At 41.1% G+C, this 115,343-nt stretch carries 103 protein-coding genes and 2 tRNA genes (1 of these 105 running past the window's edge); 45 read left to right on the top strand and 60 right to left on the bottom strand.

All coding sequences use genetic code 11. The features are described from left to right. Window positions 1–462, bottom strand: the start of a protein-coding gene (gene ftsY / locus MTF68_RS14880; RefSeq protein ID WP_248462931.1) for a signal recognition particle-docking protein FtsY. 1,467 nt of this gene lie to the left of the window's left edge; only the first 462 of its 1,929 coding nucleotides appear in the window; the start codon lies at window positions 460–462; its stop codon lies beyond the left edge, outside the window. A 207-nt stretch (window positions 463–669) separates the two neighbouring features. Here ftsY and rsmD point away from each other — a divergent pair, with 207 nt between their 5' ends. From rsmD to MTF68_RS14810, 14 genes are all read left to right on the top strand, one after another. Continuing rightward, a complete protein-coding gene (gene rsmD / locus MTF68_RS14875; protein ID WP_004588625.1) occupies window positions 670–1,275 on the top strand; it encodes a 16S rRNA (guanine(966)-N(2))-methyltransferase RsmD in 606 nt (201 codons plus the stop codon). Between the two features lie 145 nt (window positions 1,276–1,420). Continuing rightward, entirely contained in the window at window positions 1,421–1,636 is a 216-nt protein-coding gene (gene rpsU / locus MTF68_RS14870) for a 30S ribosomal protein S21 (RefSeq protein ID WP_002957797.1), read from the top strand. A gap of 20 nt (window positions 1,637–1,656) precedes the next feature. Beyond that, entirely contained in the window at window positions 1,657–2,103 is a 447-nt protein-coding gene (locus MTF68_RS14865; protein WP_004588626.1) for a GatB/YqeY domain-containing protein, read from the top strand. A gap of 372 nt (window positions 2,104–2,475) precedes the next feature. Beyond that, complete coding sequence (dnaG, locus tag MTF68_RS14860) at window positions 2,476–4,227, top strand: DNA primase (RefSeq protein ID WP_004588627.1); 1,752 nt, start codon at window positions 2,476–2,478, stop codon at window positions 4,225–4,227. Window positions 4,228–4,351: 124 nt separating this feature from the next. Continuing rightward, window positions 4,352–6,199 carry an RNA polymerase sigma factor RpoD gene (gene rpoD, locus MTF68_RS14855; protein WP_054983281.1) on the top strand — a complete coding sequence of 616 codons (1,848 nt, stop codon included), beginning with the start codon at window positions 4,352–4,354 and terminating at the stop codon, window positions 6,197–6,199. Between the two features lie 66 nt (window positions 6,200–6,265). Continuing rightward, window positions 6,266–7,147, top strand: a complete 882-nt coding sequence (prmA, locus tag MTF68_RS14850; RefSeq protein ID WP_121638027.1) for a 50S ribosomal protein L11 methyltransferase — start codon at window positions 6,266–6,268, stop codon at window positions 7,145–7,147. Between the two features lie 282 nt (window positions 7,148–7,429). After that, complete coding sequence (dusB, locus tag MTF68_RS14845) at window positions 7,430–8,401, top strand: tRNA dihydrouridine synthase DusB (RefSeq protein WP_004588630.1); 972 nt, start codon at window positions 7,430–7,432, stop codon at window positions 8,399–8,401. 19 nt (window positions 8,402–8,420) lie between these two features. After that, the gene (gene fis, locus MTF68_RS14840; RefSeq protein ID WP_002957804.1) at window positions 8,421–8,711 is read left to right on the top strand and encodes a DNA-binding transcriptional regulator Fis; all 291 of its coding nucleotides are present in this window, start codon (window positions 8,421–8,423) and stop codon (window positions 8,709–8,711) included. Window positions 8,712–9,036: 325 nt separating this feature from the next. Then, window positions 9,037–10,623: a bifunctional phosphoribosylaminoimidazolecarboxamide formyltransferase/IMP cyclohydrolase gene (purH, locus tag MTF68_RS14835; RefSeq protein WP_248462930.1), complete on the top strand. Its 1,587-nt coding sequence runs from the start codon at window positions 9,037–9,039 to the stop codon at window positions 10,621–10,623. A gap of 97 nt (window positions 10,624–10,720) precedes the next feature. Continuing rightward, window positions 10,721–11,542, top strand: a complete 822-nt coding sequence (locus MTF68_RS14830) for a class I SAM-dependent methyltransferase (RefSeq protein ID WP_024031417.1) — start codon at window positions 10,721–10,723, stop codon at window positions 11,540–11,542. A gap of 16 nt (window positions 11,543–11,558) precedes the next feature. After that, entirely contained in the window at window positions 11,559–12,842 is a 1,284-nt protein-coding gene (purD, locus tag MTF68_RS14825; protein ID WP_248462929.1) for a phosphoribosylamine--glycine ligase, read from the top strand. 374 nt (window positions 12,843–13,216) lie between these two features. After that, the gene (locus MTF68_RS14820; RefSeq protein ID WP_248462928.1) at window positions 13,217–15,757 is read left to right on the top strand and encodes an EAL domain-containing protein; all 2,541 of its coding nucleotides are present in this window, start codon (window positions 13,217–13,219) and stop codon (window positions 15,755–15,757) included. 28 nt (window positions 15,758–15,785) lie between these two features. Further along, a complete protein-coding gene (locus MTF68_RS14815; RefSeq protein ID WP_055252638.1) occupies window positions 15,786–16,595 on the top strand; it encodes a DUF2797 domain-containing protein in 810 nt (269 codons plus the stop codon). Window positions 16,596–16,597: 2 nt separating this feature from the next. Next, window positions 16,598–16,891: a hypothetical protein gene (locus MTF68_RS14810; protein ID WP_029772753.1), complete on the top strand. Its 294-nt coding sequence runs from the start codon at window positions 16,598–16,600 to the stop codon at window positions 16,889–16,891. Window positions 16,892–16,939: 48 nt separating this feature from the next. Here the strand turns inward: MTF68_RS14810 and MTF68_RS14805 are convergent, their stop codons facing one another. From MTF68_RS14805 to MTF68_RS14780, 6 genes are all read right to left on the bottom strand, one after another. Continuing rightward, a complete protein-coding gene (locus MTF68_RS14805; protein ID WP_096740212.1) occupies window positions 16,940–17,857 on the bottom strand; it encodes a histone deacetylase family protein in 918 nt (305 codons plus the stop codon). A gap of 77 nt (window positions 17,858–17,934) precedes the next feature. Continuing rightward, on the bottom strand, window positions 17,935–19,476 hold the full coding sequence (locus MTF68_RS14800) for a serine hydrolase (protein ID WP_248462926.1): 1,542 nt from the start codon (window positions 19,474–19,476) through the stop codon (window positions 17,935–17,937). Window positions 19,477–19,487: 11 nt separating this feature from the next. Further along, window positions 19,488–19,982 carry a gamma-glutamylcyclotransferase family protein gene (locus MTF68_RS14795; protein WP_004588639.1) on the bottom strand — a complete coding sequence of 165 codons (495 nt, stop codon included), beginning with the start codon at window positions 19,980–19,982 and terminating at the stop codon, window positions 19,488–19,490. A 15-nt stretch (window positions 19,983–19,997) separates the two neighbouring features. Beyond that, window positions 19,998–20,624 (bottom strand): LysE family transporter, encoded by a 627-nt coding sequence (locus MTF68_RS14790; RefSeq protein ID WP_248462924.1) that lies wholly within the window; start codon window positions 20,622–20,624, stop codon window positions 19,998–20,000. 11 nt (window positions 20,625–20,635) lie between these two features. Further along, window positions 20,636–21,409: a hypothetical protein gene (locus tag MTF68_RS14785; RefSeq protein WP_096740215.1), complete on the bottom strand. Its 774-nt coding sequence runs from the start codon at window positions 21,407–21,409 to the stop codon at window positions 20,636–20,638. 9 nt (window positions 21,410–21,418) lie between these two features. Then, entirely contained in the window at window positions 21,419–21,901 is a 483-nt protein-coding gene (locus MTF68_RS14780; RefSeq protein WP_004588642.1) for a CreA family protein, read from the bottom strand. Window positions 21,902–22,069: 168 nt separating this feature from the next. Here MTF68_RS14780 and MTF68_RS14775 point away from each other — a divergent pair, with 168 nt between their 5' ends. After that, window positions 22,070–22,399 carry a 5-carboxymethyl-2-hydroxymuconate Delta-isomerase gene (locus tag MTF68_RS14775; RefSeq protein ID WP_004588643.1) on the top strand — a complete coding sequence of 110 codons (330 nt, stop codon included), beginning with the start codon at window positions 22,070–22,072 and terminating at the stop codon, window positions 22,397–22,399. Between the two features lie 111 nt (window positions 22,400–22,510). Here MTF68_RS14775 and MTF68_RS14770 read toward each other — a convergent pair whose 3' ends face one another. Next, on the bottom strand, window positions 22,511–24,391 hold the full coding sequence (locus tag MTF68_RS14770; RefSeq protein WP_055252630.1) for a methyl-accepting chemotaxis protein: 1,881 nt from the start codon (window positions 24,389–24,391) through the stop codon (window positions 22,511–22,513). A gap of 196 nt (window positions 24,392–24,587) precedes the next feature. Beyond that, window positions 24,588–25,541 carry a LysR family transcriptional regulator gene (locus MTF68_RS14765; RefSeq protein ID WP_248462922.1) on the bottom strand — a complete coding sequence of 318 codons (954 nt, stop codon included), beginning with the start codon at window positions 25,539–25,541 and terminating at the stop codon, window positions 24,588–24,590. 144 nt (window positions 25,542–25,685) lie between these two features. Here MTF68_RS14765 and MTF68_RS14760 point away from each other — a divergent pair, with 144 nt between their 5' ends. Then, on the top strand, window positions 25,686–26,507 hold the full coding sequence (locus MTF68_RS14760; protein ID WP_248462921.1) for a DUF4437 domain-containing protein: 822 nt from the start codon (window positions 25,686–25,688) through the stop codon (window positions 26,505–26,507). Window positions 26,508–26,794: 287 nt separating this feature from the next. On the opposite strand, the gene MTF68_RS14755 is transcribed toward MTF68_RS14760, so the two are convergent. The 4 genes from MTF68_RS14755 to MTF68_RS14740 form a co-directional block, all read right to left on the bottom strand. Then, on the bottom strand, window positions 26,795–27,763 hold the full coding sequence (locus MTF68_RS14755; protein ID WP_248462920.1) for a hypothetical protein: 969 nt from the start codon (window positions 27,761–27,763) through the stop codon (window positions 26,795–26,797). A gap of 261 nt (window positions 27,764–28,024) precedes the next feature. Further along, a tRNA-Ile gene (locus MTF68_RS14750) sits at window positions 28,025–28,101 on the bottom strand. A 269-nt stretch (window positions 28,102–28,370) separates the two neighbouring features. Beyond that, a complete protein-coding gene (locus MTF68_RS14745; RefSeq protein ID WP_004587604.1) occupies window positions 28,371–28,529 on the bottom strand; it encodes a YqaE/Pmp3 family membrane protein in 159 nt (52 codons plus the stop codon). A gap of 65 nt (window positions 28,530–28,594) precedes the next feature. Continuing rightward, entirely contained in the window at window positions 28,595–29,161 is a 567-nt protein-coding gene (locus tag MTF68_RS14740) for a BON domain-containing protein (protein ID WP_004587605.1), read from the bottom strand. Window positions 29,162–29,478: 317 nt separating this feature from the next. Between MTF68_RS14740 and MTF68_RS14735 the strand changes: the two genes are divergently transcribed. Further along, window positions 29,479–30,135: a LiaF domain-containing protein gene (locus MTF68_RS14735; RefSeq protein ID WP_248462919.1), complete on the top strand. Its 657-nt coding sequence runs from the start codon at window positions 29,479–29,481 to the stop codon at window positions 30,133–30,135. Between the two features lie 69 nt (window positions 30,136–30,204). Here the strand turns inward: MTF68_RS14735 and MTF68_RS14730 are convergent, their stop codons facing one another. After that, window positions 30,205–30,621: a VOC family protein gene (locus MTF68_RS14730; RefSeq protein ID WP_248462918.1), complete on the bottom strand. Its 417-nt coding sequence runs from the start codon at window positions 30,619–30,621 to the stop codon at window positions 30,205–30,207. 448 nt (window positions 30,622–31,069) lie between these two features. On the opposite strand from MTF68_RS14730, the gene suhB reads away from it, so the two are divergent. Continuing rightward, the gene (gene suhB, locus MTF68_RS14725) at window positions 31,070–31,873 is read left to right on the top strand and encodes an inositol-1-monophosphatase (RefSeq protein ID WP_024031435.1); all 804 of its coding nucleotides are present in this window, start codon (window positions 31,070–31,072) and stop codon (window positions 31,871–31,873) included. 53 nt (window positions 31,874–31,926) lie between these two features. Here suhB and MTF68_RS14720 read toward each other — a convergent pair whose 3' ends face one another. The 7 genes from MTF68_RS14720 to queA all read right to left on the bottom strand — a co-directional run bounded on the left by MTF68_RS14720 (window position 31,927) and on the right by queA (window position 40,389). After that, complete coding sequence (locus MTF68_RS14720) at window positions 31,927–32,736, bottom strand: transporter substrate-binding domain-containing protein (protein WP_004587609.1); 810 nt, start codon at window positions 32,734–32,736, stop codon at window positions 31,927–31,929. 16 nt (window positions 32,737–32,752) lie between these two features. Further along, on the bottom strand, window positions 32,753–34,543 hold the full coding sequence (locus tag MTF68_RS14715) for a bifunctional diguanylate cyclase/phosphodiesterase (protein WP_054983266.1): 1,791 nt from the start codon (window positions 34,541–34,543) through the stop codon (window positions 32,753–32,755). A gap of 317 nt (window positions 34,544–34,860) precedes the next feature. Beyond that, on the bottom strand, window positions 34,861–35,808 hold the full coding sequence (secF, locus tag MTF68_RS14710) for a protein translocase subunit SecF (RefSeq protein WP_248462917.1): 948 nt from the start codon (window positions 35,806–35,808) through the stop codon (window positions 34,861–34,863). A gap of 9 nt (window positions 35,809–35,817) precedes the next feature. Continuing rightward, complete coding sequence (gene secD / locus MTF68_RS14705) at window positions 35,818–37,677, bottom strand: protein translocase subunit SecD (protein ID WP_248462916.1); 1,860 nt, start codon at window positions 37,675–37,677, stop codon at window positions 35,818–35,820. 19 nt (window positions 37,678–37,696) lie between these two features. Next, window positions 37,697–38,032 (bottom strand): preprotein translocase subunit YajC, encoded by a 336-nt coding sequence (gene yajC, locus MTF68_RS14700; RefSeq protein ID WP_004587613.1) that lies wholly within the window; start codon window positions 38,030–38,032, stop codon window positions 37,697–37,699. Window positions 38,033–38,057: 25 nt separating this feature from the next. After that, window positions 38,058–39,182, bottom strand: coding sequence for a tRNA guanosine(34) transglycosylase Tgt (gene tgt / locus MTF68_RS14695; protein WP_004587614.1), 1,125 nt, complete (start codon window positions 39,180–39,182; stop codon window positions 38,058–38,060). 175 nt (window positions 39,183–39,357) lie between these two features. Further along, window positions 39,358–40,389, bottom strand: coding sequence for a tRNA preQ1(34) S-adenosylmethionine ribosyltransferase-isomerase QueA (gene queA, locus MTF68_RS14690; RefSeq protein ID WP_004587615.1), 1,032 nt, complete (start codon window positions 40,387–40,389; stop codon window positions 39,358–39,360). A gap of 201 nt (window positions 40,390–40,590) precedes the next feature. Between queA and MTF68_RS14685 the strand changes: the two genes are divergently transcribed. Together MTF68_RS14685 and MTF68_RS14680 are read left to right on the top strand one after the other, a co-directional pair. Beyond that, the gene (locus tag MTF68_RS14685) at window positions 40,591–43,122 is read left to right on the top strand and encodes an EAL domain-containing protein (RefSeq protein WP_096740223.1); all 2,532 of its coding nucleotides are present in this window, start codon (window positions 40,591–40,593) and stop codon (window positions 43,120–43,122) included. Between the two features lie 187 nt (window positions 43,123–43,309). After that, complete coding sequence (locus tag MTF68_RS14680) at window positions 43,310–43,522, top strand: hypothetical protein (protein WP_024031438.1); 213 nt, start codon at window positions 43,310–43,312, stop codon at window positions 43,520–43,522. 119 nt (window positions 43,523–43,641) lie between these two features. On the opposite strand, the gene MTF68_RS14675 is transcribed toward MTF68_RS14680, so the two are convergent. From MTF68_RS14675 to MTF68_RS14645, 7 genes are all read right to left on the bottom strand, one after another. After that, complete coding sequence (locus MTF68_RS14675; protein WP_004587618.1) at window positions 43,642–44,562, bottom strand: hydrogen peroxide-inducible genes activator; 921 nt, start codon at window positions 44,560–44,562, stop codon at window positions 43,642–43,644. A gap of 82 nt (window positions 44,563–44,644) precedes the next feature. After that, entirely contained in the window at window positions 44,645–45,913 is a 1,269-nt protein-coding gene (locus MTF68_RS14670; RefSeq protein ID WP_024031439.1) for an inorganic phosphate transporter, read from the bottom strand. Between the two features lie 40 nt (window positions 45,914–45,953). Then, window positions 45,954–46,631 (bottom strand): TIGR00153 family protein, encoded by a 678-nt coding sequence (locus MTF68_RS14665; protein ID WP_004587620.1) that lies wholly within the window; start codon window positions 46,629–46,631, stop codon window positions 45,954–45,956. A 150-nt stretch (window positions 46,632–46,781) separates the two neighbouring features. Continuing rightward, window positions 46,782–47,483: a phosphate signaling complex protein PhoU gene (phoU, locus tag MTF68_RS14660; RefSeq protein ID WP_004587621.1), complete on the bottom strand. Its 702-nt coding sequence runs from the start codon at window positions 47,481–47,483 to the stop codon at window positions 46,782–46,784. Window positions 47,484–47,528: 45 nt separating this feature from the next. Further along, the gene (gene pstB, locus MTF68_RS14655) at window positions 47,529–48,356 is read right to left on the bottom strand and encodes a phosphate ABC transporter ATP-binding protein PstB (RefSeq protein WP_004587622.1); all 828 of its coding nucleotides are present in this window, start codon (window positions 48,354–48,356) and stop codon (window positions 47,529–47,531) included. Window positions 48,357–48,382: 26 nt separating this feature from the next. Further along, on the bottom strand, window positions 48,383–50,032 hold the full coding sequence (gene pstA / locus MTF68_RS14650) for a phosphate ABC transporter permease PstA (RefSeq protein ID WP_004587623.1): 1,650 nt from the start codon (window positions 50,030–50,032) through the stop codon (window positions 48,383–48,385). A 15-nt stretch (window positions 50,033–50,047) separates the two neighbouring features. Next, window positions 50,048–52,282, bottom strand: a complete 2,235-nt coding sequence (locus MTF68_RS14645; RefSeq protein ID WP_039972240.1) for an ABC transporter permease subunit — start codon at window positions 52,280–52,282, stop codon at window positions 50,048–50,050. A gap of 658 nt (window positions 52,283–52,940) precedes the next feature. Between MTF68_RS14645 and MTF68_RS14640 the strand changes: the two genes are divergently transcribed. The 3 genes from MTF68_RS14640 to MTF68_RS14630 all read left to right on the top strand — a co-directional run bounded on the left by MTF68_RS14640 (window position 52,941) and on the right by MTF68_RS14630 (window position 57,193). After that, the gene (locus tag MTF68_RS14640; RefSeq protein ID WP_024031441.1) at window positions 52,941–53,447 is read left to right on the top strand and encodes an ACT domain-containing protein; all 507 of its coding nucleotides are present in this window, start codon (window positions 52,941–52,943) and stop codon (window positions 53,445–53,447) included. 178 nt (window positions 53,448–53,625) lie between these two features. Further along, the gene (ppk1, locus tag MTF68_RS14635) at window positions 53,626–55,713 is read left to right on the top strand and encodes a polyphosphate kinase 1 (RefSeq protein ID WP_248462915.1); all 2,088 of its coding nucleotides are present in this window, start codon (window positions 53,626–53,628) and stop codon (window positions 55,711–55,713) included. Then, window positions 55,706–57,193: an exopolyphosphatase gene (locus tag MTF68_RS14630; RefSeq protein WP_248462913.1), complete on the top strand. Its 1,488-nt coding sequence runs from the start codon at window positions 55,706–55,708 to the stop codon at window positions 57,191–57,193. Before ppk1 ends, MTF68_RS14630 begins: the two co-directional genes overlap by 8 nt. A 194-nt stretch (window positions 57,194–57,387) precedes the next feature. Here the strand turns inward: MTF68_RS14630 and MTF68_RS14625 are convergent, their stop codons facing one another. From MTF68_RS14625 to MTF68_RS14595, 7 genes are all read right to left on the bottom strand, one after another. Further along, entirely contained in the window at window positions 57,388–57,843 is a 456-nt protein-coding gene (locus MTF68_RS14625) for a hypothetical protein (RefSeq protein ID WP_248462911.1), read from the bottom strand. A 292-nt stretch (window positions 57,844–58,135) separates the two neighbouring features. After that, the gene (locus tag MTF68_RS14620; protein WP_248462910.1) at window positions 58,136–61,258 is read right to left on the bottom strand and encodes an efflux RND transporter permease subunit; all 3,123 of its coding nucleotides are present in this window, start codon (window positions 61,256–61,258) and stop codon (window positions 58,136–58,138) included. Beyond that, on the bottom strand, window positions 61,255–62,790 hold the full coding sequence (locus MTF68_RS14615; RefSeq protein WP_248462908.1) for an efflux RND transporter periplasmic adaptor subunit: 1,536 nt from the start codon (window positions 62,788–62,790) through the stop codon (window positions 61,255–61,257). The genes MTF68_RS14620 and MTF68_RS14615 overlap by 4 nt, the downstream gene beginning before the upstream one ends. 4 nt (window positions 62,791–62,794) lie before the next feature. After that, window positions 62,795–64,117, bottom strand: coding sequence for a TolC family protein (locus MTF68_RS14610; RefSeq protein ID WP_248462906.1), 1,323 nt, complete (start codon window positions 64,115–64,117; stop codon window positions 62,795–62,797). 261 nt (window positions 64,118–64,378) lie between these two features. Next, window positions 64,379–64,744: a hypothetical protein gene (locus tag MTF68_RS14605; RefSeq protein ID WP_248462905.1), complete on the bottom strand. Its 366-nt coding sequence runs from the start codon at window positions 64,742–64,744 to the stop codon at window positions 64,379–64,381. A gap of 63 nt (window positions 64,745–64,807) precedes the next feature. Then, complete coding sequence (locus tag MTF68_RS14600) at window positions 64,808–65,416, bottom strand: paraquat-inducible protein A (RefSeq protein WP_248462904.1); 609 nt, start codon at window positions 65,414–65,416, stop codon at window positions 64,808–64,810. 2 nt (window positions 65,417–65,418) lie between these two features. After that, a complete protein-coding gene (locus MTF68_RS14595) occupies window positions 65,419–66,684 on the bottom strand; it encodes an EAL domain-containing protein (RefSeq protein WP_248462903.1) in 1,266 nt (421 codons plus the stop codon). Window positions 66,685–66,829: 145 nt separating this feature from the next. Between MTF68_RS14595 and MTF68_RS14590 the strand changes: the two genes are divergently transcribed. The 3 genes from MTF68_RS14590 (at window position 66,830) to MTF68_RS14580 (ending at window position 69,156) form a co-directional block, all read left to right on the top strand. Further along, window positions 66,830–67,588: a transporter substrate-binding domain-containing protein gene (locus tag MTF68_RS14590; protein WP_248462902.1), complete on the top strand. Its 759-nt coding sequence runs from the start codon at window positions 66,830–66,832 to the stop codon at window positions 67,586–67,588. A 69-nt stretch (window positions 67,589–67,657) separates the two neighbouring features. Then, window positions 67,658–68,224 carry an alkylphosphonate utilization protein gene (locus MTF68_RS14585; RefSeq protein ID WP_055252603.1) on the top strand — a complete coding sequence of 189 codons (567 nt, stop codon included), beginning with the start codon at window positions 67,658–67,660 and terminating at the stop codon, window positions 68,222–68,224. A 116-nt stretch (window positions 68,225–68,340) separates the two neighbouring features. Then, window positions 68,341–69,156, top strand: a complete 816-nt coding sequence (locus tag MTF68_RS14580; protein WP_248462901.1) for an META domain-containing protein — start codon at window positions 68,341–68,343, stop codon at window positions 69,154–69,156. Between the two features lie 43 nt (window positions 69,157–69,199). Here the strand turns inward: MTF68_RS14580 and rlmJ are convergent, their stop codons facing one another. Further along, a complete protein-coding gene (gene rlmJ / locus MTF68_RS14575; RefSeq protein WP_248462900.1) occupies window positions 69,200–70,039 on the bottom strand; it encodes a 23S rRNA (adenine(2030)-N(6))-methyltransferase RlmJ in 840 nt (279 codons plus the stop codon). Between the two features lie 238 nt (window positions 70,040–70,277). Between rlmJ and zapB the strand changes: the two genes are divergently transcribed. The 8 genes from zapB to MTF68_RS14535 all read left to right on the top strand — a co-directional run bounded on the left by zapB (window position 70,278) and on the right by MTF68_RS14535 (window position 75,990). Further along, window positions 70,278–70,508, top strand: a complete 231-nt coding sequence (gene zapB, locus MTF68_RS14570; RefSeq protein WP_024031454.1) for a cell division protein ZapB — start codon at window positions 70,278–70,280, stop codon at window positions 70,506–70,508. After that, window positions 70,508–70,810: a cell division protein ZapA gene (locus MTF68_RS14565; RefSeq protein WP_029772040.1), complete on the top strand. Its 303-nt coding sequence runs from the start codon at window positions 70,508–70,510 to the stop codon at window positions 70,808–70,810. The genes zapB and MTF68_RS14565 overlap by 1 nt, the downstream gene beginning before the upstream one ends. A gap of 62 nt (window positions 70,811–70,872) precedes the next feature. After that, window positions 70,873–71,895, top strand: coding sequence for an MBL fold metallo-hydrolase (locus MTF68_RS14560; RefSeq protein ID WP_248462899.1), 1,023 nt, complete (start codon window positions 70,873–70,875; stop codon window positions 71,893–71,895). 36 nt (window positions 71,896–71,931) lie between these two features. Beyond that, complete coding sequence (locus MTF68_RS14555) at window positions 71,932–73,410, top strand: LysM peptidoglycan-binding domain-containing protein (RefSeq protein WP_248462897.1); 1,479 nt, start codon at window positions 71,932–71,934, stop codon at window positions 73,408–73,410. 67 nt (window positions 73,411–73,477) lie between these two features. After that, the gene (locus MTF68_RS14550; protein ID WP_248462895.1) at window positions 73,478–73,966 is read left to right on the top strand and encodes a peptidylprolyl isomerase; all 489 of its coding nucleotides are present in this window, start codon (window positions 73,478–73,480) and stop codon (window positions 73,964–73,966) included. Window positions 73,967–73,990: 24 nt separating this feature from the next. After that, the gene (locus MTF68_RS14545; RefSeq protein WP_054983248.1) at window positions 73,991–74,719 is read left to right on the top strand and encodes an SDR family oxidoreductase; all 729 of its coding nucleotides are present in this window, start codon (window positions 73,991–73,993) and stop codon (window positions 74,717–74,719) included. A gap of 10 nt (window positions 74,720–74,729) precedes the next feature. Beyond that, window positions 74,730–75,572: an amidohydrolase family protein gene (locus tag MTF68_RS14540; protein WP_248462893.1), complete on the top strand. Its 843-nt coding sequence runs from the start codon at window positions 74,730–74,732 to the stop codon at window positions 75,570–75,572. A 46-nt stretch (window positions 75,573–75,618) separates the two neighbouring features. Beyond that, complete coding sequence (locus tag MTF68_RS14535; RefSeq protein WP_248462891.1) at window positions 75,619–75,990, top strand: hypothetical protein; 372 nt, start codon at window positions 75,619–75,621, stop codon at window positions 75,988–75,990. Window positions 75,991–76,129: 139 nt separating this feature from the next. On the opposite strand, the gene MTF68_RS14530 is transcribed toward MTF68_RS14535, so the two are convergent. The 4 genes from MTF68_RS14530 to MTF68_RS14515 all read right to left on the bottom strand — a co-directional run bounded on the left by MTF68_RS14530 (window position 76,130) and on the right by MTF68_RS14515 (window position 79,288). Then, the gene (locus MTF68_RS14530; protein ID WP_054983246.1) at window positions 76,130–77,305 is read right to left on the bottom strand and encodes a mandelate racemase/muconate lactonizing enzyme family protein; all 1,176 of its coding nucleotides are present in this window, start codon (window positions 77,303–77,305) and stop codon (window positions 76,130–76,132) included. 25 nt (window positions 77,306–77,330) lie between these two features. Continuing rightward, entirely contained in the window at window positions 77,331–78,098 is a 768-nt protein-coding gene (locus MTF68_RS14525) for a class II aldolase/adducin family protein (RefSeq protein WP_024031462.1), read from the bottom strand. Between the two features lie 166 nt (window positions 78,099–78,264). Then, the gene (locus MTF68_RS14520; protein ID WP_004587649.1) at window positions 78,265–78,588 is read right to left on the bottom strand and encodes a c-type cytochrome; all 324 of its coding nucleotides are present in this window, start codon (window positions 78,586–78,588) and stop codon (window positions 78,265–78,267) included. A gap of 160 nt (window positions 78,589–78,748) precedes the next feature. Beyond that, window positions 78,749–79,288 carry a DUF2058 domain-containing protein gene (locus MTF68_RS14515; RefSeq protein WP_004587650.1) on the bottom strand — a complete coding sequence of 180 codons (540 nt, stop codon included), beginning with the start codon at window positions 79,286–79,288 and terminating at the stop codon, window positions 78,749–78,751. Between the two features lie 199 nt (window positions 79,289–79,487). Here MTF68_RS14515 and MTF68_RS14510 point away from each other — a divergent pair, with 199 nt between their 5' ends. Then, window positions 79,488–80,633, top strand: a complete 1,146-nt coding sequence (locus tag MTF68_RS14510) for an MFS transporter (RefSeq protein ID WP_055252587.1) — start codon at window positions 79,488–79,490, stop codon at window positions 80,631–80,633. Here the strand turns inward: MTF68_RS14510 and MTF68_RS14505 are convergent. Next, the gene (locus MTF68_RS14505; protein ID WP_004587652.1) at window positions 80,600–81,100 is read right to left on the bottom strand and encodes a prolyl-tRNA synthetase associated domain-containing protein; all 501 of its coding nucleotides are present in this window, start codon (window positions 81,098–81,100) and stop codon (window positions 80,600–80,602) included. The genes MTF68_RS14510 and MTF68_RS14505 overlap by 34 nt on opposite strands. 1 nt (window position 81,101) lies before the next feature. Next, window positions 81,102–81,503, bottom strand: a complete 402-nt coding sequence (locus MTF68_RS14500) for a hypothetical protein (protein WP_248462889.1) — start codon at window positions 81,501–81,503, stop codon at window positions 81,102–81,104. A gap of 164 nt (window positions 81,504–81,667) precedes the next feature. Here MTF68_RS14500 and MTF68_RS14495 point away from each other — a divergent pair. From MTF68_RS14495 to MTF68_RS14480, 4 genes are all read left to right on the top strand, one after another. Further along, window positions 81,668–81,743 (top strand) — tRNA-Ala (locus MTF68_RS14495). Window positions 81,744–81,897: 154 nt separating this feature from the next. Continuing rightward, on the top strand, window positions 81,898–83,160 hold the full coding sequence (locus MTF68_RS14490) for an extracellular solute-binding protein (protein WP_248462887.1): 1,263 nt from the start codon (window positions 81,898–81,900) through the stop codon (window positions 83,158–83,160). After that, complete coding sequence (locus MTF68_RS14485) at window positions 83,160–86,378, top strand: ATP-binding protein (protein ID WP_248462886.1); 3,219 nt, start codon at window positions 83,160–83,162, stop codon at window positions 86,376–86,378. Before MTF68_RS14490 ends, MTF68_RS14485 begins: the two co-directional genes overlap by 1 nt. Window positions 86,379–86,435: 57 nt before the next feature. Next, window positions 86,436–88,661, top strand: a complete 2,226-nt coding sequence (locus MTF68_RS14480; protein WP_248462884.1) for an EAL domain-containing protein — start codon at window positions 86,436–86,438, stop codon at window positions 88,659–88,661. Between the two features lie 46 nt (window positions 88,662–88,707). Here the strand turns inward: MTF68_RS14480 and MTF68_RS14475 are convergent, their stop codons facing one another. Beyond that, a complete protein-coding gene (locus MTF68_RS14475) occupies window positions 88,708–89,955 on the bottom strand; it encodes a glutamate-5-semialdehyde dehydrogenase (RefSeq protein ID WP_004587657.1) in 1,248 nt (415 codons plus the stop codon). Continuing rightward, complete coding sequence (gene proB / locus MTF68_RS14470) at window positions 89,952–91,058, bottom strand: glutamate 5-kinase (RefSeq protein ID WP_004587658.1); 1,107 nt, start codon at window positions 91,056–91,058, stop codon at window positions 89,952–89,954. The genes MTF68_RS14475 and proB overlap by 4 nt, the downstream gene beginning before the upstream one ends. Window positions 91,059–91,909: 851 nt before the next feature. Between proB and MTF68_RS14465 the strand changes: the two genes are divergently transcribed. After that, entirely contained in the window at window positions 91,910–93,760 is a 1,851-nt protein-coding gene (locus tag MTF68_RS14465; RefSeq protein ID WP_024031470.1) for a sodium:proton antiporter, read from the top strand. Between the two features lie 81 nt (window positions 93,761–93,841). Here MTF68_RS14465 and MTF68_RS14460 read toward each other — a convergent pair whose 3' ends face one another. The 15 genes from MTF68_RS14460 to cutA form a co-directional block, all read right to left on the bottom strand. Then, window positions 93,842–94,480: a tetratricopeptide repeat protein gene (locus tag MTF68_RS14460; RefSeq protein WP_029772606.1), complete on the bottom strand. Its 639-nt coding sequence runs from the start codon at window positions 94,478–94,480 to the stop codon at window positions 93,842–93,844. A gap of 112 nt (window positions 94,481–94,592) precedes the next feature. Continuing rightward, entirely contained in the window at window positions 94,593–95,906 is a 1,314-nt protein-coding gene (locus MTF68_RS14455; RefSeq protein WP_004587661.1) for an adenylosuccinate synthase, read from the bottom strand. Between the two features lie 216 nt (window positions 95,907–96,122). Continuing rightward, a complete protein-coding gene (hflC, locus tag MTF68_RS14450; RefSeq protein WP_004587662.1) occupies window positions 96,123–97,001 on the bottom strand; it encodes a protease modulator HflC in 879 nt (292 codons plus the stop codon). Between the two features lie 5 nt (window positions 97,002–97,006). After that, window positions 97,007–98,179: an FtsH protease activity modulator HflK gene (gene hflK / locus MTF68_RS14445; protein WP_248462883.1), complete on the bottom strand. Its 1,173-nt coding sequence runs from the start codon at window positions 98,177–98,179 to the stop codon at window positions 97,007–97,009. Window positions 98,180–98,279: 100 nt separating this feature from the next. Next, window positions 98,280–99,569 (bottom strand): ribosome rescue GTPase HflX, encoded by a 1,290-nt coding sequence (gene hflX, locus MTF68_RS14440; protein WP_248462881.1) that lies wholly within the window; start codon window positions 99,567–99,569, stop codon window positions 98,280–98,282. A 15-nt stretch (window positions 99,570–99,584) separates the two neighbouring features. Beyond that, window positions 99,585–99,848 (bottom strand): RNA chaperone Hfq, encoded by a 264-nt coding sequence (gene hfq, locus MTF68_RS14435; protein ID WP_004587665.1) that lies wholly within the window; start codon window positions 99,846–99,848, stop codon window positions 99,585–99,587. Window positions 99,849–99,925: 77 nt separating this feature from the next. Then, window positions 99,926–100,843 carry a tRNA (adenosine(37)-N6)-dimethylallyltransferase MiaA gene (miaA, locus tag MTF68_RS14430; protein ID WP_029772607.1) on the bottom strand — a complete coding sequence of 306 codons (918 nt, stop codon included), beginning with the start codon at window positions 100,841–100,843 and terminating at the stop codon, window positions 99,926–99,928. A 10-nt stretch (window positions 100,844–100,853) separates the two neighbouring features. After that, window positions 100,854–102,716: a DNA mismatch repair endonuclease MutL gene (gene mutL, locus MTF68_RS14425; RefSeq protein ID WP_248462880.1), complete on the bottom strand. Its 1,863-nt coding sequence runs from the start codon at window positions 102,714–102,716 to the stop codon at window positions 100,854–100,856. 34 nt (window positions 102,717–102,750) lie between these two features. Beyond that, window positions 102,751–104,094: an N-acetylmuramoyl-L-alanine amidase gene (locus tag MTF68_RS14420; RefSeq protein ID WP_031289362.1), complete on the bottom strand. Its 1,344-nt coding sequence runs from the start codon at window positions 104,092–104,094 to the stop codon at window positions 102,751–102,753. Window positions 104,095–104,264: 170 nt separating this feature from the next. Continuing rightward, the gene (tsaE, locus tag MTF68_RS14415; protein ID WP_248462879.1) at window positions 104,265–104,741 is read right to left on the bottom strand and encodes a tRNA (adenosine(37)-N6)-threonylcarbamoyltransferase complex ATPase subunit type 1 TsaE; all 477 of its coding nucleotides are present in this window, start codon (window positions 104,739–104,741) and stop codon (window positions 104,265–104,267) included. A 125-nt stretch (window positions 104,742–104,866) separates the two neighbouring features. After that, window positions 104,867–106,207: an acetyl-CoA carboxylase biotin carboxylase subunit gene (gene accC, locus MTF68_RS14410; protein ID WP_024031477.1), complete on the bottom strand. Its 1,341-nt coding sequence runs from the start codon at window positions 106,205–106,207 to the stop codon at window positions 104,867–104,869. A 25-nt stretch (window positions 106,208–106,232) separates the two neighbouring features. Beyond that, complete coding sequence (accB, locus tag MTF68_RS14405; protein WP_248451785.1) at window positions 106,233–106,694, bottom strand: acetyl-CoA carboxylase biotin carboxyl carrier protein; 462 nt, start codon at window positions 106,692–106,694, stop codon at window positions 106,233–106,235. A 32-nt stretch (window positions 106,695–106,726) separates the two neighbouring features. Next, window positions 106,727–107,179, bottom strand: a complete 453-nt coding sequence (aroQ, locus tag MTF68_RS14400; RefSeq protein ID WP_024031479.1) for a type II 3-dehydroquinate dehydratase — start codon at window positions 107,177–107,179, stop codon at window positions 106,727–106,729. Window positions 107,180–107,407: 228 nt separating this feature from the next. Then, window positions 107,408–109,222 carry a protein-disulfide reductase DsbD gene (locus tag MTF68_RS14395; protein ID WP_248462878.1) on the bottom strand — a complete coding sequence of 605 codons (1,815 nt, stop codon included), beginning with the start codon at window positions 109,220–109,222 and terminating at the stop codon, window positions 107,408–107,410. After that, window positions 109,222–109,542 (bottom strand): divalent-cation tolerance protein CutA, encoded by a 321-nt coding sequence (cutA, locus tag MTF68_RS14390; RefSeq protein ID WP_004587674.1) that lies wholly within the window; start codon window positions 109,540–109,542, stop codon window positions 109,222–109,224. The genes MTF68_RS14395 and cutA overlap by 1 nt, the downstream gene beginning before the upstream one ends. A 188-nt stretch (window positions 109,543–109,730) precedes the next feature. Here cutA and MTF68_RS14385 point away from each other — a divergent pair, with 188 nt between their 5' ends. From MTF68_RS14385 to MTF68_RS14365, 5 genes are all read left to right on the top strand, one after another. Continuing rightward, window positions 109,731–110,207 carry an FxsA family protein gene (locus tag MTF68_RS14385; RefSeq protein WP_004587675.1) on the top strand — a complete coding sequence of 159 codons (477 nt, stop codon included), beginning with the start codon at window positions 109,731–109,733 and terminating at the stop codon, window positions 110,205–110,207. Between the two features lie 109 nt (window positions 110,208–110,316). Then, window positions 110,317–110,604, top strand: coding sequence for a co-chaperone GroES (locus MTF68_RS14380; protein ID WP_004587676.1), 288 nt, complete (start codon window positions 110,317–110,319; stop codon window positions 110,602–110,604). Between the two features lie 48 nt (window positions 110,605–110,652). Beyond that, on the top strand, window positions 110,653–112,302 hold the full coding sequence (gene groL / locus MTF68_RS14375) for a chaperonin GroEL (RefSeq protein WP_004587677.1): 1,650 nt from the start codon (window positions 110,653–110,655) through the stop codon (window positions 112,300–112,302). 217 nt (window positions 112,303–112,519) lie between these two features. Next, window positions 112,520–112,705 carry a hypothetical protein gene (locus tag MTF68_RS14370; RefSeq protein WP_052026262.1) on the top strand — a complete coding sequence of 62 codons (186 nt, stop codon included), beginning with the start codon at window positions 112,520–112,522 and terminating at the stop codon, window positions 112,703–112,705. 224 nt (window positions 112,706–112,929) lie between these two features. Further along, window positions 112,930–113,322 carry a VOC family protein gene (locus tag MTF68_RS14365; protein ID WP_248462877.1) on the top strand — a complete coding sequence of 131 codons (393 nt, stop codon included), beginning with the start codon at window positions 112,930–112,932 and terminating at the stop codon, window positions 113,320–113,322. Window positions 113,323–113,326: 4 nt separating this feature from the next. Here the strand turns inward: MTF68_RS14365 and MTF68_RS14360 are convergent, their stop codons facing one another. Then, complete coding sequence (locus tag MTF68_RS14360) at window positions 113,327–114,799, bottom strand: NAD(P)H-hydrate dehydratase (RefSeq protein ID WP_248462876.1); 1,473 nt, start codon at window positions 114,797–114,799, stop codon at window positions 113,327–113,329. Window positions 114,800–115,343: the final 544 nt, after the last annotated feature.

Genomic DNA, 115,343 nt, shown 5'->3' with positions numbered 1-115,343 from the left:
AGCGGCTTGTGCTTGTTGTTGTACCTGTGCTTCAGCTTGCTCTTTCGCAAGCAACTCAGCGTTGGCTTTTTCAATTGCTAATTTTTCATCTTGCTCAGCTTGCTCACGCTCTGTGTCTAAACGTTGTTGCTCAGCTCGCTGTGCAGCCATGCGCTCTTGCTCTAAACGCATTTGCGCTTCTTGCTCAGCTAAACGTGCAGCTTGTGCTTGTTGTTGCGCCTGTGCTTCGGCTTGCTCTTTTGCAAGCAACTCTGCATTAGCCTTTTCAATTGCTAAACGCTCTGCTTGTGCTTTTTCAGCAGCAATACGCGCTTGTTCTTCACGCTCTGCTTCGGCCTTTTCTGCCGCTAAGCGCTCAGCCTCTTGTTGCTGAGCTAATGCCTGTTGTTTATCAGCTTCTGCTTGTTTTTTATCTGACTTACCAAAACCGAGCCAAGACATGAATTTACTTTTTTTTGCCATACTTGCTAATAACCACTTATAAAAATCTGATAAACTAAAATTTGAAATAGCTTGGTGTGGCTCAGCAAAGCGTGCCGGCCAAACAACCGTTCAAAACGTAAGTGCTAAATAGTAACACTTTTAATGCGGTTGAAAAATGAAGCTAAACGTAAACTACGCACAATATTATCTGAGCTAGATCCCTTATACCATTTTTTAGTGACCTAAATGAGAAAAAAAACAACGAAAAATAAAGCAATTAGCAAATCTACTGACGGCTTTATTAGAGTAATTAGCGGGCAATTTCGTGGCCGTAAACTGCCGGTAAAAAATGTAGAAGGGCTACGCCCAACAACAGACCGCATTAAAGAAACCGTGTTTAATTGGTTAATGCAAGATACGCGCGATGCAACAGTACTCGATTGCTTTGCAGGCTCTGGCGGGCTTGGCTTTGAGGCGCTTTCTCGGTTTGCTAAAAGCACCACGTTTATCGAACTAGATGCCTCGGCTGCTAAGCAAATTGAGCAAAATATTAGTACCTTAAAGCTTGAAAATGCACAGGTAAAACACACTAATTCACTCTCATATTTAGAGCAAAAGAATACAAATTCACCATTTAATTTAGTTTTTGTTGACCCACCATTTCGTAAAAACTTAGCGCAAAGTAGCTGTGATTTATTAGAAAATAACCAATGGCTTAGCGAAGACGCGCTCATTTATGTTGAGGTAGAAACCGAACTAAGCAGCTTTTCACAACCAGATAACTGGCTGTTAATTAAAGAAAAAAAAGCAGGGCAAGTATTCTGCAGGCTATACCAACGCCAGCCAAATTAACACTATTTAAGCCGCTGCATTTCTGTTAATATTATCCTTTACATGTGGTGTTGCTTCGGATTACAATACCGCACCATTTTTGAACCACTTGATCAATGTTTGATCAACTTGAGCAACGCTCATAATTTAGGTAGGTGAATTTTTAATGCCAGTAATTAAAGTAAGAGAGAACGAACCGTTTGACGTAGCACTTCGTCGCTTCAAGCGTTCATGTGAAAAAGCAGGTATCCTTTCAGAAGTTCGTCGTCGCGAGCACTATGAAAAGCCAACAGCTGAGCGTAAGCGTAAAAAAGCTGCAGCGGTTAAGCGTCACATGAAGAAGCTTTCTCGCGATAACGCACGTCGCGTTAAATTATACTAATAGTATTAGGTCTTGTATAAATGAGCCTTTTAATAACGCTAAAAGATGCGCAAAAAGATGCGATGAGAGCGAAAGACAAACAACGTCTTAACCCTATTCGCATGGTGCTTGCCGCAATCAAGCAACGTGAGATTGACGAGCAAATAACACTAGACGACGCAGGTATTACCTCCGTTATAGTGAAGCTTGTTAAACAACGTCGTGATTCTTACACTCAGTACAAAGATGCTGGGCGTGAAGATTTAGCCGAAATTGAAGCCAATGAGATCGCAGCACTAGAAACTTTTTTACCTCAACAATTGAGTGAAGAAGAAATAGTTGCCCTTATTGATGCGGCTATTGCTGATACTAATGCAGCAGGTATGCAAGACATGGGTAAAGTAATGGGCATAATCAAAAGCAAAGCCGAAGGACGTGCCGATATGGGCAAGCTTTCTGGTTTAATTAAGCAACGATTAACAGCCTAATACTCCCACATACACAAAGTATGATTAAAGCAAACCGAGCCTAGTGCTCGGTTTCTTCGTTTAAGTAGACAAACAAAACGCTTTTAAGTAATGCTCGTGCATGTAATTAAGTGATTTATTGTGTAGCTACAAAAGCACATCGAAGGCTAGGTAAAATGGGTTATTTAGGGCTATCACTTACTGCGCCTGCACTGCTCTACCTTCAATATCCTAGCTTTGCACGCTGTTAGCGTCAGGTTTAGCACCTAAAAATGATTAAGTATTATTGCCCATGGATATAATGTAGCTTTTTAGCTTACCAATACCCCTTTTATAAATGCGCGCATTGTGTTGAAATTACACCTCACCAATTGTTAGGACTACTTACAAAACATGGCTGGAAAGATCCCACGAAATTTTATTGACGATTTACTCGCCAGAACAGATATTGTAGAGCTAATAGACTCTAAAGTTGGTCTTAAAAAAGCAGGTAAAGACTACCAAGCTTGCTGCCCTTTCCATAACGAAAAATCTCCCTCGTTTACTGTTTCTCAAGATAAACAGTTTTACCACTGCTTTGGCTGTGGTGCTAATGGCAACGCTATTTCGTTTGTTATGGAATACGACAAGCTTGAATTTGTTGATGCCATAGAAGAGCTCGCAAGCCTTTTAAATTTAGACGTACCTCGCGAGAAAGGTACTAGCTCAGCACCTGAGCGCACAGCAGCGCAAAAGCGCTCAGATTACGATTTAATGTTACACACAGCACGCTTTTACCAGCATCAATTAAAGCACCACAGTAACTCTGCTGCGGTGATTGATTATGTAAAAGGGCGTGGTTTAAGTGGCGAAACCGTTAAAAAGTTTATGATTGGTTATGCGCCGAGCGAATGGGAAGCGCTGTGCCAACAACTTGGCCGAACAAAAGAGCAAAAAGAACAGCTGGTCGAGCTTAAGCTCGCCTCAGAAAAAACACCAGGTAGGCAGTTTGATTTTTTCCGCGATCGGTTAATGTTCCCTATTCGTGATAAACGTGGCCGTGTTATCGCCTTTGGCGGGCGTGTAATGCAAGCCGACCAAGGGCCAAAATACCTCAACTCACCAGAGACCCGCATTTTTCATAAAGGTTTTGAGCTATATGGCCTTTATGAGGCAAAACAAGCACATAAAAAGCTTGAACATGTACTCATTGTAGAAGGTTACATGGATGTAGTTGCACTTGCAGAGCAAGGTATTGAATATGCCGTAGCTGCGCTTGGTACCGCAACCACAAGCGAGCATATGCATACGCTATTTAGAACCACCGACAAAGTTATTTGTTGTTACGATGGCGACAGAGCGGGCCGCGACGCTGCATGGCGAGCACTAGAAAATGCCCTGCCCTACTTAAACGATGGCAAAGCATTACACTTTGTATTTTTACCTGACGGCGAAGACCCTGATTCACTGGTTCAGCAAGAAGGTAAAACACAGTTTGAGCAACGCTTAAGCCAAGCAGATGATTTTACCAAAGTGTTATTTAATAAGCTTAGCCAAGAAGTAGACCTAACACTCGACTCAGGCAAAGCTAAGCTGTTGAGTGCCGCTTTGCCGTTGATTGAAAAAATTCCGAGTGAATTTTACCAAGAAAATATTTTAGAGCAGTTAGGGCGATTAATTGGCCGTACGCGTGAGCAACTAAATAGCCGCTTAAAAACACCAAAGCAACAACACGCTGTTGAACGAAAATTTAAAATTACCCCAATGCGCCAAGCTATTGGTATTTTAATTCAGCACCCACAGTTAGCTAAAAGTGTGCCCCATTTGCCTGAATTGGCGCAAATGAACATAGCAGGCATTGGTTTGCTACTGCGTTTACAAGAGCGCGCACTGCAAAAAGACAATGCTAACACAGCGGTTTTACTCGAGTCATTTAGAGATTCCGAAGATTACGAACCACTAGTAAAGCTTGCCACATGGCAGCACCAAATTAGTGATGAGCGTTTAGAGACTGTTTTTCAAAATACTTTTAAATTTATTGAAGATCAGTGTTTAAATTATCGACTAGAGACCTTATTAATAAAGGACAAGACACAGGGCTTATCAAGTGATGAAAAACTAGAATGTCATTTACTTATGACAGCGCTAAAAGCGAGTAACAGCTAGTCAGACTTGATTTAAACTGTTATACTGTGCTATTCACTGCGTCACATTATTAAAGTTAGTTAAAAGGCTAACTCTATGATGACGCCTGTTGTATCAACTTATCAGAGTGGAAGAAACAATCTCTATGGATCCAACTCCTCAGTCACAATTAAAACTTCTGATTCAAAAAGGTAAAGAGCAAGGCTATTTAACTTTTGCTGAAGTAAATGATCACCTTCCACAAGACATAATCGACTCAGATCAAGTAGAAGATATCATTAGCATGATTAATGACATGGGTATCAAGGTTAGCGAAAACGCGCCTGATGCTGATGAATTAATGATGCAAGAAACCACGACAGACGAAGACGCAGCAGAAGCTGCTGCTGCAGCCCTTGCAACTGTAGAAAAAGAAATTGGCCGTACAACTGACCCAGTGCGCATGTATATGCGTGAAATGGGTACTGTTGAACTTCTTACACGTGAAGGCGAAATTGTAATCGCTAAGCGCATTGAAGAAGGTATCAACCAGGTACAAATTTCTGTTGCCGAATACCCTGAAGCGATTACTTATCTACTTGAACAGTGGGATAAGTTTGAAGCAGAAGAAATGCGCTTAAGCGACATTATTTCAGGCTTTTTCGACCCTAACGAAGACGAAGCGCAAATCTCAGCAACTCACATTGGCTCTGAATTAAGTGAAGAACAACTTGATGAAGACGATGATGAAGATGACAAAGACAGCGATGACGATGAAGACGAAGAAGAAGTAGATACAGGCCCAGATCCAGAAGAAGCCCGTATTCACTTTGAAAACTTACGTGATTTATACGTTAAAGCTCGCGCTACCTTTGATGAAAAAGGGCGTTCGCACCCAGATTCTCAAGCCGCTATTTTTGAAATTGGCGAGCTTTTCAGAACTTTTAAATTAGTACCAAAACAGTTTGATCGCATGGTTAACAACATGCGTGAAATGATGGATAGAGTGCGTATTCAAGAACGCCTTATCATGAAACAAGCGGTACAAATTGCTAAGCTACCTAAGAAAACGTTTATTAAGCACTTTGCTAATAACGAAACTGACTCAGCGTGGCTAGACCTAGAAATAAATGCTAACGAAAAACATTCAGCTAAACTTGAAGAAGTGAAGCCTGAAATTATTCGTTGCATCCAAAAGCTATGTGTAATTGAAGAAAGCACAGGCTTAAGCATTGAGCGTATTAAAGACATTAACCGTCGTATGAGCATTGGTGAAGCAAAAGCGCGCCGTGCGAAAAAAGAAATGGTTGAAGCTAACTTACGTCTTGTAATCTCAATTGCTAAAAAATACACAAACCGTGGTTTACAGTTCTTAGATTTAATCCAAGAAGGTAACATTGGCTTGATGAAAGCGGTAGATAAGTTTGAATACCGCCGTGGTTATAAGTTCTCGACTTATGCTACGTGGTGGATTCGCCAAGCGATTACCCGCTCAATTGCTGACCAAGCAAGAACAATCCGTATTCCAGTACATATGATAGAAACGATTAATAAACTTAACCGTATCTCTCGTCAAATGTTACAAGAAATGGGTCGTGAGCCAAATCCTGAAGAATTAGCAGAACGCATGATGATGCCTGAGGATAAAATCCGTAAGGTACTTAAAATTGCCAAAGAGCCAATTTCGATGGAAACACCAATCGGTGATGATGAAGATTCGCACTTAGGTGACTTTATCGAAGATACCACTATTGATTCGCCAATCGACTCGGCAACAATGGAATCTCTTCGTGGCGCAACAAACGACGTGCTAGCAGGCCTTACAGCCCGTGAAGCTAAAGTACTTCGTATGCGCTTTGGTATTGATATGAATACCGACCACACCTTAGAAGAAGTAGGTAAACAGTTTGACGTAACACGTGAGCGTATTCGTCAAATAGAAGCGAAAGCACTGCGTAAATTACGCCACCCTTCTCGCTCTGATTTACTAAAAAGCTTTTTAGACGCTAAATAATTTAGCGCTTCATATAAACTAAAAAGGCCGCTGTAGCGGCCTTTTTTCTATTTAAAGGAAACAACCATGGCTTGGATCCAAATCCGTATCAATGCCAATGCTGCTACCGCAGATGCAGTGAGTGACTTATTAATGGAAGCAGGCAGCGCCTCTGTTACTTTTATTGACGCTAAAGACACGCCTATTTATGAGCCTAAAATTGGCACCGTAGAGTTTTGGGCCGATACCACTGTAATTGGTCTATTTGAAGCCAATCATGATATGAACGCGGTAATTGCATTACTTAAGCGTCATGATGAAATTAAAGACACGCTGGTATACAAAATTGAGCAACTAGAAGATAAAGACTGGGAACGTGAGTGGATGGATAACTTTCACCCAATCCAGTTCGGCGAAAAACTGTGGATCTGCCCAAGCTGGCGCGACATTCCAGACCCAGATGCAGTTAATGTACTGCTCGACCCAGGCCTTGCGTTTGGTACGGGTACGCATGCAACAACGGCATTGTGCCTTAAATGGTTAGAAAGCCAAGATTTAAGTGGTAAAACAGTGGTTGATTTTGGTTGTGGCTCGGGAATTTTAGGCATTGCAGCCATTAAACTTGGTGCAGAGCGCATGATAGGTATTGATATTGACCCGCAAGCGCTTGAAGCAAGCTTAGATAACGCACAACGTAATGGCGTAGCCGATAAGCTTGAGGTATACCTACCAGAAAACCAACCTGAGTTTAGTGCTGATATTGTAGTGGCTAATATTTTAGCGCAGCCGCTGCGTGAGCTTCACAGTGTAATTTTGGGATTACTTAAACCGGGTGGCAAAATTGCTATGTCGGGTATATTAGAAGAGCAAGCCCAATCGGTTGCCGATATTTACGCACCGTTTATTGAGCTTGACGATATTGCACTAGAGGGTGATTGGACCCGTGTAAGCGGTACAAAAAATAGCTAACCGCATATATTTATAAATTTAGAGTTTTAACTCAAAACTTGCATGTAAAGCCTGTATTTAACAGGCTTTACTATTTTTTTACAGTTCGAAAATTAGCTCGCATAATTTAACAAAATTATTTTTTGTTTAAATTTCAAACAAATCGACCCACTTGTCATGCGGTTATCAAAAGTCAATACGAAAAGGGCAAAAAAAAGTCACTTTTGTTCAATTTATAGCCTTTGATTTTTCCTAAAAAAACCGTAAACTTAGCGCCCCTTGAAAAGAGGCCTATTGAATACAGTGCGTATCGGTTCATACCAACTTGAGAATAATGTAATAGTCGCGCCAATGGCAGGTATTACAGACAGACCATTTAGACAGCTTTGCCGCCGCTTAGGCGCAGGCTTGGCCGTGTCTGAAATGTTATCGTCAAACCCGAAGGTTTGGAAAACTGAAAAATCGATGAACCGTATGGATCACAGCGGTGAGTCGGGTATACGCGCGGTGCAAATTGCAGGAGCTGATCCTGAGCTTATGGCGCAGGCCGCACAATTCAATGTTGCTAACGGTGCACAGATCATAGATATCAATATGGGGTGCCCAGCAAAAAAAGTGAACAAGAAACTCGCAGGCTCTGCATTATTACAGTTTCCTGAACTTGTGGAAGAGATAGTTGATGCAGTGGTTAACGCTGTTGATATCCCTGTCACACTTAAAATCCGTACAGGATGGGATCAGGACAACCGTAATGGTGTAGAGATTGCGAGAATAGCTGAGCGTTATGGCATTGCGTCACTTGCCGTACATGGGCGTACACGCGCATGTATGTACAAAGGTGAAGCAGAATATGCCACGATTAGGGATATAAAACGCTCAGTGTCGATACCTGTGGTTGCTAATGGTGATATTACATCTCCAGAAAAAGCAAAGCAGGTTTTGGACTATACGGGTGCAGATGCCATCATGATTGGCCGAGCCGCCCAAGGTCGCCCTTGGATATTTAGGGAGATAGACCACTATTTGCGAACTGGAGAACACTTACCACCACCTGCTATTTCAGAGGTGCGAAGTATTTTAATGGAGCATTTAGATAACCTCCATGCGTTTTACGGCGAGCCAATGGGAGCGCGAATCGCTCGCAAACATGTATCTTGGTATTTGCAAACCCATGACAGTGACGGTCAGTTTAGGCGAGTATTTAATGCGCTCGACAACCCACAAGCACAGGTTGACGCATTAACGCAATACTTTAAAACACTAGCAGCTAACTAAGAAAGAAAGAGATTAAATAATGTTCGAACAAAACGTGACTTCTCCATTTATCACAAACCCTCATGTTCAGTCACACGAGAAACCGCAGCCATTGCGTGATGCAGTAAAAAAAGCTGTTCACCACTATTTAAAGCAGCTTAACGGTCAAGATGTGCAAGACGTTTACGACCTTGTTCTTTCAGAGCTAGAAGCGCCATTACTTGAAGAAGTAATGACATACACACGTGGTAACCAAACTCGTGCGGCAATTTTACTAGGTATCAACCGTGGTACTTTACGTAAAAAGCTTAAAAAATACGGCATGAACTAATACCAATTATATTGAAAGCGTAAGCATGCTAACGAGCTAAACAAGCCCATAACGGCGTTAAAAATTTCTTATGTAGAATAACTACACTGTAAAATTTTTGCCTTGTTATAGACTTGTTTTTCTATCGTTATAACTGCTTACTAATCCAATACAATTGGTATCATGCAAAAAAAGCACCTTCGGGTGCTTTTTTTATGCGCACAATTTAGTATAGATGTTGCAAAATGCTCACGCTTATTGGCGCTTTATAAGTCGTTTTTTGAGTAGTAATCAGTTAAAATGCCCGCTTCTAAGCTAGCTCATTAACTGAGGAAATTAAACTACAATGGATACTCATCGTCCTATTCGTCGCGCACTATTAAGTGTGTCTGATAAAACCGGTATTGTTGAATTTGCCCGCGCACTAGAAGCGCAAGGTGTAGATATTTTATCAACTGGCGGTACCTGCAAACTCCTTGCTGATAACGGCATAAAAGTGACTGAAGTATCAGATCACACAGGTCATCCTGAAATCATGGATGGTCGCGTAAAAACCCTTCATCCTAAAATTCACGGCGGTATTTTAGCGCGCCGCGGACAAGATGAAAGCGTAATGGCAGATAATAACATCTCTGCTATCGATATTGTTGTAGTTAACTTATACCCCTTTGCGAATACTGTCGCTCAAGAAAACTGCAGCCTTGAAGATGCTATTGAAAACATTGATATTGGCGGACCTACCATGGTTCGTGCAGCCGCTAAAAACCACAAAGACGTCACCATCGTGGTAAACGCAAACGATTACGAGCGCGTTATTAGCGAAATGCAAAGCAACAATGGCTCAACAACGTACAAAACACGTTTTGATTTAGCCATTGCCGCGTATGAGCACACAGCTCAGTACGATGGCATGATTGCTAACTACTTTGGCAAAATGGTGCCTGATTACACTGAAGAAGCCGCTGAAGAGACTAAATTCCCACGCACTATCAATATGCAATTCACTAAAAAGCAAGATATGCGTTACGGTGAAAACTCACATCAAGATGCTGCTTTTTATGTTGAAAACAACGTAAGCGAAGCGTCTGTTGCAACAGCTACTCAACTACAAGGTAAAGCCCTGTCGTTTAATAACATTGCAGATACCGACGCAGCACTTGAGTGTGTTAAAGAATTTGATGTACCTGCATGTGTTATTGTTAAACACGCAAACCCGTGTGGCGTTTCAATTGGCGAAGATATTCTTAGTGCTTACGACCGCGCCTTTAAAACAGATCCAACCTCAGCGTTTGGTGGCATTATTGCCTTTAACCGCGAGCTTGACGCTGCAACAGCACAAGCCATTGTTGAGCGTCAATTTGTTGAAGTAATTATTGCCCCTAGCGTTTCAAGCGAAGCAGCAAAAATTGTTGAAGCTAAAAAGAACGTACGCTTATTAGCGTGTGGTCAATGGAGTAGCAAAGCAACTGGCCACGATATTAAACGCGTTAACGGCGGTGTTTTAGTACAAGACCGCGACCTAGGCATGGTTACCCAAGGCGATTTAAAAGTCGTGTCTAAGCGCCAGCCTTCTGAGCAAGAACTTAAAGATTTACTATTTTGCTGGAAAGTGGCTAAGTTTGTTAAATCAAACGCGATTGTATATGCCCGCGACGGTATGACCATTGGCGTAGGCGCAGGCCAAATGAGCCGTGTTTACTCAGCTAAAATAGCGGGTATTAAAGCCGCTGATGAAAATCTAGAAGTACCTGGCTCTGTAATGGCATCAGATGCGTTTTTCCCATTCCGTGATGGTATAGACGCAGCCGCAGCCGCTGGTATTACTGCGGTTATTCAACCGGGTGGTTCAATGCGCGATGAAGAAGTTATCGCCGCCGCTGACGAAGCTGGCATGGCGATGGTATTTACCGGCATGCGCCACTTCCGCCACTAATCACACAAAGGGTTAAACACAACGTTTAGCCCTTTTTGTTTGCAATCAATTCACGTATTCTGGTTCAACACCTATTTAAAATGTTAAGGAACAAACGATGAAATTTGCACTAAAGTCACTACTTGTTGCCTCGCTTACGCTGACCTCAACAATGGCACTTAGCCATAACCATGAGTCAAGCCTTAGCCATGCTATTCAATCAAGCGAGCGTAGCGCTAAAAATAGCGCCCGCGATGAATACCGCCACCCTGAGCAAACACTGGCATTTTTTGGTTTTAAACCAACAATGACCGTGGTTGAAATTGCCCCTGGTGGTGGTTGGTACAGCGAAATTTTAGCCCCTGCACTTAAAGAGCAAGGCTTATATTACGCAGCGCATTTTCCGAGTGATTCATCGGTAGGTTACTACCAGCGCTCTTTAGCCGGCTTTAAGAAAAAAGTGGCCGAAGATGAGCGTTTTAGCAAAGTAAAAATTTCTGAGTTTGCCCCATTAACGCACACTGATATTGCCCCTGCCGGCACTGCCGACATGGTATTAACCTTTCGCAATGTACATAACTGGTACATGGGTAAAGACACTAAAGGCGCACTCAGTGCATTTAAGTCTTTTTATAAAGCGTTAAAACCAGGTGGCGTATTAGGTGTAGTTGAACATCGCTTAGATGAAAGCCGACCTGATGAGGATCAAAAATCAACCGGCTACATGAAGCAAAGTTACGTGGTCGATTTAGCTAAAAAAGCTGGATTTGAATTAGTTGCAAGCAGTGAGATTAACGCCAATCCAAAAGATACAGCCGATCACCCTAAAGGGGTGTGGACGCTACCACCTAGCTTACGCCTTGGCGAACAAGACGCTGATAAATACAAAGCTATTGGTGAAAGCGACCGTATGACGCTGAAATTTAAAAAACCGCTTTAAATAGGAATATTTCGCCATGAATGTATTAGTCATTGGCAGCGGCGGCCGCGAACACGCACTTGCGTTTAAGGCCGCTCAAAACACGAAAGTAAACACTGTATTTGTAGCACCGGGTAATGCCGGTACTGCACTTGAGCCAAAACTAGAAAACGTTGCAATTAACGTTGAAGACCTAGATGGCCTATTAAGCTTTGCACAACAAAACAATGTAGAACTTACGATTGTTGGCCCTGAAGTACCGCTTGTATTAGGCGTAGTAGATAAGTTCCGTGAACACGGTCTCGCTATTTTTGGTCCAACAGCCGGTGCAGCGCAGCTAGAAGGCTCTAAGTCGTTTACTAAAGACTTTTTAGCTCGCCATGCTATCCCAACCGCTGATTACCAAACGTTTGAACAAATTGACCCTGCACTTGCTTATTTAAAAGAAAAAGGCGCGCCAATTGTAATAAAAGCAGATGGCCTAGCAGCTGGTAAAGGCGTTATTGTGGCAATGGATGAACGCGAAGCTGAAGACGCTATTCGCGATATGCTTGCCGGTAATGCTTTTGGCGAGGCTGGCAGCCGCGTCGTGATCGAAGAGTTTTTAGAAGGCGAAGAAGCCTCTTTTATTGTTATGGTTGATGGTAAAAACATTTTGCCATTTGCAACAAGCCAAGATCATAAGCGTGCATACAATGGCGATGAAGGTCCAAATACTGGCGGCATGGGCGCATACTCACCGGCACCTGTAGTAACCGACGAAATCCACCAGCGCATTATGAACGAAGTAATCGTTCCTACCGTTGAGGGTATGGCAAGCGAAGGTCATCCTTACACTGGCTTTTTATACGCAGGCTTAATGATAGATGCCCAGGGCATGCCAAAAGTAATTGAGTACAACTGTCGTTTTGGTGACCCTGAAACGCAACCTATGATGCTTCGTCTTAAATCAGACTTAGTTGAACTAGTTGAGGCGGCTAACCGCGAAGAACTTGATAAAACAACCATTGAGTTTGACCCGCGCGCAGCCGTAGGTGTTGTACTTGCCGCTAAAGGCTACCCAGGTGATTACCCTAAAGGTGATGCAATATCAGGCCTTAAAGTTAACTACCCTGCTGATGAAAAAGTATTTCATGCGGGTACTAAGCAAGATGGCGAAAACGTTGTCACCGCAGGTGGACGTGTATTATGTGCAACGGCACTCGGCAATACCGTTACCGAGGCACAGCAACGTGCATACGAGCTTGTAAAACAAATTAGCTGGGAAGGTATGGAGTACCGCACCGATATTGCTTACAGAGCGATTGCCCGAGAGCAGTAGCCTGTAACTAAATTATTGGTTTAACTTAGGGCCTGTTTATCTTTCGAGATTAAATTTGCAGCAGTGTGTTTGGTATTTAGGCAAGGCAGAGCCTATGTAGTGTGGTTATTCCCCATAAATAGGCGATAACGCAGTATAAATACCAAACACGCGCTGCACGAAGGTTCGTCCTAGGGACGATTAACTCTTTGTTGCTCGGTTTTTACTTAGCCCACTAGGTTACAAACCTCGCGCCACGATTAAATCGTCCCTAGTTAGAACAAATTTTAATCCTGAAGGATAAGCAGGCCCTAAAAATTTAACTAAAAAAGCGCAGTTTATATGCGCTTTTTTAGTGCTACACTAATTAAAAGATTTATTACAAGTATACAACGTTGGAAACGAAAACTTTACGTTATCATGCCGCGGCCATAGCCATACTGATTTTCATATTTTATATTATTAGCACACTCGCTTCTAACCTGGTTGTGCCGACTCGCTATACCATCGATAAAACCACGCCTGTATATTTAGACTTTGCCTACTACATAGATGAAAGTAAATCTCACACACTCAACGATATTATTTTAAATCCCGAGCTAATCACCCACCAGCCGTTAACCGATATTCAATGGAGCTTTAAGCAGCAAAACTATTGGCTATTTATAGACCTTGAAAATAAAAGTTTAGATGCTCAAGACATTGTTGCCCATTTTGATAACCCGATGGTTGATCACCTCAGCGTGTATCGGTTAAACAAAAGAAATGAGCTTATAGAAAGCTATAAATTAGGTGATAAAGTAAAGTCTCTTACGCTTTTTCAATATAGCGTACCGCATATACGTTTTGCACTTGAGAGTAAAACAACAGAGCGCTTAGCCATAAAAATAGATACAACGGGGATCAGCAAAACCCCAGTTAATTTGTATCGTCATAAAGAATTTGTTGATTTAGTTCGCTCGCAAACCGGCATTTGGGGCATATTTGCCGGCGTGTTATTAATGGCTGCCCTGTATAATTTAGTGCTTTATTTTGGGATTAAAGACCGCGTTTATTTAGTTTATATAGGCTATATAATTAGCGCGCTGTGTTTAATGGGCATTGTAATGGGCTTTGGCTTTTACTTGTGGCCCCTAGAGTGGCAATTGTACTTACACGAAAAAGTGATTTTTTCAAACTACGCAATGGCCTTTTTTACGCTCGCCTTTTGCACCATGTTTTTGCGCTACCACAAGGACAAATGCTGGCGCTATAAAATGAGTAAAGCGCTACTTATTTTAATATCTTTATTATCAATCACCACTTTATTTATACCCGAGTACATTGCAGCACCCATCTTTTTTTGTGTATTAAGCTTGTTATATATTACGTGTGTTATTTTAATTTATAACAAACTACGCACGGGCTTTAGGTGGGCGAAGTTTTACGTTTTTTCGTGGGTTCCCCTTATTGTTGGCGCGGCAATACAGCCATTAGAATTAACGGGCTATTTGGATTATAGCTTTGCGATTCGTCACGCGTTTTTAGTGGCTATATTGTGTGAAGTTATTTTAATGGCTATGGCACTTGTCGATAGAGTGCGCTACCAGCGAGAGCGTGCGCTTTATCATGCTACACATACTCAGCAAACTAAATTACTTAACAGTGCCAAATTAAAACAAGCGTTTATGAGCTTACAAGCACAGGGGCGAAATACCACCTTGTGCTTAATTAAAATTCGCCATTTTAACTCGCTCAATACCATTATTACCCCATCGCAGGGCTACACTTTAATAAAGCACGTGGCTAAACAAATAGAGTTAGAGCTTAGCCATGAGCGCGAATTTACCAACCTCGATACAGATTTTAATAACAGCCCCCGCTTAGCCGACTTAGGCAGCGGGGTATTTGCCTGCATATCTACTAAAAACCAAAACCAGGAGTCACTTGAAGGGGCCTTAATTAAAGTTATAAATAGCCTGCCCAAGCAATACGAAATTCAAGGTTTAAACTTACAACTTACCTATAACATAGGGATTAGTAGCGCAGCCCACAGTGACGACTTTGAATACTGGACAAAACGGGGTTACTTGGCACTTAAAAAAGCTAAAAGTAATAACGATTTAGTAGTAAGCGCTTCTAACGGCAGTAATATATTAATGGATGTAGCATTAGCCGCTAAATTACAAAAAGCAATTAAAGACAACCAACTAGCGTTGTATTATCAGCCTCAAATAGGGTTGAACTTTAATCAAGTATGTGGCGCCGAAGCGCTGCTACGTTGGCCCGACCCGGCTTTTAAAGGCGTATCGATAGAAGAGCTGATCACCCTTGCTGAGCACACAGGTATTATTAACGAGCTTACCTTATGGGTTATTGAGCAAGCCTGTAAAGATATCCTCAAACTAACCGAGCAAGGCTATAACGATCACCCAATTAGCGTAAATTTAAGTGCTAAAAATCTGTCGATTAAAAACCTAGCCGAAAAAGTCGAAAACGTCCTTATAAAATACCAAGTTCCGGCGCAGCTTCTTAAGTTTGAATTAACGGAGTCAGCATTAGTCGAAAGCCACGAAGCGCTTATTTCATTGGTTAATGAGCTTTCTGATTTAGGGGTGCGCGTGGTCCTTGATGACTTTGGCACTGGCTATTCATCGCTAAGTTATTTGGTTAATTACCGCTTTACGGAGCTCAAAGTAGATAAATCGTTTGTATTTGATTTAACGAATAACACCGCCAATAAAGTGATTGTGCAAACCGCTATAGATATGGCACATAACCTAGGGCTATCTATAACCATGGAAGGCATAGAAACCCAAGATGTGCATCACTTATTAAAAGAAATGGGCGCCGACAGAGCGCAAGGTTACCTATACGCTAAGCCACTCCCCCTAGATGACTATTTGTATTTCTTAAAAAGCCAATACAGTTTAAAGATGTTAAACTCCACGTTTTAATATCAACATCTTTAGGGGCCAAGTAAAGATGCAAGGCACTTTGCGTAAATTAAAATCGAGCTTAACAGAGCCGGTTCAATATCATCTTCCTGTGGGCGACAACCTAGTCGACCTAAACGCACTCATTGGTAAAGAGTTAACGCTGACGTTTAGCGGTACCATTTTATGCTCAAACTGTGGCAAAAAAACCAAAAAGAGTTACTCGCAAGGCCACTGTTTTGTGTGTATGCGCAAGCTTGCTAGCTGCGATATGTGCATTATGAAACCAGAAACCTGCCATTACGATAAAGGCACCTGCCGCGAGCCGCAATGGGGCGAAGAAAACTGCATGATCCCGCATTATGTGTATTTAGCCAACACCTCTGGGCTTAAAGTAGGCATTACTCGCCATACGCAAATACCGACACGTTGGGTTGATCAAGGCGCCACTCAAGCACTGCCTATTTTTAAAGTGCAAACACGTTTGCAATCAGGCTTAGTTGAGGTGGCATTGGCCGAGTTTATTGCCGATAAAACCAATTGGCGTAACATGCTAAAGGGCCAAAACGAAGCCATTGACCTTAAAGCCGCCGCGGCAGAGCTGATCCCGCAAATTAGCGATAAATTAAACGAGCTAAGCGAGTTATTTGGTGCCACAGCCATAGAGCAACTTGATGAAGACGTGGTTGATTTAAACTTTCCGGTAACAGAGTACCCCACTAAAATTAGCTCGTTTAATTTTGATAAAAACCCAGTAGTAAGCGGCGTGCTGCAAGGTATAAAAGGTCAGTACTTAATTTTTGATACTGGCGTTATTAATGTGCGTAAATTTACCTCATACGAGGTAACAGTAGGGTAACTATGCTAAACAGCTTTCCACAGTTATTAATTGTTTATAATGAGCTTGAAATAGCGCACGATAAACAAGAACAAGAAGCGTGTTTGCACAGCGTTACGCAAAGTGAGCTTAGTAATGTGCGCGTGTTGAACAAGCAAGGTGAGTACGTTGACCTACACGGCGCTGCATGCGCCCCTCTTTCACAGGAGCAGCTAGCGCAACTGGTCACCACTTATTTATTAAATGAAGGGCAATGCTGCCTTGGCAAAATTAAAACCCTTAATACCAAGCAGGCGTTTGATTTACTGGGTTTATAACCCTTAGTTATACCAATTCGCTTAATTAAGTATTATTGCGGATTGGTATTAGTACTCACTAAGCACTTTTATATGCGCTACAGCACTTCTTCCTAATGCTGATAGCGCATAGCCCCCTTCAAGGTAAGATATAACACCTTTGCAGCCACTCTCTTTTGCAACGTCGCATAATTGCTCTGTAAGCCAGCTGTAGTCATCTTCTACAAACTTTAAACTTGCCATGTCATCTTCTAGGTGGGCATCAAACCCTGCACTAATAAATAGCAGCTCTGGCTTAAAGGCTTTTAATTTTGGCAACCATTGGGTATTAAACACTTCTTTTAAATCATCGCCACTACTGGCAATTGGTAAAGGGGAGTTAACTATGTGGCTGTTATTTTTTACGGCTGTGTTTGGGTAAAATGGGTATTGAAATAGCGAACAAAGTAATACGTTTTCATCGTTTATAAATATGTCTTGGGTGCCATTACCATGGTGTACGTCAAAATCAGCTATTGCTATACGCTTAATGCCTTTGCTTTGAGCATACTTAACTGCTATTGCTAAATTATTAAATACACAAAACCCAGAAGAAGCATGTGCATTGGCATGATGCCCTGGCGGGCGTACAGCGCAAAACGCCGCATCGAGTTTATCTGCGAGTATTTCATCTACAGCCAACAAACCTGCTCCTACGGCGCGCTCTACCGCTTTAAACGAATCAGGGCAAAGCCAGGTGTCGCCATCAAGGTTATGTAGCCCCTGCTCAGGAACTAAGCGCTCCACAAGGTTAACTAACGACTCATCATGGGCTAATAAGTAATGCTCACGCTGCGCTTTAGGCGCTTGTAGATGCGTTAAGCCAATATCTACACCACTTGCCAAAAGTCTATCGGCAATAGCGTCTAGGCGCTCTGGGCACTCAGGATGATCGTCAATCATTTTATGTTTACGGCAATGAGGGTGTGAAATAACTGCAGTACGCATAAACGCTCCTTTAATGTGAGTGCTTAATATAACAAAGCCACCTTACGGTGGCTTTGCGACTTTGGTGTATAGCATCACTACTTAGCTTTTAAATTAAGGTTTCTAAAATCAAAACTAAAGTCTGTTACCGCTGTTGATACCGCGCGCATTTTTGCGCTATTAACACGGTTGTTTGCGCCCATATCAAAACGAATAAACGCATCGGCCTCGAGTAGCTTTTCATCCCACTTAACAATAAACGTATTACCTGTGTAATGCTCAAGCGTGCCTTTTAAGCGTTTGGTATGGGTAAAATCAATACGTAGTTTGCCATCTAGTTGCTCAATAATTACATCGCCGTACCAATCGTCATGTAACGTGCCGGTGTAATTTATATTAGGTAACTGTGGCTGGTAATCTGCTGGGTTGTCGGGTTTTGCATTGGCGTAGGCTTTTTGTTTACTCGCAAAATGTTTTTTAGCCAACTCTTCAACCCAGTCTTTATCTTCAAGCTCAAGGGCGTCTTCTAGCACTTCGTGGGTTACTGCCGAAAGTGCACTAAATGCTTGCTGATTAGATAAAATAACAATGCCGAGCTTTTTCTCAGGCAATAATGTAACTTGCGACACCATACCTAAAATGCCCCCGCCGTGGCCTAGCTTTTTAAAGCCATGGTAATCTTCAATGCTCCAACCTAGCCCATAGCCTCTAAATTGCTGATGATAGGCCTCATACGCACTTTTAGAAGCCATAGAGGTAATATGCGGGTGCCACATTTGCGCTTGCTGTTTTTCACTAAATAGTTGCTCGCCGCTGGGCATTTTTCCGCCAGCTAACTGCGTTAGTAACCATTGGCTCATATCGTTTACGCTTGATGCAATAGCCCCTGCGCCTCTAAAATCTTCTAGGTAGTTAACAAAAAAAGGATTGAGCTTACCATCCATTGGTATGTGGCCAATTGCCCAGTTTTTATTGCTTTTTGGAATACGCGAAAAGCCCGCGCGAGAGTTATCCATGTGCAAAGGCTGTAATATATTTTTTTCGATGTAATCATTCCAGCTCATACCTGATACACGTGCCACCATTTCGCCTGCGGTTACAAACATTAAGTTGTTATAGGCATACTGGCTGCGAAAGCTGCTGGCTGGCTTTAAATACTGTAGACCGGCTAAGATATCCTCTATAGATTTATCAGTACTTGGCCAAATCATTAAATCGCCCTGCCCAAGCCCTAAGCCACTGCGATGGCTTAATAAATCACGAATACGCATTTCGCGGGTGACGTAGGAGTCGTACAACCTAAACTCAGGTAAGTGGTCAATCACCCTGTCATCCCAACTTAACTTACCTTCATCAACCAACTTAGCCAGCGCTGCACTGGTAAATGCTTTTGTGTTTGAGGCAATACCAAAAAGTGTGTCTTTGTTCACTTTTGCATTTGTATTGAGGTTGCTTGTCCCAAACCCTTTAGCAAATACAACTTTATCGTCTTGCACAACCGCTACCGCCATACCCGGTACCTCAAAGCGTGCCATTGAGGTGTTAATAACCTCTTCTAAGTCCGTGGTATTAATTTGTGCCCAACTATTAAAAGTGGCACTGGCAAACAACGCTAAACTGGCTAATTTGGTGAGTTTCATGATTATCCTTATTATTTTTGGTGCACTGCAAATTCAATATCAGCACGCTCTTTATTTGTATCGGGCTTATGCGGCCGATTAAGTATTGCATCACTGTATTCTTTTGGTACGCCCGCCTCAAGCGCGCCGCGATGAACGTGCTGAATATACCAGTCGTATGGCAGTACATCGTTATCGTGGGTGTTAGCAATATAGCAGTGGGCCTCTATTTGCTCACCATTTAACAAAGTGGGCTTAATAGCAACGCAATCGTAGCCTGGGCCTTCTATGGTGTCTAAAATTGCTTTTTCGGCTTCATCAAGTTCATACACCACGCCATATACCAAGGCGTTTTTGTCATCACTTTTTTGAATACTGCACTTGCCCGAGCCATCTTTAAATAACATATTAAACGTAAGCTCGTAGCCTTTTAGTACAGCCGTGCCGACTCGCTTTGCTTTTGGTAAACGCGCAAGCAAGCGGTTAGAGGACATATTCGATCCAAACGAAAAATTATAAATAGGCATGACTTCTCCCTAGGGTTAAATTACTACACGAATGGCTAAAGCAATTAAAATAACACCTATACCCCGGTCAAACCAATAGCCGCTTTTTTGAAAAAACGCCCGTACACTGGGTTTTGACAACACTAAAGAAAGCATAGAAAACCACACCCACGTTGCCAGAGCCATATAAACCCCATACACAATTTGCACGCTAGTTGGTGTAGTTACACTAATAACTAAGGTAAATAACGACATAAAAAAGAGAGTGGCTTTAGGATTAAGCGCGTTGGTTAAAAAGCCACGCCTTAATGCATGCCATACGCTTTCCTGTGGGGCTGTTTTGTTTTCTATGTTGTCTGTTTTATTTACCGGTGGTTTGGCAGCCCTTAATGCTTGTACGCCTAAATAGGCTAAATACGCCCCCGCAACATACTTTAATGCCATAAATAAATTAGGCGATTGCGTTAAAATTAGGGCTACCCCTAATACGCAATATCCTACGTGTAATAAAATAGCAGCGCCCACGCCAGCGCTTGTCCATAGGGCGTTACGCCTGCCCTGCTGTATACTTTGTTTGAGCACCACGGCAAAGTCGGGGCCTGGGCTGGCTACTGCAAAAAAGTGGGCGATGGCAATCAGTAAAAATTCGTCTAAGTAGTTCACAAGTATCCGGTTTAAGTTGGTGCATAGGCAAGCAATAGCGGATTAGCAGAGTTATCAACTAATGCTTTGATCTCTTTTTGGGCTTTTTTAAATTGGCTGCGCAAATGTGGCTTTAAATGTTTTTTAGAGTCACGATCGTTTTTAAAATAACTAATCAGCGCGTGCATAAATACGGTATGGGTTTCGCTTAGTTTCGCTTCACGATTAGCATAAGGGTTATAGCACGAGCCACACCCGCCTTTAAATTGATACACAGTGTTGCTCATCATTACCCCAAACCCTAAAAAACAGGCCAGCGCATCTGCCGCTTGTGGCAAGTAGTCTTTACCGCCTGGCGGTAACACCCCAACATGATGAATTAATACAGTAGCCAGCGTGCCGGCAAAGCTGGCCACTAAATCTTGCGGCTGATTAATTTGATTAGGATTAAACGAGACATTAATCGTGTGGCTTGGCGGTACAATAAGCTGGCTTTGCTCTCCGCGTAAGTGTTCAGCAAATTCAAAATGCGGAAATACTTGCGGCTGTAACTGTTGTGGCGCAACTAATTGTATTGGCCACGCACTCATACCTGCGTAATCACGTACTCGTACAAATACCTTAGTGGCCATTTCCTCAATACTCGATACAGAATCAGGAAAGTGCGCCACCGTTGGCAATATTATTTGCGTATGCTTGGTAAAAAATGCGGCATCAAAGTGCTCTACCGCCCAAATAAAGGTATCAATTAGCCACTGCTGCTCGGCTTGTTCTAGCAGCGGCTTTGATTTAAATAACGCTAACATAGTGTGCTCTTATTTTTGTTCAAGTGCCCAGTTCCAAGCTTGTGTATTGTATAAAGGCACAGTTGAAAGTGCGTGGTGGTGGCTGCCGCTCGACTCTTTAGTCGAGTACGATAAGTACAGTAATGTGCGGTTTTGTGCATCGTAAATACGGCGTACTTTTAGCGATTTAAATAAAATACTTTTTGATGACTTAAACACCACTTCGCCCGACTTACTGCGATCTATTGCTTGTAACATATCGGCTGTAATTGGCCCTGTTTGGCGACACGCAATAGACATATCAGAGGGATCTGAAAAATCTAAGTCGGCCTCAATATGGCTAATATGGCACGTAACCCCTTTTACTAGTGGGTCTTGCTGCGAATTTACCACTACATCTTTAGTAGTAAACAGCCCTAAGCTCACCGATGCAACATCATCTGAGCAGGCACTTAAGGTAACCACTGCACTTAATAGCACAGCTAAACGTTTAAAGCGGTGTGGTAATTTCATATTAATCCTTAATTTTGCTTTATAAGCGAAGGTTCACGTGACTGTTTTTATACTACCATCAAAAATTAATACAACTAAATTTAGGCCATTGAGGGGTTAGCGCACAGTTCAGGCTTTGGTACAATTATACGTACGCCCACGTAGTAACTCATAATAGGAAACGCGTAAATGCCGCACATTATTATTGAACACTCTGAAGATCTTCCTGTATTACCGCAAGTACTTGTTGAAAAAGTGCACAACGCGACTTTTCAAAGTGGTTTGTTTGACTTAGAAACCATTAAAACCCGCGCCATTGCTTATCAGCAATACCAGCTAGGTGAAGGAAAAGAAGGGTTTATTCATATTGCGGCGCATATCATGGCCGGGCGCTCTATTGAACAAAAGCAAATGTTAAGCGAGAGCTTGCTTGAGTGCTTAAAAACTTATTGCCGAGATTCTGACAGCTTAAGCGTTAATATTTACGACATTCAACACGAAATTTACCGTAAAAATTAACCCTTTAAAAACGCGTTGTTATTAACCTAAGCTTTGGATAATAAACCTCTTAATCAAAGCTTAGATTAACTAAGTTACAACGCGTTTTTTAGCTTAATGTTGTCACTTTTTTTAAAGCGTAAACTTACCCAGTAAGTCTTTTAATATATTCGACTCTTCATTTAGCCCATTGCATAGCTGCTCTGAGGTTTTCATATTTTGTTTTGTTTGCTCAGCAGAATCAGAAATCATCACCACATTTTGACTAATTTCTGAGGTAGCCAACGTTTGCTCGCGGGTGGCTGTAGCCACTGAGCTATTTAGCTCACTTAGCGTAACAATTTCTTGAGATATACCCGTTAAGGTACTCCCTGTTACTTTTAAACGTTCGGCGTTTTCTAGGGTATTTTTACTGCCAAGCTCTATAGCCGACACCGTACTTGAAGCCTTAGAATTTAATGTGTCTATCATTTCGTTAATTTGCTCGGTCGACTCTGCAGTACGCATAGCAAGGGTTCTTACTTCATCGGCTACAACGGCAAAACCACGACCGTGTTCGCCTGCCCGCGCGGCTTCTATGGCAGCATTGAGTGCCAGTAAGTTAGTTTGCTCTGATATTGCTTTAATAACATCAAGCACCTGCGTAATTGACTTTATCTCTCCTGAAAGCTCAGTTACCGAGGCAACCGAGGTAGCCATGGCGTTTTCTAGCTGCTCCATTTGCTTTATCGTGCTATTTACAAACTCCACCCCTTTATGAGTCGCTTCTTCTGTTGAAGTCGCAATGTCAGAGGCGTTACTGGCACTGTTTGAAATATCTTGTACGGTTACTTCCATTTCGTTAACGGCTGCCGCCACTGTTTGCGTGCTCGATGATTGTACCTCGGCCAAGTTAGCCGCGCCTTGTACTTGTACTAACACATTTTCTGAAATGCTTTTAACGTGGTTTGCTGAGTCCGACACTTGCTTAAACATGCCATGTAGCTGCTCTAAAAATAAATTAAAGTTAGCGGCAAGCTCTGATATTTCGTTGTTATCGTTAGTAGGCAGCCTTACGGTTAAATCGCCATCTTTTTTAGTTAACGCGCTCACTGCAGCAGTTATGTTTTCAATGGGTTTAAATATTTGCGACACTAAAACTCTGGCCAAGGCAAAGCCTATAATGGCGATGATCACACCAAATAATAAATTGCTATTAATGGCACTATTTATTGGCCCGTATAACTGCTGCTCGGGCACTTCTGCCACTAAATGCCAACCTAATGACTCAATAGGCGTACTCGACACAACATAATCTTCACCTGCCATTGTTTTACTAATAATGGCGCCATTTTTAATATCATTAATATTAATTTTTTGACCCATTTTACTTCTGTCACTGTGAAGCATTACCTCACCTTCATCAGAGACCAAATACACCACGCCGGCTTCGCCAATACGGTATTCGTTAATTAGGTTGATCATAGAATCGAGCGAGCGCCCTACGCCTGTAATGGCGGTACGCTCACCATTAATTTGCAGTGCATAGTTAATAAAAACCACCATGCTATTTGTGGTTTTATCTATATCCAGTGCTATTTCAAAGGGTCTGTTAGAGGATAAAAACTGATCAAACCATACATCTTCGCTTCTATCTATCTGTCTAGATATGCCAATATCGGTGTAATAGTTGTTGGTATTTTTGGAAATTATATAAGCAATAACTGCGTTGTTATCTTTTTTAATACTGGCTAAATAATTAATATAATCGGCTCTTGCTTGCTCACTCTCACCGTTACTTAGCCACTGTTTAACAAAGCTATTTTGCGCAATTTCTTTGGCAACAATTATAGGAGTGGCAAGTTCGAGTTCAATTTTGCTTTTTACTTCACTCAATGCGGTGGGTAAATCAACCTTTGCGAGCTTTTCATCGGTATGATTTTGAATACTATTTGAAAATAAAAATGTAGAAACCGCTAACGGCACAACAATAGCCAAAATAAGACTAATATAAACTTTTTGTTTAAGTAACATACGATACCTGTAAATGGATAAAGGACTTAACTAACACTTGCTTAGAATAAATATAGGATCGGCTGAGCAATAAGCCCAATAATTAGAAAAAATAGAACATAAAAGAAGAGCGTGTATTTTAATTTAATCCATCACAGGAAAGCGAATTAAATTTTAAAGGTGCAAGGCTAGCAACACTAACCTCGCGTAAGGTGCACTAGGGTGAATCGGGCCACTCTTGCTCGTTAATTATCCCTTGCGCAATCAGGTTTTTTCTTAATTGGCTAACAGTGTGTTTTAACTCATCACGAATAAGCCTAATTGCGGGCGTTATAAGCTGGCGGCTAGGTAGTACTAACCACATTTCAGTGAGGGGGATTTTGTAATCGGGCATTAACCTTTTTAGTCTGCCCGCTAATAAGTCTTCAGCTACATCAATGGCCGATTTTTTGGCTATCCCGGTGCCATCAACACACCAACGCCTTACTATATCGCCATCGTTAACGGCGCGGTCGCTGCTCATTTTAACCTTGTATTTTTGATTATCGTTATACAGTTCCCACCCATCATGCACTACCTCGTAGAGCTTATATAAAAGGGCATTATGATTCAGTAGGTCATCTGGCGTTAACGGCTCACCGTGCTTTTTAATGTACTCAGGCGAGGCGCATAGCACATGTGCAATGTTACAAATTTTAAAGCCGTATAAATTTAGCTCCTGTGCGGCCTCTTTAGTTAAGGCGCGCAGCGCAACATCAATTCCATCACGGTAAAAATCAGCGCGGCTGTCGCTTGCTTGTAAGCGCAGCGTCATTTCGCTGTGTTTATCCATAATATTATTTAGTAATACCCGCATAAGGTTGCGCCCCATTTCCGATGACACTGCTATTCGCACTTCACCACTAATAGATTGCAGCTCCTCATGAATAAGCACTTGCCCTTGTTGCAATAAATCGAGTGCCTGCTGACACAGGGGTAAATACCGTTCCCCTTCAGGCGTGAGGCGAATTTGCCTTGTTGTGCGTACAAATATTTGTGCCCCAAGCGCCTGCTCTATTCGCTTTAACGAGACACTTGCAGCCGATGAGCTCATATCTAATTGATTTGCAGCAGCTGTAATTGATTGCAGCTCAGCCACTTTGAGTAATACTTGTAAATCAGCTATTTTCATCAAACCCTCTTATTGCATAAACCAGCATGCGTAACTATAGCGTTATTATCCACGTTTTTGCGAAAGTGTATTTAACTTATGCCCATTTATTGACTGAATTTTAAGCCGTACTATAGCGCTATACCAACTTAACGGAGCTTTTAAATGAAATTTTTACTAAACGCATCAACTCTTGCACTGGTTGCAACACTTATATCAACGCCAGCCTCTGCAGAGCAAAGCACATCAAAAGTTGTTGCTGCAAGCAATATTGACTGGGGTTACTTAAACCCGCTACGTGGTGATAAAAGCCCTGGCGCTGCAGATTTATGGGGAAACCGCACAACCGACACCGCAACAGGCATGTTAGTACGCTTTAAAAAAGGCTTTGAATCTCCGCCGCACATTCACAACATTACTTACCGCGGTATCGTTATTGAAGGGCAAATGCATAATGACGACCCAACAGCTGAAAAAATGTGGATGCCAGCGGGTTCGTTTTGGACACAACCTGCAGGTGAAAACCACACCACTGCAGCCAATGCTGAAACAAATTTAATTTACTTAGAAATCGACTCTGGGCCGTACTTAGTTAAACCAACTAATGCCCAGTTTGATAATGGTGAGCGCCCGTTAAACCTACATGCAGACAACATAGTATGGCTAAACAGCAGCGATTTAAACGACATTAACGCCCAAGGCGTTCAAACAGCCTACCTTTGGGGAAGTACAGCCGATATGAACGGCTCAATGATTAAACTTCCTGCCGGCTTTAAAGGTGAAATAAAAACAGATGCAAGCGAATTTCGTGCTGTTGTTATAGCCGGCGCCGTAGAGTACAACTCAAGCGAGCAAGATAAAGCGCAAAACCTAAGCGCAGGCAGCTATGTAGAATCAACCGGTAACTTTACCCACACGATTGAGAACACTAGCGACAAAACAGCCACTATTTACATTCGTACTAACAGTAAGTACCTAGTAAATTAATTGGTTAAAGCCTCTAGCAAGCCATTGCTAGAGGCTACTTATTCACCTATTTAAATCTTTATATGCAAATCCAGCCATCGCCTTTCGATATTAAAATACAAGCATAAAAGAAACACTGAGTGTTAAAAAATACGAAAAAGAGGTAATCGAAAAGTCTCGTGCCTACACTCCAGCCAAGCTCACGCAATCAGTGAACATCAAACTAGAAAAATAATTTACCTACACAAATAGCCCACGCAGCAGGGTTAAATAGAAGCTACTACACATTAATTCAGCTTCGAGATCTTTCATATTGTAGTGACTTTGTTTATATCAAGAGCCTCCGATAGCGATATGGTACAACCACCTTTGCACCGACAGTCTGCTAACGGAATTTCCGGCACTTCGCTGAGACTATAATCCCCAACTCTATGTTTTTTGCAAGCAGAGCAAAAATCTCCTTCGAATCGTAGAATTTTCATTATATACGGCATACCAAGCTCTTCAGATTTTGATTTAGCATCAAATATACGAAACTTGTTTTGTGCAAAGAATAACATCATGCGACATACGTCATCAGGGCCCAAGTGAGTACCATTGCTAGCTAATTTCTTTCTTAGTTCACCATCCAGCTTCAGTCCCCAAAGAAACATACAAATTGCTCCTTGACGCACTAGAGGCTTTAAATCAGGCTGTATCTCAGAAAGGATGAGTGGCCAATCATCAAGAATACTATTAATTATAAAAATTTCTCTTGGACCACCAAAGTTAGACCAATCAACTCCTAAGCCTGATGGAAATGGTAAACTCAGTTGATATTTTCTGACTGGCTCAAAAGCACATTCAAAGCTTCTATTTAGAGCTTCATTTACTGATAGCTCAACTGCAGTACTCATCTCATTTTTGATGATTTTTCCTTTAGCTTCAATTTGTTTCGCCCCCTCACAGGAACAAACAAAGAAATCATGCTCTAATGAATTACCATTAAAATAATTTGGTGCTACTTCCAATATTCTGCGAACTAAAACAGATTTTTTACCAGAGGTTGGTAGGTTAAGGTTTTGAGAAATCTTTTTTAAATTTGGAGCAGAATAAGTCGCTGTGACAACTTCCTGAGTATTAGCTGACTGTAAAACCCCCTCTTTTTCAAATTTATTTAAAGCGAGCTTTGCATCACGGCCTAAGTAACTAGTCCAATCTCTCATACTCAACACTTTCGATAAGCTTTTAGGTTTTAAAAAGCTCTTTAAAAAGTAGTATTCGTTAGTATCCATCATTCGCTTCCTATTGCTTAGAACGATGAATATTATAGCATTTACTTGGTGAAGGAATGATTTACCTGAATGTTAACTACTATCAAGCAAAACAATACCAATCATATAGCAACAAGCTTTCCTGCTTAGAAGTGAAGCTCAGTAAAAGGTAAGGGATTAATCATATCAAGCATATAGAGATGTTTTCCGCTATACTAAAAGTAGCACAGAGGTAGCACAGAGTGATTTCGGTTAGTAGGTATTTACTTGGAAAGCTTTGGAAAGTGGTGGCCCCTCCCAGACTCGAACTGGGGACCTAACGATTATGAGTCGTGTGCTCTAACCAACTGAGCTAAGGGGCCAACTTTGTATAACTACGAGGTAGTTAATTTTTGAAGCGTTTAGCCACTGAGCGACTAAAGCGGGTTGCAGTATAAAAAGTTTTTTAAGGCTTGTCACTAGCAAAAACCTTTATTTTAACAATCAGTAAGCTGACTGCTTAAATAGTAATCTTTTTGCATGCGAATAGGCAGGAAATAACAGAAAAATAAACACAGAAGTATGTAAGCCGCTTTTTTACAATTTTAATAACTATAAAAAAGTGGCCGGCTCACATTGAACACACCACACATTATTTTTTAGCAATAATGTAGATAGCGTGAATTAAACCAGGGAAGTAACCCAGTAAAGTTAGTAAAATATTTAGCCAAAAGTGCATACCTAAACCAACTTGTAAAAATACACCCAGTGGCGGTAATAAAATCGACAGTATTATACGAATGATATCCATGATATAGCTCCTTTAAAAATGACAAGCAAAAAGCCCAGCTAAGCTGGGCTTTTTAGTATAGTGTATTATTCAGCAACAATAGTTAGTTCATCTACTACGTCACGAACATCTTCAGCATTTTTAGCAATTTTTACTGCTAACTGCTTTTCAGCTTCTGTTTCAACAGAACCTTTAAGTTTTACTATACCGTTGTCGGTATCAACGTCGATATCTGTACCGTCAACTTCTGAGTCAAATAAGAAACGTGTAGTAATTACTGTGGTGATTTTAGCGTCAGTTAAGTCGTTATCGTCATCATCCATAGTGTCACGATCTTTGTCGTCCATATCCATGTTTTTCACAACAGTTAGGTTGTTTTCTACATCAGATACGCCATCTAGGCTAATTACAAGTTCTTCAGCTAGCTCTTTATCAAGGTCGCTGTTTACTTTACCTGTAAGTACTACCTTGCCATTTTTTACATCAGTGTTAATGTCAAAGTTGTTTAGATTAGTGTTCATAAGAAGCACTGTTTCTGCCTTACCATCAATCCAAGCATCTTTACTTTCATTTTCCCAAGTGCCCGCTTGAGCACCCATAGCTGTAGTACCTAGAACTAAAGCCGCAATCATAGATTTGTTGAATGTTTTCATAATCTTTCTCCTTTTGATTAAAGACACTCTTATATATGCGAGCTTTAGGCCAACTTTATTAACACTTTAAATTCATGGAGTTAGCTATTTTATTAGGTATAAATAAAAACACCTCCGAGTAAACATTTACAGGCTATTAGGTAAAACTTTCTTAAGTGGTGAAAATAACGATTATATTGCTGTTTTGGTTAATCTATCGTTAATATAATAAATTAAGCGGAGTTATTAAAATAATAAGCCATTGATATATAAACAGTTAATTTTTGGTACACCACTTGCTATGTACAGTGGCAACTCATATAAAAAGGATTATTCCCATGTCTGTAAAAATTGAAGACCGCCCAATAGAGCAAGTTCGCGAACAAGTGATAGACCAACTTATTTATAACTACAGCCATGGCGTTATTTCAGCTGAAGCCTTTGAAAGGCGTTTAGACAGTGCAATGGAAGCAACCGATAATACTGCGTTACTTGATTTAGTAGAGGATTTAACCCTTACTACAGATACCCAGTACAGTGCTCAAAAGCAAACGCAATTTGCCCCTAACTACAGTGCCCAACAAGCGGATGAAGAAAACTTAACACTGCGAAGCATTTTAGGCTCAAGCGAGCGTAGCGGCCAATGGGTGGTGCCTAAAGATATTTATATTCAAAACTATATGGGGTCGATTGTTTTAGATTTTACTGATGCTATTTTTGCCCACCAACATGTTACCGTGCATGTAAATTGTATTTTTGGCAGCGAAGAAATTTACGTACCAGAGCACGTCAATGTAGTTTCTAAAATGTTTTGTATATTAGGTAGTTTTGAAAACAAAACGGTGTCGCTTAATAAGCGCCAAGGCCCCACAATTAACCTAGAAGGTAAAACAGTTTTAGGTTCGGTGGAGGTAAAAGTTAAACGCACCATTAAAGAAAAGTTTGTGAGTTTTGCTAATGATTTAAAGGCCCAGCTTGGGGTGAGTAATAAATAATACGGGTAAAAACAAATGGGTAGAAAAGCCATATTATGCGCTTTTCTACACCGTTAGTTACTGCCTATTTTATAAGTCGTTATTACGCTCGCTTGGAATGTCACTCATATACTGCACAAACTCAACCTCGAATCCTGCAGGGTCTAAGTAATATACGTTTTTTCTAAATGGGTTTTCTGCCCCCTCTTTATCAATGTTAAACCCGGCGTGTTTTAAGCGCTGTATAACAGCGTCTAGGTTGTTTGTAACGTAGGCAAAGTGAGCCAGCCCGACTTGGTGCCCTGTCAAATCTCTGTTTTTATGCTCGCCATTATCGCTTATAGCAATGTAATGGTTATCGTCGCCAAAATGTACCCAGCGCTTAGGTTTGCCATACCAGGTGTTATGCCCTTCACTTCTAATTGACCAATAAGGAAAGGCTGCTTGGTAAAATTTAAGCATGGCATTTATATCGTTTACTACTAAATGTACGTGTTCTAATTTCATTATTATTTACCCTAGTTGATTGCTTAAACACAAGATAAAACCTCAAGCTAACTTTAGGTAAAGCACTTTTTTTACTTTTTATTATTGGCGAGTACTACCCTTTTAAGATTAATTTTTACAACAGTATGTTTGCTAGCAGGACGCGGAAGCTTTGCCTACAAGGATGTAGGTAAGGAGCGTGAGCAGGACGCGCAAGCTTTGCTTCATGGAAGTTATTGAGCCCCCAAGGCTTCGCACTTCGCGCTGTGATTAAGTTGCCCTTCGGTTGAACAAATTTCAATCCATACACGCCAACATGTCTTAGATACGAATAAATTTACATGCATTTCAAGGCCGTACAAAAAACGCACAAAAGTATTTAGGGTTTATTGTTTACTTTATGGCAAAAGTCGCTAAAATACGCCGGCTTAAATATATAAACGTTCTTTTACAACCCAAAGGTAATACCATGCATCCAATGTTAAACATTGCGGTTCGCGCTGCGCGCAACGCAGGCAAAATTTTACTTCGCGCAAGTGAAGATTTATCAAAAGTTGAAATTCAACAAAAAGGCACTAACGACTTAGTGACTAACATTGATAAAGAAGCCGAAGCCGTAATTCGTGATACAATTTTAAAATCTTACCCTGATCACTGCATTGTTGGTGAAGAACTAGGTGAGCACAAAGGCAAAGATGCAGATTACCAATGGATTGTTGACCCGCTTGATGGCACAACTAACTTCATCAAGGGTATCCCTCATTTCGCGGTTTCTATCGCACTTAAAGTAAAAGGTCGTTTAGACCAAGCTGTAATTTACGATCCAGTTCGTGGCGAGCTTTTCACTGCATCTCGTGGTCAAGGCGCACAGCTAAACAGCAAGCGTTTACGCGTTACTAAAACCGTAGAATTAGCTGGTTCAATTTTAGCAACAGGCTTCCCTTTCAAACAAAAACACCACTTAGATGCATACACAGACGCGTTTAAAGCATTGTTTACACAAACTGCTGATATTCGTCGTGCAGGTTCTGCAGCGCTAGATATGGCATATGTAGCGGCGGGCCGTGTTGATGGCTTTTTTGAAATTGGTTTAAAACCGTGGGACACAGCAGCAGGCGAGTTACTTGTAAAAGAAGCTGGCGGCATGGTTGTTGATTTTGCAGGTGGCGTTAACTACAACAATAGCGGTAACATTATTTGTGGTGCACCTAAGCTTACGCAAGCAATTATCCGTGAAATTCGCCCAGTATTACCTGAAGCGTTACTTCGCTAATAAAGTGCATGTAACCCTATTATAAAAAAGGAGCCTATGGCTCCTTTTTTGTTTTAAAAGTAAGGGTTATCGAGCTTTAGCTCCGTGGTATAACCTTTTGTAAAAGGGAGAGAATTTATGTCTTTTGCAAAATACTCATCAAATAACGCATCAAACTCTCCGCTGTTTTGCATGTTTTGCAACCCAAGCTCTATGGCTTGCGCTAATGCTGGTTTACTACTTACAACAAAATAATAAATACCGGTGGGATAACTAATAAATAAATTAGGCACAATAACTAAGTTACTCTGCGCATTGGCAACAAGCTCAGAATTAACTTCGATAAATGAGCGAGGAAAGTAATCGATTCTGCCACGGCTAGTAAGCGTAAACATAGCTTGATAGTTACTCAGCGGCCTTACATGTAAGCCGTTATAGGCCATTATTTTTGTATCTGGCCAATCATGCCCTTGCACTGCCGAGAGCTCACTTAATTGCGCCAAAGTGGTAATGCCTTTAAATTTCTCGACATTTTTTTTACTGGTTAATAAAACGCGCTTGCCTATAAAGCCTTTAAACAGCGGGACTTTAACGGCTATTGCCCGTGCCTCTCGTTCTGGGCTGCTCATGCTCCAATAAACATCTAGCTCTGTTTTATCTAGCTCAATCAGGTCACGCTGTTGCTGTAAGCTCACTGGCTGCATTTTTATGTCTACAGGGTAATTAGCCCGCTCTAGGGCTCGTGTTAATAGTTCACTTAGGTATTCTTCACGGGCATTTTGCACACTTTGCTTTTGAGCAACATTAACAATTTCTACCCCTTGCACAAAAAAACTAACCGCAAATAAAGCAAACCCACCAACAACTACTTTTAATGGCAACATAATAATTACCTATTTTTTATACCACCTGTTTATTCTCTGGTGCTAAGCGCACTACGGCAGGCGCAGGCTTTCTGCGCTTACAAATAAACAAATAACTATGGCGATACCGCTTAGCCTCTTTTTTAGCATCTGTTGCAAGTGCTGCAACTTGATGGCTGTTTTTACATTCTTGTAAGTCGGGCTCCACAAGGCCAATTGATAACGTAAGTAAAGGTACAAATTGCTTTTCTCCCTCACGATTTGTAGCCCAGTAGCCTTTGCTCTTAATGTGCTCAGGCGTAAAAAAAGTGCGTGATTGCAGTTCAAACTGCTCAATTATGGTATTACAAATATACACAGCATCTGATTGGTCAAACACAACCATAAAGTCATCACCACCTATATGTCCTACAAAGTTAGCACTGTTTTCGCATGCTTGCACGGTTACATCTGCCAATAATTTAATCACACTATCGCCACTGGCATAGCCGTATAAATCATTGAACTGCTTAAAGTGATTAAGATCTATATAGGCAAGCGAAAACGCACTTTGTGAGCGTAATCTTTGCTCTATTGCCTCATTAATCGCTACATTACCAGGGAGCATGGTGAGTGGGTTAGCGTGCTGGGCGTGACGAATTTTTTCTTCTGTTATGTGCTTTAAAATATCACGCAAAGGGGCAAGCCCTAGGTAACGTTTATTTCGGGTGATCACAATATGGCGGCGAATATCAAAGTCTTGCTCTGTAATTTGCTGACTCACGGTATCAAGAAGTTGGTTTTCATCCACCACTAAAGGTTGTTTATCCATAAAGTCGGTTACGGGGCACTTGTCGTAAAGTGCATGGCCATAGGGCGCTGCAAACACCTCTGTGAGCTGATCTTTATGTAGTAACCCAACCGGTTGGCCGGCTTTATTTAAAACCGCTAGGCTCATCACGGCTTTGTCTTTTTCGAATAGCTTGTGGGCGTCTTTGCAACGGGTTTCGCTGTCTATTGCTTCTTGTGTAACAGCAAGCCAGCCAATCGCCATTGATTGATCAAACGTATTGCTTGGCTGTTTAAAGTTCAATGCTTGTAATTGCTCTGAGCTGTAATCAAGGCTTGGATTTGAGTTTGGTTTTTCCAGTAAAAAACCTTGTACGTTTGCTATTCCTAAGCTTTCAACATAGGCAAGCTCTTCTACTCTTTCTATGCCTTCGGCTATTACGGCGGTGTTTGTTGCTTTTGCGAGTACCGTAATCGATTTCAAAAACTCTTTTTTAACTTCGCTTTCATCGCAATGATCAATAAAGTAACGGTCGATTTTTACAAAATCGGGGCATAGTTCAGACCACTGTTTTAAGCCCGAGTAACCAGCACCTAAGTCGTCAATGGCAATGGTAAAACCCAGCTCGCGGTAGTGTGCAATTGTTTTTAATAATAAAAAACCATCGTCGACCTTTTCTTGCTCTGTCACCTCAATTACCACGCGGTTTGCTGCTAAACCAAACTGCTCTATTAAGTGCAAGGTTTCACCTTTTGGGTGGCAAGGGTCGAGCAAGGTTTTAGGGCTTACATTTAAAAATAACTTACCGTTTAGATTAAGCTTTACAAAGTTTTCAATTGCTTTTGAGCGGCATAATAGCTCAAGCTCTGAAATTAAAGCGTGTTCACTGGCCGCTTCAAACAGTCGGTTAGGCATTTCCAAAGGGCTGTTTTTAGGCCCTCGACTTAGCGCTTCGTAACCTATAATTGTTTGATTAGCTATATCAAAAATAGGCTGAAATAACGTGGTTATTTCACCGTTACTTAAAATGTACTCTAGTACTTTGCGCTGCATCGTCACTGCAAAACCTGATTGTCGTTTAATAGGGGCATTAAAGTAGCAAGCCTGTATGACAATTTTATGGCATTAGGTGCTATTGACCTTTCAGGATTAAATTTGCTCAATTTAGGGGCGGTACACCTCAGCACTAAGTTTATAGCCTAATATACTGTTAACTATTCATACGTTATTGTAATGGCTTAATTATATAATCGGCTTTAGGCTTTAAGTTCAGCCTAAAAAGCGTGTACGTTTAATCTTAAAGGCAACCAAGCTCTATAAAACAGCGCGCAATAAAAAACCGCTCAATTGAGCGGTTTTATTTAGCGTTAACTCTATTACGGCAATGCGTCTAGGTCTGCGCCTTCTTTTTCAATTACCTCTGGTATTAAATCTTCTTTACTTACGCCCATGGTAATAGCTACCGAGCTTGCAACGTAAACTGAAGAATAAGTACCAATGAACACACCAAATAACAGGGCTGTAGCAAAGCCATGAATGGTTTGTCCGCCCCACACAAATAGCGCAATCAATACCAAAATAGTGGTGATTGACGTTACAAGTGTACGGTTAAGTGTTTGCGTTAACGACATGTCGATAATTTCGATAGTGTCGTCGATGCGTACTTTACGGAAGTTTTCACGAATACGGTCAGATACAACAATAGTATCGTTAAGTGAGTAACCAATTACCGCCAATATTGCCGCTAAAATAGTTAAGTCAAACTCTAACCCTAATACAGAAAACAAACCAACTGTAATAATTACATCGTGTAGTAGTGCACCTACCGCGCCCACAGCAAAACGCCACTCAAAGCGAAATGCCACGTAAATCAAAATACAAATAAGCGCAGTTAACATGGCAAGGCCACCCTGCTCTTTTAAGTCTTCCCCTACGCTTGGGCCTACAAACTCAATGCGGCGCATTACTACGCTCTCATCAGCTTGCTTTAAGGCAGTAATAACTTGGTTACCAATAACTTCGGCTTTTACTTCACTGCCACGCGGCGCTAAACGAACCAAAATATCTTGGCTAGAACCAAACAGCTGCACTGAAGCATCGGCAAACCCGTTTTCAGCTAATACTGAGCGTACTTTTTTCAAATTTGCAGGTTGCGAAAAACCAACCTCTACAGCGGTACCGCCAGTAAAATCTAAACCAAAGTTTAAACCTTTGATAAAAATTGAGGCAAACGACGCTAAAATTAATAGCGTAGAAAAACCCATTGCCACTTTACGAAGTGACATGAAACGTAGGGTTTTACCACCCAAACTTAAAATTTGCATGTCCGCTCCTTAAATTGAAAGTTTATCAATGCGCTTACCACCAATAAATAAGTTAATTACCGCACGGGTACCAACTATGGCTGTAAACATTGAAGTTAAAATACCAATTGCCAGCGTTACGGCAAAACCTGCAATAGGGCCAGTGCCCACTGCAAATAAAATAACCGCAGCAATTAAAGTGGTAATATTGGCATCAAAAATAGTACTAAAGGCGCTATCGTAACCAAAATGAACGGCTTGTTGAGGGCTGCGGCCATCGGCCAGCTCTTCACGAATACGCTCAAAAATAAGTACGTTAGCATCAACCGCCATACCCACTGTTAATACAATACCGGCAATACCTGGCAGCGTTAATGTGGCGCCTGGGATTAACGACATTACACCTACAATAAGCACTAAGTTAGCTGCTAGTGCAATGTTGGCAACTAAACCAAACCCTTTGTAGTAAATAAGCATAAAGGCAAGTACAAACGCAAAGCCAAGGGCTACCGCTGTCATACCAGCTTCAATGTTTTCTTGACCTAAGCTTGGGCCTACTGTGCGCTCTTCAACAATTTGAATTGGCGCTACTAATGCACCGGCGCGTAATAGTAAGCTTAAGTTGTGGGCTTCGGCTGGGTTATCAATACCTGTAATACGGAATGAGCGGTCAAGACGAGCCTGAATAGTCGCAACGTTAATAACCTCTTCTACCTTAATAGGTGGAAGTGCTTTACCGTCAGCATCTTTTTTACCCGATGGCTTGTATTCAATAAATACCGTTGCCATGCGCTTACCAATTGCACGCTTGGTAAAGGCATTCATTTTTGCCCCGCCTTTGCTATCTAAGGTAATGCTTACTTGTGGGCGCTGGTATTCGTCGTTTCCTGATTGTGCACCAGTGATATGGCTACCTTCAAGAATGACACGTTTTTTAAGTACCACAGGGTAGCCATCACGGCTCATGATCATTTCTGCGCCCGCAGGAATACGCCCTTGAGCAGCAGCACTTGGGTCTGCGTTTTCGTCTACTTCACGAAATTCAAGCGTGGCCGTTGCACCTAAAATTTCTTTAGCGCGTGCTGTATCTTGTACACCTGGTAGTTGCACAATAATACGCTCAGCACCTTGGCGCTGTACGTTAGGCTCTGCAACACCAATTTGGTTAATACGATTACGAATAATGGTTTCGTTTTGCTTAATAGCGTAGTCACGTATTTCTTTAAGCTTTTGCTCACTCATAGTGGCAAAAAATGCGCGATCGTTACTGCTATCATCAATGTATACGTTTAGTGGGTAGCGCGATGCTAAAAAGCGTTCAGCCGCTTCTTTATCTTCCTCGGTACGCATTTCTACACGCATACGTTCAGAGCCCGCTACGCGGCGAACACTACGGTAACGAAGTTTTTCTTCGCGTAGGTCGCTACGAAAATCTTGTTCCATTTGCTCTAGCTGATTATCTACCGCGGTTGCCATGTCGATTTCCATGGTGAAGTGAACACCACCACTTAAATCAAGACCTAGCTTCATAGGGTTACCACCCAATGATTTTAACCATGCAGGTTGCGCAGGTGCCATATTAATAGCAGAGATATAATCGTCGCTGAGAGAATTACGCAGTAAGTCTTGCGCTTTTAGCTGTTCTTCAACATTTTTAAAACGTACTAATACTTGGCCGCCTTCAAGCACGGTAGACTTAGCTGTTACATTATGTTGTTTGAGGGTTGCGTTTACTTTGTCTACTACACTGAGATCGACATCTGCGCCTTTTGCCCCCGAAACCTGAATGGCCGGATCGCGGCCATACAAGTTTGGAGAAGCATATAAAAGGCCAATGGCTACCACAGCTAAAACAAGTAAATACTTCCAAATTGGAAACTTGTTTAACACAGGCATGTCCTTTTTATTTTTATAGTGACTTCATTGTGCCTTTAGGCAATACAGCAGATACTGCCGATTTTTGTACTGTTACTTCAGCTTGCTCATTTAAAGAAATCACGATGAAATCTTTATCTTCAGTAATTTTAACAATTTTACCTACTAAACCGCCTTGGGTAAGTACTTCATCACCTTTAGCCATCGCGCTCATAAGGCTTTTGTGCTCTTTAACACGCTTAGCTTGTGGGCGGTAAATTAAAAAGTAAAAAACTAAACCGAAAATAGCTAACATAATTAGCATTTCCCAGCCACCACTTGCAGCAGGTTGACCAGCAGCGGCGTGTGCGTTTGAAATAAATAAACTCATAATACTTCCTCTATATTTTTAAATTTTAATTTATATCTGCAAGCTCTGGCACGTCTTGGCCACGGCGAGCATAAAAATCACTAACAAATTCTTCTAGTTTACCTTCGCTAATTGCATTGCGTAGGCCTTCCATAACACGCTGATAGTAACGTAAGTTATGGATTGTGTTTAGTCGTGCGCCTAAAATTTCGTTACATTTATCAAGGTGATGCAAATAAGCACGCGAATAATTTTTACAGGTATGACAATCACACTCAGGATCAAGTGGGCCAGTATCTGTTTTATGTACTGCGTTACGAATTTTAATTGTACCTGTGGTAATAAATAAATGACCATTACGTGCATTACGGGTAGGCATTACACAGTCAAACATATCAATACCACGGCGAACAGACTCAACTAAGTCTTCAGGTTTACCTACACCCATTAAGTAGCGCGGTTTGTCTTCTGGCATTTTGTACGCACAATGATCAAGAATATTCATCATTTCGTTTTTAGGCTCACCAACCGATAGGCCGCCTAATGCGTAACCATCAAAGCCAATTTCTTCTAGGCCTTTTTGTGATTGTGCACGTAACTCTGGGTACATACCACCTTGAATAATACCAAATAAGGCTGATGGGTTATCGCCGTGGCCTTCTTTAGAGCGCTTAGCCCAACGAAGCGATAACTCCATTGAGTCTTTTGCTTCTTTTTCGGTGGCAGGGTATGGCGTACATTCGTCAAAAATCATGACGATGTCTGAGCCTAAATCACGCTGTACTTCCATTGATTTTTCAGGCGACATCATAATTTGGTCACCATTTACCGGCGATTGGAACAACACGCCTTCTTCGGTAATTTTACGCATAGCACCAAGGCTAAATACTTGGAAACCACCTGAGTCGGTTAGAATTGGAAAGTCCCAATTCATAAAGTCGTGTAAATCACCGTGTTGCTTAATGATTTCAGTACCTGGGCGTAGCATTAAATGAAAGGTGTTACCCAAACAAATCTGTGCCCCTGTGGCTTTAACTTCATCTGGGGTCATGCCCTTAACAGTACCGTAAGTACCTACTGGCATAAATGCAGGCGTTTCTATTACACCACGGTCAAAAATCAAGCGGCCGCGGCGCGCTTTTCCGTCGGTGCGGTCTAATTCAAATTTCATATCATCCTCAATGTCGGAAAAACAGTCCAACAAGCTATAATTTAACCGCTCGATTCTACCCTTTTTGCCCCGTTATTACTATTAGCTGCGCTAAATTCACTGCGTATTAGCGCAGGCAAATAAAAACCCAGCGTGCGAGCTGGGCTTTTTAAAACGGTACCGGATAAAAACGTGCTTATTTACGTGTTAAAAACATCGCATCGCCGTAGCTAAAAAAGCGGTACTTTTGTTCTATAGCCGTGTTGTACGCGCCCATAATGTTATCTTGGCCGCTAAAGGCACTTACTAGCATTATGAGGGTTGATTCTGGCAAGTGAAAGTTAGTCACCATGGCATCAACTACATTAAACTGATAACCTGGAAAAATAAAAATATCGGTATCGCCAAAATAGCTCTCTAATTTACCGCCGTGTACTTTTGCTGCCGACTCCAACGAGCGTACAGAAGTAGTTCCCACAGCTATAACACGCCCACCGTTAGCTTTTGTATTAGCAACAGCGTGAACCACCTCATCAGGTACTTCAATGTATTCAGAGTGCATTACATGCTCATCTACGCTTTCTACACGCACCGGCTGAAACGTACCTGCGCCTACATGTAGCGTAACAAACGCCATGTTTACACCTTTTTGCTTTAATGCCGCCATTAGCTTATCGTCAAAATGCAGCCCTGCTGTAGGCGCTGCTACTGCACCGGGCTTTTCGCCATAAACGGTTTGATAACGCTCGCGATCAGCTTCGGTGTCTGGGCGGTCAATGTAAGGAGGTAAAGGCATATGGCCAATGTCGTTTAGAATATCGAGTACATTTTGGCTGCGATCAAATTCAAGCTCAAATAACGTATCGTGACGCGCAATCATTGTCGCTTTGGCTTTGCCTTCTAAAATAACTTCGTTACCAGGCTTTAACGACTTACTTGCTCTTACATGGGCAAGTACGCGGTGTTCATCAACTACACGCTCTACAAGTACTTCGACTTTACCGCCAGAGGCTTTTTGGCCAAACATACGAGCAGGAATAACGCGGGTATTATTAAATACTAATAAGTCACCTTCGTTTACTAAATCAAGTAGGTCGCTAAACACTTTGTGTTCAACATTGCCAGTTGGGCCATCTAGGGTTAGTAAACGGCTGCTGGTTCTGTCTTGTTTAGGAAAACGAGCAATTAATTCATCAGGTAAGTCAAAGCTAAAGTCAGCCACGCGCATAGTCGGTATTCCACATCATTAAAATCGCGCCAAGTGTATATCTATCCTCGGCTAAGCTCAAGATATCTACCACAGTTGAGAGGATTCACCCTATTTTAGATACATTTGAGTAACTACTTTAAATAATCTTGTTCTTATTGGTAAATATCATTATTCTTACTCACCTTAAATAATGATGTTTCTAATTTCGGGGTTAAAAAAGTGGCAGGTAAGCTGAAGTTGCTCATTCTAAACGCAAGTAGTGAAGAACGCCGCACTATTCGCGCCACTTTAGGACATTTAAAGGTATTTGAATTCATAGAAGTAGCAGATAGCCAAGATGCGCTCACTCTGTTAAAAAAGCAGCCAGTAAACATGATTATTACGGGCTTGAGCGTGGGGAAAATAGATGGCTGGCGTTTTTCTCGCATGATCCGCTCAGGCTTACTTAAAACACCTAAAAACACCCCTATTTTACTTATTCCGCCAATTTATTGTGAGCGTATAGCTGAAACCACCGCTCGTAGTTATGGCATAGATGCCGTACTGCCCTTTGAGCACCAAGACATGTTACCGCAGGTGCTGGCCAATGTTCTGTCTACGCATTTAGAAAAAAGCAGTCGCCTTAATTTACTCTTGCTTGAACCAATAGCGCAAAAAGCCGATGAAATAGCTGAGCAACTTAAGCTCAATTTTGCCATTACCCATGTCACCACAAGCCAAAGTGCTCTCAGTGCCTATAATCAACAACAGTTTGCTATTGTCCTACTTGATGCAACCGCTTCACATGCGGGCACATCCGATAAGTTAGTCGAAGAAATACTGCAACATAACCCTAAACAAGCCATTGTAACTATTATTGATAATAACGATGCCGACTATGCAGAGCAGCTGCTGCTGTCCGGTGTTACCGACTTTATAAGAGCGCCATACGACCCGTCTTTTTTAAATAAAGTATGTGACCATGCTGCGCGCCGTGAAGACTTTATGGTTAGTTATGCTGAGTTTGCCCAAAAGGTTGAGCAGTTAAGTATTAGCGAAGTACGCTACAAAGAGCTGTTTTCGGCGCACCAACGTATTTTGCTGCATTTAAATACGGTGGTTTTAGAGCTCGACCAACAAGGTAAAATTCGCTTTATCAATCCTGCTTGGGAAACACTAAGTGGCTTTGGGGTTAAATCGTCTTTGCAAAAATCATTAATCGATTATTGCTCTGATGAGTGCCAAGTAAAACTAAATACGACCATTAACGATATTCTTAATGGCGGCATGCACCAGCAGCAAGTCGAGATTCAACTTAATCATAAAAATGGCAATCAGATTTGGGTGGAATGCCGCTTACAGCTAATAAAAAACAGCCGTAATAATGCCACCATTACTGCCACAATCGACAACATACACGAGCGTAAACAAGCTGAATTAAAGCTGCGCCACTTAGCCCTGCACGATACGCTAACAGGTTTACATAATCGTTATTATTTTGATCAACAACTCAATAAAATATGCCAAACCAAGCACACCTATGGTGATGTAGAGCACGCACTTATTTACATCGATTTAGATCATTTTAAAATAATTAACGACAGCAAAGGCCACCAACAAGGCGACATTGTACTAAAAGATGTAGCTCAATTATTTGAAGCAAACATTAGCGCTAAACATTTAGTGTGTAGAATAGGTGGTGACGAATTTGCTGTTATTTTAAAAAACACCCAACTGCTTGACGCTCACCTAATTGCAGAGAGTATTTGTAGCGCGATTGAACAGCACGAGTTTAAATCTGAAGACCAAGTGTATTCAATTAGCTGCTCTATTGGCTTAACGCAAATAACGGCTAAAAATTGCGACCCGAGTGAGTGCCTTAAGCAAGCCGATATTGCCTTATATATTGCTAAAAGTTTAGGCCGTAACCTAGTGCACTGCTACTCAAAAGATGATGCGCAAAATAACACCTTGCAAACCGGGCTTGAGTGGGGGCATGAGATTCGACAAGCACTTCAGCAGGATAACGTAGAGCTGCACTATCAGCCAATATGGGACTTTAAAGCCAATAAAGTGGCTTATTTTGAAGCGTTACTGCGTTTAAAAGTAGACGATAAACTTATTTTCCCTAATCAATTTATTCCCTCTCTTGAGCTGCTAAACGACACCTTTTTAATGGACCAATGTGTTATTCGCAATGCCATTGCTAGCGTGGCTGAGCACCCAGATTTAAATCAAGTGGCTATTAACCTCTCTGCTCAATCGTTTTTAGATGAGCGCTTATTGCCACATATAGAATCGAGCCTAGAAAAATACCACGTACCGCCTTCGCGTATTATTTTTGAAATCACCGAGTCTGCCTCAGTTAACAATTTAAAAGCCACCCGTAAAATGATAGAAAAACTAAACAGTTTAGGCTGTCATTTTTCTATTGATGACTTTGGTACAGGCTTTAGCACATTTAACTATTTAAAACAGTTACCTGCACAGCATGTAAAAATAGATGGCTCGTTTGTACGCGACATGATTAACGACCCTATTGACTTAGCACTGGTTAAGGCCATTAACGATATAAGCCGCTCCCTTGATAAGCGCTCTGTGGCAGAATACGTAGAAAGCGAAGAGATATTTTTTGCACTAAAAGAGATTGGTGTTGACTACGGACAAGGCTATTTTATTGCCCGTCCTGTGCCTGTAGAAAAAGTACAATCGACGCTTAAAATTATTTACCAGAAGAAACCTTTTATCCAACAACACACTAGCGCCAGCTAAACATTTTTAAACAGTTTTAAGCATTTTATTACTATCATTATTGCACTTATTGCCTATACTTTACGTACCACTTAGTAAATGTCTTGTTATTTTGATGATTTAACAATAAAAACATGACATTACCTATAAGCATACATGACTAGCAATTACATAGAGGTTAAAGCTTGTCAGGTTTAAGGAGGAAGGTATGGCGCAGTTGATTATTTTACTTCTCGTAATACATTGTGTAATTGCGTATCAGTGCTATCGGTACGCGCAGCTAAAGGGCTACCCAGTAGGCGTATTCGCTACTTTAGGCCTACTCCCGTATTTTAATGTAGTGGTTTGGATTTACTTGCTTTTTCTACCCGAACTAGAACCCTTTGAAAGCCAAACACATAGCAAACAGCAGCCCTTGTAGGCTGCTGTTTTGTTTATGCTACGCTGGTGCTTAATAGTGGCCAATAACCACAATGCACAGACCCTGTTTCCCTAAAGCAACATATTACTGCTGCACTTTAACCTTAAAGGTAAATAGGCTTAACTCTCAAAGTCTAAGCTACATTGGCGAGCCAAAAACACTTCTAGCTGTTGGCTGAATAACTTAAAGTCGCGAATTCTTCCTGTTGTTTTACGCCACAGTATGCCTATATCTCTGTAGGCATCGCCTTGCGATGGGGTAGCTATCATGTTTTTATCTTTAAGAATGCCCGCATTAATCGCCATTTGCGGTAAAAATGTAACCCCTAACTGATGCTCTACCATGCTTAATAAGGTATGTAAGCTTGCAGCTTCAAAAGGGTTAATACAGCTTGAGCGGTTTAGATGACACGCACTCAATGCATGCCCCGTCATACAATGCTCTCGCTCTAATAAAAACACACTAGCATCGGGTAACAAGTTAAAGTCTTCAACGCCTTTAGCAGGGCTGTAATCTTTATGGTGCACTAAACTAAAGTGATCTTTAGCCAATACTTGAGTATGAAACTTCTCCGTTTGGTACGGTAAGGCTAATAAGGCTAAATCAATATGGCCGTGTTCAAGCTTATCTAATAACTTGTCGCTGGTATCTTCAACAAGTACCAACTCTAAATCACAAAAGGTTTGCTTACAAAAGTGATACAATGGCGCCGCTATAAAGCTGGCGATAGTGGGTATAACCCCTACCACTAACTTACCACTGAGTGGCGTTAAAAAGCTTTTGGTTAGCTCTTTTAAACTAATTGTATCGTTAATAATTTTACGAGAGCGCTCAACAACCTCTTCACCAATACTGGTAAACATAAGGCTGCGATTTTCTCGCTCAATTAGCTGACAACCGAGTGTTTCTTCAAGGTTTTGAATTGCACTGCTTAAAGTAGATTGCCCAATAAAGCACGCACTTGCTGCACGGCCAAAATGCTGGTGCTGATGTACAGCTAATAAATACTGTAGCTGTTTAATACTTGGTAGGTTGGTCATTTTTTCTTTCCACAAATAAAAAGACCCCAACACCTAGGGCGTTGAGATCTTTTCAAGCTAAAAGTCTTTGAGTACTTTTTTGTTAAACCCCAAACGCGGTTCTTAGTACGTAGAAAATAACAATAGCAAGGGCAGCGCCAACTGGCAATGTAATTACCCAAGAAACTACAATGTTTCTGATAACACCCATGTTAAGTGCAGCAATACCACGTGCCATACCTACACCTAATACCGCACCAACTAAGGTTTGTGTAGTAGAAATTGGCATACCTGTACCTGATGCAATAACAACGGTAGACGCAGCAGCTAATTCGGCAGCAAAACCACGGCTAGGCGTTAAGTGAGTAATACCTTCACCTATCGTTTTAATTACCTTTTTACCTAAAATAGCAAGACCGGCAACAATACCAAAACCACCTAGTGGTAAAATCCACCAAGCAATAGCCGCTTTTTTAGCAATTTCACCGTTACTTTCAACAATGTTCACAACCGCAGCAAGTGGCCCAATTGCATTCGCTACATCGTTTGAGCCATGCGCAAACGCCATACAACACGCTGTTAATACCATTAATACCGCAAATACTTTTTCTACGTTATTAAATTGCATTTGTTTATCGGCTTTAGGGTCGATATTTAAACGTGAAATCGCAATTTTACCAATAATAGCTACAATCACAGCAATCGCTATCGCAATTAAATAACCTTCAGTAGCGCCTAGGTTAATACCTATATGCTTTAAGCCTTTTTTAATTGTTACTAGCGCCATAATAAAGCCCGCTAAACCCATGTACAAAGGTACAAAGCGTTTTGCGTTTTTAAGCGGTGCATCAGTATCAAAAATCAGCTTTTGCGCACTCATAAAGATTAAGTAAGCAATAAAGCCCGAAATAGCAGGTGTAATAATCCAGCTACCTACAATACCACCTACTTTATTCCATTGAATAGCCTCTGTACCCACTGCAACTAATGCAAAACCAATGATTGCACCAATAATTGAGTGAGTTGTTGAAACAGGCCAACCTAAAAATGAGGCAATTAATAGCCAAGTACCTGCTGCAAAAAGTGCAGAGATCATACCTAAAACCATTAAATCAGGGAGAGCAGCAAAAGGCGCAGCATCAATAATACCTTTACGGATTGTTGACGTAACCTCACCACCAGCTAAGTAAGCACCAGCAAATTCAAAAATCATAGCAATAATAATTGCTTGTTTAATTGTTAACGCTTTTGAACCTACCGAAGTACCCATCGCATTAGCAACGTCGTTCGCGCCAATACCATAAGCCATAAAAAAGCCGACTGCTGCGGCAATTAAAACTAATACCGTGCCGTAAGATGCAATGATATCCATTGTGTAACCTTAATCTTTCGTTTGAACTGATTTTTATAAATTAACGAGCTAGCATCAGCTCAAGACGTGATCCTACGCGCTCTGCAATATCTGCAAGTTCGCCAACCCATTCAATTATTTTGTATAAAAACATAACATCAATTGGGTTTAGCTCGCTTTCTACATCGCGTAGTTGGCGGCGTACTTTAATTTGCATTTCATCCGTGTCTTGTTCTATGGCATCCAATTCTACGAGCATTTTTTCTACTAAAGTCACCTCGCGACCTTTAAAGCCCGTTTCTAACAATTCTTCTAACTCATTAATTGCTTTTGATGCTTGTTTAGTCGCATCAACACAGCGTGTTAGATAAGCTAAAAAGTCTGCTTGCATAGCACTAGGAATTGTCATTTCACGGCCAATTACGCGCCCTGCAATGTCTTTAGCCTTATTTGCTATTTTATCTTGTTGAGTTACAAGTTCGAGCAGATCTGTACGCTCTACCGGCATGAATAAACCACGCGGTAATTGTAAGCGTATATCTCTTTTCATATCATCAGCTTCACGCTCTAAATTACGAATAGTTAAGCGAAGCTCTTCTGCTTGCTGCCACTCTTCTTTAAATACGTGATTAAAAAAAGGTATCAAGGCTTTACTTGCTTGATGAACCTTCTTGATGTGTTCTTCCATTGGTTTGATAGGAGATTTTGCAAATACTCCTAAAAACGCGTTTGTAGGCATAACTGACCCTTTAATCAAATTGATATGCTTTGCAGCATGAATTTTACAGTATTAGCCGCGATTGTGAACGCTTTTTATTATTTCATCATGGCTAACAATGCATAAAGCGGCACTAAGCCGCTTTAACAAAAAAGAATGATAGATAAAAACCTACAACGATTTTTCTATATCTTCTTGAGATGTATGACGAATATCTTTACCGTTAACAAAATAAATAATGTATTCCGCAATATTTTGGCAACGGTCGCCAATACGCTCTAATGAACGTACAGACCATACTAAATCCATAATTTTAGGAATTGAACGTGGGTCTTCCATCATGTAAGTCATAATTTGACGTGTGATTGCTTCATATTCACGGTCAACTTTTGCATCTTCTTTATGTACTTCAAAGGCGCGTTGTACATCCATGCGTGCAAACGCATCAAGTACATCGTGTAGCATTTTTAAAACTTGGCGACCCATGTTTTCAATATTCACTAATAAATCTTGCTGATCTTTAGTAAATGAATCCAAAGCCACTTTAGCAATGCGCTCTGCTTCATCGCCAATGCGCTCTAAATCGGCAATCGTTTTTGCAATGGCTATTACTAAGCGTAAATCGCTCGCTGCAGGCTGACGACGAGCAATAATACGCGTACATTCATCATCAATGCTAACTTCCATCGCATTTACTTTGTAATCGTTCTGGCGTACTTTTTGTGCCAGTTCAGCATCATTGCGACTTACTGCATCTAATGCACTGCTTAGCTGCTGCTCAACTAGGCCACCCATGTTAAGTACATGGTTACGAACATTTTCTAGCTCTTGGTTAAAGCGCCCAGAAATATGCTTATTTATATTATGTTCCATAATTACCTTCTCTTAAATTCGTTTACAACACTAAAACGTATACGACTAGCCGTAACGGCCTGTAATGTAGTCTTCCGTTTTCTTTTTGCTTGGCGTTGTAAATAAGGTATTTGTGTCTGAGTATTCAATCAACTCGCCCATGTACATAAAGGCCGTTTGATCAGATACACGCGCTGCTTGTTGCATGTTATGTGTCACAATAACAACGGTAAATTTGTTCTTTAAATCGTTAATTAGCTCTTCAATAACCAAAGTAGAAATTGGATCAAGTGCCGATGTTGGTTCATCAAGTAATAGTACTTCAGGTTCAATCGCAATTGAACGGGCAATAACTAAACGCTGTTGCTGACCACCTGATAGGCCAAATGCACTATCGTGTAATCTGTCTTTTACTTCATCCCATAAAGCCGCACCGCGAAGTGATTGTTCTACCACTTCATCTAGCTTACGCTTTTCTTTAATACCTTGTAAGCGTAGGCCATAAACCACATTTTCATAAATTGATTTAGGAAATGGGTTAGGACGCTGAAACACCATACCCACGTTACGACGAAGCGCGGCTACATCTACACTTTTATCGTAAATGTTTTGGCCGTGAAGTAATATTTCACCTTCAATACGACACACATCAACTAAATCGTTCATGCGGTTAATACAACGCAATAGCGTTGATTTACCACAACCAGATGGACCGATAAACGCCGTAACTTGGCCTTTCGGGATATTCATATTTACTTTGCTAAGCGCTTGCTTTTCACCATAGTAAAGATCAAGGTCCTTAATCTCTAACGCTTTTTGGTCATCAGTTAAGTTTTCTAAGTCTAACTTCAAGCTTTTGTTAGCTTGGTTTACTTGTGGAGCGACTGTAATCATGTTTGTTACCTATAATTCTTTACTAATTAGTGTTCAAGCGATCTGAATTTTTCACGTAAATGGTTACGTATGCCTATCGCTGTTATGTTGAGGGTAATAATCACCGACACTAATAAGAAGGCCGTTGCGTATACCAGCGGGCGTGCCGCTTCAACATTCGGACTTTGAAAGCCCACATCATAAATATGAAAGCCTAAGTGCATGAACTTTCTATCTAAGTGAAAATAAGGGAAGTTGCCATCAAGTGGTAACGTAGGGGCCATTTTTACCACACCTACGAGCATTAACGGCGCAACTTCACCGGCCGCTCGAGCAACTGCAAGTATTAAACCCGTCATAATTGCTGGGCTTGCCATAGGAATAATAATACGCCATAAGGTTTCAACTTTGGTGGCACCAAGCGCTAATGAACCATCACGCACTGTACTAGGAATACGCGATAAACCTTCCTCGGTTGATACAATAACAACCGGTAATGTAAGAATAGCTAATGTAAGCGCAGACCACATAACACCCGGCGTGCCAAATACTGGCGTTGGCGCAGCTTCTGGGTAAAACAGTTGGTCAAGGCTACCACCTAACATGTAAACAAAAAAGCCTAAGCCAAATACACCGTAAACAATAGACGGTACACCGGCAAGGTTAATTACCGCAATACGAATCATCTTAGTTACTGCATTTTTAGCTGCGTATTCATGTAAGTAAATTGCAGCTACAACACCAAATGGGGTCACAATAACGGCCATCAGCATAACCATAAATACTGTACCAAATATAGCAGGGAATACGCCGCCCTCGGTGTTTGCTTCACGTGGGTCGTCTGATACAAACTTACCCAGTTGTACAAAGTAATGACCTAACTTTGAGAAAAAGCCCATGTCGTTAGGCAACCAAACATCAAGCACTTGATACAGTGGAATGGTGACTACTTCACCGCGCATGTCCTTAACTAAAACTTGGTCACGTTTGGCTTTTTTACGCAGTGCAAATAACTCTTTTTCAAGTACTGCATATTCGTTACGTAACTCGGCACGTGCTTGAGCAAGCTCAGCAACACGCTCATCGGTTAGTTCGTCATCAAGTAGGTACGCTTTTTCTTGTAAGCGAAGACGCTCTAATTCGTAGTTGATATGACCAATGTCGCCATTTTGTAAATCAAGCGCTTCATCGTTTAAATCAACCGCACGCTCTACTAGCTCATGCAAGGTTTCGATTTTATCGCCAGTAACCGGCTTTCCATCTTTAATTACACCTTCTATGTAGCCATAAAAGTTACCGTTTTTACTGCGCTCAAATACAGCAAGCGTAGCCGGTGTACTTTGCTCAGTAATATCGGTTTCTAATATCCAACGAAAATCTAAATCTACATATTCGCGGTTACCTGTTTTTATAAGTAAACGCTCAACTTCGTCTTTATTAAAATCTGATACATCAATACCTGTTGCAGCTAAACGCGCTGTCGGCACAAGTTCTCGGTCGTAAACTTCACCAATTATGGTTTGTTTTGAAATAGACCCTTCTAGCTCAAATTGAACTACCTCTGATGGCCAGAAAAAGCTTAATCCCTTCCAAGCTATCATTGCTAATAAACCGAGAACTGAAATTAAGCTGATACTTACCGCACCACCTGTCATCCAAATCCAAGGAGAACCAGACTTAAACCACTGCTTTACCATGTCGTGTCTCTCCACTTACATTGAGCTGTATTTTTCACGCAGTTGCTGACGAACAAACTCAGCCACTGTGTTGAAAATAAAGGTGAATATGAATAGTACAAATGCTGCTAAGAATAATATTCTATAGTGCGAGCTGCCTACTTCTGATTCAGGCATTTCTACCGCAATGTTTGCTGCAAGCGTACGCATACCTTGGAAAATACTCCAATCCATAATTGGCGTATTACCTGTTGCCATTAATACAATCATGGTTTCGCCTACTGCACGGCCAAGTCCCATCATCACGGCAGAGAAAATACCTGGGCTTGCTGTAAGTAGTACAACACGTACTAGCGTTTGCCACTGCGTAGCACCAAGTGCTAGTGAGCCATTTGATAAGTGTTTAGGAACACTAAATACGGCATCTTCTGCAATCGAGAATATAGTAGGAATAACGGCAAAGCCCATCGCAATCCCCACCACTAAAGAGTTACGTTGGTCAAACGTCATACCAAGCTCATTTGTTAAGTATTGACGTACATTTCCATCAAACATCCAAAGCTCTACGGTTTCGCTCATTGCAAACGATACCCAGCCTATAAATAATACAACCGGAATAAGTAAAATAGAGTGCGACCCTTCAGGGATTTTATGGCGAATACTCGCTGGTAACTTAGTCCAACCTAGTGCTGTTGCTAGCACACCTAACGGTAATAAAATCAATAAGCCGACAATAGCAGGTAGATGCTCTTCTATAAGTGGCGCTAACCACAGGCCTGCTAAAAAGCCTAATATTACAGTCGGGAGGGCTTCCATAATTTCTACCGTTGGCTTTACCACTTTACGCAGCTCGCTCGACATAAAGTAAGCGGTGTAAATAGCGGCAGAAAGCGCAATGGGTACTGCAAATAGCATGGCGTAAAGCGCTGCTTTTAACGTACCAAACGAAATAGGAACCAAAGAAAATTTAGACTCAAAGTCATCACTTGCTGATGTAGATTGCCAAATATAACCAGGCTCAGGGTAACCTTCGTACCACACTTCTTGCCAAAGTGCAGACCAGGTAACCTCTGGGTGCTCATTATGAATTTCTAATACGGTTAGTTGGTTATCGGCTAAAATAAGGGCGGCATTTGAGCGCGGAGCTATAGCAAAGTTTTTAATCTCGCCATCACTTACTTTACCTTGCCAAAGTTTTGCCTCACTTGTGGTGTAATACACACCTAACTCACCATTACTGCTTGTAGTGAAGAAAGTTCGACGATAAAACTCGGTAAAAATGTTCAGCTTGCTTTGTTTAGTTGTTTCAAACGAGCGAATTTTTTGATACTCACGGCCGCTGTCTGTATTGACTTCAAACCACTGCGATACTTCACCGTTATCGTTTGCAAGCATGAGTGAGTTAGCACCAGCAAGTAGCTGCGCAGACACTAAGTTAGCACTTTCTTCGTTAGCCGAAAGCAGCTGAATTTGCTCTACTTCGCTTGGATAGCGTGTATCGTAAACATAAATTTGATTTGCAGAACGTACAAATGTGCGGGTGGTGTCTGGCGAAATTAGAAGCTCATCAACACGGCCTTCAATATTAAGCTCAGTGCGCTCAACTACCCATTCTACTTCACCGGTAAACATGTTTTCTTCAGCAACAAAGCTGCTAAATAAAACGCGTTTGTCTTCGGTTAAAGCAACCACGGCTGTTTTATCTTCGTAATGACTAAATGCAAAACGCTTAATGGCAGCACCTTGCTCGTCAACTTCTAATGCCATTTTGCCAAGTGGATAATCTAAACGTGGCGTTAGCTTTCTTTCGTTGTTAGGAAAAGTAACTAAAAACTTAGGTGCTACCAGCACCACTGAGCCATTTTCTAAACCAAACGCATAATGCCCCTGAAACGGCGCACTGTTTGCAAAGCTTGATGCATCACTAGGTAGCTCGGCGCTTAATGTTTTAAGCTTTTTACCAAAGCTGCCATCTTGCACACTATAAAAATCTACCTTTCCTTGCTGAGAGAGTAAAAAAGCAACCTCAGTTTGCTCCTCAACACCTAAGCCCACAATTTGTTCAGCATTAGCAACATTAAAACTGTTACGTTTTTCTACTTTTGCTGATTCAAAAATTGGTTGTACTACATAAAGAAGGTAAAAGAATATTAATAACAATGCTATTAATACCATTACTCCGCCTGCGGAAATACCCCACTTTGCAAACCGGTCTTTAAATAGACGGCTTCGATCCGTATTTAAAGTCGGCTTATTCGGATTGGAAGTCATCAAAACACCCTTTAATTCTGTCGTTGCGCAAATTATATTTCATCAAGATGACAGTAATGTTACAGATGTAATAAATACCCGCCTAAATGCTTTAAAATCAGTCCTTTTTTCTAATGAGAACGCTTGCTTAATTGTTACTCACTGATATGCCACAACATAAATCGATACAAAAAAGGGGAAATATTTAATATAAATGCCCTAAATTAGTGCCTATTTAGCTATTTAATAACGCGTTTTACTGCCCTGCTGGAGATGACTAAATTTATGCTTTTATGGCGCATTAGTTGTTAACACTTTTATGGTTAAATAAAGTGCATAGCGCTCAAAGCATGGAAAAAATAAATGTTATGGTTCATAAATGACACTTATTATCAAAAGTGCTATAAAATTGTTAATAAATTCAGTGTGAGTTTATCTTCTTATGGGAACTAATTTGTGCTTTTATTGGACAAACAATTTAACGCAGACAATACTAAATCTATGTATAACGAAACCAGACCGCAGCGCTAAAGTAAAAAAAATTCAACGATAAAGACACAAATAAGCAATAATAAACAATTAGTTTTTTATGGGTTTATATTACCCACTACAATGATAGAAACGTTATAAACACTTAATGCCTACGCATTTACATTTTCAGGCTTAGAGAGAGCTATTTATGAAGCAGTTGGTGATCACCATTTTAGGGCAAGACCGGCCCGGATTAGTAGAAAGTATTTCATCGGTTATCTTGCAAAATAAGGGTAACTGGCTGAGCAGTAATTTAAGCCACTTACTAGGCCACTTTGCCGGTATTATTCAGGTAGAAGTAGCGCAAGAGCACTTTGAAGCATTGCAAAACGCATTAAATGCCTTACCTAAACTCGACGTACGTATTGAAACTGGCAACACAGAAGTAGAGCCAAGTAGCAAAGAGCAAATAAATTTTGTCATTACTGGCAATGACCGCCCGGGCATTGTTCAGGAGCTGGCAAGTGTAATACGCCACAAAGGCGCTAGCATTACTCACTTAAACTCAAGGCAGCAAAGTGCGCCAAATTGGGGAGTGCCTATTTTTAGTGCCGTAGCGACTGTAACCTTACCCAGTGGTATGAATAAAGAAGAAGTTATTGATGCACTTGAATCGATTACCAGTGATTTAATTGTAGATATTGAAGAGGCATAGCCCAAACGCCGTTGACATAAAAATGACATGGTAGTCATTTTTATGTCATCTAACTGGCGTATGTTTGAATAAAAAGGACTGATTATTACTACTTTTATCGCTTTTTACATTGTAAACCTCATAAGCGCACGCACAGCCCCAAATTAAATTTGAAACATATCCTGATAACGGAATAGATATGAATGCCCATATAGAGCCCCCTCAAACAACTGAATATTTTGCAAAAGAATTAAGCTGGCTGTCATTCAACGAGCGTGTACTACAAGAGGCTAAAGATAAAAATAACCCGATTATTGAGCGCATGCGCTTTTTGGGCATTTTCTCTAATAATTTAGATGAATTTTTTAGAGTACGGGTTGCTGATGTAAAGCGCCGAATTTTATTAAATAAACTCCCCGATGCTAATTTTGAAGAAGACGAAATACTGCTTAGTGAAATACAAAAAAAAGTACTGCAGTTAGGCAAAAAATTTAACCACATACACCAGCAGGTATTAACCGACTTAAACCATCATAACATTCATGTTAGTCGCCCTGATGAGCTCAGTGAGTTTCATTTAAACTGGTTAAAAAATTACTTTCATGATCACGTTCTTCAACATACCTCTCCTATTTTGCTAAACGAGAACAAAGACTTCTCTACCTATATAAACGACACCATGACCTACTTATTTGTAGAAATGAGTGATGAAAAAAGTTATTACGCAATGCTTGAGGTACCCACCGACAGGGTTGATCGCTTTATAAACCTGCCTCCAGAAAAAACCCGCCGCCATAAAACCATTGTAATGCTTGATGATGTCATCACTTACTTTTTAAACGATGTATTTAGTAGCTTTTTTTCTTATAAAAGCATTGCCGGTTATGCAATAAAATTAACTCGCGATGCAGAGTACAACCTAGACGACGAGCTAGAGGCTGGCTTACTTGATAAAATGTCCAAAGGGTTAAAACAACGTATTTATGCTGAGCCGGTAAGATTGGTTTACGATCAAGCCATGCCTGAAAACATGCTAAAAGTGATGAAAAAGCGCCTCGGTGTCACGCATCATGATGCGTTAATTCCTGGGGGACGTTATCGTAATTTTAGAGACTTTATATCGTTTCCTAATGTAGGGCGCCAATATTTAGAAAACAAACCCCTCCCAGCATTGCAAAGTAGTGCGTTTAATAAACATGCCAGTGTATTTGACGCTATTAGCGAGCAAGATATTTTACTGTATTACCCCTATCATACTTTTAATCATGTGCTTGAATATGTGCGCCAAGCGGCCTTCGACCCTAAGGTTACGCAAATAAAGGTTAATATTTATCGTGTAGCGAGCAAATCTAGGCTGATTTCATCGTTAATTAATGCCGCTCAAAACGGTAAATTAGTAACCGTTATGGTTGAGCTAAAAGCACGTTTTGACGAGCAAAATAATATTGAATGGGCAAAGGTGCTAAGCAGTGCAGGTATTAAAGTAATTTTTGGTATACCCGCACTAAAAGTGCACAGTAAATTATGTGTGGTACACCGTAAAGAAAAAGGCCAAATAGTAAAATATGCTCATATTGGAACAGGCAATTTCCATGAAAAAACAGCCAAAATTTACACTGACTTTAGCCTATTTACTCGCCACACTGGTATTTGTGAAGAAAGCGACAGCGTATTTAGATTTATAGAAAGCAGTTATAAACCGTTCAAATTTGACTACTTAATGCTTTCGCCAATTAATGCCCGTGAAACGCTGCTTAATTTAATCAATAACGAAATTGACCATGTTAAAAACAACAAACCAGGCAAAATAACGGTAAAAATAAATAACCTCGTCGATAAAGAGCTGGTAGACAGGCTTTACCTAGCTGGTCAAATCGGCGTTAAAATTAGAATTATTGTACGTGGCATGTGCTCGCTCATCCCTGGCGTGCCTAAACTTAGCGATAATATTAAGGTAATTAGTATTGTTGATCGCTTTTTAGAGCATCCTCGCGTAATAGTATTTGGTAACAATGGCGATGAAAAAGTATTTATATCCTCTGCTGATTGGATGACACGTAACCTAGATCATCGTGTTGAAGTAGGCGTTCCTATTTTGGATGTTAAGTTAAAACGCCTTATAGTTGATATATTAGAGCTACAATTTAAAGACCGTACCAAAGCACGCATTATTGATAGCGAGCAAAAAAACGCTTATGTAAGAAGGGGTAACCGTAAAAAAATCCGCTCTCAAATAGCAATTTACGATTATCTAAAAAAATGGGAACACACTTATTATAATGAATGATCACCCTTCAATAGCCGCAGTTGATTTAGGCTCCAACAGCTTTCATTTAGTGGTTGCCCGAGAAGTAAACGGCACTTTGCAAATTTTGCACAAAGAAAAACAACGCGTTTATTTAGCCGATGGACTAGATGATAAATTTCGCTTAAGCCAAGCTGCAATAGACCGCGCCCTCGTGGTACTAAAGCAATTTGCTAAAACCTTACATGAGTTCCCCGCAAGTAATGTAAAGGTAGCTGCCACTTACACTTTTAGGCGCGCTAAAAATATTAACGCCTTTTTAGCCCAAGCTAGCGCTGTGTTTCCTTTTCATATTGATGTAATTGCAGGACAAGAAGAAGCACGCCTTATTTATCAGGGCGTTGCGCATTATGTTCATAATGAAGAAAACCGTTTAGTGATCGATATTGGCGGTGGCAGTACCGAACTTATAATAGGTAAACATTTTAAGCATAAGCTTTTATCTAGCCGTAATATGGGCTGCGTTAGCTTTACAAAGCAGTTTTTTAGCGATGGAAAAATAACGGCCAAACGCTTTAACAAAGCGCAAATAAGAGCCGAGCAGGAGCTTGAAGCTATTTTTTCTAATTATGTAAGCGAAAATTGGCAATCAGTAATTGGCACCTCGGGCACTATAAAGTCAATCTTAGCGATGATAAGCGCCACAAACCCGCAACAACCTAACATTACTTACGACGATTTACTCGTGTTAAAACAACAATTTATTAGTGCTAAACATATTGATAACTTAGCTATTGCAGGGCTTACACCCGAGCGCCAACAAAGCATATGCGGTGGCTTAGCAATTTTAATTGCGATATTTACAGAGTTTGCCATTAAAGAGCTGACCTACAGCGATTTTTCTTTGCGCGAAGGGTTGCTGCACGAAATGCAGCAAAAGCTGGCCCATAAAGATATTCGCTCAAACACCATTAATAACTTAAGTGAGCGCTACACTGCTGATAAAGCGCATGCAGCGCGTGTTGCTGATACGGCCATCTGGCTCTATAAACAGTTAAAAAATGTATGGCATTTAGATAATAAGGACGATATTGCTTTGTTAACTTGGGCAGCAAAATTACACGAAATTGGTTTATCAATTAACTCATCGGGGATTAACAAACACAGCGCTTATATAGTAGCGAATAGTCAATTGCCCGGTTTTACGCAGCAAGAGCAACTTATTTTAAGCTCACTTATACGCTTTTATCGTAAAAAAATTAAACTGACAGAGCTGCCAGAGTTTTTAACTATTTCTCAAAAGCATGTGCTTAAACTGATTGTTATTTTACGCTTAGCCATTTTATTTAATCAAAAGCGCCAAGTGAGCTTAAAGCCGGATATGGAAATAAGCGCAAGCAACTTAGGCTTATTTATTAAGTTTAGTAACAGCTATTTGCAAGAGCATACATTGCTACAAGCAGACCTAGAGCAAGAGCAGCTCTATCTTAAAAAAGCAGGAATTCAGTTTGAGTGCGTTTAATTTTGTAAGGCTATTAAAAGCCTGTGAGATTGTTTGTTCTAAAGTAATGTAATTGCGACCCGCGCTTTTTAAAGTGAGCTTGCTGCTTTACTTACGCCCCATGTAAAGCACACATAATAAAGCGCCCTCGGGGTAAACCTAAGGGCGTTTAAAGCTTTACCTATAAAGATAACAACCGAGTTATTTTATCAGGTTTACATATCCATATGGCGGTTTGAGCTTTGCATCATTTGCTTAATGCCTTGCTTTTCAAGCTCTAAAATTTGCTCGAGCTTTTCTTTACCGTTTTCTGTCTCAGCGCGCTCCAATAAGTACTCGTAAAGTTCGATTACTTTTTTGTGCTGCTCAGAGAGGTAGTTTTGAATCACCTTTTCATCAAATTCTTGGTCTTTGCTAATATCGTTAAACGTAATTAACTCGGGGTTGTCTGCAAAGTATTCGTAGCTGTAAGTATCTAAGGTGTTGATCTCTGTAATTGCTTTAAAGCCAACTAAGTCTTCAGCTAACTTTTTTTCATAATCTAAATAATAGTCCACTAGCATCGCGTTACGTTCATCAAGTAACTCCTTAACGCTGTAAAAATTTGCCGCCATTTGTGTGTGAAATAAAACGGTCCAATCGTACACTTCTTTAATTGTTTTAACTTGCATGTGCATTCCTTACTAAGTTGACTGTATAAGGTATAGGTTGCGTAAACCGTGCCAACATAAAATCAATTAAAAACAATGCATTAAAAATAAAAAACAAGAGCTAGGCGGATTATTTGGTACAAGTTACAAAATACGGGTAATTTTTATAGGGCAATAAAATAGGTATTGCCCACAGTGTGCTATTAGAGCCTGCTGAAATAGGGGCAGCTATCAAGCTCACAAGGGTACAAACCGTACACCGCAATTTAACCGCCCCTACATTCAGCAAATTTTAACTCACAAAGAACAACACCTATTGACTAATATGCTGCTTTTTCCACAGTAAATACACCGCAGGTATAACTAATAACGTAAGAATAATTGCGCTTAGCATCCCGCCTACCATCGGCGCTGCTATTCTGCTCATCACTTCGCTACCGGTGCCGGAGCCGTATAAAACGGGTAATAAGCCAGCAATAATGGTAGCTACCGTCATCATTACGGGGCGCACTCTTAGCCCTGCACCTTGCATAATAGCGTGTTGTAACGCTTGTAAGTTAAATGCAGTTCCAGTTTGCTCGCACTGCTGGCGTTGCTCTGTATAAGCTTGGTTTAAATATACAAGCATTATGACGCCTATTTCTACGGCAACACCGGCCAATGCAATAAACCCTACACCCACTGCCACCGAAAAGTTAAACGCTTCAAAGTACATCAGCCAAATGCCGCCCACCATAGCCAAAGGAAGGGTGGCAATAATAATAAGTACTTCGCTTAGGCATTTAAAATTAAGGTATAGCAGTATTACAATAATCGCGAGTGTAAGCGGGATCACATAAGTAAGCTTTGCTTTTGCGCGTTGCATGTATTCGTACTGCCCTGCCCAAGTAATTGAATAACCTGCGGGTAATTGTAGGTTATCGCCAAGTACTTGCTGAGCTTGTGCTACATAGCTGCCAATATCACTGCCTTTAATATCAATTAAGCTCCACCCATTTAAACGCGCGTTTTCGCTTTTAATGCCGGTAGGGCCATCTTCAATAAATACATTAGCAACATCGCCAAGTGCAATATGTTGGCCTGATGGTGTAATAATAGGTAATAATTTTAAATCTTCAGGCGAAGCACGAAAGCTCTGCGGGTAGCGTAAATTTACCGGGTAACGCTGTTGCCCTTCAATTGTTTCAGTCACGTTTGAGCCGCCAATTGCAGTGGCCACAACCTGTTGTATGTCGGCTATATTTAGATTATACCGTGCTGCTTTTTCGCGGTTTATATCCACTTTAATATAACGCCCTGTGGCTACACGCTCTGAATACACTGAGGCTGTGCCGGGCACATCTTTTAACAATTGCTCAATTTGCTGCCCAATGTTTTGAATTTCTAACAGGCTTGGGCCCGCAATTTTAATACCCACAGGCGTTTTAATACCGGTGGCAAGCATATCAATTCGCGTTTTTATTGGCATAACCCACGCATTTGTAAGGCCCGGTAATGTAACTAAGCTTTCCAGCTCTGCTTTAATTTTTTGCTTCGTCATGCCCTCTCGCCACTGTGATTTGGGCTTAAACTGAATAAAGGTTTCAATCATTGTCAGCGGTGCCGGGTCGGTTGCGGTATCGGCGCGCCCTATTTTACCAAATACAGTTTTCACTTCAGGTACAGAGGCTATGAGCTTATCTGTTTGCTGTAAAATTTTTCGCGCTTCACCAATAGAAAGCCCAGGGTAAGTTGTAGGCATATACATTAAGTCGCCTTCATCTAGCAAAGGAATAAACTCACTGCCTATTTTATTTACCGGATAAAGGCCTATAACCGTCACTATAAATGCAATAAATAACGTACTTTTTGGAAATTTAAGTACGGTGGCTAACAACGGTTTATACCCTGCAACCAAGGCTCTATTAACTGGGTTTTTATGCTCAGAAATGACCTTACCCCGAATAAAGTAGCCCATTAGCACCGGTACTAACGTTATAGCTAAACCGGCAGAGGCTGCCATCGCATACGTTTTTGTATAAGCAAGCGGGGCAAACATGCGCCCTTCTTGCGCCTCTAAAATAAATACAGGCATAAAACTTACAGTAATAATGAGCAAACTAAAAAATAACGCAGGGCCTACCTCGGTGGCCGATTTAGTCACTATTTGCCAGCGGTTTTGCTTGGTCAGTGGCGTTTTTTCCATGTGTTTATGCATGTTTTCTATCATTACGATAGCACCATCTGTCATAGCGCCAATAGCAATAGCAATCCCGCCTAACGACATAATATTAGCGTTTACACCTTGCCAATACATCACAATAAAAGCCATTAATATACCCATAGGCAAGGTAATAATAGCCACCAGCGATGAGCGCACATGAAATAAAAATACCACGCACACTAAGGCTACAATAATGAGCTCTTCAAACAATTTACTACTTAGGTTATCAACCGCGCTTTTTATTAACGTGGAGCGGTCGTAAACCGGAATTACTTCAACCCCTTCGGGTAACCCTTGTTTTAAAGACTCAAGTTTTGCTTTTACCCGAGAAATCGTTTCTTGGGCGTTTTCGCCATAACGCATCACCACAATGCCACCCGCAACCTCGCCTTCGCCATTTAGCTCTGCAATGCCTCTTCGCATTTGAGGACCTAAGCGTACATTTGCTACATCTCGTAATTGTAATGCACTTCCTTGGGCGTTAATTCCTAATGGAATGGCTTCTAAGTCGGCGACACTTTTAATATAACCTGTGCTGGTTACCATGTATTCGGCTTCAGCCATTTCGATTACTGAGGCGCCAGTTTCTTGATTACCTTGGCTAATTGCAGTTTGTATCAAACTAAGAGGAAGGCCATAAGCACGTAACTTAACGGGGTCTACAACCACTTGGTACTGCTTTATCATGCCACCTACAGCAGCGACCTCAGATACACCTTCAACACTTTGTAGTTCAAATTTTAAAAACCAATCTTGCAAACTACGAAGCTGGCTTATATTGAGCTGATTTGTTTTATCGACTAACGCATATAAATAAACCCAACCCACTCCTGTGGCATCGGGCCCAAGTTGTGCCTTTGCACTTGCAGGCAAGCGGCTTTCTACCTGACTTAAATACTCTTGTACGCGGCTTCGGGCCCAATAAATATCGGTATTTTCATCAAAAATAATATACACATACGAGTCGCCAAAAAACGAAAAACCACGCACCGTTTTAGCGCCAGGCACAGACAGCATTGCCGTGGTGAGCGGGAAGGTAACTTGGTCTTGCACTACTTGGGGCGCTTGGCCTGGGTAGCTGGTTTTAACAATTACCTGTACGTCCGATAAATCCGGAAGTGCATCAACGGGTGTCTGTTTTACACTGTAAATACCCGCGCCAAATACAATAATACTCAGTAACAAGACGAGAAAACGATTAACAACCGACCAGCGAATAACAGCAGCTATCATAATGACTCCCCATGCATTGAATGATGAGCTGCGCCTTCGTCAGTAGGGTGCTCAGCAATTTTGCTTATTACAAATTCGCCCTCAATAATGCTAAATGTAAAATGCACCTGCTGTTCAGGAGAAAGCGCACTAATATCAAGCTCTTTAGCAAGTATAAAGTCCATAGTAGCAGGGCCTCTGTTCCATTTAGCGATAGCCTCTCTGCTAATATTAATAACCCGCTGCGCTGCGTTTATATTATTTATGGTTCCCATTACTGTAGCTGTTTGAACCGCTTCAGCCTTGCCCATCTCCATGTTAGGCATGTCGCTCATGGCGTTAGTGCTTGGCGCGCTCATACGCTTAAAGTCCGAGTCTTTACTCGATTCAGAGTCTATTAAAAACTGCGCAGCAGTCACAACATGGTCTTCTTTGGTAATGCCCGATAGAATAGCCACCTCATGTTGGCTAATTTGCCCTACTTTTACCGCCACCGATTTAAAACGCCCATCGCCTAGAGCAAGTACTACTCGGTTTTGTGCACCTGTACGAATAAGCGCTTGCTTAGGTATAACTAATTGCGGTGAGTCACTGTGTGTGTGAATACTTACTTGGGCAAACATATTAGGTTTAAGTAGCCCTGCGGTATTTTCAAAACGCAGCCTTACACGTAAAGTGCGATTTTGAGCATTTAGCGCTGGGTAAATGTAATCTACTACGCCTTGCCACTGCTTACCTTGAATGTAATCAAGGGTCATTGTAACGGGGAGCCCTTTGCTCACTAAAGCTGCTTGGCGCTCAAATATTTCTGCCTCTACCCATACTTGATCTAGTTTAGCGATGCTCATCATTGAGGTGCCGGGCTTAACATAAAAACCTTCACGTATATTAAGCTCATCAAGCACTCCACTTTGGCGCGCGTAAAATGTAATGTTTTGCATCACTTTTTTATTTTTTTCTAAGCGCTTAATAAAGCCATCAGACACATTTAGCGACTCTAAACGCGCCTTAGCAGCTCGGATCAATACGCTATTTTTTCTATTTACTGCGAGTAAAAATTCTTCTTGTGCGTTCACAAGCTGAGGAGAGTAAAGCGTGTAAAGAGGCTCACCGGCACTAACGGGCTCTCCTTGCGCTTTTACAAATAGGGTTTCTATCCACCCCTCTACGCGAGGATGAATATGGGTTAACTGATCTTGATTGTATTGCACATAACCGATTGTTTGAATATCACGTTGCAGTGTTTTAACTTGCACTTTACTGGTTTTAACGCCTAAGTTGTTAACCACTTCAGGTGATATTTTTATAGTACCTGGGCTGTCGTTTTCAGCGTTTGCATATACAGGCACCAGCTCCATCCCCATTGGTGATAGCCCTGGTTCATCGCGCCTATAGTTACTGTCCATTGGCGCAACCCAATACAGCGGCTTCGTTTTTTTATTATCCGCGGTTGTGGCTAAGTGCTCGGTATTATCAATCAACCAACGATTAGCAATAAACATTAACGCGGCACCAATAAGCAGCGCTACAAGGTATTTTAATTTAGTTTTCATTGTTTTATCCTTGTAACTCAGCCATTACTAGCGAGTCTAAACTGGCTGCGTAATAATTTAAGCGAGCAATAATTATGTGTTTGTCTATTTGAATATTAAGGGCATCTATTTTGGCGTTTAGCTCACTAATACGCGCGCGCATAACATCAGAAAAGTCGCCATCGTCACGGGTATACGCGTTTAAAGTAGCCTGAGCTTGTTGCGACATTTGCGGTAATAATGTGTTTTGATAAAGCGTATTGCGCTGCTCTATTCGCTCAAGCTGACTAACCTCTTTAAAGTACTGTCCTTTTAGGTTTTGTAGCGCCACGCGTTTGTCGGTTTTAATGGCCTCTGCATTAGCAATAGCCGCATTAACTTGCTGATCTTGCCTGTTATCGGTAAATAAAGGTAAGTCAATACTCACCCCCACCGAAAGCAAATCAGCACGCGACTCACCAGCTTGGTTATCAGCGCGGTAGCCATAACCCATATTTACGCCAAGTTGTGGCTTATAACTTTGTTTAGCAAGGCTCACTTGTGTGCGTTTAGCGGCTATACGTTGATCTATAGCCACCATAGAGGGATGCGCCATAAGTAACTTAATGAGCTCTTCAAAGTCTAAGCTATTAAATTGGGTAAGCGGGGCTGGCGCTGTAAAAGTTAGGCTTAATGGTTGGCGTAATATGCTCTGTGGTAACCACTGGGCTAACCCTTGTTTAGCGGCATCTAGCTGCTGCGCTAATACAATCAGTTTATCTTCAAGGCGTGTGAGCTCCAATTGTGAGCGAATAATATCTTGCTGACGGGTTTTACCTAAACTACTGGAGTAACTGGCTTCGGTAACTTCAATTAACTGGCTAAACAATGCTTTATCTTGTTCAATTAACGCAATACTTTGCTGTGCTCTGTAGGCATTTAACCACAGCTCCATTACCCTAGCTTTTACTTGCGCCTTTCGCTGCGCCCTAAGCCACGGGTGCTCAAGTGCCTCTTCTTTTATTGCTTGTTGACTAAGTGCTAGGCTATTACCACGGCTAAAGTTTTGGCTTATACCCAGTTTTAACTGCGTCATGTTTTCTTGATCAAACGCAAAGCCATCTACGGGTACGCTTTGCAAACCTATGCTTAATACGGGGTCTGGTAGTGTTCCTGCAGCAATACTTTGCGCTGTGGCGGCGGCTTGCTTTTGCTCACTGGCGCTCAGCCATGGCTCGTTGTTGAGCGCTAGGTTTATGGCATCCGTTAAATTAAGGGTTGATGCTTTTGCTATGGCATCACTATTAAATACAGCACCAAATAAGGTGGCGCTCAGTAATACAGCTTTAAAAATTACAGTGCGGGTCATTGCCTGCTCCATCTAAAATTAAAAATAAAATCTTAAATTAACAAGCAGAACAAGCGCTTTAAGCGAATATAGCTAAATTTCACTTATACCAATGATGTTAAATTAGTCGTTATGTATAGCGACAGTTAAATAGAGTGATAACAAAGCATAAATATCGGCATGTAGGTGTTCTACATGAGAGGTTTATAACGCTGTTAACGCTTTATTTGGCACGCTAAATACTAAATAATCAAGTCGATTGGTATCACACCTATCCTGCGTTTAAGCAAACATAGGAGGGCGATATAAAGTATTACTAGGGGGGGAGGAAATACCGCTATTAAGCTGGGTAACTTTTTCACTCGATAACGAAAAAGCAGTAAATAAGGCCGGGGACGTTAAAATAGAGCTGCTTCCACAGCCATTTATTGGGCAATGACAATCATTTTGAACATCTGCTTCATCACTGCAGCAATCCATTTCCATCATATCTGTATGCAATTTACTCTCGCTCATTACATGTGTGACATGCTTTGCTGATAGGCTCATATGTGGCATTTCGCACTGCTGATTTACAGACGCAACGGCTTGCCCCACAAACGTGAGTAGCATCACAACAACGAGTAAATTTGAGTAAAAACGCTGCAAAACAAAACCTATTAAGTAAATTACCCAGTAATAATATTTGAGTTATTGAGCTAACTCAAATAATTAATTTTCTTTTTTAGGCGGTTTAATTAAGCTACTCGCTAAAATAGCAAAAATACAATAAGCACTAAAATACCAAAATCCCTCACCAAAAGTGCTATGCATAATTAGTAAATCGCTACTTTGGCCATGTGCATTGCCTGCCAAATAAGTCACTATTAACGCAATAACAAACACATCCACCATGCTCCACTTGCTCAGTGCGCAAATAACCACAGCTAACTTATTTTTAAATGCGCTGGCCGACAAGCAGCAATACAGTAATTGCAGCAGTAATTTTAAGCTTGGGATCACAATAGAGAACAACCCAACTAACGCCGCTACCAATAAATTATTATTATTAGCTAGCTCGTTTACGGTTCCCCAAATGCTTTGTGTTTTGCTATACGCGTTTATTTCACCCTCTAATTTATCAAGTCCCAACATGCTAGAGAACATCATTAACATACTGCGAGTACGGCCATCGCCTTCCTCAGCCAGCATTTCTATACCTGCTTTGGCGAGTTGCGATTTATCAATGTTGCCCTCAATCGATAATACAGGTTTGGTAACACCAGGAAATAACAGCCCTAATGCAACCACAATACTTAAAATAGATAACCAATTACGCATATTTATTCTGCAATAGCCTCAATAATTTCGTCACTATACAACAGTGCATCAAGAACATAATTAAAAATATGACCTATATGCAAATCACTGTTTATTGCCGACATTAACACCGCTATTTTATCCATTTCATCTAGTTCAAACGCCCTAATAAGCGCAAGGCTTTGCCCTAAAATGCCCTCATTGTTTAATAATGCCTGAGCAATACTTTCATCTAGCGAAAACTCTTTAACAATCGCTTCAAGGTCTGTATCTAAAATTGCATCCATCACAGAAAACAACCCAACCAAGTAGCCCTGACCAACCAGTTCTGCGTGGTTTTGCCCTAGCAATAGCGCAATAAACTGCGCTCTGGTTAAGGCAAGTTTTGTGAGTTCCGAGGGTTTATCGGCGCCTAATTCGCTCAGCGCCAGCACCCGCACCAGTTGCCTTATGCTGTCCTCTCCTAAATACACAACCGCTTGCGAAATAGAAGTAATGGTTAATTTAGCACTGCCCGAGCGGGCATTCGCTAATTTCAATACTCGCGCTGTAATTGCCACATCCCTGGCTACTTGTTTTTGTATTTCATCAAAGCATAAAGATTCTTTTGCCGTAAAGCGCAGTAAATCAAACACAATCACCTTACCCGGCTCCACATCTTTGTAAGTGATCATCTCTGGGCGGGCAAAAAAGTAACCCTGAAATAAATCGCAACCGGCTTGTTTTAACGAGTGAAATTGCGCATGAGTTTCTATGCGCTCAACAATAATTTTTGCATGCGGATTAGCGCGTTTAATTTTTTTTATGCGCATATTGGTTTTAATTATTACATCGTCCATTTCAATTTTAATGTAATCTACATGCGCAAGTAATGGCGCCCATTTATCGTCGCCATCGTAATCATCTAGGGCAAACTTGTATCCCTCTTGCTTGAGCGCTTTCACGTGCTGAGTTACCTCAGCTATTTTGTTCGTACGCTCAACGATTTCTAACACACAATTTTGTGGTACTAACAATTTAGGAAAATTTTCTAAAATAGTGGCTGAAGAAAGGTTAATAAACGCTAAATGATGCGCTGTAAGTTTGTCTGGCCCTAGCATCATCAGTGTATTAAAAAACAAACGGCTGGTTGCTTGCTCATCAGATGTTCCCACAGGAAATGCATTATGGGCTGAATCACGATAAAGCAGCTCATAAGCAAACACATTCTGCTGCGCATCAAAAATAGGTTGCCTTGCAACAAACTGTGTTAGCTTTTGCCCGTTCTGTAGAATATTTGTGGGATTCACTTAATAAAAACCTATCTAATTTGGCACTGTTTATTACAATGAGGTTATACACTGTAATTCAACTGCTATGAAGATTCTAGAATCATTACAAGCGGAGTTAAATTACATAACACTCAAGGTTAAAAGTTTAGCAAAGGTTACGTATTTGTTTTTTTTAAAGTTGTTTTTATCCTTATTTATTTTGTATCTTGCTACGTTTGCTCATGCCCAGCAAAACCAGCCAGAACTAAATTACAATGTCAGTGCGTCAGGTAGTCACTACCCTTTTTACACCGGCAACCCAGAAAAACCCGGCATTTTGCCAGAAATAATCACCGCTTTAATGGCGCAAGCAAATATTACCGCCAATCACGTTGAGCTCCCCACTAAGCGAATTACCAAATACTTAGAAAACGGCATAATTGATTTTGATGTAATCACTCTGAAATGGTTAGCGCAAAGCGAGCGAGATAACCCTTACTATATTTTTTCAGAGCCGCTGATCCCCGCAACCGAAATGATTGTCGCACTGCCTGATAACGTCGCGCAGTATCAAACTAAGCAAAGTTTATACTCTAAAGAGGTTGGTACAGTACTTGGCTACTACTACCATGATGATGCAAAATTTAACCGCGTCGATTTTCCCTCTGAAAAAGAGCTAATGATTGCATTATCTAAAGCGCGTATTGACGTTGCTATTATGGGTATTCATACCGCAGCGTATTGGTCTAAACAATTAAATATTAATACTGAGTTTGGCGCCCAGCATTCGCATGGTTATTTAAGAGTGCGTTTACTTGCTAAGCACAAAGCGTTACTGCCTAAAATTAACCAAGCCCTTGCACACTTACATAGCAGTGGTTACATAAAACACATTGAAGATAAATACATTAACCCAATACCCGCACAAAATTTAAGGGATTAGTATCGCCGCCCACCTTTGCTAGGGTATAATACGGCCAAATGTAAACCTCTTCCTATATAAGAACGCCTTATGAGTATTGAAAAAGCCTTAATCGAGCGCAGTAATAACCAGTGTGAATTATGCAGCGCAACCGAGCACTTATCTGTTTACGAAGTGCCTCCTGTTACCGAAACCCATTCAGACAAATGCATTTACACCTGCCAAACCTGTAAAGATCAAATAGAAAACAACAGCGAGCTTACCCCAACACATTGGCACTGTTTAAACGACAGCATGTGGAGCCAAACACCTGCCGTACAAGTAGTGGCTTACAGAATGCTAACGCGCTTAGCTGTTGATAATGGCTGGGCACAAGATGCGCTCGACATGATTTACCTAGAGGAAGACACCCTTACTTGGGCTAAAAAAGCCCTTGCTGAAGATGACGATATAAAACACGTAGACAGTAACGGCGTAGTGCTACAAGCTGGCGATACCGTTACTTTAATTAAAGACTTAGACGTTAAAGGTAGTAGCTTGACCGCCAAACGCGGCACAGCAGTACGCAATATAGGCTTAACAAATAACCCTGAACATATTGAAGGGCGAGTAGACGGCCAACGTATTGTTATTTTAACAAAGTTTGTAAAAAAATAGCGTTAAAGCATTATGTTAAGGCGCATTAGCGCCTTTTTTGTGCCTAAAAAAATTAAGCCATGATTAAGCTCCTCCCCCCTACACTTACCAGCAATATAGGAATAAGGAGCGCAAGCATGGCAAAGCAGCAATTTAGGTTTCAAAAACGTACATTTACTGGCTTAGGTTTATTAGCCCTAAGTGCACTCACATTAGCGGGCTGTGAAAAACCAGCTAACGAATCACAATCCACAGTACAAGAAAAAAGCGTTATGGGTTTAACCACGCAAGTGAGCTATAAAGATCGCAGTATGCCACGCCCTGGCTCACAACTAATTGTAACGCTATCTGATGTGTCAAAAGCAGATATAAAAGCCGAAATAATTACGCAACAAGTAATTGATATAAATAAAGCACCGCCGTATACCGTGGAGCTAGCTTATGATGACAACAACATTGTTGATAAACACCGCTATAACCTCACCGCTAGAATCATTAATAAAGACAAGGTTCTTTATACCAGCACAATGCAATACGACCCTTTTAAAAATGCAAACTCAGGGATTCTTCACGAAATTGAGCTTGAAAAAGTCGCCTCACCTAAAAGTGATGTTACCCTTACAAATACATACTGGAAAGCCGTTACAATTAACGCGCAAACAGTCAGTGTAAGAACAAAAGAGCCATTTATACAATTTGATAAAGATAACCGCGTTAACGGCTTTTTAGGGTGTAATAATGTCAGTGGTAGCTATAGCACAGAGCAACATTCAATTTCGTTTAGCCAATTGGCAAGTACAAAAAAAATGTGCTCACAAAGCATGGAGCAAGAAGCGGCTATGTTAAACATGCTCAATAACACGCAAAAGTGGGCTATAGAAGGCGAGTCTTTAGAATTAAAAGATAGCAGTGGCAACACGCTTGCCACCTTTAATGCGGTTTATTTTAATTAAATAAAAGCCCAGCTGGGCTTTTACTTTACATAATGGCAGGCAGTTATTCGTCGACTAACTGCTCGCTTCTATAAAACCCGCTAGGCTCACTTAAAAGTTCAACTAACTCAGGTAATATGCTGTCCATAGTTTGTTTTAATTTCCACGGTGGGTTAATAACAATCATGCCTGATGCCGTCATACCGTGTACATCAGTATCCGCTTGCGTGCCTAACTCAAATAATTGAATATTACGCATTCCCGACTCAATCAGCCCTTGCTCCATTGTATTGATTCTCTCTCTATCAACAACGGGATACCAAATCATATATGTGCCGGTAGCAAAGCGCTGGTGCGCCTTAACTAGTGTGCTTACTACAGTATCGTAATCGTCTTTTATCTCATAAGGTGGGTCAATAAGCACACATGCACGGCGCGAAGCTGGCGGAAGTAGCCCTATTAATCCGGCAAAACCGTTTTCGCCACGTACGCGAATAGAGCGCTTACCTTGCATGTTTTGCTCAAGTAACTGCAAATCGCGCGGGTGTAATTCAAAAAACCAGCCTTTGTCTTGACGACGTAAGTAATGCTCAGCAATTTTTGGCGAACCGGGGTAAAACGCCAGTTCATCCCCATCATTAAACGATTTAATTAATGCAATATAATCGTTTAGCGCCTCGTGTTTACTGCTATGTTGCCAAAGCTTAGCAATGCCCTCTTTGTATTCTTGTGTTTTTTGGGCATCAGATGAACTTAACTCAAAAAATCCCGCACCAGAGTGGGTATCAATATAATCGAGAGGTTTATCTTTAATGGTTTGATATTGAAGTACCTGTGCAAGTACAAAATGTTTAAGCACATCGGCAGGGTTACCTGCATGAAAAGAGTGTCTGTAACTAAGCATTGTTAATTTTCGCTATACGCAATTTAATATCGGCAGTGAACCATAAGCTCTGTATTTTGGCAACCTATACACCGCTTTGCGAGCAGTTAAGTGAACCATTTATGAACAAAAAAGCCGCCACCCTGAATTATCACTTAATAAACAATAAAATTGTGCTAAAACCACCGTAAATACTGGCAAAACAACACACTTTGCTTTACATTTGCATGACATTAATTACAGTTATATGAGCGCCTTTATGAACAACACAACTCTTCAACAACTCGAACAACTGATTGACTCGCTTATCGAGCGCAACAACCAATTACAAACAGATGTTGCTAGCTTAAAAGAGCAAAACGCAAAACTAAGTGACGAAAACGAAATTTTACAACTAGAAGCCCTTGAAAACGAAGAAAAGCAAAAAGATGCCAGCTCTACGTTAACAGGCTTACTTGATAAACTACAAAGCGCACAACAGGCAAGCTAATGTCTGAGCTGCAAAACCAGCGGGTCACAGTTGAGTTGCTAGGTAAAGAGCAGCAGTTTGCATGCCCGGCTGGGCAAGAAGATGCATTAATAGCAGCAGCACAAAATTTAAATGACTTGGTTGAGCAAACAAAGCAACGCTCATCAGTTCGCAACGAACAACAGGCGATACTTTTAGCAGCACTTACACTTAGCCATGAGTTGCTAGAAGCTAAAACGCATGCCAGTGTAGAGCAACAGCAACAAGATCAACTCATTGATAAACTCAGCCAATGCTTGGCGAGTGACCCAATAAAAAAATAAAAAGCGCCCCGTGCGCTTTTTGTTTATTATGAGGGTAAATAAATGCTGCGCAGAGACACACAATGACATTAAAACCCCTTTTAGTAACTGTAATCCCCGCCCTTTTTATTACCCTTAGCCTACTTTCTCACTCTAGTAAGGCAGCGGTTACTTGGCAGCAAATAAACGAAAATGTACAATTTTTAAAACAACAAGATAAATTACGTTTTTACGATTCCAACCAAGTGCTCATAGAGGGCGAGCAATGCGCACTCATGGTAGATGCAAGCGGAAACTTTGCAGCCGTTGAAGCACTGGCAAAACAGTTAAAAAAACACCTTAAAACCCCGCTCTGTTATTTAGTTGCGACTCACTTTCATGACGACCATTTACTCGGCATGGCCGTATTACAAAATGCCTTCCCAAAAGCGCAGCTAATAGTGCATAAACAGGTAGCCGATAATTTTGCCACATACCAACAGGCTTATGATGATAAGTTAGCAGGCTATGAAAAAAGTATAGAGCTGAGCTATCAGCGCTTAGCCACATTGCCCGAGCAACAGCAAGCACAGTGGCGCGAAAAGCTCTCTTTAGCTAAACAACGTTTTTTACGTTGGAAAAACTATCACTTAAAATCACCTAGCACCGTAATCAGCGAGCAACAAAGTATTGATTTAGGTAACTTTGCGGTACAAATAACACCCGAAAAAGCCCACACAAACGGCGATTTAACACTTAGTACCAATAATGGCACGCTGCTAATAGGCGGCGATATTGTTGACTGGCTACCCTACCCAGGCCACGGCCAGTTACAAAATTGGCAAGCCTTGCTCAAACGCTATATTAATCAGCCTAATTTGCGTACAATACTTCCCGGCCACGGCGGGGCGCTTGAAAAAGCGCAACTTAAGCAGCCTTTATTGTTTTTAACAAATTTAATAATCCATGTGAAAAACAATAAAAAACAAACGCTTGAGCAACTTACTGAGAGTTTCCCTGCGGATGTTTTAGCACCATATAAACAAGAAGCGTTAAATACAAAGTCGAGCCAGTTATTTTTACAGGCTGGGCTTAAGCGCGCCCAGTTAATTGAGCACGCGCAGTAGTGTTATAAAATAAAGGATTGTAGATAAGAGATGAAGATGCGTGGATTGCTTGTCATTTGTGTAATTATTTTTTTGTATGGCTGTAACAGCACACAAACACAACCCGAAACAGACGCACCACAAATTTTTACTCACTTTGAGCCAAGCTACGAAAACCAAATAGAGCTTGAGCCTGTACAGCCAAAACAATTACAGCAAGCCAATACTGCGCCGCCGGTAAAGGCAAAAAAAACAATTGTAAAAAAGCGCCCCGCCAAAGCTAAAAACCTATGGGTGCATATTGCCAACAACCTACATTTTACGGTGTATCAAAATCGCGCCTTAAAAAAGCGTATTAACTGGTATTTAAAACAGCCTAACTATTTACCCACGGTAAATAAACGCGCCGCGCCTTATTTGTATCATATCGTAAAAAAAATTGAGCAAAAGCGCCTGCCTATGGAGCTGGCTTTACTGCCCTTTGTAGAAAGTGATTTTAGACCCACCATTGCCTCATCGCAGCAAGCAGTAGGTGTTTGGCAGTTAGTGGCCGCCACAGCGCATCATTTTGGCATTAAATCCGATCAGTGGTATGACGGACGACAAGATGTACTTGCCTCCACCGATGCCGCACTTGAATACCTCAGCTATTTACACAAACGCTTTGATGGCGACTGGCTACACGCCCTAGCGGCTTATAATAGTGGTGAGGGGCGTGTTAAACGAGCCATTGAGCGAAATAAAAAACGCGGTAAAAGTACCGATTACTTTTCTCTAAAGCTGCCAAAAGAAACGGCCGACTACGTACCTAAACTGTTAGCGCTCAGCTACTTAGTTAAACACCCGCAAAAAGGCTTTAAGCGTCCTAAACTGGCTAATAAACCAATAACAACGCAAATGAATGTGGGCCAACAGTTTGATTTTTCGGTCATCGCTAAGCTCTCTGGGGTTGGCTCAAAACAGTTGCACGCGCTTAACCAAGGCTATTTAAAAAATCAAAGCTCACCTAATGGTCCCCACTCATTGCTTTTACCTATCGGCCAAGAGGCACTGTTAAAAAGTCAGTTTTTTAAGTCTAATTTTGCAGGCGAATACATCGTTAAAAAAAATGATACGCTATACAGCATTGCAAGGCGCTTCAGCATGTCGGTAAGCGCGTTAAAGCAGCTCAATGGCAAACAAAATAATATGATAGGCATAGGTGAAAAACTGCTGGTTGGACAGCCTAAAACGCTCCCAAAATCGCTCACTATAGATTATCAAATTAGTCCTTATTTAGAGCCACAAGAAGTCGTGATCCCCACTCTTGAAATAGGCTATGAAGTAAAACAAGGCGATAGCTTGTGGAGCATTAGTCAGCTTTACGAAGTGCCGCACAGTGATTTAGCTAAATGGAACAACTTAAGTGCCTCAAGCATTTTAAAGCCTGGCACGCAATTAACGCTATTTATTCCCCAGGCAGAAAAACCCAAACAGCCGCAACAAAAACAAGATTTACTGCAAGATCTACAAAAATCACTTATTCAACCACGCTGAGTTTATAAAGCGCGGTATTTCGCGTAAAATCGGCTTTTAACTTAGTCAAAAACTTAAAGAGACAAGCATGCAAATTAGCAAAAATTCAGCAGTTGAATTTCATTACACATTAAGCGAAGCGGGCGAGCAACTAGAAAGCAGTGTAAACCACGCGCCTCTTAGCTATATTCATGGCAGCGAAGGCATGCTTCCTGGCTTAGAAAAAGCCCTTGAAGGCAAAGCCGCTGGCGATAAGTTTAGCGTAACACTTGAGCCTAGCGAGTCATACGGTGAGCGAGTTGACGATTTAATTCAGCGTATTCCGCTTAAACACCTACAAGGTGACGTAAAAGTGTGGAAACCAGGTATGACTGCGATGGTGCACTCAAACCAAGGCCAACACCAGGTAACATTAGTTAAAGTAGGCCGCTTTAATGCAGATTGCGATTTAAACCACCCGTTTGCAGGCAAAACGCTAACGTTTGATTTAGAAGTGGTATCGGTTCGTGAAGCAACCAGTGAAGAGATTTCGCATGGCCATGTTCACGCTGAAGGCGGCTGCGGTCACACTCACTAATCACACCTTAAATTAGGAGCAGGTATGTCTAAGGTTGCTATTGTTACAGGCGGTACAAAAGGCATTGGATTAGCGGTTGTAAAACGCTTTATTGAAAATGGCTACACGGTGCACAATTTGGATATTGAGTACAGCGAGCTGGGGGTTTTTCACCAATGCGATGTGAGTAATGTTAGTGCTGTAAAAGCATGTATTACGGCCATTTGTAAACAAAGCCCACGCATAGATGTACTTGTTTCTAACGCCGGTAAACACCTCAGTGCTAGCATAGAGGATACCGATGAGCATACTTTCGATGCATTATTTGCATTGAACGTTAAAGGGGCCTATGCGGCTGTACAAAGTGTACTACCCAGCATGAAAGCGCAAAACAATGGCGCTATTATTTTAATAGCCTCAGATCAGGCAATAATTGGTAAACCTAACTCGTTTGCCTACAACCTGACAAAACATGCTCTTGCTTCTATGGCAAAAACCACAGCGCTTGATTACGCCCAATTTAATATTCGCGCGAATGCGGTATGCCCAGGGACAATAGAAACCCCTCTATTTCACAACGCGATAGATGCTTATTGTAAAAAAAGTGGGGCTAACAAGGCTGATATAGTGGCAGAAGAAGCAAGCCTTCAACCGCTAAACCGCTTAGGACAAGCTGATGAAGTTGCCGCGTTAGTTAGCTTTTTAGCAAGTGATGATGCAAGCTTTATAACCGGTAGCCTACAAAATATTGATGGCGGCTATACCACACAATGAGCACATGCCGATGAGCCTGAAAATTATTGACCCCCACGTGCATTTTTTTAACCTTGCCGAGGGGCAATATACTTGGCTGCAAGGCGAAAACCCACCAGCATGGCCAAATTTAGAGTTAATAAAACAACCTATTAGCGAAAAAGAGCTACTAGAGAGCAGTGACTTTACCCTCGCCGGCATAGTACATATAGAGGCAGGTTTTGATAACAACGCCCCCATTAACGAACTTAATTGGCTAACGGCGCATTTAAAAAAGCTTCCCTTTAAAGCCATTAGTTACGCTCAGTTAGATTGCGCACCTGTGCAATTTGCAAAAGCAATAAACGCCCTTGCCCACCCCCATGTAATAGGCATACGGGATATCACCGAAGGCGCAAACGCACAGCGATTATTAAACCCAGTGTGCTTTAGTAATTTGCAAACCCTTTGCCAGCAAGGGCTGCATTATGAAGCCCAGTTTGAGCTTGAAAATACTGCAATAGCCGCTCAGCTTGCTCGTTACGCTAAGGCGCTGCCTCAGCTAAAAATAATAATAAACCATAGCGGCCTACCTAATAATATTAATAACTGGCAGCAAAGCATTCGCATGCTAAGTGCGCACAATAATATAGCGATTAAGTTTTCAGGTTTTGAGCTTTTAGCGTTGAATTTACAACAGCAACAAGATTGTTTTGAAACTATGCTCTCGTACTTTGGAGAGCAGCGCATTATGTTTGCGAGTAACTTTCCGGTTTGCCAAATTAACGCAAGCTATAATGATGTTTGGCATAGCCATCAAGCTTTGTGTAAAACAAATAAAATATGGCACAACCTTAGCTACGCAAATGCTAAGCATTTTTATAACATACCCTAGATAAGCTATATTAAATTTAACCACTTACGTAAATGCAGCAATGACTATGACATTACATTCGCAAATATCAGCCCTTGGCATATTAACTATTTTAAGTGGTTGCGCATCTAACACGCAGCCTACTCCTAAGCTGCATCATGCATTACTTACCGAGCCAAATAGCCAAGCGGTAGAGCGTGTTATAGAGCGCTTAATGCATATAAAAAACGTAACGCTTGCTGACGATATCTTTATTCACACCAGTACCTTTACTCTTAAAAACACAAACCGTAGCGATATAACAGCCAATAAACAGCTTAACTTTCCCGATCAATTTGAGTTAATGATAAACAATAATCGCTGCTATATACGCCACCTTGATAGTAAAGCCACCGCTGAGATAAAAGGCGTTACGTGTACAATTAATCTTGCCAATTAAACCCACTAACTATTCAAATGGTATTGCTCATAGGTATTAGAGAAACACAGCTATAAAAAAGCCGGTAAGTGAGTTATCACTTACCGGCTTTTACTTTAAACAATAGTATTTAAATAACGCTCTTTAAATAAAGCTTAAATTATTTAATTTCTACACGCTGCGAACGCATAACAATCTCATCATTTAATTCAATGCCTAAGCCTGGCTCTTCTGATACTTCAAAAAAGCCATTTTTTGGTTGTGGATCTTGTAAGCACAGCTCTCGGTTCCACTTTTTAATGGCATAAGTATGATGCTCATGAATCAAAAAGTTAGGAATAGCGGTTTCTAAATGAAGCGATGCAGCAGTGGCAACAGGCCCACCACATACATGCGCCTGAATACGCACATCAAAAATATCGGCGTAGTCACACACTTTTTTAGTTTCAGTAAAGCCACCACATAAACCGATATCGGGTTGAAGTACATCAATGCTTTGATCTTCTAAATAAGGGCGCACACCCCAGCGGTTGTATAAACGCTCACCGCCTGCAATTGGCACTGCCACTTTATCTGCTACTTTTGCATGTAAAGAATGGTTTAAGTAGTTAACTGGCTCCTCGTAGTACATGCAATCAAACTCTTCGGCTATTTCACCAATTTGTATAGCAGAGGTCGCGCCAGGTAAGCTGTGGCATTCAAAAATAATATCCACTTCGTCACCAACTGCTTCACGTATAGCTTGCATACGAGCACGGTATAGCTTCATTTCAGCGCGAGAAATTATTTTAGTACGGTCGTAATACGTATTGCCGTCTTTATCGTATTGGATAGGGTCAACTTTTACTGCATCATAACCTTCGCCAATCGCTTTTAACGCCGCTTCTGCGTATTCTTGCGGTTGTACTAACGCTTTAAATTCGCTGTCCCAATCAAACTGTAACTGCGATGCGTAAGTACGTAGCTTATCGTTTACTTTGCCGCCCAGTAATTGGTATACCGGTAAACCAAGTGCTTTACCTTTTATATCCCAAAGTGCTGTATCTATGGCGCTCATTGCTGCATAAACAACAGGGCCGCCACCTAAACCCCAAAAGCTTTCGCGTAACATACGCGACCATAACTTTTCGGTTTGAAACGGGTCGTGCCCAATTAAAAAAGCATCAGCCATTTCTTTTATCATTGCTGCTGCTGCGCTGTGGCCTAAATCGTAAGCTAAACCAGCTTCACCTACACCACTAATACCTTCATCGGTATGAATACGTACAAAAACCGGCGTCCAGGCTGGACGCTCTGGGCAATGAATATCAAATACTTCTACGCGATTTACTTTCATTAAAATTCCTTATTAGCCACGCAGGCTATTGTGCAAAACTGGGATCAAGTCGGTACGCTTTTCGTAACATGGCAGGCCACGCTAATTGCCCACCTGTGCTGCCGCTATGTACCACATTAGCTTGGTTATAAATATTGTCGATAATTGGCTGCGGCACCGGAATAACCTCTTGTGAGCTGGCTTGTAATGCAAGCTGAATTTCACAGGCACGTTGCAAGTCATAAAAACGCATAAAGGCATCGCCTACGGTTGGGCCTACAGTTAAGCCACCATGATTTACCAATAGCATATGATTGGTATTGCCTAAATCATCTTGTAATACTTTGCGCTCGTCATCATTTACAGCCAGCCCTTCATAGCCATGGTAAGACAGTGAAGGGAGCGAAAACATAGAGTATTGGCTTAGTGGCAATAGGCCATTTTTTTGTGTAGCAACGGCAATGGTTTCTTTTGTATGTAAGTGAATAACGCAATGAGCATCTTCACGCACTTCGTGAATTGCGCTATGAATAGTAAAACCTGCCGGGTTAATGCTAAAGGGGGTGTCGTCAATAATATTGCCGTGCAAATCAACCTTTACCAGGTTTGATGCAGTTACTTCGTCAAATGTTAAGCCAAACGCATTTACAAGGTAGTGATCAGTGCCAGGTAAACGTGCCGATAAATGCGTGTATATTAAATCCCCCCAACGAAAATGCTCTACTAATCGGTAGCAAGCTGCTAAATCTACACGCAATTGCCACTCTTGCTCCGACACTTTATTTTTTAAATCTAGTTGGGGTAAATCAATCATAATCAGCCTTTTAAAATACGTACAACAACACAAGTACGAATAGATGTTTAGAAGTCTAAAGCAGTATTAATTTTATAGCAAACACAAACAAAACAGCCACACAATTGTGTGGCTGTTTACGCTGCGCTTTAATTTAAAACGATAATACGTTTTTAAACGCGGTGCTTTATTTTACCTTTGAAAGGTAGTCAGCAATTGCTTCAAACTCTTCGTCCGTTACCGTTGCAACCATTGCTTTCATTGCGGCAGTCATACCATTGCTACGCGCGCCCGATTTAATATCTTTCATTTGGGCCACTAAATAGTCTTTGTTTTGACCATTAATTTTAGGGTATGCGCCCATAATAGGTGCTTTACCTTCTGCACCGTGACATGTTTGACACATTTTTTGGGTGTAAAGGGCTTCGCCATCAGCAGCGGCGGCGTTAAACGAAAAACTTGCGGCTAAACTAATACCCGCGCCTACTATTAGTGCTTTCATCTTGCTCATTATATTCACTCTTCTTTTTGACGGTTAGAAAATAGTCTATTGATTGTAGTAAACAATCTAGTAAAAAGCATACGTATCAATTTACGTTAGGCGATCAAACAAACATGACTACGTTTTCAGCCATTGTTGTTAACTTTAGCAAACAATACTGAACAGACACTTACCATACTAAATCATCTGGTACTTCAAAGTCTGCATATGGGTCGTCTTCATCTTTTGGTTTGTTTTCAGGTTCAACATGAAAAACAATGTACTTTTCATCAACTTCTGCGACTTTACGCGCCGGCTCATCATCGAGTACGTAAAACTGCCCTTCCAGTACACAAATAGCTAAACGACCACCCGATAACGCTTTTTGGGTTTTCTCGTTTACGTCTATCCCTTTTACTTTGTTATCGTAAGTAAAATTAAAGGTACGCTCACCGCGGATAGAGTCTTGGTTATGGTGCTCAAGTATTTGCTTAACACGAGCAACTTGCTCACGTTGCTTAAGCTCTTCTTGGCGCGACTGGTTAAGTTCTTCAGCCTTTTTTTGCTGCTCTAATTTAGTTTGCTGTATGTGCTTTTGCAGATCGCTTGGGTTACTGGTAGCCCCTTTTTTTTGCTTTTTTTGTTGCTTACGTTTTTCTGACTTAGCAACTTTAGCTTTGTGCGATGTTGTTAACCCTGCTTGCAGCAATTGGTCTTGTAATGAACCCATGGCTTTGTTCCACTAAAAACTTATATTAGGTTTATTTTAATCACCAACGAGTACAAATAACAGTGCTATTAGCATTAATCTAGCAAAGGGCTGAATATACACTTTGATTTAGCGCAATTGTTGATGATTTAACCTATGAAATATAAGCCATTTTTCATATACTTTGGCTAACTTATCAGCTTATGTTTTAAGCCTTACAATGCGTTTTGCTCACTTACTTATTTGCTCGGTGTTTATATTTTTTGTGCTGTACGCACCTCAGCCTTTATTGAGCTTATTTGCTAGCGAATTTAACGTCTCCCCTGCGCTTGCCGGCAGCTTAATGAGCGTAACCATGCTGCCTTTAGCAATCGCACCTTTGGTTTATGGGCTATTTTTAGCCAAGCAAAACCCGCTTATTATTTTACGTATTGCTATGTTTATTTTAGGAGTGAGCTGCATACTGTTTACAGTAGCGCCAAGTTTTGAGCTATTACTTTTGGTGCGCTTTATACAAGGCTTAACCTTACCTGCCGCGCTTACCGCGATGACAAGCTTTATTGGTATACGTTACAGCGCAGATGCCTTACAAAAAAATATGACCTTATACATAGGCAGTACCATAGCTGGCGGCTACTTTGGCCGAGTATTAGCCGCTTTATTTAGTGATGTATGGCATTGGCAAAGTTTTTATTATGTTATTTCGATTGTGCTTATTGGCCTGGCTATAAGTATAAAGCCCACGGGCTTTGTGGTATCTAATCAGTCAGCGCTTACGCCGTTAACGTATATTAAGCAGCTAAAAGATGCGGCAGTACTAAAATTGTATGGCGCCGTTTTTTGTATGTTTTTTTGCTTTGCAGCCTTATTAAATTACCTACCGTTTATTTTGCAAAACACCTTTTTAATTACAAACACACGCGATATTGGCTTAGTGTACAGCGGCTACTTAATCGGTGCTTTAGCATCTATTGCAACACCTTGGCTTGCTAAAAAAGTGCCTTCAGCTTGGCATTTACTTGCTGCGGTTTTTATCGTGTATAACTTAAGCATTGTATTACTTATAAGCCAGCAACTGAGTGTGTTTTTAATCGCGTTTACGTTATTTTGTGCTGCTATGTTTGTTATACACTCAAGCGCTGCTCCACTTGTTAACAAGATTAGCAAAGCGCCTGCAAGTGTAACAAATGGCGGGTATGTATCGTTTTATTATAGTGGTGGGGCACTGGGCTCGTTATTGCCAGGTATTGTTTATCAACACTCAGGGCAAACTGCATTTATGCTTTGCTTACTGAGTGTGTGTTTTATTGGTTTAGTATTAGTCACTTTAGGCTATCGAGAAGGTAAAAACATTACCCGAGGCTGATGCCCTGTATGCTCAAAAAAAGTATTTAAATCATTTTTTGAAAGCAGCCAAGTTTGGGTGTTTTCAAACGGGTGACAATGAAACAGCTCATTAAACCAAATATCTTGATCAAGCCACAAAGTAACGTTGCTTTGTTTATCGTTTGCTAAAGCAAGCATAGACACACACCCAGGCGCCACTTTTAAATAACGTGCTAACCGCTCGCTAGAGGCAAACCCCAACCGAGAAAGCCCCTGTTGCTTAGATAGGGTTTTTAAATCGAGCTGTTTGTCGTGTGCGGTAATTACTAAAAAGTGCTTTTTGCCCTCATTATCACGCAAAAACAAGTTTTTAAGTCGCGTACCTGGGCGCTCCACCATAAATGCATCAGCATCTAAACTGGTATGTAACGCAGGGTGTTCTATTACATCGTAATTTATACCTAATTGCGCTAACAACTGCGCAAGCTTTGCTTTATCGGCCAACATACTACAAACAACGCCCTCTTAGCTGCACACTTAAGTCACGCCATAGCACTTGTGTAATTTCGTGTTTTTTTTCACAATAGTTATTTTCACTGAGGGTTTCGTTTAAAAACCTGACGGCTTCATCCTCAAGCTTAAGTTTTAACACACTAGAGTCTTCGAAGTGTTCTTGTTCTATGTAACGCTTTACATCAGAGCGGCTCGGTCTTTTTTCGCCTCGCCCGCCGTTATTTAAGTTTATGTTACTGCGATGCTCAGCCTTTACCGATACAACATAAGCAAATATTTTGTTACCTTGCTCATCCACGTTCTCATAAAACTGCTTGTTATTTATTTCATAAGGAGGCGCTTCATTACTTGCACACCCTGCAAGTAGCAAAGCAAGTATACAGATACTTTTTTTCATTGTTTTTGTCGTTTCGCGAGGTATTTTTCTCGAGTCTATCAAAAATAAACGATAACAGTTAAATATTGCTAAAAAATACTTGACCAAATTTATAAAAATATTTAAAGTTCACCCCGCTTGGAACTCAGCAGCCAAGTAATTACAACTATGTAATTTAGGAATGTGGGGCTATAGCTCAGCTGGGAGAGCGCCTGCCTTGCACGCAGGAGGTCAGCAGTTCGATCCTGCTTAGCTCCACCACTTTCCTACTCTTCTATTACTTCCTATTTTTCATCGCCTTATTATTCTTTTATCTTCTATACAATAACTTTTATATTTGCCCATTCCTTGTTTGTTTAGTCTTTGTTGGCTATAAATTATCTCAACTGTAGCAATCATACTTTTGGCTTAAACAATGGATACCCCTAAACGCACCACGTTAAAAAAGCTCGCTGTCATCGGTTTAACCGCGGGTGTAGTTACTCATGTACCATATGTGTTTGCCCGAAAAAAAGTAACCCTAAGAGTCTTAGGAACACATGTCACGCTACAAGAAGCCATTCGTAAACAAGCAATGCTTGATTTAGGCATAAATATAGAATTTTCCCCTGCAGGTAGTGCTGCCGTATTACAAAAAGCCTCTATGGACCCTGGCTCATTTGATTTATATGAGCAATGGTCAAACAGTATAAATGTGCTTTGGCGGGCGGGGTCTATTCAGCCTATAGAAAAAAAACGGCTAACCTACTTTAATGAAATAAATTCTCTTACCAAAACGGGGAAGCTCACCCCCGATGCAAAATTAGGTGCAGGCGACGCCCCTTATAAATTACTCAACGTACAAGAGGACGGCACACTAAGCGCAAACGAAAGCGATTACATTAGCTTTTTACCTTATGTACATAATGTTGACTCTTTTGGCTATAACACCGCCAAAATAAAACCTGGTATTGCCTACGAAACTGAAAGCTGGGGCTGGTTACTTGATGATGCCCACCGAGGTAAAGTAGGTATTGTAAATGCACCCACAATTGGCTTATTTGACCTTGCCTTGGCAGCACAAAGCAAAGGGTTAATAACATTTAAAGATATTGGTGCGATTACTCGCTCCGAGCTTGACCGTTTATTTAGTATTTTAATTGACTATAAACGCCAAGGGCATTTTTCAGGTTATTGGAACTCGGTGCCAGAGTCTGTTGAATTTATGAAAAGCCAACGCGTGCACATAGAAAGTATGTTTTCCCCCGCTGTGTCCGCGCTCAATAGTCAAAATGTTAACGTGCGATTTGCCGCTCCAAAAGAGGGCTACCGTGGCTGGCATGGGGTAATGTGCTTATCGTCACAGGTTAATAATAACCAAAAAGATGCCGCATACGATTACATGAACTGGTGGCTTTCGGGGTGGGCCGGCGCATTTATTGCTCGCCAAGGGTATTACATTAGTAACCCACAGCGCTCAAAATCAATGCTTTCACCAAGTGAATGGGATTACTGGTACTTAGGCAAGCCCACTTCGGTTGACTTACTAAACACCCAAAAACAAGTCGCAGTAAAAGCCGGCGAGCAGCGAAATGGTGGTAGCTATTTAAAACGCTTAAGCAATGTAGCTGTTTGGAATAGCGTCATGCCGACTTACGATTACAGCTTGCAAAAATGGTATGAGTTAATAAGCAGATAATGATAACCCGTTCAATAAAATCAAAAATAATAATTGCCCTATGCGTATTAATTACTTTATTAATTTTGCAAAGTTACCTATTCAATTATTCGCAAAAATCACTTTTTGAGCTGCAAAATGCGCAGCACAAAGCTTTATTACAAAGCGAGTCTGTTACCCGTTTAGAAAACGATGTGATTTCTTTACAAAGCCAAGCCATTGCTTATCTAGATCATGCTAATAGCAATACCATTGAAAAGTTTAATATGCACTTAAATGCTGCAAAAAGGGATTTAGATACGCTAAGTACATATTTAAATGAGTATGATGAAAACTATCAAAACAATATAAAGCGCCTTAACGAGTACTTAAATAATTACCAAGATACATTTAATCGCGTAGTCGTTAACAGAACCAAACGAGAGCAGCTGTACATTACACAGTTCAAACAACCTATTGAAGCGCTAAAAGCACAACTTAATGAGCTTAAAAAAAACACGCTAACCAGCAAGCAAAATAAAATAGTGAATACCCTTTTAACTATTAGCAATATAGAACAAGCAACAACCAATTATTTACACAAGCCAAATTATGATGAAGCACAAAATGTGCAAGATAACCTAGCACACTTAAATACCCTATTGGCGAGTATTGAAACCGCTAATGTTAACCTACTTAATAATACTGACGAGCTTGAGCAAGCGTATAGCCAATTAGTTATTTTAACCCGTAGCTATACGTTTTCGATAAATGTAGTTTTAACAGGAATAGAAAACGAGCTGCTTTACCTAGCCGAAAAAATTAGGGATGTAGAGAAGCAAAAGCTCACCCAGACCGAGCAGCAGCTAAGAGACCACGTATTAAAAAGTACCGAAATGGCCAACCTTTTTGCCGCGCTGATCACTGTTATCATAATAGTAATTACCTTTTTTATATTTAACTCTGTCATTAAGCCCATTGCGAAATTAACTAAGCTGTTAAATGATATGAGCAATGAAAAGCAAGTAACACTAAATAGTGATGAGCATCATCAAAATGAAATTAACTCGGTTATTACCGCGGCTAATGCGCTGTATTTAAAAAACAAACAAACAAAAGAGCTACTAGCAGAAACCCAAGCGCTTAATTCTAAAATGGAATTAATGAATAAAGAGCTTACAGTTGCCATCACCCAAGCAAAAAATGCCAACCAAGCGAAAGGTGACTTTGTAGCTAATATGAGCCATGAGCTTCGCACTCCAATGAACGGTATTTTAGGCATGCTGCAGCTATTACAAAGCAGCGCTCTTCCAGCAAAACAAAAACACTATGCAGATAAAGCGTTTTCTAGTGCTCAAAACTTACTGCAAATACTTAATAACGTACTCGACTTTTCAAAGCTTGAGTCTGACAAAGTAAAGCTTGAATCAATCCCTTTTACTTTGCATACCGTGGTTTCTAATGTAAAAAATTTATTTTCGGTAAATGCGAAACAAAAAGGGTTGCGCCTTAATTTTGTATTGCATGTTGATGCAGGGCTTGAGCTGATGGGCGATCCACTGCACTTGAGTCAAGTTATTAATAACTGTGTAGGTAATGCCATTAAATTTACAGAGCGCGGTGAAGTAACTGTAACAATTGAGGCCACAACACAAGATGAGCAGCAAATACAGTTACGCTTTGGTATTAAAGACACAGGCATAGGCATGACGCCAGAGCAAACCGCCTCAATTTTTGACTCGTTCTACCAAGGCGATTCCAGTACAACACGTAAGTATGGCGGCACCGGATTAGGTTTAACTATTTGTAAGCAACTAACCAAGTTACTAGGCGGCGAAATACAAGTACGCAGCACACCCCACGTCGGGAGTGAGTTTTATTTTACACTACCGTTTAAAATGACGAGCAAAGAAGCGCTTAAAAAGCATGCCTTACTAATTAGTCCCGATACTGAGCAAATAAAATCACTCACTAAGTTATTAAGTAACGCTGATATTACTGCAGAAATTACCCAAGAGCCGCTACGTGCAATTGCAAAAATGTCTCAACCGAGTAACCCTTTTAATATTGTGATCATGACGTTGTCACACAAAGAACTAAAAGATAATTTTATTTTGCAGCAACTGTACTTACAAAAACAAAAAAATAAACACAAACTGCTGCTTATTTTACTCATTAACGATCAAGAGCACCCGCAGGCAGTCCCCGATAGCGATCATATTGATATTATAACAATAGGTAATACTCACACTGATTCTCAGTTAATGCGTTTATTATTACCCGACTCAACACAGCTTAAAGAAGGAGAGTCTTACCCACAGTTTACCGGTTACACCGCACTTGCAGTAGATGATAACCCTGTAAACCAAGAGATTCTTGAAGCACTATTAACTAAAATGAATATGACTGTTATCTCTGCAAGTAATGGCGAGGAAGCACTCATTAAAGTAGAAGAAAACACAATTGATATTATTTTTATGGATATTCAAATGCCAGTGATGGATGGCCTAGAAGCGACACGTATACTGCGTCAAAGGGGTTATACAACGCCTATTGTTGCTGTAACTGCAGCAGTGTTTTCTAATGATAAAAAAGCCGCCATTCGAGCAGGCATGGATGACTATTTAGTCAAGCCGTTATTATTTGGTCTACTTTGTGACAGCATAGAAAAGCATCTAACAAAAACCCATACGTTATGTACATTAAACCTCAATGTAGCACGCTCTAATCTTGAAGATAATAATGAACTCATTAATTCAATATTCACTAAGTTTAATACCGATTACAGCCACTTTATGGAGGTAGCTGTAAAGCACTTGAAAAATAATGAGCATAAAACATTAGCTAGAGCGATGCATAACTTAAAAGGCTTAGCCGGCACCCTAGGGTTAGAGCTACTAGAGCAAAGCGCTAAAAAAGCAGAGTTAGAACTGAGCAGTAACGCATGCACCGATCTTAGTGTTTTTAATGAACAATTGACCTTAGCACTTTATGCAGTAAGACAGCTACTGGTAACAAACTCTTATAATCATCAGCCAGAAGCTATGAGCTCTGGGCAAAATCCAGATACATTAATTGATGAAATCTATTCTTTAGCGTTATCTGCCCGCCCTATTCCTAGTAAATTAGTTAGAGAAATTGCGCTTCAAAAATTCGATCATTCCCATCCATTATTCAAGCTAAAAGAGGCAATAGATAACTTTAACTACGCTTTAGTGATTAAACTTATTGATAAATACAGAAATAACTATAAAAACTAGACAATTATGGCAACTATAAACTAACTTTAAGGGGTAATTAAAGAATAAGGATTTAGTGTGCATTCAACCTTTCTAGCTGGCAACAATCAACCTGCAGTAACTCAACCGCGAAAGCCTTTGATACTCATTGTTGATGATGAACCTAGCAACCTACATGTATTAGTTGAGGGCCTACTTGCAGACTACGATGTACGCATTTCAACAAGTGGTGAACAAGCGCTTGTATTTGTTGAATCCACACGCCCAGATTTAATTTTACTCGATATTATGATGCCAGGCATGGATGGCTATGAAGTATGTAAAAGATTAAAAGCAAAGCAAAATACCAAAGGCATTCCCATCATTTTTGTCACCGCACTTACTGAAGTAGAGTCTGAAGAGAAAGGCTTTGCAATGGGTGCTATTGATTATATCCATAAACCTTACAAGTTAGCTTTGGTTAGAGCGCGCATACGTACGCACATTACTGCACAAGGCATGCTAGACAGACTTATCGAAAAAAACTTTGACTTACACGACAAATTACTCGAAATAGAAGCCCTTGCAAAAGAGTTAAGCCAACGCGAGGAAGAGCTAAAGCAGCTGTCATCTAAGCAAAAGTTATTTTACCAGGCACTTACTAGTACCGCCGATGGTGTTGTAATTACTAATAGCGATGGCAAGATTATCGCTGTTAATCCATCATTTTGTAGAATTACCGGCTATTGCGAAGCTGAATCGTTGGAAATGGATTTAAAAGAGATAAAACAAAATAATCACCCAAGTATTAGCTTTGATGAAGTATGGAAGCACGCTAACGAAGCGGGCTACTGGAGCGGTGAACTTGTAACCCGAAGAAAAAATGGCGAGCTATACCCTGAGCTATTAACACTTAGCATGGTAAAAAGCGAGCAAGACACCAACATTCACTACATTGGCGTTTTTAGTGATATTTCAAGCGTAAAGGTAACGCAAGAGCGCATAGATTACCTAACTTGGCATGATGAGCTTACAAAGCTACCTAATCGTAATGGCTTTTTAAAACAGTTAGAACAACAACTACAAGATTGCAGTAGCGATAAAACATATGCCTATATTTATATTATCGACATTGATAGCTTCCACTCTATTAATGATGGCTTAGGGCTTTTAGCAGGTGATAATATTTTAAAGGAGCTTGCTCAGCGTATTCATGCCAATGTAGATAAAAAAGATATTATCGCACGCTTAGGCAGTGATGAATTTGCCGCCTTATGTAGCGTAGATAAAGGAATTGGGCGTACACGTGCGCAATCAATCGCCGAAAACAAAGCGCAAGAGCTTTTAAACGCAGTTAACCGCCCTTTTGACGTTGATGGGCAAGAGGTTAGCTTAACAATTAGTATAGGCACTTATATTTTCCCGCGAGACGATGTATGGGAAAGTGCTATTGAGACAATCAGAAATTGTGAAGCAGCCTGCTATAAAGCCAAAGAAAAAGGCGGAAACAGAGTTACATTTTTTGATACTACATTTGGCGAGCAAGCTAAACGACGCTTTGAAATTGAACAAGACTTAAGAAAAGCCATTCCTCAAAATGAGCTATCCATATTTTTGCAGTCGCAATTTGATAGTAAGCAAACGTTAAAAGGCGCAGAAATACTGCTGCGCTGGAATCACCCTCAAAAAGGCTTTATAAGCCCATGTGAATTTATATCAATAGCTGAAGAATCTGATGTTATTTTTGAATTAGACTGCTGGGTTACAACTAATGCACTTAATTTACTTACCAAGCTTAAATACAGCCACCCAAGTTTGAATATTTCGGTAAATATAAGCGGTCGCCATTTTCATGAACCGCGATTTTTAAACTTTATAAGCCAACAAATTAAAAGTGTTGATATTAATCCTCAGCAACTCACAATAGAGATAATAGAGGGGACGCTACTTAATCACATGGAAGCGGCCATTGAAGCCGTACACTACCTTAAAAAATTGGGCGTACGTGTATCAATAGATGACTTTGGCACGGGCTACTCAAGTTTAACCTACTTAAAACAGTTACCTATTCATGAGCTAAAAATAGATCGCTCATTTGTGCTTGAAGCCCCCACTGATAACAACGATAAATTAATTATTGATATGATTGTCAGCCTTGGCAGGTTGTTTCAATTAGAAGTGGTAGCGGAAGGAGTCGAGAATCAATCGCACTTTGACTTATTACAAGAGTACCCTGAGGTTATCCTACAAGGGTACCATCTGCACCGGTCTGAGCCATTAGAAAGCTGGTTAGAAAAACTAAACCATACTTTGCAAAACGCATAAAAAAACGCCGATTAAACAATCGGCGTTTTTTTATATATGAAGTACGTTACTTACGTACTTGGCCTTCGCCATTAACTAAATACTTTTCAGTTGTAAGTGACTCAAGCCCCATAGGACCATAAGCATGTAGCTTAGTTGTAGCTATACCAATTTCAGCACCTAACCCTAATTGCGAGCCATCTGAGAAACGCGATGATGCGTTTACCATTACTACCGATGCATCAACACTGCGTTGGAAAAGCTCAGCCGCAGTATCGTTTTTAGTACAAATAACCTCAGTGTGGTTTGAACCAAATTGAGCAATATGCTCCACAGCAGCACTAAAGCTTGGTACTACACGAATAGCAATTTCTAAATCTAAGTATTCTTCACCAAATTCATTATCAGCAAGTACTGTAGCATTATCGAAGTATTTTGCGGCTTGCTCATCTGCATTAATTTTCACACCTTCTTGGCGCAATACAACGGCACATAAATTTAAAAATTCATCAGCAACGTCTTGGTGAACCACTAGCCCTTCAAGCGCATTACATACGCCTGTGCGCTGTGTTTTACCATTTAATAGTAAATTAAGTGCAACCTCTAAGTCGGCATCTTTATCTACGTATAAATGACACACCCCTTTAAAGTGCTGAATAACAGGAATAGTACTGTTTTCTGTAACAAAGTTAATTAAGCCTTCGCCACCTCGTGGGATGATTAAATCAATACTTTCGCGTTGCTGCATTAGCTCCATAAGCAACGCACGGTCTGGATCAGGAATAACTGAGATCAGCGCTTTAGGTAAGTTATGTTTTTCAAGTACACCGTGCATTACACTCGCAATGGCTTGCGAGCTTTTAAGGGCTTCTTTACCGCCACGTAAAATAACACCATTACCCGATTTAAAACACAATGCGCCTGCATCCGCAGTTACATTAGGACGCGCTTCGTAAATCATACATACAACGCCTAATGGCACACGCATTTTACGTATTTTAATGCCATTTGGGCGCTCTGTAATGTCGCGTAGCTGACCGACTGGATCATCTAAACTTACAATAACTTCAATACCCTCTGCCATTGCTTCAATGCGCTCTTCGTTAAGCGTTAGGCGGTCGATCATCGAAGCGGCTAAGTTATTATCCCGTGCTGCGCTTAAATCACTTTCGTTTTCTTTAATTATAAATGCTTTTTCTGCGCGTAATGCTGCCGCCATTTCGGTTAACACTTGGTTTTTGGTCTCGGTGTCGAGTAAAGCAAGTGTGTTTGCAGCTTTTGCTGCCTGGCGTGAAATATCCGTAATCAAACTCATGACTTCTCCAATAATGCGATATCTTTTTCTGAAATAACAGGACCAATAGAATCCTGCATTTTTTCGCTAAATTCACTTTGCTCGTTATCTGCAATAAAGCTTAACAAGCAACTACTATAATTTGCGGTGGCTTTTGCTAAACGTGTGCCATCCTCGCTTCTAACTAAAATGGTATCGCCAATGGCAAACTCACCATGAACTTCCATTATTTCGTCGCCACGTATGCAACCGTTTTCACCTTCAAGAGACTCATCAAACGAGCCATCCACAACTACTTCACCTTGCTCATTGGCTGTATGCGTCATCCAGTGCACAGCTTCTTGCATTGGTTTTTCATAAGGAAGGAAAACACTACCAGGGTTGTCACCTGCCAATAATCTATTAAAGGTTTCTTCTTTAAAGCCATTAATAATATAAGTAGCAATACCGTGAGACGTTGCTTTTTCGGCAGCTTCAATTTTGGTTTTCATGCCACCGGTTCCTACAGAGCTTGTAGCACATCCTGCCATAGCATAAATAGACTCATCAATTGATTTTATTTCAGGCAGTAAAACTGCATCGTCGTGCAAATTTGGGTTTTTATCATACAGCCCATCCACATCAGAAAAAATCATTAATGCATCGGCATCAGCGGCCGCCGCTACCATGGCTGATAAGTTATCGTTGTCACCTACTTTTAAGTCATCCGTTGTTACAGCATCATTTTCGTTAATGATAGGCAGTACACCATGCTCTAACAAAGTAAAAATAGTTTCGCGAATACTTTCATAGCGCTCACGGTCACGCAAATCACCATGGGTTAATAATAATTGCGCTGAAGGAAAATCGAAAAAGCGATCCCACATGGCCATCATTTCAGTTTGACCTGCCGCTGCCATCGCTTTTTTCATCACAACTGAACGTGGAATGTCAGATGGGAATAAGTGTGAGCCTGCAGCTACTGAGCCTGAAGATACTAAAATAACTTCAATACCACGAGCACGACAGCGAACAATAAATTGCGCAATGGTTAATAAGTAGCGTGAACGGCACCCATCTTGATCTGGAGCAATTAATGCACTACCTACTTTTAAAACAATACGACGCCAATTTAACTTTTGCATAAAATCTCAACTTTCCATTTTATCTGCATTCACATAGTGTGAACTAAAACTAGGTAATTGCGTAAAAAACACGCAATTTCGAATAGGTTGTTTGTTTATACACTTTTTAAACGCACGCAAATACACGACCTAAAATTGCTTTTAGATTTGTAAAGACATGAAACAGCACCAACCAAATTAAATGGAGGTCTATTAAATATAAAAATAAAAAGTGTTGTTTATGTATCGCTGTAAAAAGCTGTGTGCGGCCTTTTTGTTAACAACATACATAGAGCCTCTAAAGTCAGATACACCAACAGATAGGGTGATGACTTAAGGACCGAGATTTAGCCGCCACGATGGGAGCTAAACATTGAAAGTAATAGTTCAACTCAAACATTTATTTACTTAATTGCTTAAATAAACTTGTTTGAAAAAACCATACCAAGATATTCAATAATACAATAGCTACTAATTAATGGTAAAAATAGCGTACAAATCTATTATTACAGGGCAAATATGACACTAGTATTAATACATACCGTTATTTTGCAAAATTATATTTAGATGACTAATTGTTTGAACTCTAAATATAATACGACATTTCAAGGGGTAAGATCAAGGCTAAAAATCACTCTAATGTAGAACTACGCCTCACCTTCAAGCGGTTAATCATTTAAAATCAAATAGTTATATTTATTTTTGAGTTTTAATTCAATTTTTATAAATAAATCAATAAGTTTAACCTACAATTTTTGTATTAAGCGCTAAAATTTTATTAGCAAATTAAACATTTCACGTGTATACCCCTGTATTAATATTTAACAAAAGTTATACTTTTCACATTGTGATAAATAAGGAATTCTTAATTTATGTCAGCAATTTATATAGCCGGTATCGCACTTTGTTCGGTGCTTGCCCAATGGGTAGCGTGGGCGTTTAAAGTACCCGCTATTTTGTTCTTATTGCTTACCGGTTTATTGCTAGGGCCGTTTAGTGGTGTATTAGACCCTGATGCTTTACTGGGTGATTTATTATTTCCTGTTGTGTCACTGAGCGTTGCTGTCATTTTATTTGAAGGCTCCCTTACTTTGCACTTTAGAGAATTAAAAGGCATAAGTAAGGTCGTACGTAACCTGTGCTCTATCGGCATGATCACCACCTGCGTGGTAATAAGCTTAAGTGCCTATTGGTTACTTGAGCTTAACTGGCGGGTGGCTGCAGTATTAGGCGCAGTACTTGTAGTAACCGGGCCTACTGTAATCGCCCCTTTACTTAATTCGATGCGCCCAACACAAGATATTGACCGTATATTACGATGGGAAGGCATTGTAATTGACCCAATCGGTGCTCTTTTTGCTGTGCTTGTATTTGAAGCAGTCATGCTGGTAGGCCAAGGAGAAGTGCTTAGCCACACTATTGTTGCACTTGTTAAAACAGTCGGCGTAGGACTATCTATCGGTGTTGTTGCGGGGTGGATCACCACACAGCTTATGCGCCGTGAGTGGCTACCGTTTGAACTACATAAATTTGGCATACTTGCCTTGGTGCTTATTAGCTTTTCGGTATCTAATCACTTAAGTCACGAATCGGGGTTATTGGCTGTTACCGTATTTGGTATTTGGCTTGCTAATCAAAATGATTTAGAAATCGATTCTGTACTTGAGTTTAAAGAAGACTTATCGATGATTTTAATATCATCGCTGTTTATTTTACTTGCTGCGCGGCTACAGCTTTCTGACTTGATGATGTTAGACAGCGACGTATTTATATTCCTCGCAGTGGTGTTATTTATAGCGCGCCCATTGTGTATTGCTATATCTACTTTTGGTACTGACTTGCCAATGAAATCGCGCTTGGTGCTATCGTGGATAGCTCCAAGAGGTATTGTTGCAGCTGCTGTTGGGTCGGTGTTTGCGCTAAGCATGATGGAAGCTGGCGTAGCTGATGCAGAAAAAATGGTGCCGTTAATATTTACCGTTATTATCATCACTGTGGTATTGCAAAGCTTAACCGCTATTCCTGTTGCTAAGCTATTAGGCGTGCGCCAACCTTCTCCAAATACCATACTGATTATTGGTGCAAACCATGTATCTCGCGCTATAGGTAAAGGTTTACAAGAGCAAAGCATTCCTGTTCATCTATCAGACCCCGCATGGGAGAACTGTAAAATGGCTCGTATGGACGGCCTTGCCTGTTATTATGGTAACCCACAATCAGAGCATGCTGAGCGTTACTTGCCGCTCACAACAATAAGAACGGTATTAGCACTTTCACCTAACCGCCACCATAATGCGCTTGGTGTACAATATTTTTCTCATTTATTAAATGAAAAAAATGTATTTTCACTGCGCTCATCTACCTCGCATGCTAAAGCAAACAAAGACAGTGCAACATTCCTATCTAGACAAATTTTGTTTGGTGAAGATGGCTCTTACGCTCGCCTAAGCAGTATTATTGCTAAAGGCGGTAAAGTAAGTGCGACGCGTATTTCAGAAGAATTTGATTGGGAAAAATACCAAGAGATGAATCCTGAAGCGATCCCGTTGTTTATTTTAAAAGGAGATAAAGACAACGACGACGATACGCCAGTAAAGCTTCGCCCATTTACTAGTAATATGGAAAAGCCACCGCAGGAGGGAGAGCGTATATTTGCACTTCAGCCGCCAAAAATGTCGGTATTAAAAGACCCCGCTAAAACAAAAAATAAAGAAGAGAGCTAACCTCTTTTCGTTATTGCAAAAAAGCCCTAATTAAATATTAGGGCTTTTTTATTTTATAAAAATAGCGTGCATTATCGACACTTACATGGGTAATCTCGCGCGGGCAACAACACTGTCGGGCATTTTTTTAGCGAGTAAGCTAAGCGCACGCTCAATTTTTTTATGGGTTGCTTTATCTGCCACCATGGCATTAAATAACCAGCGGTACGCATCTTCAAAGTCACGTGGGCTTCCGTAGCCTGCATTAAAAAGTTTAACCAGCCTTAGCTGTGCTTTTAAGTTCCCTTGCGCTGAGGCCTCTCGTAAATAGGTAATGGCCATAGCTTTATCTTGCTGCACTAAGCGACCCGTGTCGTAATAACGTCCAAGCTGCTCTAATGCAGCCGCTAAGCCTTGTTCAGCCGCTTTACGCATGTAGTACACACCTAATTCCACATTGCGTTCAACACACACGTTATATGCCAGCATATCGCCATATAAAAATTGGTAAGATGGCAGCGCCATTTTATTGGCCCTTGCCTCTATATCTTGTACTAATTGGCAATCATCTGCCTTTACACGCTGCAAATGTGTATTTTTATTTATTAGTGCAATCAGCTCCGGTTCGGTATAAAGCGGCACCGCAGCGGGCGTTTCTTCAGCTAACACATTGCTACTTATAGATAAAAGTAACGGAGTGAGCAAAGACGCTAGAAAAGTGTTACAGGTAGATAGGCGCATGTTTACCACGTATAAAATAAAACTTATCAAATAATATACAAAGATCGTTCCAAGGTGAATTTTAGGCATAAAAAAAGCTGCAAAAAGCAGCTTTTTTTTAAACTAATGGTGATTAAGCAAACGGGTTGCGAAGTACCATTGTTTCTACACGATCTGGGCCGGTAGAAATAATATCAACAGGTACACCTGTGATTTCTTCGATACGCTTGATGTAGTCAATCGCAGCTTTTGGTAAGCCTTCAAGACTAGTTACACCAACTGTGTTTTCAGACCAACCTGGCATCTCTTCATATACTGGTGTTACTTTCTCGTAACCCTCAGCAGCTAATGGCGTTACATTAGTCACTGTGCCATCTTCAAGCTGGTAACCAGTACAGATTTTAAGCGTTTCTAAACCATCTAAAACATCTAACTTAGTTAAACAAAAACCAGAGATGCTGTTGATTTGAACTGCGCGGCGCATTGCCACAGCATCTAACCAACCAGTACGGCGTAAACGACCTGTTGTCGCGCCAAACTCATGACCTTTATCACCTAAGTGCTTACCCACTGGGTCTTGTTTTTCAAGGCCATCGTAAAGCTCTGTAGGGAAAGGACCAGAACCAACACGTGTAGTGTACGCTTTAATAATACCTAACACGTAGTCAAGGTTTAATGGACCAAAACCAGCACCAGTCGCAACGCCACCAGCAGTGGTGTTTGAAGAGGTTACATAAGGGTAAGTACCGTGATCGATATCAAGTAATGTACCTTGCGCACCTTCAAATAAAATGTGTTCGCCCGCTAAACGTGTTTGATCTAAAAGCTCAGTTACATCAACAACCATTGCTTTTAAGATGTCTGCAACAGCCATTGCATCATCAAACGTTTTTTGGAAATCAACAGCATCTACTTTGTAGTAGTTAACTAAAGTGAAGTTATGGTATTCAAGTACTTCTTTTAGTTTAGCTGCGAATAATTCTGGATTGAATAAGTCACCTACGCGTAAACCGCGACGGGCTACTTTATCTTCGTACGCAGGACCGATACCACGGCCAGTTGTACCAATTGGCTTGTCGCCGCGAGCAGTTTCGCGAGCTACATCTAATGCAACATGGAAAGGCAGAATTAACGGACATGCTTCACTAATTAAAAGACGCTCACGTACAGGTACGCCACGCTCTTCTAACATGCCAATTTCTTTCATTAGCGCTTCTGGTGATAAAACCACACCATTACCAATCACACATTTAACATTGTCACGTAATACACCCGATGGAATAAGGTGTAGAACTGTCTTTTCACCGTCAATAACTAAAGTATGGCCCGCATTGTGGCCACCTTGGTATCGAACCACTAAAGATGCTTTGTCTGTAAGGAGATCAACAACCTTACCCTTACCTTCGTCACCCCATTGGGTGCCTAATACAACAACGTTTTTACCCATTGTAAATTCACTTCGAGAAAATTAGGACGAGATTTTACCAGAAAACGGAAGTAAAGATCACCCCTGTTCAGCTTATTTTTTCTGCGCGTATTTTTTAGGCCATCACACTTTTTAAATAACCACATATATAACAGTAATTTAAAGTTTTAAATTATGCTTAACAAAAAGCCCCGCATAGGCGGGGCTTTATAACTTTTTAAATGATTAAGGCATCGCTTATTGCGCTGCAGCGCCTTTCATATATTTAAAGAAGTCACTATCTGGCGAAAGTACCATAACATCTTGTTTATCTTTAAAGGTCTTTTTATACGCCTCTAAAGAACGAACAAAACCAAAGAACTCTGGATCTTTGTTGTATGCTTTAGCATAAATAGCGGCAGCTTCTGCATCACCTTGACCACGTACTGAGCGCGCATTACGCTCTGCATCTGCAAGCATTACCGTTACACGGCGGTCAACATTTGCACGAATAGTTTCTGCTTTTTCTTGACCTTCCGAGCGGTGCTCTTTTGCAACAGCAGTACGCTCAGCGCGCATACGTTGGTAAATAGAGCTACTCACTTCTTGTGGTAAGTTAATTTGCTTAACACGCACGTCAAGTACTTCAATACCTAACTCGCGCGCACTTTCAGAAGCTTGTACTAACGCCTCTTCCATTAGCTCACTACGCTCACCCGATACAATCTCGCGAATAGTACGCGTACCAAAGTTAGTACGCAGACCATTGTTAACTTTTTGCTTTAGTAGTGTTTCAGCGTATTGCTTATCACCACGAGCACGAAGGTAAAATGCGCTAAAGTCGTTTACGCGCCATTTAACAAACGAATCAACAATTAAGTCTTTTTTCTCGCTTGTTACAAAGCGGTCTGGCGTGCCATCTAGCGTTTGAATACGTGCATCAATACGACGTACTTGGCTAAAAAATGGTACTTTTAAGTGAAGGCCTGGGCTGTATACAACCGCTTTGTCTTCACTGTCTTTTTCAACTTTGCTAAATAGCAACACAATCGCTTTTTGCCCTTCTGGTACTACAAATACCGCAGAGAAAGACATAACAATGGCAGCTAATAGTATGACTAAACTAAAGTTTTTCATTACGCTTATCTCCCGTTATTGTTAAAGCGATCGCTGTTAAAACGGTCATTACCGCTATTCACAGTGCTATTTCGTGATGTATTTACTTTATTGCGTAAATCTTGAATATCACTTGAGCTTGGTAAAGCTACACGTGTTGCAGTGCCTTGCTTTTCCATAATTTTATCAATTGGTAAGTACATCATGTTGTTACCGCCTTTAACATCAACAATGACTTTAGAACTGCTGCTAAGCACCTCTTCCATAGCATCAATGTATAAACGTTCGCGCGTTACTTCTTTAGCTGCTTGATACTCAGGTAATAGCTTTTCAAAACGAGCCACTTCACCTTGTGCTTCAAGTGTAATGCGTTCTTGATAACCTTCTGCTTCTTGCGTCATACGTGTTACTTGACCACGCGCGCGCGGTTCAATTTCACGTGCATACGCTTCTGCTTCACGGATGAAACGCTCTTCATCTTCTTGTGCGGCAATAGCGTCATCAAATGCATCTTTTACTTCAGTTGGTGGACGTGAATCTTTAAAGTTCACATCGGTCACAATTAAACCTAAGTTATACGGTTCGATGATTTTATTAAGCTCATCCCACGTATTTTGACGAACAACTTCACGGCCATTAGTCAGTACTTGGTCCATTTTTGCATGGCCAACAACGTAACGTAACGCGCTATCAAGCGCTTCTTCTAAGCTGTTATCAGCATTAGTTACGCTAAACTTGTAAAGGTACGGGTCAATAACACGGTATTGCACTTCAAACTCAACGCTTACTACGTTTTCATCTTCCGTTAGCATAAACCCTGATGCAGATAATGAACGCACAGCTTCAATATCTACCGGGATAACCGTTTCAATAAAGGTCATTTTCCAGCGTAAGCCTGGCTCTGCAATACGGTCATACTTACCAAATTGCAGTACCACACCACGTTCGGCTTCTTTAACCGTATAAATACCACTTAACGCCCACACAATTGCGGCGATAATGAGGATAAATGAAATACCGGCTCCGCCAAGTCCACCGCCACTATTATTGCCGGATTTTTTACCGCCAAATATGCCGCCTAACTTGTTGCTAAACTTACGGAACACCTCGTCTAAATCAGGTGGGCCTTGATCACGTCCGCCTTTATTGTTCCACGGATCTTTGTCATTGCCATTATTACCCGGTTCATTCCAGGCCATAGCTATACTCCATTGTTATCTAAATAAATTAGGAAATTGTGTTAAATCTATCAAATCTACCGCGTTTCTCATACAAAAACCGACATTTATATGCCAATTTTTAATCGCGATTGATAAAACCTTCAATTTCAGGACCAAACTCTTTAATTAATCGGTTCCATTCAACCATAGGTAAACGTACATCCAACAACCAGTTACCCTTTTCATCAAAGCGCTCTTCATGGACTGCACTTAAGCTAAATAAAGACGCTCTTAAGCGGCCATATTGAGGGGCAAGTAATAACGTACCAATAAGCATTTTCTTAGCAAGCAGGTCACTTATTGCCTCACTAAGTAGCTCACACCCTTCGCCGGTTTGTGCAGATAACCATACTCTTATAGGCTGTCCTTGGTCATCCCGATCAATTCGTGGGCTTACATCATCAAGCGCATCAATTTTGTTATAAACTAATAATTGCGGTACTTCATCAGCTTCAATCTCTTTTAAAACCGACTGTACTTCCTCTATGTTTTCGCGTCTGCGCGGGTCTGCCACATCAATTACATGTAATTGTAGGTCGGCTTCACGCGTTTCTGTTAGTGTTGCTTTAAAGGCTGCCACTAAGTCATGCGGTAAGTGGCGAATAAATCCCACTGTATCGGCCAAAATAACCGAACCAACATCGCCTATATCAAGTTTACGTAGTGTTGGGTCAAGCGTGGCAAAAAGCTGATCCGCTGCGTATACATCTGAGTCTGTTATACGGTTAAACAGGGTTGATTTACCCGCATTGGTATACCCTACAAGCGACACGGTAGGAATTTCGTTACGCGTACGCGCACGTCTACCCTGCTCACGTTGTACAGCCACTTTGGCTAATCGGGCACGAATATTTTTAATGCGCGCGCGCAATAAACGTCTATCGGTTTCAAGCTGTGTTTCGCCTGGGCCTCGTAAACCTATTCCCCCTTTTTGTCGCTCAAGGTGAGTCCACCCTCGGATTAACCGAGTAGACATATGCCTAAGCTGAGCAAGCTCTACTTGTAGCTTACCTTCGTGGGTACGGGCTCTTTGGGCAAAAATATCAAGAATAAGTGTTGTTCTATCAAGTACACGACATTGGCAAACGCGCTCTAAATTACGTTCTTGAGACGGACTTAATTGATGATTAAAGATGACAACATCTGCATTGTGGATTTTGACAATCTCAGCTATTTCTTCTGCTTTACCGGTACCGACGAATAGTTTCGGATGTGGTGCTTGGCGGCTGCCTTGCACAACCGCCAAACTACTAACACCAGCAGAAGATACCAACAACTCTAATTCATGAAGATCTTCACGATCGCCATCTTTAGGTAAGTCGATATGAACTAAGACTGCCTGTTCGCCGGATTCATAGCGGTCAAACAAGCATTACGCTCCTAATTAAATATTTCCTGGTTCTTGCTCTTCAGTGTCATCGCTCCCTTGAACACCTTGGAAGTTGACTGCACGAGCAGGTACAACTGTTGAAATTGCGTGTTTATACACCATTTGGTTTACAGTGTTTTCAAGTAAAATAACAAATTGGTCGAATGACTGAATTTTACCTTGTAATTTTATGCCATTTACCAAAAAGATTGATACTGGAATGCGCTCACGACGTAGTGCATTCAAAAATGGGTCTTGTAACGATTGGCCTTTTGCCATGTTATTGTTCCTTCGTTCTAGGTGTTATTATAATTTAAGTAGCTGAACTTATTTAATTAAATAATTCGCAACTACTACTAGCTTAGCGAACTTACTACGCGATGCAAGTTTTCTTCATCGTCTGTTGTTAACCAAGTAACATCAGGCCAACTCCGTAACCACGTTAGCTGACGTTTTGCCAGTTGACGCGTTGCAGCAATGCCGCGAAAAACCATCTCATCATGGTCTACTTCACCCGCAAGATAATCCCACATTTGTCTATAACCTACACAACGAATAGAAGGCATATTGGGGTGTAAATCCTTACGTAGATATAGGGTCGAAACTTCTTTTTCAAACCCCTGTTCTATCATTATTTTAAACCTTTTTTCAATTCGCTGATGTAATTCACTGCGATCATCAGGCGCAATCGCAAATTGATGAAAAGTATAAGGTAACGTTGGCTGCTTTTGCTTTTGCAATTCAGTCATTGTTTTACCACTAATACGGTAAACTTCCAAAGCTCGATTTATTCTTTGTGAATCATTTTCACTTATTTTGTCGGCCGCTTGCGGATCTACTTTAGCCAGCTCTTGATGTAAATGTGGCCAGCCAAATTGTTTTGCTTGCGCTTCAAGCTCAGCCCTAACTACTGGGCAGGCTTCAGGCAGTGGCGATAATCCATCAATTAAAGATTTAAAGTACATCATGGTGCCACCCACTAATATTGGTACTTTACCTTGTTGATGGAATTCATCAATTTTTTTTATCGCATCACGTCTAAAATCGGCGACCGAATAGGTTTCGCTCGGATCGAGTAAATCAATTAAATGATGCGGAGCACGAGCAAGCTCTTCTGCATCGGGCTTTGCCGTACCTATGTCCATACCTTTATACACTAACGCTGAATCAACGCTGATTATTTCTGTATTTAAGTGCTCACACAGTGAAATTGCCAACGCTGTTTTACCAGCTGCGGTTGGGCCCATTAAAAATATGACCGGTAAATTGCTCAACACGGGTACCTTAATTTAATTGCGTTAAATAGTGTTCTAGGTCTATTTTAACTGCTTTTTCTTTTAAACGTTCAATTGTTTGCGGATTATTTTGTAAGCTAATTTGTAATTCAATAAATACATTACTTTCATAAAAGCGTTCTGGTACACAACTAAGCTGCCATGTAAGCCACGCTTGTAACTCGTTGAGCTGTGTTTTACATGCGCCAAGCAAGCTTTCAACCGCGGCTGATACTTCAAGTAAATATAAACACGTGGGTAGCTTTTTAACCATCACAAACTGTTTTTCAATAACTAGCTCAAAGCCTAATAAAGTAAACCAAGATTGCTGCTGAGCTATTAGTTCGCAGTCAGCTTTTTCAAGGTTAACCCTTACGGGTAGTAGCAAGGCTTTACCCTCTAAATTACCCAGCTCTTTTATTTGTGCATGCCAGTAATCAACAAGTGCATGCTTATAGTGTGAGCAAAATAACTGCTGCTGCTGAGTAAATACACACACGCCTTTATTTACATTTAATACCTGCACACTTTTTAATGTGTGTGCAGCGCTTTCACCAGTATCGGGCTGCGCAAATACACTATGCTCAAAATGAGCGGCTTGTTGCTCACTCACCCCTTGATAAAATGCATTTACATCGTGATGATTTGCACCATGTTTTTGAGACGGTGAAGCATACCCCGCAGCGCCACCCTCTGACCCTGCGCGATTAGAGGGGGCACGACTAGTAAAACCACCGTTTTGTGAATCTATTGGCTGCAACTGTGACTTAGGGTAATCATACCCCTGCTGAACTGGCTGGTTATTAGCCGCATGACTTGGCTGCTCAATAAACGCGGAGGATTGGTAATCGTCTGTGGGCGCTTGATTAGTTGCAAATTCGCCTTGTAGAGGCACAACTACTTGCTTAATCGCCTGTAATATAAAGTCGTGCACTAACCGGCCTTGATGAAAACGCACCTCGTGCTTTGCAGGATGAACATTTACATCCACTTGCCTTGGGTCAATATCAATATAAATAACAAAACCTGGGAGTTCTTGCGCTCCACTTACCTCTTCAAACGCCTGACGAATAGCATGTAAAATTAGCTTATCGCGCATCATGCGATTATTTACATATGTATATTGCGTGGTATTAGCTGATCCCACTGGCAATACCCAACCATGTAGCTGTAAACCACTTTCACCAGATTGAATATGCAATCCTTGCTCAGCAAAGGCTTTACCTGCAACTTGCGCAACCCGAGTAATCGCTTGATTAGGGTCGGTTTTAGCACGGTACTGCCTAACCACCTTTTGGTTATGCGTCAGTGTAATCGACACATCAAAACGACTCAGTGCAATACGCTTTATAAGCTCATCAATGTGGCTAAATTCGGTTTTTTCGGTGCGTAAAAACTTGCGCCTTGCTGGGGTGTTAAAAAATAAATCTTTAACTTCTATCGTTGTGCCATCTGGGTGGGCTACCGGCTTTACTTGCACGTCCATATCGCGGCCCTGTGCAAACGCTTGCCACGCGGCATCTTGTGCTTTGGGCTTTGAGCTAAGCGTTAAACGCGATACCGAACTAATAGATGCAAGCGCTTCCCCTCTAAAGCCTAAAGAGCAAATGTTTTCTAAATCATCGAGTGATTTAAGTTTACTTGTTGCATGGCGAGAAAGCGCTAAAGTGAGCTCATTTTTGCCAATACCTGAGCCATTATCACGAATACGAATAAGCTTGTGACCGCCACGCTCTATGTCTATTTGCACACGCGTTGCGCCCGCATCTAAGCTATTTTCTACTAATTCTTTAACCACTGAAGCCGGGCGTTCAACCACTTCACCTGCCGCTATTTGGTTAGCTAATCGTGCAGGTAATATTTCAATACTCATGAAGCCCCTAATACGTGTACAGGTTTAATAAACATCAACTCTGCGGTATGTCCAGCTCTTGACCTATAAACAAGGTGTTTGAGCGTAGTTGATTAACTTGCTTTAATTTGGCTACCGATACGCCATACCGACTCGCTAATAGGCTTAGCGATTCACCTGGGCGAACTTTATGTTTAGTTGGGTACTGCGATTTAAGCTTTGCAAATAACGAATCATCAGGTGGGTTTTTTAAGTAATAATTTTTTATAGACGTAAACATCGCTTTAGCTAAGCGTTCCTGGTGATTAGCGCTTTTTAACATGCGCTCTTCACGGGGGTTTGAAATAAAACCTGTCTCAACCAAAATGGAAGGAATATCTGGCGACTTTAATACGGCAAGACTTGCATGTTGTGGATCTTTTTTATGTAATTTAGCGACCTTTTTTAGCTCTTTTACTACTTCTTCGGCCACACTAAGCCCTGTTTTCATTGAGTGGTCCATCGACATATCAAGTAGCGCTTGCGCGAGGTATTTTTCGTTAGCAGCATCTTTAATTACATCAGCTGCACCACCTAAAAGCTCAGAGTGTTTTTCTTTATCTTCTATCCATTTACCAATCTCAGAATTAGCGCGACCAAGCGATAACACCCACACCGAAGCACCATTTGGCCCAGGGCTGGTAAATGCATCAGCATGAATTGACACTAAAAAGTCGGCTTTTTTCTGGCGTGCTCGGTTGGTACGGGTATTAAGCTTAACAAAGTAGTCGCCACTTCTTACCATGCGCGAAATCATGCCACGTTCGCCGTCAATCATACGCTCTAAACGTTTAGCTATTTGCAGGGTAATGGTTTTTTCATACGTACCAGAGGGGCCAATAGAACCAGGGTCTTCTCCGCCATGGCCCGCATCAATTGCAATAACAATGTCTCGCTCTTGGCTTAACTGGCGCTTTTTAGCTGCTTTTTGGGCAGGTGTAGTGCTTACTGCGGGTTCACTTTTATTATATAAATCCACAACCAGCCTGTTTTTGTACGGGCCAGTAGGTGCCAGCGCAAAAATAACCGGCTTAATAGGCGCTGTTAGCTCAAATACAAAACGTACACTTTGTTTATTTTTAGGCTTTGAATAGCGCAGCTTGCTTACAATTTTGTGCTTAGAAGGAATACTCGGTAATACTTTTAACCCTTTGGTGTTTTCAAGGTCGACCACTAAGCGACTCGGGTTTTTAAGCATAAAATAGCTGAAATCGGGCTTATCATCTAAATCAAATACCACCCGCGTGCTATCTGGCGAGGGCCATACTCGTACACTATTTATGGTATTTTTTGCCCACAACGGTAAGCTCACAGCGAAAACTATGAAACAAATAAAAAGTTTAACTACACCTCGATTCATTATAACTACCATTGCCTTAACTATTTATTATTATGAGAGCGGGCGCCTTAACCCGCTATTAGCTTATTAACCTAAACGTTGGATAGTAAATCTACCTTAAGCCGCTATTTTGTACGCCAACTAAAAAGGTAACTTTGATGCTTTTATATTTCAATGTGTTAGTAAGTATATTAACTCGGGTTTAGGTTAGTTAGTTTTTCGACAATTGCTATTCCGCGCTCGCTGGCACTATTAATAACAATTTTGCGCTCATCGCCAAAGTAACTTAAGGTAATGTCTAAATCGGGAACTGGTATAAATTCTCCCCCTTTTTCTGGCCACTCAACAATACAAATAGCCTGCTCAGAAAAGTAATCTCTTATACCCATGTACTCAAGCTCTTCAGGATCGCCTAACCGGTATAGGTCAAAATGATATACATTAGCACGTGTCAGTTCGTATGGCTCTACCAACGTATAGGTTGGGCTTTTTACCTTACCAGTGTGGCTAAAGCCTTGCACTACACCACGCGTAAATGTTGTTTTACCTGCGCCTAAATCACCGTGTAAATAAATTACTGCACCTTGCTCTATAATAGCAGCCACTTTGTTACCCATTGCTACTGTGGCTATTTCATCATTTAGGTGAGCTTCAAAACTACGCGTCATTGTTACCTCAAAAATTTACTAAAAGCGCATCTTTGCTAATCATACCAGAATATTTCTTGAAGGCGATAAATTGGCGTTTTAGGCATAAAAAAACCGGCCTAAGCCGGTTTTAATTAACTGGGGCTTTATAGCCCTAGTTTTTTCTCAAGGTAGTGGATATTTGTACCACCGCTTTGGAAGTTTTCGTCTGCAAGAATTTTCTTATGTAATGGCGTGTTTGTTTTGATGCCATCAATAACTAATTCGTTCAGCGCATTACGAGCACGGGCAATAGCCACATCACGGTTTTCACCGTAAGTAATAAGCTTACCAATCATCGAATCGTAATGTGGAGGTACTGTATAGTCAGCATATATATGGCTATCCCAACGAATACCTAAACCACCTGCAGGGTGGAAACGTGTAATTTTACCCGGCGACGGGATAAACGTTTCTGGGTCTTCTGCGTTAATACGACATTCAATTGCATGGCCGCGGATAACCACGTCATCTTGCGTGAAAGATAGCGGTTGCCCAGCAGCAATTTTCAGCTGCTCTTTAATTAAATCAACACCGCTTACCATTTCAGTCACTGGGTGCTCAACTTGAATACGGGTGTTCATTTCGATGAAGTAAAATTCGCCGTTTTCGTATAAAAACTCAAACGTACCCGCACCACGGTAACCAATTTCGATACATGCACGTGTACAGCGCTCACCAATAAATTTACGCACTTCTGCCGTTATACCTGGAGCAGGCGCTTCTTCAACTACTTTTTGGTGACGACGTTGCATAGAACAGTCACGCTCACCTAAATGAACAGCATTACCTTGTCCATCAGCAAGTACCTGAATTTCAATATGGCGAGGGTTTTCAAGGAATTTTTCCATGTAAACCATGCTATTACCAAAAAACTGTTTCGCTTCTTGTTGAGTAAGTGCGATTGAATCAATTAATTCAGCTTCGCTACGTACTACACGCATACCACGGCCACCACCGCCACCAGCGGCTTTAATAATTACCGGGTAACCAATGCGCTTTGCAATTTGCATGTTGCGTTCTTTGTCATCCGATACCGGACCGTCAGAACCTGGCACACATGGTACACCGGCTTTGCGCATTGCATTGATTGCCGATACTTTATCGCCCATAAGACGAATAGTGTCGCCTTTTGGACCAATAAATACAAAGCCGCTTTGCTCAACTTGGTCAGCAAAATCTGCATTTTCTGAAAGAAAACCATATCCTGGGTGAATCGCTACAGCGTCTGTTACTTCAGCAGCCGCAATAATGCGCGGAATATCTAAGTAACTTTCAGTGGCTGGAGGTCTACCGATACAAATGGTTTCATCTGCAAGTAATACGTGCTTAAGATCGCGATCCGCCGTTGAATGCACAGCAACCGTTTTGATCCCAAGCTCTTTGCAGGCGCGCAATACGCGAAGTGCTATTTCACCTCGGTTTGCAATGACTACTTTATCTAACATAAGAGTTGGCCTTTAGGTTACTAAATTATTCAATGATGAATAGAGGTTGATCAAATTCTACTGGTTCGCCATTTTCAACTAAAATAGCTGTAACTGTACCCGCTTTATCTGACTCAATTTGGTTCATCATTTTCATTGCTTCAACGATACATAATGTATCACCTACTTTAACTTGAGAACCTACTTCTACATATGCTGGCGCTTCTGGAGAAGCTGCTGAGTAAAATGAACCAACCATAGGTGATTTAACTTGATGGCCTGCAGGTGCTGCTGGTGTAGCATCGGCTTCAACGGCTGGCGCAGCTTGTGCTGGTGCCGCAGGCGTTGGAGCAGCAAATTGCTGTGGTGCGTACTGAGCGTAAGCAGGACCTGCGCTCATGTTGTTACGGTTAATACGTACTGATTCTTCACCTTCAGTGATTTCTAGCTCAGCAATACCTGATTCTTCTACTAATTCGATTAGCTTTTTGATCTTGCGAATATCCATGAACGACCCGCCTATAAGTTTGTTAGTTTAAATTAATTCGAGTTTTGCAACCGGCTCACGGCAGCGTTCAATGCTGCGTGGTAACCCATTGCACCTAATCCACATACCACACCTTGCGCCACATCAGAAAAATACGAATGATGACGAAATGCTTCACGTGCATGCACATTACTTAAGTGCACCTCAAAAAAAGGAATATCAACGCTTAACAATGCATCACGTAAAGCGACGCTAGTATGCGTAAATGCAGCAGGATTAATAATTATGTAATCAACTGCCTGCCAAGCATCGTGTATTCTTTCAATAAGGGCTTGCTCACTATTACTTTGAAAATGCGTAAGCTGAACATCTAGACCCTCTGCGGCAGTCGTTAGTTCGCTCATAATTTCACCAAGAGTGTGCAAACCGTACTTTTCTGGCTCACGCTTTCCTAGCATGTTTAAATTTGGACCATTTATAACTAAAAGTTTAAATTTTGCAGCCATAATACGCGATATATCCTCTAAGTAATGAGTTAAGCCGTTGCGAGCTAATTTTGTACACTAAAGTAAGTATAAAAAACAAAAATTGCAACAAATTCTCACGTTAGCCAACTATTATAGTCAGTTCGATGTAAATAGCAGCAAAATACTGGTCTAATCTCTGGAGGTGTAATAAATATGACGTAATTGAAGGCAAGCCACTTGGTAAGCCCAAGCGGCTAAATTGCACTATTATTGTGCGCTGGCGCGCACTGCAGCTAGGTGGGTGGCAAAATCATCGGCGTTTAAAAATCCTGTAACGCGCTCTGAACTTAGCTCTTGCCCTTGGGTGTTAAAAAACAAAATACTGGGTAAACCAAACACGGTGAACTCTTCCATTAGCTCAATGGTGGTGTCATCACTTTGCGTTAAATCGATTTGAATTAACTGATAGTGACTAAACTCGCTCTGTACTTTGGCATCTGGAAATGTGTAATGCTCAAACTCTTTACATGCCACACACCAATCGGCGTATAAATCAACCATCACCAGTTTGCCTTGCTGATTAGCTTCAGCAACAGCGTTTTTTAGCTCGGTTAAATTAGCCACTTGTTTAAACTCATTAATTTGCTGACTAACCTGCTCAACCTGTTGCTGCGGCCAAATAACGTTTTTAGCTAATGTAAAACCAGTAAGTACTAAAAATGTAGCACTAAACCAAAGCGCTGTTTTAAGCTTGCTTTGTGGCTGAGCACTCTGCCAATAGTGTAAATAAATAGCCGTTGCCAGTGCTAAAATACCCGCCATAAGTAAAATAATGTCGGCGCTTATTATTCGCTCCAATAAAATAAGTGGCACAACAAGCATAATAAAACCAAATAACGTTTTAACTTGCTCCATCCAACCGCCTGCTTTAGGAAGCAATTTGCCACCAGATGTACCGAGTAATAAAAGTGGTAGGCCCATTCCTAAACTTAATACATACAGGGTTAAACCACCGACAAGGTAGTCACCACTTTGCGCTACAAATAATAGCGCAGCAGACAACGGAGCTGTGGTACAAGGTGATGCAATTAAGCCCGACAATACCCCCATTAAAAACACACCTATGTAATTGCCCCCTTTTTGGTTATTACTGACTTGCGTTAGCTTGCTCATCATGGCGCTGGGTAACTTAATTTCGTACCAGCCAAACATCGACATTGCGAGCAGTACAAACAGTAAACTAAAACTAATAAGTACATAAGGGTGTTGTAAATACCCCTGCACTTGTCCGCCTAAGGCCGCCACTACCAACCCTAATGCAGCATAAGTAAGCGCCATACCTTGTATATATACAAACGACAACGCAAACGCTTTTTTAGTAGACAGGTTTTGCTGCCCTGCAATTAAACTCGATAAAATAGGAAACATAGGGAACACACAGGGTGTAAACGCAAGCCCCACCCCAACAGCAAAAAATATGAGTAAATTGGTTACTAAACTTTGACTTGCTAATCGCTCTGTAAAACTTAAATCTTGAGTGGTTGTATTGCTTTGGCCACGCGTTGAGTCTACAGAAGGAGTTAATGCGTTTAATGTATCAGCGGCATCAGCAGATGAGTTATTACCTTGCGCTTGCTCTGAGGCAATAACGCTGAAAGGAATACTAATAACCTCAGGCGGATAACACAGCCCAGCTTTGGCACAGCCCTGATAGCGCACCTTAACAACAGCCCCCTCTGTAACATTACTGAGCTTACTTATAACACTCACACTATTGAAAAAAACTTCGGTTTTGCCAAAAAACTCGTCTTCAATTATTTCGCCAGTACCGGCATCGCCTACCTTTATGTTGGCGCCTTTAGCGATAATTTCTATTTTCTTTTTATAAAGGTAATAATCAGGGGCTATATCCCACCCCACAAATAAAGTGCTACCTTGCTGATCAAAATCAAATACAAACGCTTGGTCTACGGGTAAAAAGGTTTGCTGTGGCGGGGCAAGTAAATCACCTAGCACATTATTGGTGTTTGCCTTTGCAGGAAGCGCCAGCAAGCTAACCAATAATAAAAAGAAAAACCGCATTAATTTAATACCTCATCCATCCAATGAAAATAAGCCAAATTACCAGTGGCCACATCAACCACTTGAATTTCGGGTACTTCGTAACTGTGTAAACTTTTGATAGTTTCAAAAACATCATTCATTTTTTCTGATTTTGTTTTAATCAGTAGCTTTGCTTCTATCTCTTGGGCAACATCGCCTTCCCACATATAAACTGAGGTCATATTTGGTAAAATATTTACACACGCCGCTAATTTTTGCGCTACAAGTGCTTTTGCTAAAGTGCGTGCTTCAGCCTCATCTTTGCACGTGGTAAATATCATTTTAAATTGCGTAGTCATAATTAACCTTTACTAATTTATAGGGAACTAATGCAATAGTATCTGATAGCTAGTGTAATGTGTAGGCGATGAATAATTGTAGATATTAAGCAATTATTAATCACTTTAAGCTCAACCTTGAAAATAGACCCTTTCACCCTCACTTATATTTCATCCACTCTTTTGAGTGCCATTATTTAGAGAGCCCTATGTTTAGATTTTTATTTGTGTTGTTTATTATCATTCCTATCATCGAAATTGCGCTACTAATACAGGTTAGCGATGTAATTGGTGGGTTTGCGACTATAGCCCTAGTGATTGTTACGGCTATTTTGGGCGCCAGAATGGTTAAACAACAAGGTATGGGTGCATTACAAAATGCACAAAGCCAAATGGCCCAAGGACAAATGCCAGCTAAAGAATTATTTACCGGTATTTGCGTGATCATTGCGGGTGTTTTATTGCTAACCCCAGGCATTATGACCGATGTATTCGGCCTACTATTATTAACCCCCTCAATACGCAATAAACTTGCTGCAGGCCTTGCAAGTCAAGCAACGGTACGCATGAGCACAGGTGCACAGCAAGGCTCTTCGGCCTTTACACAACACCCACACTCGCAGCAAGAACAACAGCATGTAAATAAACCAACTACCATTGATGGCGAGTATGAGAGAAAAGATTAAAAATTTATCGATTTTTCTCTTGGAATTTTACACTCTACCCCCATTAATGAATGCAAATTAGAAAAGCTTTTTTCTGTACTGTTCAGAAACTGTTAGGAGAACTAAAAAAATGAACATTCGTCCTTTACAAGATCGCGTAATCGTTAAGCGTCTAGAAGAAGAAACCAAGTCTGCTGGCGGTATTGTATTAACTGGCTCTGCAGCTGAAAAATCAACTCGCGGAGAAGTTATTGCTGTTGGCAATGGTCGCGTTCTAGATAACGGTGACGTTAGAGCTTTAGAAGTAAAAGCCGGTGACACTGTGTTATTTGGCTCATATGTTGAAAAAACTGAAAAGATCGAAGGTCAAGAGTACCTGATCATGCGTGAAGACAACATTTTAGGCATTGTAGGCTAACCCTACTTTTCGTTTAATAAACATTTAAGAATTTAGAGGAAATTAAAGATGGCAGCAAAAGAAGTACTTTTTGCAGGTGACGCACGCGCTAAAATGCTAACAGGCGTAAATATCCTAGCAAACGCAGTAAAAGTGACCTTAGGCCCTAAAGGCCGTAACGTAGTACTAGATAAATCATTTGGCTCTCCAGTGATCACTAAAGATGGTGTATCTGTAGCAAAAGAAATCGAACTTGAAGACAAGTTTGAAAACATGGGTGCACAAATGGTGAAAGAAGTTGCATCTAAAGCAAATGATGCAGCGGGTGACGGTACTACTACCGCAACTGTACTTGCGCAATCTATTGTAAACGAAGGTCTTAAAGCGGTTGCTGCGGGTATGAACCCAATGGATCTTAAGCGCGGTATTGATAAAGCAATTATCGCTGCAGTAGAAGAGCTTAAAGCGCTATCTGTACCATGTGCTGATACTAAAGCTATTGCACAAGTAGGTACTATTTCAGCTAACTCTGATAAAGAAATTGGCGACATCATTGCACAAGCAATGGAAAAAGTAGGCCGTAACACAGGTGTTATTACTGTTGAAGAAGGTCAATCACTAGAGAACGAACTAGATGTTGTAGAAGGCATGCAGTTTGACCGTGGTTACCTATCTCCGTACTTTATCAATAACGCTGAAAAAGGCGCTGTTGAGCTAGACAACCCGTTCATTCTACTTGTAGATAAAAAAGTATCTAACATTCGTGAGCTACTACCTACATTAGAAGCCGTTGCTAAAGCAAGCAAGCCACTATTAATCATTGCTGAAGACCTAGAAGGCGAAGCACTTGCAACGCTTGTAGTTAACAACATGCGCGGTATTGTTAAAGTATCAGCAGTTAAAGCCCCTGGTTTTGGCGACCGTCGTAAAGCAATGCTACAAGATATCGCGGTACTAACTGGCGGTACTGTTATCTCTGAAGAAATTGGTTTAGAGCTTGAAAAAGCAACTATCGAAGACCTAGGTACTGCTAAGCGTGTAGTAATCACTAAAGATGATACAACTATCATTGATGGTGCGGGTGAAGAAGATGGCATTAACGGCCGTGTTGCTCAAATTAAAGCACAGATTGAAGAAGCAACGTCTGACTACGATAAAGAAAAACTACAAGAGCGCATGGCTAAACTTGCCGGCGGTGTTGCAGTAATTAAAGTAGGCGCAGCGACTGAAATTGAAATGAAAGAGAAAAAAGACCGTGTTGAAGATGCATTACATGCAACTCGTGCAGCGGTTGAAGAAGGCGTAGTACCTGGTGGTGGTGTTGCTCTAGTACGTGCTGCTAGCAAGCTAGTTGAGCTACTTGGCGACAACGAAGATCAAAACCACGGTATTAAAGTTGCACTTCGTGCGATGGAAGCACCACTTCGTCAAATCGTAACAAATGCAGGCGACGAAGCGTCAGTAGTAATAAACGCTGTTAAAGGTGGCGAAGGTAACTACGGTTACAACGCAGCCTCTGGCGAATACAACGACATGCTTGAAATGGGTATTCTAGATCCAACTAAAGTAACGCGCTCTGCACTACAATTTGCAGGTTCGATTGCGGGTCTAATGATCACTACTGAAGCAATGGTTGCTGAAATCCCTAAAGAAGAAGCTGCTGGTGCCCCTGATATGGGTGGCATGGGCGGAATGGGTGGTATGGGCGGCATGATGTGATCATCCTCCTTTAAGCACCTTGCTTATATAAAACCCAGCTTCGGCTGGGTTTTTGCTTTTTAGTACAAGCCTATTGTTATTGCTTAATTTATCTCCACATCTATACCATGAGTTATTGGATTAAAGGTAAAAGGATTTGCTTAATAATAATGAATTAATCACCTTCTTTATTTTGGTATCACTTATAACAGGGTTAGTGGTATTTATTGCCTGGATTATGCTTAAGCTCGTTATATGGGGTAAGAGCATGTCTAAAGGAGCGTATTTATTTTTAGCGTTCTTTCCACTAATTTCACTTATGCCTATTCCACCCCCTACTTATGAAAATGTTCAAAAGGCCAAGCAAGAGCAGCGTAAACGAAAAGAAGACTCAGGTGACGACCCTACTAATGAAGATGAGTAAGCCAGTTTAGCTACGTAAATTAAAACACTCTTTAAGGACGCTTTAAGCATGCTCTAAGGTTTAAAATAGAGTGAACCCTTTTACTACTAACCCTATATGCGAAGCCAATGTATAACGTACAACCCCCCTTAAAATAAGCTTTAATAAACATTTACCTATACTATTCAACCCTGTATTGATATGTGAAAATACACCGACATAAAGCAACTTTAGGTTTTTAAGTTATGCCAAAGCAGCATATAGGTAGTATTGCTCTTGTTGTAAAAGACTATGACGAAGCAATCGCATTTTATACAAAAAAATTAAGCTTTGAATTAGTGGAAGATACGGATTTAGGTGGTGGAAAACGCTGGGTGTTAATAACCCCACCCAACTCAAACGGCACACACATATTACTTGCACAAGCCACAGAGCCAGAGCAGTTTAACGCTGTTGGCAATCAAGCAGGTGGCCGTGTGTGGCTATTTTTAAACACTGACAACTTTTGGCGCGACTACGAAAGCATGCTAGAAAATGGCGTAGTATTTCATGAGCAGCCTCGTAATGAGCCTTACGGTACGGTAGCCGTATTTGAAGATCTCTATGGTAACAAATGGGATCTTATTCAACAGAGCTAAATACTTAGTTGATTAACGACCTGACTATTTGAAATAAATCCGAGGGTAGCATGCCGCGCTGCCCTTGCTCTTCAGCCGCAACTTCACCAGCTCGAGCATGAAGAGTTACCCCGTATCGCGTTGCTTCATCGAGACTAAGCCCTTGAGCAAGCAATGCACCAATAATACCTGTAAGTACGTCGCCACTCCCTCCCACGGCAAGTGCTGCGTTACCATTTTCACACACCCAAGTACTTTTACCGTTATCAATTAAAGACCCAGCGCCTTTTAATATGCAAGTAGCATTATACCGTTTTGCGCATAGTCGCACGCTTTCAAACCTATTTGACTCTATTTCAGAGGTGTTTTTGCTAATGAGCCGAGCCGCCTCACCAGGATGCGGAGTAAGGACACATTGAGCCAACGTATAAGCACTTGCATTTTCAGCTAATAAATTAAGTGCATCAGCATCAAGTACAAGCGGCGTATTGTGCTCTTGGCAATAGTGCATTACCGTGCAAAACGTTTTTTTAGCCCATTCATCCTGCCCAAGTCCAGGGCCAAGTACAACACAACTTGCCCACTCTAAAGCCTGTTCAAGGTTTTCACTCATGACCATTAACTCTGCCCTACCTATGCTTATTGGCATAATAGAACTTTGGTGCGTATAAACCTTCACCATCCCTGCACCTGCTCGTAGCGCAGCTTCACTACTGAGCCTGATTGCACCCGCAGTACCTTGGTTGCCCCCTACGCATAATAACTTGCCATGATTGCCCTTATGGCTATTTAAAGCCCGAGAGCCCAAGCGATTAAAGCTGTCTATATTTATCAAGTGAGCACAAGGTGAAGCGAGTTGACTAAAAGTATCTTCAAGTGCTAATTCATCGAGAATCAACTCACCGGCATGCTGTTTACCTGTCCCTGTAGAAAGGCCCTGTTTAATCGCAATAAAAGTAAGTGTTTTTGTTGCCTGAATAGCTGCGCCTAATACTTCACCTGTATTTGCATCAATCCCTGAGGGAACATCGATACTTAAAACAGGCTTTTCGCTTTGGTTGATGGCTGTAATAATCTCACAATAATTTTCACGAACAGGTGAATTAAGCCCAGTACCTAGTAACCCATCAATCACACAGTCGCAGCAATCTAAATCACTCTTTGCAAACTCGTTAACTATGCCACCATTATCAAGCCATAGCTGCTTCGCTTTAGCAGCGTCACCACTGAGTGTTTTAACAGGGTCTAGAGCGCAAACTTTAACCTTTGCACCAGAGTCCTTTATTAAACGCGCGGCTATGTAAGCATCACCCGCATTATTACCATTACCTACAATAACTAAAGTAAGCTTAGCGTTAAAAGACTGCCACTGCTTGTATACGGCCTCCCCCGCTCGCTGCATTAAAGTAAATAAATCTATTCCACATTGCTTCGCCGCCTCTCCCTCATAAGAGCGAATCTGCTCTTTTGTGTAAATATGCCATTGTTTATTTAACATAGAAACTCGCCATAAATAAGTGTGTAGATGCTCTATAACTATAGCTTGGGATAAAAGAGCACTTTTCAATAGCGGATTTAGCATGCTAAACAGCTATTAAAACTGAAATTGAAGGCTTTAGTATAAAGAGTGTGAGTTCTGTAGTGGGCTTTTGCCGCGGGTTTCGTGATACTCAACCCACGCTACGGAGGTGGGGATATTACACACAGGCCTGTATTTCACTTTTCTGCAGACGTAAAAAAGCCCGGCTCTTTCGAGTCGGGCTTTCTTGTATTTGGAGCCTGGCGATGTCGTAGTGCCCACAGCGGTAGAGAGTCACATAGCAAATGGGACATTATCATTGCGTCGGGTGTTGCTTCGCTCACCCGACCTACATTCTAGAAGTAGATGAGTGTGCATTAATTGTCCGCACTTCACTTTTCTACGGACGTAAAAAAGCCGCTTCATTTCTGAAGCGGCTTTCTCGTATTTGGAGCCTGGCAATGTCCTACTTTCACATAGCAAATGCTACACTATCATCGGCGCTGTTTCGTTTCACTACTGA

The sequence above is a fragment of the Pseudoalteromonas sp. 2CM37A genome (assembly GCF_023161885.1).
Lineage (GTDB): Bacteria > Pseudomonadota > Gammaproteobacteria > Enterobacterales > Alteromonadaceae > Pseudoalteromonas > Pseudoalteromonas atlantica.
The sequence above is the reverse complement of the archived record's forward strand: the minus strand, read 5'-3'. Positions and strand labels throughout refer to the sequence as shown.

Excerpts from the sequence above, each read along its gene's own strand:
- MTF68_RS14540 (WP_248462893.1), top strand. The coding sequence starts at position 74,730 with ATGAGCCTGAAAATTATTGACCCCCACGTGCATTTTTTTAACCTTGCC.
- secF (WP_248462917.1), bottom strand. The coding sequence starts at position 35,808 with ATGCAAATTTTAAGTTTGGGTGGTAAAACCCTACGTTTCATGTCACTT.
- MTF68_RS14580 (WP_248462901.1), top strand. The coding sequence starts at position 68,341 with ATGGCAAAGCAGCAATTTAGGTTTCAAAAACGTACATTTACTGGCTTA.
- MTF68_RS14675 (WP_004587618.1), bottom strand. The coding sequence starts at position 44,562 with ATGACCAACCTACCAAGTATTAAACAGCTACAGTATTTATTAGCTGTA.
- MTF68_RS14530 (WP_054983246.1), bottom strand. The coding sequence starts at position 77,305 with ATGAAAGTAAATCGCGTAGAAGTATTTGATATTCATTGCCCAGAGCGT.
- MTF68_RS14395 (WP_248462878.1), bottom strand. The coding sequence starts at position 109,222 with ATGCGGTTTTTCTTTTTATTATTGGTTAGCTTGCTGGCGCTTCCTGCA.
- MTF68_RS14665 (WP_004587620.1), bottom strand. The coding sequence starts at position 46,631 with ATGCCTACAAACGCGTTTTTAGGAGTATTTGCAAAATCTCCTATCAAA.
- MTF68_RS14625 (WP_248462911.1), bottom strand. The coding sequence starts at position 57,843 with ATGCAAGTTAAAACAATTAAAGAAGTGTACGATTGGACCGTTTTATTT.
- tsaE (WP_248462879.1), bottom strand. The coding sequence starts at position 104,741 with ATGACGCGTAGTTTTGAAGCTCACCTAAATGATGAAATAGCCACAGTA.
- MTF68_RS14360 (WP_248462876.1), bottom strand. The coding sequence starts at position 114,799 with ATGTTAAATAAACAATGGCATATTTACACAAAAGAGCAGATTCGCTCT.
- pstB (WP_004587622.1), bottom strand. The coding sequence starts at position 48,356 with ATGATTACAGTCGCTCCACAAGTAAACCAAGCTAACAAAAGCTTGAAG.
- MTF68_RS14545 (WP_054983248.1), top strand. The coding sequence starts at position 73,991 with ATGTCTAAGGTTGCTATTGTTACAGGCGGTACAAAAGGCATTGGATTA.
- phoU (WP_004587621.1), bottom strand. The coding sequence starts at position 47,483 with ATGGAACATAATATAAATAAGCATATTTCTGGGCGCTTTAACCAAGAG.
- dnaG (WP_004588627.1), top strand. The coding sequence starts at position 2,476 with ATGGCTGGAAAGATCCCACGAAATTTTATTGACGATTTACTCGCCAGA.
- MTF68_RS14785 (WP_096740215.1), bottom strand. The coding sequence starts at position 21,409 with ATGTTAGCGTTATTTAAATCAAAGCCGCTGCTAGAACAAGCCGAGCAG.
- MTF68_RS14630 (WP_248462913.1), top strand. The coding sequence starts at position 55,706 with ATGAATGATCACCCTTCAATAGCCGCAGTTGATTTAGGCTCCAACAGC.
- hfq (WP_004587665.1), bottom strand. The coding sequence starts at position 99,848 with ATGGCAAAAGGCCAATCGTTACAAGACCCATTTTTGAATGCACTACGT.
- hflC (WP_004587662.1), bottom strand. The coding sequence starts at position 97,001 with ATGAAAAACTTTAGTTTAGTCATACTATTAGCTGCCATTGTTATGTCT.
- suhB (WP_024031435.1), top strand. The coding sequence starts at position 31,070 with ATGCATCCAATGTTAAACATTGCGGTTCGCGCTGCGCGCAACGCAGGC.
- proB (WP_004587658.1), bottom strand. The coding sequence starts at position 91,058 with ATGCAAAAGTTAAATTGGCGTCGTATTGTTTTAAAAGTAGGTAGTGCA.
- MTF68_RS14775 (WP_004588643.1), top strand. The coding sequence starts at position 22,070 with ATGCCGCACATTATTATTGAACACTCTGAAGATCTTCCTGTATTACCG.
- accB (WP_248451785.1), bottom strand. The coding sequence starts at position 106,694 with ATGGATATTCGCAAGATCAAAAAGCTAATCGAATTAGTAGAAGAATCA.
- MTF68_RS14555 (WP_248462897.1), top strand. The coding sequence starts at position 71,932 with ATGCGTGGATTGCTTGTCATTTGTGTAATTATTTTTTTGTATGGCTGT.
- MTF68_RS14485 (WP_248462886.1), top strand. The coding sequence starts at position 83,160 with ATGATAACCCGTTCAATAAAATCAAAAATAATAATTGCCCTATGCGTA.
- MTF68_RS14680 (WP_024031438.1), top strand. The coding sequence starts at position 43,310 with ATGGCGCAGTTGATTATTTTACTTCTCGTAATACATTGTGTAATTGCG.
- MTF68_RS14385 (WP_004587675.1), top strand. The coding sequence starts at position 109,731 with ATGTTTAGATTTTTATTTGTGTTGTTTATTATCATTCCTATCATCGAA.
- MTF68_RS14565 (WP_029772040.1), top strand. The coding sequence starts at position 70,508 with ATGTCTGAGCTGCAAAACCAGCGGGTCACAGTTGAGTTGCTAGGTAAA.
- MTF68_RS14525 (WP_024031462.1), bottom strand. The coding sequence starts at position 78,098 with ATGATTGATTTACCCCAACTAGATTTAAAAAATAAAGTGTCGGAGCAA.
- MTF68_RS14865 (WP_004588626.1), top strand. The coding sequence starts at position 1,657 with ATGAGCCTTTTAATAACGCTAAAAGATGCGCAAAAAGATGCGATGAGA.
- MTF68_RS14640 (WP_024031441.1), top strand. The coding sequence starts at position 52,941 with ATGAAGCAGTTGGTGATCACCATTTTAGGGCAAGACCGGCCCGGATTA.
- MTF68_RS14420 (WP_031289362.1), bottom strand. The coding sequence starts at position 104,094 with ATGAATCGAGGTGTAGTTAAACTTTTTATTTGTTTCATAGTTTTCGCT.
- rpsU (WP_002957797.1), top strand. The coding sequence starts at position 1,421 with ATGCCAGTAATTAAAGTAAGAGAGAACGAACCGTTTGACGTAGCACTT.
- MTF68_RS14380 (WP_004587676.1), top strand. The coding sequence starts at position 110,317 with ATGAACATTCGTCCTTTACAAGATCGCGTAATCGTTAAGCGTCTAGAA.
- MTF68_RS14510 (WP_055252587.1), top strand. The coding sequence starts at position 79,488 with ATGCGTTTTGCTCACTTACTTATTTGCTCGGTGTTTATATTTTTTGTG.
- hflK (WP_248462883.1), bottom strand. The coding sequence starts at position 98,179 with ATGGCCTGGAATGAACCGGGTAATAATGGCAATGACAAAGATCCGTGG.
- MTF68_RS14795 (WP_004588639.1), bottom strand. The coding sequence starts at position 19,982 with ATGCCTATTTATAATTTTTCGTTTGGATCGAATATGTCCTCTAACCGC.
- zapB (WP_024031454.1), top strand. The coding sequence starts at position 70,278 with ATGAACAACACAACTCTTCAACAACTCGAACAACTGATTGACTCGCTT.
- rpoD (WP_054983281.1), top strand. The coding sequence starts at position 4,352 with ATGGATCCAACTCCTCAGTCACAATTAAAACTTCTGATTCAAAAAGGT.
- prmA (WP_121638027.1), top strand. The coding sequence starts at position 6,266 with ATGGCTTGGATCCAAATCCGTATCAATGCCAATGCTGCTACCGCAGAT.
- mutL (WP_248462880.1), bottom strand. The coding sequence starts at position 102,716 with ATGAGTATTGAAATATTACCTGCACGATTAGCTAACCAAATAGCGGCA.
- MTF68_RS14490 (WP_248462887.1), top strand. The coding sequence starts at position 81,898 with ATGGATACCCCTAAACGCACCACGTTAAAAAAGCTCGCTGTCATCGGT.
- MTF68_RS14370 (WP_052026262.1), top strand. The coding sequence starts at position 112,520 with ATGCTTAAGCTCGTTATATGGGGTAAGAGCATGTCTAAAGGAGCGTAT.
- aroQ (WP_024031479.1), bottom strand. The coding sequence starts at position 107,179 with ATGGCTGCAAAATTTAAACTTTTAGTTATAAATGGTCCAAATTTAAAC.
- MTF68_RS14500 (WP_248462889.1), bottom strand. The coding sequence starts at position 81,503 with ATGAAAAAAAGTATCTGTATACTTGCTTTGCTACTTGCAGGGTGTGCA.
- MTF68_RS14600 (WP_248462904.1), bottom strand. The coding sequence starts at position 65,416 with ATGCGTAATTGGTTATCTATTTTAAGTATTGTGGTTGCATTAGGGCTG.
- MTF68_RS14620 (WP_248462910.1), bottom strand. The coding sequence starts at position 61,258 with ATGATAGCTGCTGTTATTCGCTGGTCGGTTGTTAATCGTTTTCTCGTC.
- MTF68_RS14365 (WP_248462877.1), top strand. The coding sequence starts at position 112,930 with ATGCCAAAGCAGCATATAGGTAGTATTGCTCTTGTTGTAAAAGACTAT.
- MTF68_RS14475 (WP_004587657.1), bottom strand. The coding sequence starts at position 89,955 with ATGAGTTTGATTACGGATATTTCACGCCAGGCAGCAAAAGCTGCAAAC.
- MTF68_RS14755 (WP_248462920.1), bottom strand. The coding sequence starts at position 27,763 with ATGATGGATACTAACGAATACTACTTTTTAAAGAGCTTTTTAAAACCT.
- MTF68_RS14745 (WP_004587604.1), bottom strand. The coding sequence starts at position 28,529 with ATGGATATCATTCGTATAATACTGTCGATTTTATTACCGCCACTGGGT.
- groL (WP_004587677.1), top strand. The coding sequence starts at position 110,653 with ATGGCAGCAAAAGAAGTACTTTTTGCAGGTGACGCACGCGCTAAAATG.
- MTF68_RS14460 (WP_029772606.1), bottom strand. The coding sequence starts at position 94,480 with ATGCGCCTATCTACCTGTAACACTTTTCTAGCGTCTTTGCTCACTCCG.
- MTF68_RS14610 (WP_248462906.1), bottom strand. The coding sequence starts at position 64,117 with ATGACCCGCACTGTAATTTTTAAAGCTGTATTACTGAGCGCCACCTTA.
- MTF68_RS14515 (WP_004587650.1), bottom strand. The coding sequence starts at position 79,288 with ATGGGTTCATTACAAGACCAATTGCTGCAAGCAGGGTTAACAACATCG.
- accC (WP_024031477.1), bottom strand. The coding sequence starts at position 106,207 with ATGTTAGATAAAGTAGTCATTGCAAACCGAGGTGAAATAGCACTTCGC.
- cutA (WP_004587674.1), bottom strand. The coding sequence starts at position 109,542 with ATGACTACGCAATTTAAAATGATATTTACCACGTGCAAAGATGAGGCT.
- tgt (WP_004587614.1), bottom strand. The coding sequence starts at position 39,182 with ATGAAATTTGAATTAGACCGCACCGACGGAAAAGCGCGCCGCGGCCGC.
- MTF68_RS14735 (WP_248462919.1), top strand. The coding sequence starts at position 29,479 with ATGTCTGTAAAAATTGAAGACCGCCCAATAGAGCAAGTTCGCGAACAA.
- MTF68_RS14740 (WP_004587605.1), bottom strand. The coding sequence starts at position 29,161 with ATGAAAACATTCAACAAATCTATGATTGCGGCTTTAGTTCTAGGTACT.
- MTF68_RS14560 (WP_248462899.1), top strand. The coding sequence starts at position 70,873 with ATGACATTAAAACCCCTTTTAGTAACTGTAATCCCCGCCCTTTTTATT.
- MTF68_RS14830 (WP_024031417.1), top strand. The coding sequence starts at position 10,721 with ATGAAATTTGCACTAAAGTCACTACTTGTTGCCTCGCTTACGCTGACC.
- queA (WP_004587615.1), bottom strand. The coding sequence starts at position 40,389 with ATGCGCGTGGCTGACTTTAGCTTTGACTTACCTGATGAATTAATTGCT.
- MTF68_RS14505 (WP_004587652.1), bottom strand. The coding sequence starts at position 81,100 with ATGTTGGCCGATAAAGCAAAGCTTGCGCAGTTGTTAGCGCAATTAGGT.
- MTF68_RS14465 (WP_024031470.1), top strand. The coding sequence starts at position 91,910 with ATGTCAGCAATTTATATAGCCGGTATCGCACTTTGTTCGGTGCTTGCC.
- MTF68_RS14550 (WP_248462895.1), top strand. The coding sequence starts at position 73,478 with ATGCAAATTAGCAAAAATTCAGCAGTTGAATTTCATTACACATTAAGC.
- MTF68_RS14585 (WP_055252603.1), top strand. The coding sequence starts at position 67,658 with ATGAGTATTGAAAAAGCCTTAATCGAGCGCAGTAATAACCAGTGTGAA.
- rlmJ (WP_248462900.1), bottom strand. The coding sequence starts at position 70,039 with ATGCTTAGTTACAGACACTCTTTTCATGCAGGTAACCCTGCCGATGTG.
- MTF68_RS14810 (WP_029772753.1), top strand. The coding sequence starts at position 16,598 with ATGCTAAACAGCTTTCCACAGTTATTAATTGTTTATAATGAGCTTGAA.
- pstA (WP_004587623.1), bottom strand. The coding sequence starts at position 50,032 with ATGGTAAAGCAGTGGTTTAAGTCTGGTTCTCCTTGGATTTGGATGACA.
- MTF68_RS14805 (WP_096740212.1), bottom strand. The coding sequence starts at position 17,857 with ATGCGTACTGCAGTTATTTCACACCCTCATTGCCGTAAACATAAAATG.
- purD (WP_248462929.1), top strand. The coding sequence starts at position 11,559 with ATGAATGTATTAGTCATTGGCAGCGGCGGCCGCGAACACGCACTTGCG.
- MTF68_RS14535 (WP_248462891.1), top strand. The coding sequence starts at position 75,619 with ATGACATTACATTCGCAAATATCAGCCCTTGGCATATTAACTATTTTA.
- MTF68_RS14645 (WP_039972240.1), bottom strand. The coding sequence starts at position 52,282 with ATGACTTCCAATCCGAATAAGCCGACTTTAAATACGGATCGAAGCCGT.
- MTF68_RS14780 (WP_004588642.1), bottom strand. The coding sequence starts at position 21,901 with ATGAAATTACCACACCGCTTTAAACGTTTAGCTGTGCTATTAAGTGCA.
- yajC (WP_004587613.1), bottom strand. The coding sequence starts at position 38,032 with ATGAGTTTATTTATTTCAAACGCACACGCCGCTGCTGGTCAACCTGCT.
- MTF68_RS14615 (WP_248462908.1), bottom strand. The coding sequence starts at position 62,790 with ATGAAAACTAAATTAAAATACCTTGTAGCGCTGCTTATTGGTGCCGCG.
- MTF68_RS14730 (WP_248462918.1), bottom strand. The coding sequence starts at position 30,621 with ATGAAATTAGAACACGTACATTTAGTAGTAAACGATATAAATGCCATG.
- MTF68_RS14765 (WP_248462922.1), bottom strand. The coding sequence starts at position 25,541 with ATGAAAATAGCTGATTTACAAGTATTACTCAAAGTGGCTGAGCTGCAA.
- MTF68_RS14720 (WP_004587609.1), bottom strand. The coding sequence starts at position 32,736 with ATGTTGCCATTAAAAGTAGTTGTTGGTGGGTTTGCTTTATTTGCGGTT.
- MTF68_RS14670 (WP_024031439.1), bottom strand. The coding sequence starts at position 45,913 with ATGGATATCATTGCATCTTACGGCACGGTATTAGTTTTAATTGCCGCA.
- rsmD (WP_004588625.1), top strand. The coding sequence starts at position 670 with ATGAGAAAAAAAACAACGAAAAATAAAGCAATTAGCAAATCTACTGAC.
- fis (WP_002957804.1), top strand. The coding sequence starts at position 8,421 with ATGTTCGAACAAAACGTGACTTCTCCATTTATCACAAACCCTCATGTT.
- MTF68_RS14815 (WP_055252638.1), top strand. The coding sequence starts at position 15,786 with ATGCAAGGCACTTTGCGTAAATTAAAATCGAGCTTAACAGAGCCGGTT.
- ppk1 (WP_248462915.1), top strand. The coding sequence starts at position 53,626 with ATGAATGCCCATATAGAGCCCCCTCAAACAACTGAATATTTTGCAAAA.
- MTF68_RS14770 (WP_055252630.1), bottom strand. The coding sequence starts at position 24,391 with ATGTTACTTAAACAAAAAGTTTATATTAGTCTTATTTTGGCTATTGTT.
- MTF68_RS14800 (WP_248462926.1), bottom strand. The coding sequence starts at position 19,476 with ATGAAACTCACCAAATTAGCCAGTTTAGCGTTGTTTGCCAGTGCCACT.
- MTF68_RS14520 (WP_004587649.1), bottom strand. The coding sequence starts at position 78,588 with ATGAGCAAGATGAAAGCACTAATAGTAGGCGCGGGTATTAGTTTAGCC.
- MTF68_RS14760 (WP_248462921.1), top strand. The coding sequence starts at position 25,686 with ATGAAATTTTTACTAAACGCATCAACTCTTGCACTGGTTGCAACACTT.
- MTF68_RS14455 (WP_004587661.1), bottom strand. The coding sequence starts at position 95,906 with ATGGGTAAAAACGTTGTTGTATTAGGCACCCAATGGGGTGACGAAGGT.
- purH (WP_248462930.1), top strand. The coding sequence starts at position 9,037 with ATGGATACTCATCGTCCTATTCGTCGCGCACTATTAAGTGTGTCTGAT.